Annotated in this window: 105 protein-coding genes, 1 other RNA gene and 2 pseudogenes (1 of these 108 only partly in view); 64 read left to right on the top strand and 44 right to left on the bottom strand. The window is 66.2% G+C overall.

Annotation, left to right across the window (positions count from 1 at the left end; all coding sequences use genetic code 11):
- From ACCQ16_RS00910 to ACCQ16_RS00940, 7 genes are all read left to right on the top strand, one after another.
- Positions 1-13, top strand: the end of a protein-coding gene (locus ACCQ16_RS00910; RefSeq protein ID WP_011345912.1) for a hotdog fold thioesterase. It extends 416 nt beyond the left edge of the window; only the last 13 of its 429 coding nucleotides appear in the window; its start codon lies off the left edge, out of view; it ends in the stop codon at positions 11-13.
- Between the two features lie 21 nt (positions 14-34).
- The gene (locus tag ACCQ16_RS00915) at positions 35-934 is read left to right on the top strand and encodes a lysophospholipid acyltransferase family protein (protein ID WP_007968095.1); all 900 of its coding nucleotides are present in this window, start codon (positions 35-37) and stop codon (positions 932-934) included.
- A gap of 59 nt (positions 935-993) precedes the next feature.
- Positions 994-1983: a YheT family hydrolase gene (locus tag ACCQ16_RS00920; RefSeq protein ID WP_029818227.1), complete on the top strand. Its 990-nt coding sequence runs from the start codon at positions 994-996 to the stop codon at positions 1981-1983.
- A gap of 20 nt (positions 1984-2003) precedes the next feature.
- Positions 2004-2237, top strand: coding sequence for a hypothetical protein (locus ACCQ16_RS00925; protein WP_228737313.1), 234 nt, complete (start codon positions 2004-2006; stop codon positions 2235-2237).
- Between the two features lie 161 nt (positions 2238-2398).
- Positions 2399-4471 (top strand): tetratricopeptide repeat protein, encoded by a 2073-nt coding sequence (locus ACCQ16_RS00930; RefSeq protein ID WP_277573060.1) that lies wholly within the window; start codon positions 2399-2401, stop codon positions 4469-4471.
- A gap of 190 nt (positions 4472-4661) precedes the next feature.
- Positions 4662-5273, top strand: coding sequence for a YbhB/YbcL family Raf kinase inhibitor-like protein (locus tag ACCQ16_RS00935; protein ID WP_277573059.1), 612 nt, complete (start codon positions 4662-4664; stop codon positions 5271-5273).
- A 79-nt stretch (positions 5274-5352) separates the two neighbouring features.
- Positions 5353-6363, top strand: coding sequence for a zinc-dependent alcohol dehydrogenase family protein (locus ACCQ16_RS00940; RefSeq protein ID WP_277573058.1), 1011 nt, complete (start codon positions 5353-5355; stop codon positions 6361-6363).
- Between the two features lie 55 nt (positions 6364-6418).
- Here ACCQ16_RS00940 and ACCQ16_RS00945 read toward each other — a convergent pair.
- Together ACCQ16_RS00945 and ACCQ16_RS00950 are read right to left on the bottom strand one after the other, a co-directional pair.
- Positions 6419-7235, bottom strand: a pseudogene (locus ACCQ16_RS00945) (META domain-containing protein).
- 241 nt (positions 7236-7476) lie between these two features.
- On the bottom strand, positions 7477-8274 hold the full coding sequence (locus ACCQ16_RS00950) for an undecaprenyl-diphosphate phosphatase (RefSeq protein ID WP_007968085.1): 798 nt from the start codon (positions 8272-8274) through the stop codon (positions 7477-7479).
- 221 nt (positions 8275-8495) lie between these two features.
- On the opposite strand from ACCQ16_RS00950, the gene glnA reads away from it, so the two are divergent.
- The 7 genes from glnA to ACCQ16_RS00985 all read left to right on the top strand — a co-directional run bounded on the left by glnA (position 8496) and on the right by ACCQ16_RS00985 (position 16388).
- Positions 8496-9905: a type I glutamate--ammonia ligase gene (glnA, locus tag ACCQ16_RS00955; protein ID WP_003488480.1), complete on the top strand. Its 1410-nt coding sequence runs from the start codon at positions 8496-8498 to the stop codon at positions 9903-9905.
- Positions 9906-10178: 273 nt separating this feature from the next.
- A complete protein-coding gene (locus ACCQ16_RS00960; protein WP_002808480.1) occupies positions 10179-10517 on the top strand; it encodes a P-II family nitrogen regulator in 339 nt (112 codons plus the stop codon).
- Between the two features lie 22 nt (positions 10518-10539).
- Positions 10540-11982: an ammonium transporter gene (locus ACCQ16_RS00965; protein ID WP_029818235.1), complete on the top strand. Its 1443-nt coding sequence runs from the start codon at positions 10540-10542 to the stop codon at positions 11980-11982.
- A 264-nt stretch (positions 11983-12246) separates the two neighbouring features.
- Positions 12247-13302 (top strand): two-component system sensor histidine kinase NtrB, encoded by a 1056-nt coding sequence (locus tag ACCQ16_RS00970; RefSeq protein WP_008571546.1) that lies wholly within the window; start codon positions 12247-12249, stop codon positions 13300-13302.
- Positions 13295-14722, top strand: a complete 1428-nt coding sequence (gene ntrC / locus ACCQ16_RS00975) for a nitrogen regulation protein NR(I) (protein ID WP_008571547.1) — start codon at positions 13295-13297, stop codon at positions 14720-14722. Before ACCQ16_RS00970 ends, ntrC begins: the two co-directional genes overlap by 8 nt.
- Before the next feature lie 367 nt (positions 14723-15089).
- The gene (locus ACCQ16_RS00980; RefSeq protein WP_029818251.1) at positions 15090-15692 is read left to right on the top strand and encodes a superoxide dismutase family protein; all 603 of its coding nucleotides are present in this window, start codon (positions 15090-15092) and stop codon (positions 15690-15692) included.
- A 48-nt stretch (positions 15693-15740) separates the two neighbouring features.
- A complete protein-coding gene (locus tag ACCQ16_RS00985; protein ID WP_029818252.1) occupies positions 15741-16388 on the top strand; it encodes a superoxide dismutase family protein in 648 nt (215 codons plus the stop codon).
- Between the two features lie 532 nt (positions 16389-16920).
- On the opposite strand, the pseudogene ACCQ16_RS00990 reads toward ACCQ16_RS00985, so the two are convergent.
- A pseudogene (locus ACCQ16_RS00990) lies at positions 16921-17359 on the bottom strand (VOC family protein).
- Positions 17356-18240: a hypothetical protein gene (locus tag ACCQ16_RS00995; RefSeq protein WP_031420655.1), complete on the bottom strand. Its 885-nt coding sequence runs from the start codon at positions 18238-18240 to the stop codon at positions 17356-17358. Before ACCQ16_RS00995 ends, ACCQ16_RS00990 begins: the two are co-directional and overlap by 4 nt.
- Before the next feature lie 88 nt (positions 18241-18328).
- On the opposite strand from ACCQ16_RS00995, the gene ACCQ16_RS01000 reads away from it, so the two are divergent.
- On the top strand, positions 18329-19624 hold the full coding sequence (locus ACCQ16_RS01000) for an acetyl-CoA C-acetyltransferase (RefSeq protein ID WP_011345927.1): 1296 nt from the start codon (positions 18329-18331) through the stop codon (positions 19622-19624).
- 222 nt (positions 19625-19846) lie between these two features.
- On the opposite strand, the gene ACCQ16_RS01005 is transcribed toward ACCQ16_RS01000, so the two are convergent.
- The 3 genes from ACCQ16_RS01005 to ACCQ16_RS01015 all read right to left on the bottom strand — a co-directional run bounded on the left by ACCQ16_RS01005 (position 19847) and on the right by ACCQ16_RS01015 (position 22996).
- Positions 19847-21112, bottom strand: a complete 1266-nt coding sequence (locus tag ACCQ16_RS01005; protein WP_277569833.1) for a heme biosynthesis protein HemY — start codon at positions 21110-21112, stop codon at positions 19847-19849.
- Entirely contained in the window at positions 21109-22086 is a 978-nt protein-coding gene (locus tag ACCQ16_RS01010) for a uroporphyrinogen-III C-methyltransferase (protein ID WP_008572010.1), read from the bottom strand. The genes ACCQ16_RS01005 and ACCQ16_RS01010 overlap by 4 nt, the downstream gene beginning before the upstream one ends.
- Before the next feature lie 103 nt (positions 22087-22189).
- A complete protein-coding gene (locus tag ACCQ16_RS01015; protein ID WP_372380173.1) occupies positions 22190-22996 on the bottom strand; it encodes a uroporphyrinogen-III synthase in 807 nt (268 codons plus the stop codon).
- Between the two features lie 203 nt (positions 22997-23199).
- Here ACCQ16_RS01015 and ACCQ16_RS01020 point away from each other — a divergent pair, with 203 nt between their 5' ends.
- The 7 genes from ACCQ16_RS01020 (at position 23200) to ACCQ16_RS01050 (ending at position 27542) form a co-directional block, all read left to right on the top strand.
- A complete protein-coding gene (locus ACCQ16_RS01020; RefSeq protein WP_014089004.1) occupies positions 23200-24009 on the top strand; it encodes a glycosyltransferase family 25 protein in 810 nt (269 codons plus the stop codon).
- A gap of 302 nt (positions 24010-24311) precedes the next feature.
- Entirely contained in the window at positions 24312-24782 is a 471-nt protein-coding gene (locus ACCQ16_RS01025; protein WP_017156408.1) for a YiiD C-terminal domain-containing protein, read from the top strand.
- A 28-nt stretch (positions 24783-24810) separates the two neighbouring features.
- Positions 24811-25233 (top strand): hypothetical protein, encoded by a 423-nt coding sequence (locus ACCQ16_RS01030; protein ID WP_008572013.1) that lies wholly within the window; start codon positions 24811-24813, stop codon positions 25231-25233.
- A gap of 75 nt (positions 25234-25308) precedes the next feature.
- Positions 25309-25743 carry a rhodanese-like domain-containing protein gene (locus ACCQ16_RS01035; protein WP_005912207.1) on the top strand — a complete coding sequence of 145 codons (435 nt, stop codon included), beginning with the start codon at positions 25309-25311 and terminating at the stop codon, positions 25741-25743.
- A gap of 109 nt (positions 25744-25852) precedes the next feature.
- Positions 25853-26365 carry a protein-export chaperone SecB gene (gene secB, locus ACCQ16_RS01040; protein ID WP_003488515.1) on the top strand — a complete coding sequence of 171 codons (513 nt, stop codon included), beginning with the start codon at positions 25853-25855 and terminating at the stop codon, positions 26363-26365.
- Between the two features lie 15 nt (positions 26366-26380).
- Entirely contained in the window at positions 26381-27406 is a 1026-nt protein-coding gene (locus ACCQ16_RS01045) for an NAD(P)H-dependent glycerol-3-phosphate dehydrogenase (protein ID WP_008572015.1), read from the top strand.
- Positions 27407-27468: 62 nt separating this feature from the next.
- A non-coding RNA gene (locus tag ACCQ16_RS01050) (sX9 sRNA) lies at positions 27469-27542 on the top strand.
- 329 nt (positions 27543-27871) lie between these two features.
- On the opposite strand, the gene ACCQ16_RS01055 is transcribed toward ACCQ16_RS01050, so the two are convergent.
- Positions 27872-28468 (bottom strand): OmpO family porin, encoded by a 597-nt coding sequence (locus ACCQ16_RS01055; protein ID WP_003488520.1) that lies wholly within the window; start codon positions 28466-28468, stop codon positions 27872-27874.
- A gap of 373 nt (positions 28469-28841) precedes the next feature.
- Between ACCQ16_RS01055 and poxB the strand changes: the two genes are divergently transcribed.
- From poxB to ACCQ16_RS01085, 6 genes are all read left to right on the top strand, one after another.
- Positions 28842-30551 (top strand): ubiquinone-dependent pyruvate dehydrogenase, encoded by a 1710-nt coding sequence (gene poxB / locus ACCQ16_RS01060; RefSeq protein ID WP_218196065.1) that lies wholly within the window; start codon positions 28842-28844, stop codon positions 30549-30551.
- 49 nt (positions 30552-30600) lie between these two features.
- A complete protein-coding gene (locus ACCQ16_RS01065; protein ID WP_218195819.1) occupies positions 30601-32043 on the top strand; it encodes a sensor histidine kinase in 1443 nt (480 codons plus the stop codon).
- A complete protein-coding gene (locus ACCQ16_RS01070) occupies positions 32028-33374 on the top strand; it encodes a sigma-54-dependent transcriptional regulator (protein WP_127166973.1) in 1347 nt (448 codons plus the stop codon). Before ACCQ16_RS01065 ends, ACCQ16_RS01070 begins: the two co-directional genes overlap by 16 nt.
- 190 nt (positions 33375-33564) lie before the next feature.
- Positions 33565-34317, top strand: coding sequence for a hypothetical protein (locus ACCQ16_RS01075; protein ID WP_014089009.1), 753 nt, complete (start codon positions 33565-33567; stop codon positions 34315-34317).
- Positions 34318-34419: 102 nt separating this feature from the next.
- Positions 34420-35037 (top strand): hypothetical protein, encoded by a 618-nt coding sequence (locus ACCQ16_RS01080; protein WP_003488352.1) that lies wholly within the window; start codon positions 34420-34422, stop codon positions 35035-35037.
- Between the two features lie 92 nt (positions 35038-35129).
- The gene (locus tag ACCQ16_RS01085; protein ID WP_277573054.1) at positions 35130-36359 is read left to right on the top strand and encodes an MFS transporter; all 1230 of its coding nucleotides are present in this window, start codon (positions 35130-35132) and stop codon (positions 36357-36359) included.
- A gap of 350 nt (positions 36360-36709) precedes the next feature.
- Here the strand turns inward: ACCQ16_RS01085 and ACCQ16_RS01090 are convergent, their stop codons facing one another.
- On the bottom strand, positions 36710-37186 hold the full coding sequence (locus ACCQ16_RS01090) for a tRNA (cytidine(34)-2'-O)-methyltransferase (protein ID WP_008572190.1): 477 nt from the start codon (positions 37184-37186) through the stop codon (positions 36710-36712).
- 26 nt (positions 37187-37212) lie between these two features.
- Entirely contained in the window at positions 37213-37674 is a 462-nt protein-coding gene (locus ACCQ16_RS01095) for an XAC0231 family protein (RefSeq protein ID WP_008572191.1), read from the bottom strand.
- Between the two features lie 386 nt (positions 37675-38060).
- Here ACCQ16_RS01095 and ACCQ16_RS01100 point away from each other — a divergent pair, with 386 nt between their 5' ends.
- The 4 genes from ACCQ16_RS01100 (at position 38061) to ACCQ16_RS01115 (ending at position 41773) form a co-directional block, all read left to right on the top strand.
- Positions 38061-38381, top strand: coding sequence for a DUF4156 domain-containing protein (locus ACCQ16_RS01100; protein ID WP_008572192.1), 321 nt, complete (start codon positions 38061-38063; stop codon positions 38379-38381).
- Positions 38382-38482: 101 nt separating this feature from the next.
- Positions 38483-39499, top strand: a complete 1017-nt coding sequence (locus tag ACCQ16_RS01105; RefSeq protein WP_008572193.1) for a 3-oxoacyl-ACP synthase III — start codon at positions 38483-38485, stop codon at positions 39497-39499.
- Positions 39500-39582: 83 nt separating this feature from the next.
- A complete protein-coding gene (gene fic / locus ACCQ16_RS01110) occupies positions 39583-40722 on the top strand; it encodes a protein adenylyltransferase Fic (RefSeq protein ID WP_277573053.1) in 1140 nt (379 codons plus the stop codon).
- A gap of 148 nt (positions 40723-40870) precedes the next feature.
- Entirely contained in the window at positions 40871-41773 is a 903-nt protein-coding gene (locus ACCQ16_RS01115) for an alpha/beta fold hydrolase (protein ID WP_014089013.1), read from the top strand.
- Positions 41774-41928: 155 nt separating this feature from the next.
- On the opposite strand, the gene ACCQ16_RS01120 is transcribed toward ACCQ16_RS01115, so the two are convergent.
- Positions 41929-42312, bottom strand: coding sequence for a YkgJ family cysteine cluster protein (locus ACCQ16_RS01120; protein ID WP_011345957.1), 384 nt, complete (start codon positions 42310-42312; stop codon positions 41929-41931).
- Between the two features lie 320 nt (positions 42313-42632).
- Between ACCQ16_RS01120 and oleC the strand changes: the two genes are divergently transcribed.
- The 3 genes from oleC to ACCQ16_RS01135 all read left to right on the top strand — a co-directional run bounded on the left by oleC (position 42633) and on the right by ACCQ16_RS01135 (position 45759).
- Positions 42633-44294, top strand: a complete 1662-nt coding sequence (gene oleC, locus ACCQ16_RS01125; protein ID WP_277573052.1) for an olefin beta-lactone synthetase — start codon at positions 42633-42635, stop codon at positions 44292-44294.
- Positions 44295-44525: 231 nt separating this feature from the next.
- The gene (gene oleD / locus ACCQ16_RS01130) at positions 44526-45536 is read left to right on the top strand and encodes a 2-alkyl-3-oxoalkanoate reductase (protein WP_008572201.1); all 1011 of its coding nucleotides are present in this window, start codon (positions 44526-44528) and stop codon (positions 45534-45536) included.
- A 64-nt stretch (positions 45537-45600) separates the two neighbouring features.
- Positions 45601-45759 carry a DUF1328 domain-containing protein gene (locus ACCQ16_RS01135; RefSeq protein ID WP_003468167.1) on the top strand — a complete coding sequence of 53 codons (159 nt, stop codon included), beginning with the start codon at positions 45601-45603 and terminating at the stop codon, positions 45757-45759.
- A 188-nt stretch (positions 45760-45947) separates the two neighbouring features.
- Here ACCQ16_RS01135 and ddlA read toward each other — a convergent pair whose 3' ends face one another.
- Positions 45948-47051 carry a D-alanine--D-alanine ligase gene (gene ddlA, locus ACCQ16_RS01140; RefSeq protein ID WP_277573051.1) on the bottom strand — a complete coding sequence of 368 codons (1104 nt, stop codon included), beginning with the start codon at positions 47049-47051 and terminating at the stop codon, positions 45948-45950.
- A 234-nt stretch (positions 47052-47285) separates the two neighbouring features.
- Between ddlA and ACCQ16_RS01145 the strand changes: the two genes are divergently transcribed.
- The 4 genes from ACCQ16_RS01145 (at position 47286) to ACCQ16_RS01160 (ending at position 51126) form a co-directional block, all read left to right on the top strand.
- Positions 47286-47930, top strand: a complete 645-nt coding sequence (locus tag ACCQ16_RS01145; RefSeq protein ID WP_011345960.1) for a ubiquinone biosynthesis accessory factor UbiJ — start codon at positions 47286-47288, stop codon at positions 47928-47930.
- A complete protein-coding gene (ubiB, locus tag ACCQ16_RS01150; RefSeq protein WP_372380174.1) occupies positions 47927-49600 on the top strand; it encodes a ubiquinone biosynthesis regulatory protein kinase UbiB in 1674 nt (557 codons plus the stop codon). Before ACCQ16_RS01145 ends, ubiB begins: the two co-directional genes overlap by 4 nt.
- A gap of 9 nt (positions 49601-49609) precedes the next feature.
- Positions 49610-50113: a cupin domain-containing protein gene (locus ACCQ16_RS01155; RefSeq protein WP_014089018.1), complete on the top strand. Its 504-nt coding sequence runs from the start codon at positions 49610-49612 to the stop codon at positions 50111-50113.
- A 260-nt stretch (positions 50114-50373) separates the two neighbouring features.
- Entirely contained in the window at positions 50374-51126 is a 753-nt protein-coding gene (locus ACCQ16_RS01160; protein ID WP_033837228.1) for a pseudouridine synthase, read from the top strand.
- A 183-nt stretch (positions 51127-51309) separates the two neighbouring features.
- Here the strand turns inward: ACCQ16_RS01160 and ACCQ16_RS01165 are convergent, their stop codons facing one another.
- Positions 51310-51888 carry a DUF2059 domain-containing protein gene (locus ACCQ16_RS01165; protein ID WP_029818281.1) on the bottom strand — a complete coding sequence of 193 codons (579 nt, stop codon included), beginning with the start codon at positions 51886-51888 and terminating at the stop codon, positions 51310-51312.
- Between the two features lie 55 nt (positions 51889-51943).
- On the opposite strand from ACCQ16_RS01165, the gene arfB reads away from it, so the two are divergent.
- The 4 genes from arfB (at position 51944) to dcp (ending at position 56411) form a co-directional block, all read left to right on the top strand.
- Positions 51944-52375 carry an alternative ribosome rescue aminoacyl-tRNA hydrolase ArfB gene (gene arfB, locus ACCQ16_RS01170; protein ID WP_029818283.1) on the top strand — a complete coding sequence of 144 codons (432 nt, stop codon included), beginning with the start codon at positions 51944-51946 and terminating at the stop codon, positions 52373-52375.
- A gap of 2 nt (positions 52376-52377) precedes the next feature.
- A complete protein-coding gene (locus ACCQ16_RS01175) occupies positions 52378-53007 on the top strand; it encodes a lysophosphatidylcholine acyltransferase (RefSeq protein ID WP_011345965.1) in 630 nt (209 codons plus the stop codon).
- A 98-nt stretch (positions 53008-53105) separates the two neighbouring features.
- Positions 53106-54122: an isoaspartyl peptidase/L-asparaginase family protein gene (locus ACCQ16_RS01180; RefSeq protein ID WP_277573050.1), complete on the top strand. Its 1017-nt coding sequence runs from the start codon at positions 53106-53108 to the stop codon at positions 54120-54122.
- A 120-nt stretch (positions 54123-54242) separates the two neighbouring features.
- Entirely contained in the window at positions 54243-56411 is a 2169-nt protein-coding gene (gene dcp / locus ACCQ16_RS01185; RefSeq protein ID WP_372380175.1) for a peptidyl-dipeptidase Dcp, read from the top strand.
- Between the two features lie 394 nt (positions 56412-56805).
- Here the strand turns inward: dcp and ACCQ16_RS01190 are convergent, their stop codons facing one another.
- A complete protein-coding gene (locus ACCQ16_RS01190) occupies positions 56806-57861 on the bottom strand; it encodes an MBL fold metallo-hydrolase (protein WP_277573048.1) in 1056 nt (351 codons plus the stop codon).
- Here ACCQ16_RS01190 and ACCQ16_RS01195 point away from each other — a divergent pair.
- Complete coding sequence (locus tag ACCQ16_RS01195) at positions 57860-58081, top strand: hypothetical protein (RefSeq protein WP_041469969.1); 222 nt, start codon at positions 57860-57862, stop codon at positions 58079-58081. The two genes, ACCQ16_RS01190 and ACCQ16_RS01195, sit on opposite strands and share 2 nt — an antisense overlap.
- A 9-nt stretch (positions 58082-58090) precedes the next feature.
- Positions 58091-58723 (top strand): TetR/AcrR family transcriptional regulator, encoded by a 633-nt coding sequence (locus tag ACCQ16_RS01200; protein WP_218496830.1) that lies wholly within the window; start codon positions 58091-58093, stop codon positions 58721-58723.
- Between the two features lie 161 nt (positions 58724-58884).
- Here ACCQ16_RS01200 and ACCQ16_RS01205 read toward each other — a convergent pair whose 3' ends face one another.
- The 4 genes from ACCQ16_RS01205 to ACCQ16_RS01220 form a co-directional block, all read right to left on the bottom strand.
- Positions 58885-59232, bottom strand: a complete 348-nt coding sequence (locus ACCQ16_RS01205) for a VOC family protein (protein ID WP_011345970.1) — start codon at positions 59230-59232, stop codon at positions 58885-58887.
- Positions 59233-59300: 68 nt separating this feature from the next.
- On the bottom strand, positions 59301-60029 hold the full coding sequence (locus ACCQ16_RS01210) for a helix-turn-helix domain-containing protein (protein WP_029818289.1): 729 nt from the start codon (positions 60027-60029) through the stop codon (positions 59301-59303).
- A gap of 144 nt (positions 60030-60173) precedes the next feature.
- The gene (locus ACCQ16_RS01215) at positions 60174-61436 is read right to left on the bottom strand and encodes a cation:proton antiporter (RefSeq protein ID WP_011345972.1); all 1263 of its coding nucleotides are present in this window, start codon (positions 61434-61436) and stop codon (positions 60174-60176) included.
- Between the two features lie 352 nt (positions 61437-61788).
- The gene (locus ACCQ16_RS01220; RefSeq protein ID WP_008572246.1) at positions 61789-62745 is read right to left on the bottom strand and encodes a LysR family transcriptional regulator; all 957 of its coding nucleotides are present in this window, start codon (positions 62743-62745) and stop codon (positions 61789-61791) included.
- A gap of 118 nt (positions 62746-62863) precedes the next feature.
- On the opposite strand from ACCQ16_RS01220, the gene aceB reads away from it, so the two are divergent.
- The 4 genes from aceB to ACCQ16_RS01240 all read left to right on the top strand — a co-directional run bounded on the left by aceB (position 62864) and on the right by ACCQ16_RS01240 (position 69957).
- Positions 62864-64480, top strand: a complete 1617-nt coding sequence (gene aceB / locus ACCQ16_RS01225) for a malate synthase A (RefSeq protein ID WP_008572247.1) — start codon at positions 62864-62866, stop codon at positions 64478-64480.
- A gap of 159 nt (positions 64481-64639) precedes the next feature.
- Positions 64640-65935, top strand: coding sequence for an isocitrate lyase (aceA, locus tag ACCQ16_RS01230; RefSeq protein WP_029818293.1), 1296 nt, complete (start codon positions 64640-64642; stop codon positions 65933-65935).
- 299 nt (positions 65936-66234) lie between these two features.
- A complete protein-coding gene (locus ACCQ16_RS01235) occupies positions 66235-67293 on the top strand; it encodes a GGDEF domain-containing protein (RefSeq protein WP_218502411.1) in 1059 nt (352 codons plus the stop codon).
- 3 nt (positions 67294-67296) lie between these two features.
- On the top strand, positions 67297-69957 hold the full coding sequence (locus ACCQ16_RS01240; RefSeq protein WP_277573047.1) for a putative peptide modification system cyclase: 2661 nt from the start codon (positions 67297-67299) through the stop codon (positions 69955-69957).
- Here the strand turns inward: ACCQ16_RS01240 and ACCQ16_RS01245 are convergent.
- Positions 69897-70235, bottom strand: coding sequence for an NHLP-related RiPP peptide (locus tag ACCQ16_RS01245; RefSeq protein ID WP_014089031.1), 339 nt, complete (start codon positions 70233-70235; stop codon positions 69897-69899). The two genes, ACCQ16_RS01240 and ACCQ16_RS01245, sit on opposite strands and share 61 nt — an antisense overlap.
- A gap of 91 nt (positions 70236-70326) precedes the next feature.
- On the opposite strand from ACCQ16_RS01245, the gene ACCQ16_RS01250 reads away from it, so the two are divergent.
- Positions 70327-71535 (top strand): putative peptide maturation dehydrogenase, encoded by a 1209-nt coding sequence (locus ACCQ16_RS01250; RefSeq protein WP_277573046.1) that lies wholly within the window; start codon positions 70327-70329, stop codon positions 71533-71535.
- Between the two features lie 242 nt (positions 71536-71777).
- Here the strand turns inward: ACCQ16_RS01250 and ACCQ16_RS01255 are convergent, their stop codons facing one another.
- From ACCQ16_RS01255 to ACCQ16_RS01270, 4 genes are all read right to left on the bottom strand, one after another.
- On the bottom strand, positions 71778-73862 hold the full coding sequence (locus ACCQ16_RS01255; RefSeq protein ID WP_277573045.1) for a S9 family peptidase: 2085 nt from the start codon (positions 73860-73862) through the stop codon (positions 71778-71780).
- A 99-nt stretch (positions 73863-73961) separates the two neighbouring features.
- Complete coding sequence (locus ACCQ16_RS01260) at positions 73962-75989, bottom strand: acetyl/propionyl/methylcrotonyl-CoA carboxylase subunit alpha (RefSeq protein WP_372380176.1); 2028 nt, start codon at positions 75987-75989, stop codon at positions 73962-73964.
- Positions 75990-76229: 240 nt separating this feature from the next.
- Entirely contained in the window at positions 76230-77840 is a 1611-nt protein-coding gene (locus ACCQ16_RS01265) for a carboxyl transferase domain-containing protein (protein ID WP_011345983.1), read from the bottom strand.
- A 10-nt stretch (positions 77841-77850) separates the two neighbouring features.
- Positions 77851-79014, bottom strand: coding sequence for an isovaleryl-CoA dehydrogenase (locus tag ACCQ16_RS01270; protein WP_033837229.1), 1164 nt, complete (start codon positions 79012-79014; stop codon positions 77851-77853).
- A gap of 128 nt (positions 79015-79142) precedes the next feature.
- Between ACCQ16_RS01270 and ACCQ16_RS01275 the strand changes: the two genes are divergently transcribed.
- From ACCQ16_RS01275 to ACCQ16_RS01285, 3 genes are all read left to right on the top strand, one after another.
- On the top strand, positions 79143-79763 hold the full coding sequence (locus ACCQ16_RS01275; protein WP_031420701.1) for a TetR/AcrR family transcriptional regulator: 621 nt from the start codon (positions 79143-79145) through the stop codon (positions 79761-79763).
- Positions 79764-79849: 86 nt separating this feature from the next.
- Positions 79850-80224, top strand: a complete 375-nt coding sequence (locus ACCQ16_RS01280) for a hypothetical protein (RefSeq protein ID WP_008572267.1) — start codon at positions 79850-79852, stop codon at positions 80222-80224.
- Positions 80221-80745, top strand: a complete 525-nt coding sequence (locus ACCQ16_RS01285; protein WP_008572268.1) for an RES family NAD+ phosphorylase — start codon at positions 80221-80223, stop codon at positions 80743-80745. The genes ACCQ16_RS01280 and ACCQ16_RS01285 overlap by 4 nt, the downstream gene beginning before the upstream one ends.
- A 106-nt stretch (positions 80746-80851) precedes the next feature.
- Here ACCQ16_RS01285 and ACCQ16_RS01290 read toward each other — a convergent pair whose 3' ends face one another.
- The 4 genes from ACCQ16_RS01290 to ACCQ16_RS01305 form a co-directional block, all read right to left on the bottom strand.
- Positions 80852-81187, bottom strand: coding sequence for a DUF3325 domain-containing protein (locus ACCQ16_RS01290; RefSeq protein ID WP_014089036.1), 336 nt, complete (start codon positions 81185-81187; stop codon positions 80852-80854).
- Entirely contained in the window at positions 81184-82803 is a 1620-nt protein-coding gene (locus ACCQ16_RS01295) for a PepSY-associated TM helix domain-containing protein (protein ID WP_008572272.1), read from the bottom strand. Before ACCQ16_RS01295 ends, ACCQ16_RS01290 begins: the two co-directional genes overlap by 4 nt.
- The gene (locus ACCQ16_RS01300; protein WP_008572273.1) at positions 82800-83111 is read right to left on the bottom strand and encodes a DUF3649 domain-containing protein; all 312 of its coding nucleotides are present in this window, start codon (positions 83109-83111) and stop codon (positions 82800-82802) included. Before ACCQ16_RS01300 ends, ACCQ16_RS01295 begins: the two co-directional genes overlap by 4 nt.
- Before the next feature lie 181 nt (positions 83112-83292).
- The gene (locus tag ACCQ16_RS01305) at positions 83293-83937 is read right to left on the bottom strand and encodes a DUF4198 domain-containing protein (RefSeq protein WP_008572279.1); all 645 of its coding nucleotides are present in this window, start codon (positions 83935-83937) and stop codon (positions 83293-83295) included.
- Positions 83938-84219: 282 nt separating this feature from the next.
- On the opposite strand from ACCQ16_RS01305, the gene ACCQ16_RS01310 reads away from it, so the two are divergent.
- A complete protein-coding gene (locus ACCQ16_RS01310) occupies positions 84220-84738 on the top strand; it encodes a c-type cytochrome (protein WP_008572280.1) in 519 nt (172 codons plus the stop codon).
- A 276-nt stretch (positions 84739-85014) separates the two neighbouring features.
- The gene (locus tag ACCQ16_RS01315) at positions 85015-86733 is read left to right on the top strand and encodes an ExeM/NucH family extracellular endonuclease (RefSeq protein ID WP_277573043.1); all 1719 of its coding nucleotides are present in this window, start codon (positions 85015-85017) and stop codon (positions 86731-86733) included.
- 293 nt (positions 86734-87026) lie between these two features.
- On the opposite strand, the gene ACCQ16_RS01320 is transcribed toward ACCQ16_RS01315, so the two are convergent.
- A complete protein-coding gene (locus tag ACCQ16_RS01320) occupies positions 87027-87422 on the bottom strand; it encodes a MerC family mercury resistance protein (RefSeq protein ID WP_014089041.1) in 396 nt (131 codons plus the stop codon).
- 52 nt (positions 87423-87474) lie between these two features.
- Between ACCQ16_RS01320 and ACCQ16_RS01325 the strand changes: the two genes are divergently transcribed.
- The gene (locus ACCQ16_RS01325) at positions 87475-88800 is read left to right on the top strand and encodes a GTP-binding protein (RefSeq protein ID WP_372380177.1); all 1326 of its coding nucleotides are present in this window, start codon (positions 87475-87477) and stop codon (positions 88798-88800) included.
- 163 nt (positions 88801-88963) lie between these two features.
- Here the strand turns inward: ACCQ16_RS01325 and xopR are convergent, their stop codons facing one another.
- Together xopR and ACCQ16_RS01335 are read right to left on the bottom strand one after the other, a co-directional pair.
- Entirely contained in the window at positions 88964-90178 is a 1215-nt protein-coding gene (xopR, locus tag ACCQ16_RS01330; RefSeq protein WP_272939460.1) for a type III secretion system effector protein XopR, read from the bottom strand.
- 96 nt (positions 90179-90274) lie between these two features.
- A complete protein-coding gene (locus ACCQ16_RS01335) occupies positions 90275-91150 on the bottom strand; it encodes an EamA family transporter (RefSeq protein ID WP_277573042.1) in 876 nt (291 codons plus the stop codon).
- A 66-nt stretch (positions 91151-91216) separates the two neighbouring features.
- Here ACCQ16_RS01335 and ACCQ16_RS01340 point away from each other — a divergent pair, with 66 nt between their 5' ends.
- From ACCQ16_RS01340 to ACCQ16_RS01355, 4 genes are all read left to right on the top strand, one after another.
- On the top strand, positions 91217-91879 hold the full coding sequence (locus ACCQ16_RS01340) for an alpha/beta hydrolase (protein WP_014089045.1): 663 nt from the start codon (positions 91217-91219) through the stop codon (positions 91877-91879).
- Between the two features lie 81 nt (positions 91880-91960).
- The gene (gene zapE / locus ACCQ16_RS01345) at positions 91961-93055 is read left to right on the top strand and encodes a cell division protein ZapE (RefSeq protein WP_011345994.1); all 1095 of its coding nucleotides are present in this window, start codon (positions 91961-91963) and stop codon (positions 93053-93055) included.
- A gap of 399 nt (positions 93056-93454) precedes the next feature.
- On the top strand, positions 93455-93916 hold the full coding sequence (locus tag ACCQ16_RS01350) for a MarR family winged helix-turn-helix transcriptional regulator (protein ID WP_005912321.1): 462 nt from the start codon (positions 93455-93457) through the stop codon (positions 93914-93916).
- Between the two features lie 108 nt (positions 93917-94024).
- Positions 94025-94453 carry an organic hydroperoxide resistance protein gene (locus tag ACCQ16_RS01355; protein WP_003488682.1) on the top strand — a complete coding sequence of 143 codons (429 nt, stop codon included), beginning with the start codon at positions 94025-94027 and terminating at the stop codon, positions 94451-94453.
- Positions 94454-94687: 234 nt separating this feature from the next.
- On the opposite strand, the gene ACCQ16_RS01360 is transcribed toward ACCQ16_RS01355, so the two are convergent.
- The gene (locus tag ACCQ16_RS01360; RefSeq protein WP_277573041.1) at positions 94688-95491 is read right to left on the bottom strand and encodes a DUF2884 family protein; all 804 of its coding nucleotides are present in this window, start codon (positions 95489-95491) and stop codon (positions 94688-94690) included.
- 219 nt (positions 95492-95710) lie between these two features.
- Here ACCQ16_RS01360 and ACCQ16_RS01365 point away from each other — a divergent pair, with 219 nt between their 5' ends.
- On the top strand, positions 95711-96127 hold the full coding sequence (locus ACCQ16_RS01365; protein ID WP_014089047.1) for a hypothetical protein: 417 nt from the start codon (positions 95711-95713) through the stop codon (positions 96125-96127).
- Between the two features lie 309 nt (positions 96128-96436).
- Here the strand turns inward: ACCQ16_RS01365 and xopE are convergent, their stop codons facing one another.
- The 3 genes from xopE to ACCQ16_RS01380 all read right to left on the bottom strand — a co-directional run bounded on the left by xopE (position 96437) and on the right by ACCQ16_RS01380 (position 99953).
- Positions 96437-97639, bottom strand: a complete 1203-nt coding sequence (gene xopE, locus ACCQ16_RS01370) for a XopE/AvrPphe family type III secretion system effector (protein ID WP_277573040.1) — start codon at positions 97637-97639, stop codon at positions 96437-96439.
- 179 nt (positions 97640-97818) lie between these two features.
- Entirely contained in the window at positions 97819-98847 is a 1029-nt protein-coding gene (gene curA / locus ACCQ16_RS01375) for an NADPH-dependent curcumin/dihydrocurcumin reductase (RefSeq protein WP_218195840.1), read from the bottom strand.
- 134 nt (positions 98848-98981) lie between these two features.
- Positions 98982-99953, bottom strand: coding sequence for an aldo/keto reductase (locus tag ACCQ16_RS01380; protein WP_218532565.1), 972 nt, complete (start codon positions 99951-99953; stop codon positions 98982-98984).
- 233 nt (positions 99954-100186) lie between these two features.
- Here ACCQ16_RS01380 and ACCQ16_RS01385 point away from each other — a divergent pair, with 233 nt between their 5' ends.
- Both ACCQ16_RS01385 and ACCQ16_RS01390 read left to right on the top strand, forming a co-directional pair.
- The gene (locus ACCQ16_RS01385) at positions 100187-101041 is read left to right on the top strand and encodes a class I SAM-dependent methyltransferase (protein WP_011346001.1); all 855 of its coding nucleotides are present in this window, start codon (positions 100187-100189) and stop codon (positions 101039-101041) included.
- A gap of 92 nt (positions 101042-101133) precedes the next feature.
- Positions 101134-101706 (top strand): pseudouridine synthase, encoded by a 573-nt coding sequence (locus tag ACCQ16_RS01390; RefSeq protein WP_218195841.1) that lies wholly within the window; start codon positions 101134-101136, stop codon positions 101704-101706.
- A gap of 329 nt (positions 101707-102035) precedes the next feature.
- On the opposite strand, the gene ACCQ16_RS01395 is transcribed toward ACCQ16_RS01390, so the two are convergent.
- Positions 102036-102467: a hypothetical protein gene (locus ACCQ16_RS01395; RefSeq protein WP_008572324.1), complete on the bottom strand. Its 432-nt coding sequence runs from the start codon at positions 102465-102467 to the stop codon at positions 102036-102038.
- A 261-nt stretch (positions 102468-102728) separates the two neighbouring features.
- Complete coding sequence (gene hrpB / locus ACCQ16_RS01400; RefSeq protein WP_277573039.1) at positions 102729-105230, bottom strand: ATP-dependent helicase HrpB; 2502 nt, start codon at positions 105228-105230, stop codon at positions 102729-102731.
- A 231-nt stretch (positions 105231-105461) separates the two neighbouring features.
- Between hrpB and ACCQ16_RS01405 the strand changes: the two genes are divergently transcribed.
- The gene (locus ACCQ16_RS01405; RefSeq protein ID WP_008572328.1) at positions 105462-105746 is read left to right on the top strand and encodes a hypothetical protein; all 285 of its coding nucleotides are present in this window, start codon (positions 105462-105464) and stop codon (positions 105744-105746) included.
- 176 nt (positions 105747-105922) lie between these two features.
- On the opposite strand, the gene ACCQ16_RS01410 is transcribed toward ACCQ16_RS01405, so the two are convergent.
- The 8 genes from ACCQ16_RS01410 to ACCQ16_RS01445 form a co-directional block, all read right to left on the bottom strand.
- Positions 105923-106396: a YehS family protein gene (locus tag ACCQ16_RS01410; protein ID WP_003489391.1), complete on the bottom strand. Its 474-nt coding sequence runs from the start codon at positions 106394-106396 to the stop codon at positions 105923-105925.
- A 167-nt stretch (positions 106397-106563) separates the two neighbouring features.
- The gene (gene uraH / locus ACCQ16_RS01415) at positions 106564-106923 is read right to left on the bottom strand and encodes a hydroxyisourate hydrolase (protein WP_277573038.1); all 360 of its coding nucleotides are present in this window, start codon (positions 106921-106923) and stop codon (positions 106564-106566) included.
- A complete protein-coding gene (gene hpyO, locus ACCQ16_RS01420; RefSeq protein WP_277573037.1) occupies positions 106893-108314 on the bottom strand; it encodes an FAD-dependent urate hydroxylase HpyO in 1422 nt (473 codons plus the stop codon). Before hpyO ends, uraH begins: the two co-directional genes overlap by 31 nt.
- Positions 108311-108802 (bottom strand): 2-oxo-4-hydroxy-4-carboxy-5-ureidoimidazoline decarboxylase, encoded by a 492-nt coding sequence (gene uraD / locus ACCQ16_RS01425; protein WP_277573036.1) that lies wholly within the window; start codon positions 108800-108802, stop codon positions 108311-108313. Before uraD ends, hpyO begins: the two co-directional genes overlap by 4 nt.
- A complete protein-coding gene (hpxZ, locus tag ACCQ16_RS01430; protein ID WP_277573035.1) occupies positions 108799-109194 on the bottom strand; it encodes an oxalurate catabolism protein HpxZ in 396 nt (131 codons plus the stop codon). The genes uraD and hpxZ overlap by 4 nt, the downstream gene beginning before the upstream one ends.
- Positions 109191-110081: an allantoinase PuuE gene (gene puuE, locus ACCQ16_RS01435; protein ID WP_122273422.1), complete on the bottom strand. Its 891-nt coding sequence runs from the start codon at positions 110079-110081 to the stop codon at positions 109191-109193. Before puuE ends, hpxZ begins: the two co-directional genes overlap by 4 nt.
- Positions 110078-111334 carry a pyridoxal-phosphate-dependent aminotransferase family protein gene (locus ACCQ16_RS01440; RefSeq protein WP_277573034.1) on the bottom strand — a complete coding sequence of 419 codons (1257 nt, stop codon included), beginning with the start codon at positions 111332-111334 and terminating at the stop codon, positions 110078-110080. The genes puuE and ACCQ16_RS01440 overlap by 4 nt, the downstream gene beginning before the upstream one ends.
- The gene (locus ACCQ16_RS01445; RefSeq protein WP_011346010.1) at positions 111324-112610 is read right to left on the bottom strand and encodes an allantoate amidohydrolase; all 1287 of its coding nucleotides are present in this window, start codon (positions 112608-112610) and stop codon (positions 111324-111326) included. The genes ACCQ16_RS01440 and ACCQ16_RS01445 overlap by 11 nt, the downstream gene beginning before the upstream one ends.
- Between the last annotated feature and the right edge of the window lie 77 nt (positions 112611-112687).

A 112687-nucleotide genomic window follows, 5' to 3' on the forward strand; every position in this document is an offset into this window, starting at 1 on the left:
CAGCAATGGCTGAGCTCGCCCGGCAGCGGCATGCATGGAACAGCGTCATCCGCTGCCGGCACTGCGCGGCGGCCACGCTGCTGTCACAATGGTTGCGCCTCCTTCCCCCGTTACCGGTTCCGTTCGTCGAATGAGCGAGTCATCCCTGGACGCCACGCGCGACGCTGGCGGCGCGTTGCGTTGGTTCCGGTACCTCTACCGGGTGCCACTGTTGTTGCTGCATCTGTGTCTCGGCCTGCCGGTCACCATGCTGTGCGTGGTGGTGCCGGCGCTGGCGCGGATCCGGATCGGGCACGACGACACCCTGGAGGAGCGGATGATCCGCTGGTGGCAGGGCACCTTGATGCGCGTGTTCGGCTTCCGCCTGCGCCGCTTCGGAACGCCGCTACCGGGCGCGACCCTGTTCGTGGCCAACCACGTCAGCTGGGTGGATATCTCCATCCTGCACAGCCAGCGCGTGATGGGGTTTGTGGCCAAGCGCGAAATCGCCGGCTGGCCGCTGGTGGGCTGGCTGGCAACCAAGGGCCAGACCATCTTCCACCAGCGCGGCAATACCGAATCGCTGGGCGGGGTGCTGCAGGAAATGCTGCTGCGCCTGCAAAGCGGCAAGCCGGTGGGGGTGTTCCCGGAAGGCCGTACCCGTGGCGGTACCGAAGTGGGCCCGTTCCATGCGCGCATCTTCCAGGCGGCGGTGGAAGCCGGGGTGCCGGTACAGCCGGTGGCGCTGCGGTACGGGCTGCGCGGCAACGCGCAGGCGGTGGTGGCCTTCGGTGAGCGCGAGAGTTTCTTCGCCAATATCGTGCGCCTTCTGGGCGAACCGTCGCGGCTGGCCGAAGTGCATTTTCTCGAGCCGATTCGCGCGCTGGACATCGAAGGCCGCCGTCGCATGGCCGAGACCTCGCGCCAACGGATCGTCGCAGCGATGGAATCCTAGCCGACGATGCGCACGCGCCTCTCCCCTGCGGCCAGCCGCAACGCCGGTGCGATGCGCGCATGAACGCCTCCGATTACTTGCCGCCGCGCTGGCTGCGCAATCCGCACGTGCAATCGGTGCTGGGCAGCAGCGCCTTGCGGCGCATCCGCAGTCGCCAGTTGCTGGCCGCCAGCGGTGCGGTCACCAGCGAACATATCCTCGATGGCGGCGACGGTGTGCGCCTGCAGGGTTGGATGAGCATCCCGCCCGGCGATGCGCCACCGCGCGGCACCGTGCTGTTGCTGCATGGCTGGGAGGGCAGCGCCGATTCCAACTACATGCGCCTGACCGCCGCGCGCCTGCTCGGTCTGGGCTACCAGGTGTTCCGGCTGAACTTCCGCGACCACGGCGGTACCCATCATCTCAATGTGGACCTGTTCCACTCCGACCGCATCGAAGAAGTGGTCAATGCCGCAGGCGATCTGTGGCGGCGTTTTCCTGCGCCGCAGTTGCTGGCTGCAGGGTATTCGCTGGGCGGGAATTTCGCGCTGCGGCTGGCGCTGCGTGCGCCCGCCGCCGGCCTGCCGCTGGCGCGCGTGGCGGCGGTGTGCCCGTTGCTGGACCCGGCCGCCACCATGACCCAGCTGGAGAAGGGCCCGCAGTTCTACGACTGGTACTTCCGCCGTAAATGGCGCGAATCGCTGCTGCGCAAGCGCAAGCTGTTCCCCGAGCAGCACGGGTACGACGACGCCACCCTGGCGCTGGACATGCGCGGGCTGATGGCCTGGCTGGCGGTGAAACACACCGGACACGGCTCGCTGGAAGCGTATTTCGACAGCTATTCGATTGCCGGCCAACGCCTGGCCAACCTGCAGGTGCCGGTCGACATCCTGATGGCCGAAGACGACCCGGTGATTCCGTTCGCCGATTTCGCCGCCTGGCAGTTGCCGGCGCATGCAAAGCTGGAAATCGCGCGCTGGGGCGGGCATTGCGGCTTTCTGGAAAACGCCCGCGGCGACGGCTTTGCCGAACGCTGGGTGGCCGAGCGGCTGGCGTCAGCGCGCGAATGACGCCGACACGACATCCGTCCTTGGATGCAGTGATCGCCGTTTTGCCAGTGGTCGTCGGTTGCGTGATGGTCTACTTCAGCGCGATCAGCCTCTACACCCGGCCGCAGACCGGGCAGATCCTGTTCCGCTCACGCGCAGGATCGGTTTCCGTCGGCGTCCAAGCTGCGCTCTGGCATCTGGGCCAGTTGGTGTTTGGGGCGCTCTGCGTGGCCTACGGCGCGAGCGTGCTGCGTCGGACGTCGGCAAGCGTTTGAACCTCTGGCCGGCGCGAACGATCGATGCGAGTTCGCACCGCCGATAACGCCCATCCTGCACACGGCGCGGGCACAGCGCCAGGCAGCAGCGTGCGTCGCCCATGCAAGCCGCCGCAGCGCGCATCGTTACAATAGCGGTTTGTCCGGGACCCGCCACCGCCATGCAAGACGCCATCCTTCAAGCCCTGCGCCGCAATGCGGCCGACGATGCGGTGGCGCTGGCCCGCGAGTGGGTCACCAACGCGCCCGATCATGCCGGCGCCCACCGCTGGCTGGCGCTTGCGCTGCAGCAGCAAGGGCAGCCGGTGCTGGCACTGGACAGCATCGATACCGCGCTGACGCTGACGCCCGAAGATGCCGACCTGCACCTGCTGCGCGCCGGCGCATTGCTGGCCACGCGCGATCTGTCCGCCGCCGATGCCGCGCTGTCGCGCAGTACCGCGCTGGATCCCAACCAGTTCAATGCCTACGTGATGCAGGCGCATCTGGCGGTGGCACGCGGCGATCTGGACGAGGCCGAGCGGCTGAGCCGCACCGCTGCGCGCCTGGCGCCGGAACACCCGCAATTGCTGGCGGTCGATGGCGTGGTGGAAATGCGCCGCGGCCACAGCGACCGCGCGCTGGCGCTGTTGACCCGCGCTGCCGAGCAGCTGCCCGACGATGCCCGCGTGCTGTTTTCGCTGGGTTTTGCGTATCTGCAGAAGGAGCATTTTGCGTTCGCCGAGCGCGCCTTCGAGCGCGTGATCGAGCTCAATCCGCCGGGCACTGCGCTGCGCGCCTTCATTGCGCAACTGGCCCAACGCCAGGGCCGCCTGGACGATGCACTAGCGGCGATGCAGGGCGTGCTCGAGCAGCCCGGCGGCGATCTGCCGGCCATGCGCCGGCTGGCCGGCGAGATGGAGCTGCAGGCCGGTCGTCCCGATCAGGCCGCCGCGCACCTGCGCCTGGCACTGGCGCACTGGCCGGCCGACCGCCGCACGTTGCACGCGCTGCTCACCGCCTGGGAGCGGCTGGGCGCGGTGGACGATGCGCGCGACACCCTGGATGCGGCACTGGCCACCTCGGCCACGGCGCACGACCTGTGGCTGGCGCGCCTGGCAGTGGAGCCGGTCGGTGGGCCGCAGGCGCAGGCGGTGATCGAGCGCTGGCTGCTGGCCATGCCCGAACACCTGCCGGCGCTGGAAGCGCTGATGCGCGTGCACGACATGCAGGGCCAGGCCGACGAGGCGGAAATGGTGGCGCGCCAGATCGTGGCGGTGGAGCCGGGCCGCATCAGCGGCGAGCAGCGCATCGTCGAAGCCTTGCTGCAACGCGACCCGCCGGCGGCGATCGCCTGCGTCGAATCGTTGATCGAGTCGCTGCCTGCACCGCAGCAGACCGTGCTGCGGCCATGGCTGGGCAATGTGCAGGACCGCGCCGGCCAGCCCGATGCCGCCGTGGGTACCTGGATGCAGTTCCACCGCGAACAGGCCCAGCATCGGTTGCCGCTGCCGCCGCAGGCAGCCAGGCAGCCGACGCAGTGGCCTGCGCTGGGCAGCATTCCCGACACGGTCACCGCACGCCCGCTGTTCGTGTGGGGCACGCCCGGCTCGCATGTCGAACGCCTGGTCGCGGTGATGGGCGCGGCCACCCCACTGGTGCGTGGCGACCGCTATGGCACCACGCCGCCATCGGATGCGCTGCAGAGCTACCGCACCCTCGAACAGTTGGCCTCTGGCGAATTGGCACCGACGGCGCTGGTGGAAGGCTGGAAGGCGCAACTGCCGCGCCGCGGCATCGACGATGGCAATGTCATCGACTGGTTGCTGTGGTGGGACAACACCTTGCTGACCGCGCTGCGCCCGCATCTGCCCGAGGGCCGGCTGGCGATCGCGTTGCGCGACCCGCGCGACATGTTGCTGGACTGGCTCTCGGCCGGGGCTTCTGCGCCGCTGGCACTGCAATCGCCGCAGCAGGCCACCGACTGGTTGCTGATCGCGCTGGAACAGCTGGCCACGCTGCGCGAGCGCGACCTGTACCCCCACCGCATCATCCGGCTGGACGGGATCGAAAACGACCCGCAGGGTATTTCGACGGCCCTGGAGCAGGCGTTCGGGCTGAGCTTCCCGCTGGTCGAACCGCGTGGCCCGGCACGGTTGGCCTCTGGCCGCTGGCGCGATTACCGCGGCGTGCTCGGCGCGCAGTTCGATCTGCTCACCCTGATCGCGGTGCGCTTCGGCTACCCGCAGGACTGAGGCGCCATCAACGCGGTCGCGCCTACGGCAGTTGGGCGTGGCCGCAGTCGCTTCGTCGCATCGTGTGCAGGCGCGGTACGTACGCGGCGGTAAACCCGGCCGAGCGCATCAGAAGGTTCCATCGCAACGTCTTCCGCTGTGGCGCGGACCCAGGCACCCTGATCCGTATCGCTTCCCTCGGAGACCCGCCATGCGTCTGACCAGCAACAGCATCGAAAACGGCAAGCCCATCGCGGTGGAATTTGCCGCCGGCACGCCGGAGGGCTTTGCGCCCAACCGCAATCCGCACCTGGCCTGGAGCGAGGTGCCGGCCGCTACACAGTCGTTTGCGCTGCTGTGCCTGGACCCGGACGTGCCGACCGTGCCCGACACCGTCGGCCGTGACGACCTGCAGATTCCCGTCGAGCAGCCACGCACCGATTTCGTGCATTGGGCCATGGCCGATATCCCCGCCGATGTGCATGAGATTGCGGCGGGCAGCTGCAGCGACGGCTTCGTGGTCAAGGGCAAGCAGCAGCCAGCCGGCCCGGCCGGTGCCCGGCAGGGCCTGAATTCCTACACCCAGTGGTTCGCCGGCAATGCCGACATGGCCGGCCACTACCGTGGCTACGATGGCCCGTACCCGCCGTTCAACGACCTGCGCGTGCACCGGTATTTCTTCCGCGTGTTCGCGCTGGACGTGGCCAAACTCAGCCTGCCCGACAGCTTTACCGCCGCCGATGTGCTGTTGGCGATGCAGGGGCATGTGCTGGCCGAAGCGGCGTTGCACGGTACCTATACCTTGAACCCGTCGCTGCGCTGAGTGATCGCGCCGATGGCGTCGATCGCCCATCCCCTGACGCCAGCCACGTTCGGCCGGCGTCGCAGCACAGGTAATCCCCTTGAAAGCATTCCAGATTGGCAATCAAACCGGCCTTGACAGCCTGGTCGCGGTCCAGATGCCTGAGCCGGTCGCAGGGCCAGGTGAGGTCATCGTCGCTCCGCGGCTGGTCGGCCTGATCAACCGCGACCTGCAGATCCTGAAGGGCACCTACGGCGGCAAGCTTGCGCCCACGCGCGTTCCGGTTGCCGAGGGCGTGGGCATCGTGACCTCCGTCGGTGCCGGTGTCAGCCAGGTCGCGCCAGGCGACCGTGTCGTCAGCGGGCACTTTCCCACCTGGCTGGAGGGCAGGTTCGATGCCGAGATGTTCGCCCACGACCTGGGCGTGACCCACGACGGCTGGCTGGCCGAAAAGGTGTCGCTGCCTGCCAGTGCCCTGATCAAGGTGCCTGCGTCGCTGGAGGACGAGGATGTCGCGGCGCTGGCATCGGCCGCGGTGACCGCCTGGAACGCGCTGGTGGACGTGGTCAGGATCAAGGCCGGCGACCTGGTGCTGTGTCTGGGAACCGGTGGCGTCTCGATGGCCGCGCTCCAGCTGGCCAAGCTGCACGGGGCCCGCGTCGCCATCACCTCGTCCAGCGACGACAAGCTCGAGCTCGCACGCCGCCTGGGCGCCGACATCACCGTCAACTACCGCACCCACCCCGACTGGGCCGAGGCAGTCGTACAGCTGTCCGGCGGCGGCGCGGACGTCATCATCGAGACCGGCGGGCAGGACACCTTGGGGCAGTCGATCAAGGCGGCGGCGGCGAACGCGACCATCGTGGTGATCGGCGTCACCCCCGGGGCGTCTTCGCCCATTCCCGATTACGTGGCGTTGATCCGCAAGAACGTGACCATTCGCGGAATCGCCAACGGCAGCCGGGCGATGTTCGTGGACCTGCTGCGGGCGATCGAGCAGCACCGCATCAAGACCCTGCACAGCAAGACGTTCCGGTTCGATGAGGCGCCCCAGGCCTTGGACTATTTCGCCAAGGCGCAACACGTGGGCAAGGTGCTCATCCGGTTGTGATGCGGGGCGGCGTCGCAGCGTGCGATGCCGTCGCCGGCTCCCTACTGCGGCTGCGCTAGCCGCCGGCTTCGATCATCTGGTCGAGCACGTAGACCGGTTTGGCGTCAGGCGCGCTGACGGCCGGGTAGCGGGTCACGCGCAGCAGCGTGCGGATGCCCTCTTCATGGTCGAAACCCTCGATCGTGCCATCGTAGGGCTGCCACGACATGGCGGCCTCTGTCGCGGCGGCCGCGCCCGGCTCGTGCTCGCGCACTTGGAGGCAGCGGCGCGCAGGGTCCAAAACGCAGGGCACGGTCTCTGCGGCCACCTCGATCAACAGCGTCTGCCCCGGCCCACCATACCGGGTGTCCGCGGTGGGCGTACCGCCGAAGATCAGCACGGTGCCGTCGCTGCGGGTCAGGGTCAGGCCAGGCACGGCTGCCGCGTTGTCCATGACCACTGCAAAGCGCCCGGACAACAGGTCGCTGGCCGCGCGTTCCTGCGCCATCCGGCGTGCATCGGCGCACATCCGCTTGCTCGAGACCACCCGGCCAATCTGCACGTGCGCCTGGGCCACGCTGTAGTTGGCGCCCCAGCGCGTTGCAGGTCTGGCTGACTTGGATGCGCTGATCGTCGAAGTCCAGTTGCACTGGCGACACGCCGTCGACGAACAGACTGCGCAAGGCCGTGCCATGCGCATCGCTGGCCTGCTGCAAGTGCCAGTGCTGCGCACGCAGGGCGGCGCGCAACGGGACACTGTCTGTGTCGGGGGGAGCGGTGACCGGTGCCCGCGCAGCAGCGTGGCCGGAGCCGGGCGGGTCCGGCGATGCACCCGACCCGCAGGCCGTCACGCCCGCCACCAGCAATGCAGGGGCGAAGAACACGGCACGCATGCGCAGCTCCCGGTGGTCGATGCGTCAGTGATACCGCCAGCGTGCGCCCGGGGCAATGACCGGCGTCACGACGTGGACGCATCAGAGCCGCCAGCCAAGCGACTGCGTCCGATATCCGGCGGGGCGGCGGTTGCCCGCAATCGGCTGGCAGCGCGCGGACGCGGCAGTGCCCAGCGCGTTTTGTGCGCGCCCGGCCTGCACGTCGCAGCCATCACGACGAGCAGGCCGGGGCGGTGGAATGTCAGCCCGCCGCCGCCGGCAGCCACAGCAGCAGGGCGGCGCCCAGCAGCATGCGATACACCGCAAACACCGTGAAACGGTGCTTCTTGATATAGCCCAGCAGCCACTTCACCACCACAAAGCCGGTGATGGTCGCCGCCACGAAGGCCACCGCCACGTCGGTCCAGTTTTCGGTGCCGAAACCGCCTTCCTTGTACATCTCCAGCAGCGCGTAGCCGCTGGCCGCAAACATGGTCGGAATGCCCACCATGAACACGAAATCCGCCGCTGCCGAGCGCTTGCTCAGGCCCAGCAGCATCGCGATGAAGATCGTCGAGGCCGAGCGCGACGTTCCGGGAAAAACACCGGCCACGACCTGCGCCAGGCCTACGGCGATGGCCACCTTCCAGGTCACCACATCGCGCTCGGGCAGCTTGCCGGCGAAGTGTTCGGCCACCAGCATCCACACCCCGCCGATCAGCAACGCCCAGGCGACCGGTTGGAGCGTTTCGGGCAATTGCCAGCCGGCCTTGCGCACGATCAGCCCGACCACCGCGGTGACCAGGAAGGCCACGCCGACCTTGAGCACGTAGTCGCGGTTGGCGCGCTCGCCCAGGCCGGTGGCCAGGCTCCACAGGCGCTGCCGCAGCGCCAGGCAGATGGCCAGGATCGCGCCGGCCTGGATGACGATATTGAAGAAGTCAGAACGGCGTCCGAGCCATTGTTCGGCGATCAACAGGTGGCCGGTGCTGGAGATCGGCAGGAATTCGGTGAGGCCTTCGAGAATGCCCAACAACAGGGCGGAAATCAGATCGGACATCGGACTGGGCAGGGGTGAGGGAGGCGCCAGGATAGTGCATTGCGGCATGCACCATATCGGTGCGTTCTATTTTGCGCTTTGCACTTTCGTGGTGCGATGCCGGTGGTGCAGTCGCGAGCGATGTAAGCAAAATCAAGGGCTTGTGAAGCGCACAGGCTTGGCACGGTCCCTGCTGTAGTACCGCCCACGAGCCACTTAACTCCTGCCTGAGGTTTCTTCCGATGTCCGTGGAAAATGTTGAAAAGCTGATCAAGGACAACAAGGTCGAGTTCGTCGACCTGCGCTTCGTCGATATGCGTGGTGTACAGCAGCACATCACCTTTCCGGTCAATATCATCGAGCCGGCGCTGTTTGAAGAAGGCAAGATGTTCGACGGCAGTTCGATCGCGGGCTGGAAGGGCATCAACGAGTCGGACATGGTGTTGCTGCCGGACGCGGGCACCGCGTATCTGGATCCGTTCTTCGCCGATCCGACCATCGTGCTGACCTGCGACATCCTCGACCCGGCCACCATGCAGAGCTATGAGCGCGACCCGCGCGGCATCGCCAAGCGCGCCGAGGCCTACCTGAAGTCCTCCGGCACCGCAGACCAGGCGTTCTTCGGCCCGGAGCCGGAATTCTTCATCTTCGATTCGGTGCGCTTTGCCAACGACATGGGCCACACCTTCTTCCAGGTGGGTTCGGAAGAGGCGGCCTGGAACACCGGCGAAAAGTACGACGGCGGCAACAGCGGTTACCGCCCGGGCGTGAAGGGCGGCTACTTCCCGGTTCCGCCGACCGACAGCCTGCACGACCTGCGCGCGGAAATGATCAAGACGCTGGAACAGGTCGGCATCGAAACCGAGGTGCACCACCACGAAGTGGCCACCGCCGGCCAGTGCGAGATCGGCACCAAGTTCAGCTCGCTGGTGCAGAAGGCCGACGAACTGCTGACGATGAAGTACATCATCAAGAACGTCGCCTACCGCAACGGCAAGACCGCCACCTTCATGCCCAAGCCCATCGTGGGCGACAACGGCTCGGGCATGCACGTGCACCAGTCGCTGGCCAAGGGCGGCGTCAACCTGTTCACCGGCGACGGCTACGGCGGCCTGTCGCAGCTGGCGCTGTGGTACATCGGCGGCATCTTCAAGCATGCCCGCGCGATCAACGCCTTCGCCAACTCCGGCACCAACAGCTACAAGCGCCTGGTTCCGGGCTTCGAGGCGCCGGTGATGCTGGCCTATTCGGCGCGTAACCGTTCGGCCTCGTGCCGCATTCCGTGGGTCACCAACCCGAAGGCGCGCCGCATCGAAATGCGCTTCCCCGATCCGTTGCAGTCCGGCTACCTGACCTTCACCGCGCTGATGATGGCCGGCCTGGACGGCATCAAGAACCAGATCGACCCGGGCGCCCCGAGCGACAAGGACCTGTACGACCTGCCGCCGGAAGAAGAGAAGCTGATCCCGCAGGTGTGCTCCAGCCTGGACCAGGCCCTGGAAGCGCTGGACAAGGACCGCGAGTTCCTCAAGGCCGGCGGCGTGATGAGCGACGACTTCATCGACGGCTATATCGCGCTGAAGATGCAGGAAGTCACCAAGTTCCGTGCTGCGACCCACCCGTTGGAGTACCAGCTGTACTACGGCAACTGAGTTCCACCGCGGTGATGGCGGAGGCCCCCCTCCCACCTCCGCCATCGCCGCACATGTTCGATCGATCCAGGGCCCCGGCCGTGGATCGCAGGGGTAACGAGAGAGCACATCGTTCGCGGCGCGCGGGCCTGACCTCTCCCACGAGGCGGATGCATGGCATCTGCTGGGGTCCGCGCAATCGCGAACGAGCGGATGCCGGGGTGGCATCCAGGTGACTGACACCGCCGGGCGGCGCAATGCCGGCCGGTTCTTTCCACCATTCGGGGTATGCGCATGAAATTGATCACCGCCATCATCCGGCCGTTCAAGCTCGACGAGGTCCGCGAGGCCTTGTCTGCAGCAGGCGTGTCGGGCATCACCGTGACCGAGGTCAAGGGCTTCGGGCGCCAGAAAGGCCACACCGAGCTGTACCGCGGCGCCGAGTACGTCGTCGACTTCCTGCCCAAGATCAAGATCGAAACGGTGGTCACCGACGACCGTCTGGATGCGGTGGTCGAAGCGATCCAGAACGCCGCCGGCACCGGCAAGATCGGCGACGGCAAGATCTTCGTGACCGCGATCGAGCAGGTGGTGCGCATCCGCACCGGCGAGATCGGCGCCGATGCGCTCTGACCCCACCAGCCCCGGAGTTCGTATGAAGACAGCTCTTTTTGCCGGGTGGAAAGCCCGGTTCTACAGCGTGTGCATGCTGATGCTGTTCAGCGCGCTGATGGTGGGCGGCATGGGCAGCGCGCAGGCGCAGTCCGGTGCGCAGGTCACCCCGTTGCCGACCGAGCCGGTCACCACCGAACCGCTGCCGTCGGCGCAGCCGGCCGCCCCGCCGGCCGCCGCCGCCGAAGCCGCACCGGTGGTGGAAAAGGGCGATGTCGCCTGGATGCTGACCTCCACCTTGCTGGTGCTGCTGATGGTGGTGCCGGGCCTGGCGCTGTTCTACGGCGGCATGGTGCGCGCCAAGAACGTGCTGTCGGTGCTGATCCAGGTGGCGGTGGTGTTCTCGCTGCTGACCGTCCTGTGGGTGCTGTACGGCTATAGCCTGGCGTTCTCCGGCGAAGGCGCGTGGATCGGCAATCTGGACAAGGCGCTACTCAAGGGCGTCACCATCGAAACCCTGGCGGCGACCTTCACCAAGGGCGTGAGCCTGCCGGAATACGTGTTCGTCGCGTTCCAGGCGACCTTTGCCGGCATCACCGGTGCGCTGATCGTCGGCGCCTTCGCCGAACGCGCCAAGTTCGCTGCGGTGCTGCTGTTCTCGGTGATCTGGTTCACCTTCGGCTACCTGCCGCTGGCGCACATGGTCTGGGCCACCGGCGGGTACCTGTTCGGACTGGGCGCGCTGGATTTCGCCGGTGGCACGGTCGTGCATATCAATGCCGGTGTTGCCGGCCTGGTCGGCGCCTACTTCGTCGGCAAGCGTGCCGGGCTGGGGCGTGAGGCGATTAAGCCGCACAACGTGACCCTGACCTTCGTCGGCGCCTCGCTGCTGTGGGTGGGGTGGTTCGGCTTCAATGCCGGTTCCAATCTGGAAGCCAACGCCGGCGCGGCGCTGGCCTTCCTCAATACCTTGCTGGCGACCGCTGCCGCCATCCTGGGCTGGTCGCTGACCGAGAAGATCATCAAGGGCAAGTCGTCCGCCCTGGGCGTGGCCTCGGGCATGGTGGCCGGTCTGGTCGGTATCACTCCGGCCTGCGGCACCGTGGGTCCGTTCGGTGCGATCGTCATTGGCTTGGCGGCCGGCGTGCTGTGCGTCTGGGGCGTCACCGGCCTGAAGCGCCTGCTGGGCGCCGACGACAGCCTGGACGTGTTCGGCGTGCATGGCCTGGGCGGCATCATCGGTGCGATCCTCACCGGCGTGTTCTCGGCGGCCTCGCTGGGCGGCCAGAAGGGCGGCGATTACGACATCGTCCACCAGGTCGGCATCCAGGCGCTGGGCGTCGGGATCACGGTTGGCTGGATCGGCGTGGTGTCGGTGGTGGGCTTTCTGGTCGCCAAGCTGGTGTTCGGCCTGCGCGTCAGCGAAGAAGCCGAGCGCGAGGGCCTGGACATCACCTCACATGGTGAAGCTGCGTACGAGTCCTGAGCATGCACACCCGCGGCCGCGCTGCCGCGGGTGGCGCCACGACCCGGCCGGGACTGCCCAGCCGGGTCCGTTTTCCCCCGCCGCCCGTTGGGCGCGGAACCACTGCCGAGGTGCCTGCATGACCAGCCCCACGCCCGTGACTGCCGGCGCGGATGCACGCTGGATCGGTGCGACCCGCCGCCGTCCGGCCTCCATGGTGTCTCCGTGCGCTTCGCTTCGCGCGACATCGATGCATGGCGCTGCGCTTTGCACTAAATTGGTGCAATGGTGACGTCCTCTTCCATGCCATCACTGGACAGCCTGGGCACACCGGTCGCCTGGGCCGACCGCGAGGGCCGCGTGCTGGGCGTCAACCCGGCGTTCGCGCGCTGGCTCGGGGTCAGTGCACGGCGGTTGGTCGAACAGCCCCTGGCCGCGCTGGAAGTGCAGGGCGACGCGTTGGCGCGCTTTCTGCTCAACGACGAACGTGACGTCTTGCGCCTGCACCGGCTGGCGCTGGGCCTGCCCAACGATGCGCCGCGCTTTGCCGAAGGCTGGCTGTCGCGGCTGGACGATGGCGGCTGGCTGCTGGAAACCCACCCGGTCGACGAATTTCCCGCGCTCGATCCCACCCACGCCCTGCCCAATGCCTTGAGCGCTGCGCTGAAAGGGTTGGCGCACGAGCTGCGTAACCCGCTGGCCGGGCTCAAGGGCGCCGCGCAGCTGCTGGCGCGCCGCGCGGCCGGGCGCGACGAAGACGAACGCGAGCTGATCGAGCTGATCGGCACCGAGATCGAGCGCCTCAACACCCTGCTCGAACGGCTGCTCTCGCCCACCCCGGCGCGCCCGCACGACCGCCTCAACATCCATGTCGTGCTCGAACGCGTGCTACGCCTGGCCGAAGCTGAAGGCGGCTGGTCGGTGCAGGTGCAGCGCGACTACGACCCCAGCATTCCCGACATTCTGGGCGATGGCGACCGCCTGACCCAGGCGGTGTGGAACCTGGTGCGCAACGCCTTCCAGGCCGGCGCCACACGCGTGACGCTGCGCACCCGCGTGGAGCATGGCCAGCGCATCCGCGACCGCGTGCATGCGATGTCGCTGCGGCTGGAAATCATCGACGACGGCGGCGGCGTGCCGGAAGAACTGGCCGAGCACCTGTTTCTGCCACTGGTCAGTGGCCGTGCCGAAGGCAGCGGTCTGGGCCTGGCGCTGGCCCAGCAGGTTTCGCGCGAGCACCACGGCACGCTGACCTATCGCTCGCGTCCGGGCCATACCGTTTTCACCCTGCTGCTGCCCGAGCTGGCCGGCGATCACGACAAGGAGCAACCGCATGGCTGAGGCCGCCGCCGTATCCCATATCTGGGTGGTCGACGACGACCGGTCGGTCCGTTTCGTGCTGTCCACCGCCTTGCGCGATGCCGGCTATGCCGTAGACGGCTTCGACAGCGCCGCCGCCGCGCTGCAGGCGCTCGCCATGCGGCCCACGCCGGATTTGCTGTTCACCGACGTGCGCATGCCCGGCGAAGACGGCCTGACCCTGCTCGACAAACTCAAATCCAAACACCCGCACTTGCCGGTGATCGTGATGTCGGCCTATACCGACGTTGCCAGCACCGCCGGCGCCTTCCGCGGCGGCGCGCACGAGTTCCTGTCCAAGCCGTTCGACCTGGACGACGCGGTGGCACTGGCCGCACGCGCGCTGCCGGACGCCGATGCCGGCGTCGAAGAAATCGTCGCCACGCGGCTGGCCGAGGGCTCGGCTTCGCTGATCGGCGACACGCCCGCGATGCAGGCCTTGTTCCGCGCGATCGGGCGCCTGGCGCAGGCGCCGCTGTCGGTGCTGATCAATGGCGAAACCGGTACCGGCAAGGAGCTGGTCGCGCGCGCGCTGCACAACGAATCCCCGCGCGCGCGCAAACCCTTCGTCGCGCTCAACACCGCCGCCATCCCGGCCGAATTGCTGGAAAGCGAATTGTTCGGCCACGAAACCGGCGCCTTTACCGGGGCGACCAAACGGCATATCGGCCGCTTCGAACAGGCCGATGGCGGCACGCTGTTTCTGGACGAAATCGGCGACATGCCGTTGCCGCTGCAGACCCGCCTGCTGCGCGTGTTGGCAGAGAACGAATTCTTCCGCGTCGGTGGGCGCGAATTGATCCGCGTCGATGTGCGCGTGATTGCCGCCACCCACCAGGACCTGGAAGCGCTGGTCGAACAAGGCCGCTTCCGCGCCGATCTGCTGCACCGCCTGGATGTGGTGCGCCTGCAGTTGCCGCCGCTGCGCGAACGGCGCGGCGACATCGCGCAACTGGCCGAAAATTTCCTGGCCATGGCCGGGCGCAAGCTCGACATGCTGCCCAAGCGGCTCTCGTCGGCCGCGCTGGAAGACCTGCGCCAGTACGACTGGCCCGGCAACGTGCGCGAACTGGAAAACGTGTGCTGGCGCCTGGCGGCGCTGGCGACCTCGGACATCATCGACGTGGTCGACGTGGACGCCGCATTGGCGCGCGGCGGCCGGCGTCACCGCAGCGGCCGCAGCGACGGGCAGTGGGACGACATGCTTTCCAGCTGGGCCGCGCAACGCCTGAGCGAAGGTGCCCAGGGCCTGCACGCCGAAGCGCGCGAGCGCCTGGACAGGACCTTGCTCGAAGCGGCCCTGCAACTCACCCAGGGCCGCCGCGCCGAAGCTGCTGCCCGCCTGGGACTGGGCCGCAACACGGTCACCCGCAAACTCGGCCCGGGGCGCAAACGCCGCTGATCTGGGTCCAACGCCCCTCGCCGATGGGGACGGGGTTGGGGCGAGGGTGCCGGCCGATGAAAGCGCGAGTGCCCGCGCACCTATCCAGCGATGCCTTGATCGAGCCGAGGCCGCCCGACAGTGCCCGCGGCAAGCATTGATGAGTGGTACGCCGCCGCATGCGGCGCTGTCGATGACGCCACCGCAACCCTGCCGTGCCGACGCCGTCGTCCGGGCAGTCACGCAGCGTGCCTGGCGCCTCGCACACCATCCGACAAGCCGACCCGGCACACCGACCCCGTACACTCCTGTGCCGCCAGCAGGCCCATTTCATGACACGTGAACATGCGCCCGCATAGGTTTCCAGCCTGATCAGGAGAACTGCTCGATGCGTTACCGGTCGCCCACGATCGTTGCCCTCACCGCGCTGGCGCTGGCCGCCTGCAGCAGCACGCCACCGCCGCCCAAGGCGCCTCCGCCGCCAGCGGCGCGGATCGTGCCTGCGCGACCGGTGCAGCAAGCCGAGGCCGCGATGGCTTCGGCCTCGGGCAGCCTGGTCAGCGGCCGGGTGGTGCTGGTGCCGGCGCTGCAGGGCATCCGCCTCACCGGCACCATCGGCGGCCTGCGTCCGGGCGGTGTGTCCGGATTCCATGTGCACGAACGCGGCGATTGCAGCGCGGCCGATGCCAGCAGCGCAGGCGCGCATTTCAACCCGGGTGGCGCGCCGCACGGGCGTGCCGGTGGCGGCGCGCATCATCTGGGCGACATGGACAATCTGCGTGCAGACGCCGAAGGCGTGGTGCATCTGGACATGATTCTGTCCGGCATCAGTCTGGGCGATGGCGCCCCGACCGACGTGGTCGGCAAGTCGCTGATCGTGCATGCCGACCCCGACGACTATCGCAGCCAGCCCAGCGGCAATGCCGGTGCGCGCCTGGCCTGCGGCGTCATTCGCGTCACCCAATGGGGCACGCCCCCTTCGCAGCCCTGAGTCGGGGCGTCAACGGCTGCAGTTGCGGCCTTTCTTCAGGAGTACTCCATGCGCATTGTTCCGACCACCTTGTTTCTGGCCACCGCCCTGGTGCTGACCGCGTGCAAGCGCGAGGAACCAGCGCCGGCCGAGCCGGCACCCGCACCGCAGGCCAGCACGCCGGCCGAAGCGGCGCACGGTGGCGAACACGCCGCCTCCATGGTCACCGAGGCGGCGGCCACCACCACCGCAACCGCCGAGCTCAAGCCGACCAAGGGCAATGACGTCAAAGGCACGGTGACGTTCAAGACCGTCGACGGTGCGCTGCGCGTCACCGGCCAGCTCAGCGGCCTCAAGCCCAATACCGAGCACGGCTTCCACATCCACGAAAAGGGCGATTGCAGCGCACCGGACGGCAGCAGCGCCGGCGGCCATTTCAACCCGTCCCAGTCCGATCACGGCAACGTCAGCGCCGAGCCGCACCATGGTGGCGACATGCCCAACATCAAATCCGATGCGCAGGGTAACGCCAGCATCGACGGCCCGGTGTCCAGCAACGTCAATCTCGGCAAGGCCGACCAGTTCGATATCGCCGGCCACGCGGTGATCGTGCATGCCGATGCCGACGACTACAAAACCCAGCCCACCGGCAACGCCGGCGGCCGTCTGGCCTGCGGCGTGATCACCACCGACAACGCGCAGGCGGCGACCAAGTAAGCGCTCCGCGACCGTTGTCGATGCACGGCAACGGTTGAATACGACGACGCTGCGGGCGATGCCGGCCGACCGGCCGGTGGACATGCAGGCAGCGCTGCAGCTCACACACCAACGCCGCGGCGATAGCGCCGCGGCGTTTGCGTAGGCGCGAGTGCAGCCTCCAACCTTCGCTCCGATCGCGATATGGCGCACACATGGGTGCATGCGCCTGGATGCGGCAGCTTGCCGATGCCATAAGCGCGAGCCGTGCGCATCCAGCGCAGCGATTGTCGAACGAACGCGGCAAACGCCGTCTTCCACTGCCCCTTGCGATCACCTGGTGATGCGCTTGCCAGCGGTCATTGTGCGTAGGCAGACGCGGTGCTTGTCAAAGGCCGCTCGGGCCAGAGCCAATCGGGCACGCGAACAGTTCGCTTGGGGGCAGTGCACGCTGTTCGAGGAGATCGAACCGGTGGCATCCAGCCCGCCAATCGCGCAACAACCTCAGGTGTTGATCGATCACGGCAAATGCGGCTCACCGCGCAGCGATCACTCAATAATTCGCCCACAACCCCGGTGTCGCCAATTCCAGCAGATGCGCATCGGGATCGCGGAAGTAAATGCTTTGTCCGCCGCCCGGCCATTGCGTACGGCCTTCGATGGCGACCCCGCAGGCATGCAGGTGATTTTCCCAGCCGGGCAGGGCATCGCTTGCGACCGCCAGTGCGAAATGCTGGCGCCCGTTGCCGTCATGCGGCGGAATCGTGCCGCCTGGCAGCGTGACCGTCGCCGAGGTGCTGCCTTGCAGGAACAGCAACAAGACCTGCCCAGGCGCGATGGCGTAGGCGGCCATGCGCGTATCGCGGTGCATCGGTTGCAACCCCAGCACGCGCGCGTAGAAGGCGCATGCGCGCTCCAGGTCCGCAACATACACGCCGGTCTCCAGCACGCCCTGCAGCGCAGGGGGGCAAGGCCGCCGGCGTCTGGCTCACGCCGCCAGCGCCTGCCGCGGATCCTGGCCCGGCTCGATATGCACGTACAGCACGGGCAGCCCATGCGCTTCCAGCACGGCGGCCATCTGCCGCTGGCGTGCCAGATAGTGCTCATAGACGCCGCGCAGGCGTTCGCAATCTTCGCGGTCGTGCGCGTAGTAATCGCACCAGCCTGCGGGATCGAACAAGGCGATACGCACTTCGCCATCGATGTAGCGCAACACCGGCTCGGGGGGCTGCTCCAGCCACTCTTCGGTGTGCGGCGCCAGCAGTGCGGCTTCGATCAGCGGCCACAGCGGCGCCAGGCCCTGATTGTCGTACTGCATCGACATCATCGCCGCCAGATCGTTGGCGGTGAGATACCGCGCATGCTCGATGCGGGCGCCGAAGCTTTCCTGCGCCAGCAACGCGGTATCGGCCTGCGCCATTCCCTGGGCCAGCAGCACTTCCTCCATGGCGTCGGCCACGCCGGCAACCGTGTGCGGGTCGCCCGACAGCAGGAACGGCAACACGCGCAACCCACCGCCGACCAGTTGCGCATCGGCCTGGAACGGCAGCGGGATCTCGCCTTGCGCGTCGGCACCGAAGGCCAGCACCCGCGGGCCCTGGTCGCGCCCCGGTGCACGCGCCTGCAGCTCTTCCAGGCGCCGATGCAGCGGCCAGCCCGGCCGCAACACTTCGGACGGATCGAAATGCGCCAACGCCACGCTCAATTCCAGATCGCGGACTTCCGGGATCCATTGCGCCAGGTCGCGGCCGATGCGTTCGGCCAGCATGCCGGCCTGCGCCGGCGCCAAGGCGCCGCGCTCGGGGGCGCTTCCGCCGGTCAATTCCAGCGCCAGCACACCCATGGCGGTTACGCCGTGTTCGGTCTTGCTCATGATTCGCGGTTGGCCCATCACGGGGTCGAAGCTACACTGCGGCCATTATGCCTGCCGGCCCTGTGCAGGCCATGTCCCCGAGTCCTCCATGCCAGGTCAACCGATGCCCGCAGCCCGTCCCGTCGCCATTTTGGGCGGCGTTCGTATCCCGTTCTGTCGTCAGAACACCGCGTACGCGGATGTGGGCAACCTGGGCATGTCGGTGCGCACGCTGGGCGCGTTGGTCGAGCGCTTCGGGTTGCATGGGCAGCAATTGGGCGAAGTGGCGATGGGCGCGGTGATCAAGCATTCCGCGGACTGGAACCTGGCGCGCGAGGCGGCGCTGTCGTCGGGTCTGTCGCCGCTGACGCCGGGCATCACCCTGCAGCGCGCCTGCGGCACCAGCCTGGATTCGGTGATCACCATCGCCAACAAGATCGCGCTGGGGCAGATCGACTCGGGCATCGGCGGCGGCTCTGACACCACCTCCGAAGTGCCGATCGTGTACGGCAAGAAGTTGCGCGCACGGCTGCTGGCCGCCAACCGTGCCAAGGCCACCGGCGACAAGCTCAGGGCGCTGCTGCGCGGCTTCAAGCTGGCCGAGCTCAAGCCCGAATTCCCCGGCGTGGCCGAGCCGCGCACCGGCAAGAGCATGGGCGACCACTGCGAAGACATGGCCAAGGAATGGAACATCTCGCGCGATTCGCAGGACGAATGGGCGGTGGCTTCGCACCATAAGCTGGCCGCTGCCTATGAGCGCGGTTTCTTCGACTCGCTGATTGCGCCGTTCCGCGGCGTCTCGCGCGACAACATCCTGCGCGCGGACACCTCGCTGGAAAAACTCGCCACGCTACGCCCGGCCTTCGACAAGACCTCCGGCCGCGGCACGTTGACCGCCGCCAATTCCACCCCGCTCACCGATGGCGCCGCCGCGGTGCTGCTCTCCAGCGAAGCCTGGGCGCTGGCGCATGGCCACACGCCGATGGCCTACCTGCGCGATGCACAGGTGGCGGCAGTCGACTTCGTGCATGGCGAAGGCCTGCTGATGGCGCCCACCATCGCGGTGCCGCAGATGCTGGCGCGTCAGGGCCTGACCCTGCAGGATTTCGACATCTACGAAATCCACGAGGCCTTCGCCGCGCAGGTGCTGTGCACGCTGCGTGCCTGGGAGAGCGAGGACTACTGCCGCAACCGGCTGGGCCTGGACGCGCCGCTGGGCCGCATCGACCCGGACAAGATCAATCCGCTGGGCTCGTCGCTGGCCACCGGCCATCCGTTCGCCGCCACTGGCGCACGCGTGGTGGCCACGGCCGCCAAACAGCTGGAAGAGCGCGGCGGCGGCCGTGCATTGATTTCGATCTGCACCGCTGGCGGCATGGGCGTGGTGGCGATCGTCGAGCGCTGATGCCGTGGTGCGGTACGGGATTGCGCATTCGGGATTGGGGATTTGCAGAAGCGGCAGTTGAATTCTGCCGGTGCGGGTCCGCCATCCTTAATTCCATCGCTGTATGGCTAACAATGCGACGTCAGCTTCTTCGATGAAGCAGATGGCCGCTTGGCGCGCATTGACCCCGTTCGCGGGAGTGCAATGCGGCGGTAAGCACATTGCATACCGCCGCTGTCCCGACTACAGAATGCGATCGTCCGCTGCGTGCGGATCGACTGGCGCCGGGTCGTACGTGGTGACGATTGGCCCGCGCAACGACTGCTGTGGCATGACGTCGCGTACCGGTTCGCCGCGTGCGGCGCGCAAGGCATTGGCGTAGCAATGCTGTGCCGACAGCAGGTCGCCGGAGGCGGCAAACCCGTGTCCCAGCTCTTCCCAGGCCTCGCTGCCGGCGCCGCTTGCGATGGCGCGATGCAGGAATTCCTCGGCCTGCGACCACTGCTGTTGATGACGCGCGAGCCGCGCCAGTGTCAGCAACAGCCCTGGGCTGTCGGGATATTGGGTCAGCCAGCGCTGCGCGCTGGCGCGGCGCGAATCGTATTTTTCCAGCGGCAGCACGCCGTACAGGCGTACCAGCGATTCGTCCCATTGCGCGTCCAGCGCCTGCTCCAGGCTGTGCACGGCGGCATCGTCCCAATGCAGCACGGCCGCACGTTGCGCGTAGGCGCCAACCACTGCCGGAGTGGTGCGTAATGTCTTGGGCAATGCTTCCCAGCGCTCGGCCAGTGCATTGGCGTCGCTGGCCTGCAACAGGGTCTGCTCGGCCAGCGTCGCTTCCAGCGTGCTGTAGGCATCGGGCGCCAAGACCGCCTGCTGACGCAGGGCACCGAGCTGGCCATAGGCTTCGTCGGCGCGACCGATCTGCGCCAGGGCGTGGGTGCGCAACAGCAGGCCGCGTGCCGGCAACGGCTGCGCGTTGGCGCTATCCAGTGCATTGATCGCATCGACCGGGCGCTGGCGCGCCAGGTGCCGCTCGCCCTGCAACAGCGCATAGCCTGTCGGGTCGCGCTCGGCCAGTTGCTTTGCCAGTACCGTGGCCGCCGCCTCGTCGCCGCGCGCATCGGCCACGCGCACCGCGCTGGCCAGGGCAATGCCGCTGACCTCATCGTCTTCGCTGGCACTGACCAGCAGCCGCTCGGCGCGCTGCCATTGGCCATGATCGGCAGCGCGCAGGCCTTCGATCAAACGCGCACGGCCCTTGTTGCGGCGGTACTTGCCCCACACGCGGAACGGCAGGCTGATCAACGTCCAGAGCAGCCACAGCACCAGCAATGCGATCAGCAGGATCAGCACCGCCTGCGGCATCGCGGCGTGATAGTCGTTGCCCCCCACACTGACAACGACGTTGCCCAGGTCGTAACTGTTCTGATGCGACAGCCACTGTGCGCCAAGCACGCCCAGCGCCACGGCAATCAGCAGGATCAAGACGGTACGCAACACTTTCATTGGGTGGATCTCCCTTCACGCATGGCCTGCAGTTGCAGCAGGGTGGTGCCCAGTTCCGGCAGGCGCGGACGCAGTGGCGCTTGTTGCAGGCTGCGCAAGCGTGCACGCAGCTGACGACGTTGCGGCGAATCCGGCCAGAGCCGGGTGGTCCAGGTCTCCACGCGGCGCAGCGATTGCGCAAAACCGGCGGCATCGCCACGTTCCGCGGCGGCGCGGGCCAGGCTGATTTCGATCTGCACTGCATCGCGCGCAGCACGCCGGTCGCCGCCGGTCAGCAAGGCGTCGCCGCGGCTGGGGCGGATGTCCACCAGCGGCGCCAGCGCTTTTTGCCACCACGGTTGCGCCGCGGCGCTGGCCTGTGCGGTCTGTTCCGGCAGGCGCTGCAACTCGGCGGCCAAGGTGTCCAGATTCTTGCCCGCCTCCGCCTGCGGGCCGGCCCCCAGACGCTCCAGCGCATCGCGTTCCTGCACCAATGCCTGACGCAGATTGAGGTAACCGGGGTCGTCGATGCCGTTGAGTGCGCCGTTGGCCAGCGCATAGGCGCGCCGCGCGCCATCGGCATCGCCGGCGATACTCAGGCGCTGCTGGCCAAGCCGCAGCAGCAGCTCCACTTCATCCAGGCGCAGCGCCTGTGCGCCATGACGATTGGGGTCGGCCAGCTTTTGCACGGTGTCTTCGAGCAACGCGCTGCGCTGACTCAAGCCCAGCATCTCGTCGCGCAGGACGCGGTTGGTGGCCGCCGCGTCCTGCAGACGCTCGTTGGCCAGGCGCTGATCGCGGCGCAGCGTCTCCAGCATCTGCTGGGTGCCGTCCCAGCGTTGCTGCTGCGCCTGCGCGGCCTGCAGCTGCGTTGCCTGATAGTTCTGCCACGCGCGCCAGCCCAGGAACAGCGCCACGCCAACGGCCGCCACGGCGACGACAAGCAGCAGCCATGCCAAGGGAAAGCGTCGCGCAGGAGCGGGCATTTCGGTCATTCGGACATCCTCGGGCAGTCACGACCGGCGCAGGCGCCGCAGTCATCGCACACAGCATGGCGTGCAGCGCCGGACGGCGGCAAGCTGTGCTTGAGTTCGCAGTTCAGCAAGGTCGTGGTGGTGTCATGATCGCCGCCGCCGCCGCCGCCGCCGCCGCCGCCTCAGCAGCAGCAGCGGCGAGCTGCTGCGGCAATGGGCCTGCTGCGCGCATGCCATGCACGAAACCGGCTGCACGTGCGGCGTCGAGCATGCGATCGCTGGATGCCACTACCGGACGCTGTTGCCACGCAGCGACCAATTCGGCAGGCAGCTGTTGCAGAACCAGCGTCAGCGCTTCGGCGCTACTGAGCGCCAGCACGCTGCGCGGCAGTGCAAGCGACAACGCCTGGATGGACAAGGCGCGCAAGCGCAGCGGGACGCGTCGATAGACATCGGCACGCACGATGCGTGCACCGCGCTGCTGCAACGTGGGCGCCAGCATGCCGCGCCCGCCGGGGGCAGTGATCAGCCCGACGGCCTGTAGCGGTGCCTGCAGCAGCGGCAGCGCAAGCAGGCCTTCGCTGTCCATGCGCGCCGGCCGCACCACGCTGTCGATGCCGCAGGCGTGCAATGCGCGCGCAGTGCCGTCGCCCACGCTGACCCAGTGCGCCTGCGCCGGGCGCTGCAGCGGCGCCAGACGATGCGCTGCCTGCACCGCGGCCGGGCTGGTGAAAATCGCAATCGGCGCTGCCAGCGCCTGCCGCAGCGCGTCTCGCGCCTGTGCGGTGTCATGGGTCTGCAGGCGCCATGGCGACAGCGCAAGTACCCGTCCGCCATGCCGCGCAACTGCCCGCCGCAACGGCGCATGTTCACCGCTGGGGCGCAGCGAGATCAGGGTCCAGGCAGCATCGGGATGGGCAAGGCCGGTCATGAGGCGATTATGCGAGAGCGTGGGCCACCTGCGGCCCACTGTCGCCGCATCCGGGGATGCCAGTACGAATCGATGGCGCAATGCCGGCAGCCGGAGCGATGATTCGGCTGCCTGACTGGCGCCCTTCGACTCGATCCGGAACCTATTGCAACCGCCGGGAATCCGGTCACGATCCTGGCCGATAACCGTGCTGGAGCGGCGAAGTGATCAAGTCCTACCTTATCAACATGCAGCGCAGCGGCGACCGGTTGCAGGCCATGTCGGCGCGCTTCGACGCGCTGGGCCTGCCGTTCGAGCGCATTGCTGCCATCGATGGCGCTACGTTGACGGACGAGCAGATCGCCGACTTCGTACGCGAGCGCCCATTGGAAGGGTCGGGCGATGCCTTCAGCACCGGCCCGCGCAAGTGGACGGCGTCCAACATCGGCTGCTTTCTCAGTCACCAGGCAGCGTGGCGCATTGCGGCCGATTCCGACGACGCCTACACGGCGATTTTCGAAGACGACATGCATCTGTCCGATGCGCTGCCGGCGTTGCTGGGCAGCACCGATTGGCTACCGGGTGGCCGCAGCATCGTGCGGCTGGAGCCGTCCTACAACCGCATCAAACTCGATGCCAAGGTGGCGGATGTCGCCGGACGCCAACTGCGCCTGGTGCGGCCATCGACGTATCAGCATTGCTGGCCGGTATGCGCCGGCGCGCTGATCATCAGCAGGGATGCGGCGCGATTGCTGCTGGCTGCGAAGGCGCGCTGGCACACCATGGCCGATATCTTTTTGTTCGGCTGGAACGAGTCGCCGGTGGCGCACCAGTTGTCCACCTATCAGCTCTCGCCGGCTGCGTGCATCCAGGACAAATTCTTCCATGCAGCTGCGGAAAACATCGTGTTTACCAGCACGATCGATGCGCCGCTGACGCACGCACAGAAGCAGCGCAGCACGCATTGGAAAGCCAAGGCCACCGCGCTGTTGCGGGTGGCGCAGGGCTATCGAAAGGTGGTCTTTGCACCTTAGCGTGGCAAACAAGCACTCGCGCGCAGGCGTCGGTCGTGCCGGGCGGTTTGATGCATGGCGCGCTATCTGCAACGCCACCGGCAGGCATCGTGGCGGATACCGCGTGCTGACTGAGCGCGTGATCCGGGCTGGGCCAAGGCATCGAAAAGGTTGTTGCATGCGGCCAGCGCGATGCCGGCCCACACATCGCACGTGGCGATGACTGCATTCACCATGCGGTACCGCATGTCATGCAGGTGCACAAGACGCTCGCAGAACATTGCGGCATGATGCCGCCCTTCGCCGTCTTTCAGTCTTTGCCGATGACTCCTTCGTGCACGCTCGCATCCGCCCTGCAGTCGCTGCAGCAGCAGTTCATCGCCATGCCGCCGGTCCTGTCGATGGGCATTGCCGTGGACGGTCTGCACGATGGTGCGTTGCGCCTGCGGGCGCCGCTGCAGGCCAACGTCAACGACAAGGCCAATGCGTTCGGCGGCAGCCTGGCCTCGCTGATGACGCTGGCCAGCTGGGGGTGGCTGACCCTGCAGCTGCAATTGGCCGGGCACCACGCCGATGTCTACGTTGCAGACAGCCAGCTGCGCTATGTCGCGCCTGTGTACGAAGACCTGGTCGCCAATGCCGAGCCGTCCGAGTTGGGAAGCTGGGAGGCCTTTCTGGCGACGTTCCGGCAGCGTGGCAAGGCGCGCATCGGCATGCGCGCGCAGATCGCACTGGGCTCCGGTGCCGCCGCGGCCACGTTGAGCGGGCGCTTCGTGGCGTTTCCAAAACGGTAGGATGCCGGCTGGATCCGGGGGAATACGCATGCGTGCAGTCATTACAACGATCGTGCTGCTTGGGCTGGCACTGCTGAGCGGGGTGGCCAATGCCGGCAGCCGTGCCCAGGCGCGGGCGCTGGAAACCACCCAGGCTGCCTACACGGCCGCCGTGCGCTGGAACGATTTCGATGCCGCGCAGGGCTTCGTCGAGCCGGCCTATGCCCAGGCGCATCCGCTCAGCGACCTGGAACGTTCGCGCTACGAGCAGGTGCAGATTTCCGGCTACCGCGAGGTGCGCGTGGGCCAAGACCCCAATGGCGACCTGCGGCGCGAGGTCGAGTTGCGGGTGATCAACCGCAATACCCAGGCCGAACGGCTGGTGCGCAGCATCGAGATCTGGCGCTGGAATCCCGAGCAGAAGCGCTGGTGGCTGGCCAGCGGCCTGCCCGACCTGTGGAAGGGCCAGTAGCCTGGCCCCTGCGCGCCGGGCGTCGCGTGCGCCAGCTGTGCGACAATTCCCGCCCGCTCGACTGACCCTGACCCCGTGAATTTCGAAGAGCTGCAGGCCTTTGTCGGCCGCAACCCCATGTTGTCGCTGGCCCTGGTGGGCCTGACCATCGCCCTGATCGTCACCGAGGTCGCGCGCCTGTTCCGCGGCTATCGCGCGCTCAAGCCGGCCGAGCTGACCCGTCTGATCAACAGCGAAAATGCGCTGGTGATCGACCTGTCGCCCACTGCCGACTTCGAAAAAGGCCACATCGCCGGCAGCCGGAACGTGGCGCTGGCCAAGTTCGACCCAGCCGGCAAGCTATTGGCCAACGCCAAGGCCTCGCCGGTGGTCGTGGTGTGCCGCAGCGGCACCACCTCCGCCGGTGCAGCCAAGACGCTGAAGAAAGCTGGTTTCGAACAGGTGTACTGGCTCGAAGGCGGCGTCGCCGCCTGGCAGATGGCCGAGCTGCCACTGATCAAGGGCCGCTGATCCGCCTTGTGCGGCAACCGGCACGCCCCCATTGCTGGCGTGAGAGACTTGCGCTTTCACGTTCGCATCACTCAACGCTGCATCCACCGAACCGTTTCTGGAGTTAGGAATGTCCGACGAAATCCTCAACGGCGCCGCTGCGCCGGCCGACGCCGCTGCTGGTCCCGCCTTCACCATCGAAAAGATTTACGTCAAGGACGTGTCCTTCGAATCTCCGAACGCACCGGCCGTCTTCAATGACGCCAACCAGCCCGAGCTGCAGCTGAACCTCAACCAGAAGGTGCAGCGCCTCAACGACAACGCCTTCGAAGTGGTGTTGGCCGTGACCCTGACCTGCACCGCCGGTGGCAAGACGGCCTATGTGGCCGAAGTGCAGCAGGCCGGTGTGTTCGGCCTGGTCGGCCTGGACCCGCAGGCGATCGACGTGCTGCTCGGCACCCAGTGCCCCAACATCCTGTTCCCGTACGTGCGCACCCTGGTCAGCGACCTGATCCAGGCCGGCGGCTTCCCGCCGTTCTACCTGCAGCCGATCAATTTCGAAGCCCTGTACGCGGAAACCCTGCGTCAGCGTCAGAACGAAGGCACTTCGCTGGCCGATTCCGAGCCGGCTGGCAACGCCTAAGCGTTGATTGCGCCGATGAGCGATTGGACCCACAAGATCGCCGTTCTCGGCGCCGGCTCCTGGGGCACGGCCCTGGCCGCACTGCTCGCCAGGCATGGTCATCCGACCGTGCTCTGGGGGCGCGATGCGGCGATGGTGGACACCATCGACCGCACCCACGAGAACGCGCGCTATCTGCCGGGCATTGCGCTGCCCGACAGTCTGCGTGCCACCACCGACCTGCAGGCGGCGGTAGCTGACGCCACCTGGATCCTGGTGGTGGTGCCCTCGCATGCGTTCACCGAGACCATCCGGCTGATCGCACCGCTGCGTCCGGCCGGTGCCGGCGTTGCCTGGGCGACCAAGGGCTTCGAACCCGGTTCCGGGCGGTTCCTGCATGAAGTGGCACGCGACATCCTCGGCCCCAGCGTTCCGCTGGCCGTGGTGACCGGGCCCTCCTTCGCCAAGGAAGTCACGCTCGGCCTGCCGACCGCCATCACCGTGCACGGCGACGATGCGGCGTTCGCACAAGTGGTGGCCGATGCGATGCACGGCCCCACTTTCCGCGCCTACACCGGCGACGACATGGTGGGCGCCGAGCTGGGCGGGGCGATGAAGAACGTGCTGGCGGTGGCCACCGGCGTGGCCGACGGCATGCAGCTTGGTCTCAATGCACGGGCCGGTCTGATCACGCGTGGCTTGAACGAAATGCTGCGTCTGGCGGCGGTGATCGGCGCACGTCCGGAGACCCTGATGGGCCTGGCCGGATTGGGCGATCTGGTGCTTACCTGCACCGGCGATCTGTCGCGCAACCGGCGCCTGGGTCTGGCCCTGGGGCGCGGGCAGAGCTTGGACGATGCGATCCGCGAGATCGGCCAGGTGGTCGAATCGGTGCAGACGGCCGATGAGGTCATGCGTCAGGCCGAACACCACGGCATCGAACTGCCGATCTCCAATGCCGTGCGTGCGGTATTGCACGGTGAAATCACTCCGGAAGCAGGCCTGAAGGAACTGCTGGCACGCGAGCGCAAGCCAGAGTACCCGCAGACCTTGTTTACCTGAGAACAGCCGACAAACCGCTGCGCTTACTGCCAGTCGTGCGTGGGCCGGTGCTTAGAATCCTCGTGCGCCACCCTTGCATGACGGTTCCGCGCGCTGTCCACGCCACCGGATGATTGCTCGCTCCGTCTTGTTCGCCGCGCCAAGACCGGTAGCGCCTCGGCATCCGATGCGAAAATGCACAACACAACGCCCGGCGTACCGGGCGCTTTTGTTTGGCCGCTTGCCGCGCGGCGCAAGCACGGCCTTGGCGGATCGGGCGCCAGGTCGTTGGGGCACCCAACGCGAGCGCGGCCCACCCTCGTGACGCAGATGCATCGTTGGCGAGGTTCCCTGTGCGAAGTGACGCGCATCGTGACGCGCATGTCCAAACCGCCAACCGATCGCCCAAAAGAAAGAAGCCCGGTCGGGGGACCGGGCTTCCAGTGCAACGCGGGAGAGAGCGCGCGCTGCAGTCAAACGTGCGGCTTACCAGCTGAAGCGCGGGCCGACCGACCATTCCTTGTTGCCGTCGCCATCCATACGGATGTCGCCGTTGATGCCCCAGTTCTGGTTCAACTTCACCTGGGCGCCAAGGCGGCCGTAGAAGTTGTCGCCGATGTCGATGCCACGCTTCTTGGAGAAATCTTCGTAGCCAGCCAGGGCATAGACTTCGAAGTGCTCGCCGAAGGCGTTACGCAGACCGGCTTCAACGCTGTAGCCGTCGAAATTGATGTTCGGGGTATCCAGGTCCAGCTTGCGGTAGGCAACGCGCGCAACGAAGTCGGTGCTCGTGGCGATTTCGTGGTTGAAGCCCACGCCGACGCCCCACTGCTGGAAGTCCGAGTCGGTGTTTTCGAACACGTTGTTGTTGTCGTCAGCATTCTGCTTGCTGTAATCGCCGAACACGTGGAAATTCGGAGCGATGGCGTAGGAGGCCTTCACGCCCCAGCCGTCCGCATCGCGACCTTCGGTCGGCGTGCGCACGTAGTCGCCTTCGACGAAGTTGTAGGAGAGGTTTTCAGCAGCCGAAGCCGCAAACGGCAGAGCTGCGAGAAGGCCGAGGGCCAGCAAAGAAGTCTTCATGATCGGGATACCTGTACTTATTTGATTGGACCGGCGCTGAGGCGGATGCCGTTCGCTGCCGAGATGTAAATTCTCCGTTATTCGATGGAACGCGACATGAATTTTGGACTGACCAGTTGATGAATCATCGCGCCAGATTCAGCTGCGCTTTCTTGTGTAGCGTGCAGATGCGCGTACAGCACGTGCAAAACGTGATGCTCTAGCGCTTACATGGCGCCGACGTGGGCATGTGTACACAAACGCGGCAGATCGCCGGGTTTCCAACGTTTTACGCGTGCTCGCTCCACCAGCACATTGCACTGACACCGCCGCTGGGAGCATTGCACGCCTGTTGAACACACCTGTGGAGCTGCATCGTGGCGAAGAAAAAACGTTGGCGCGCTTTCTGGCCGAGACGCTGCAGAGCGCCGGGGTCGAGCGGATCTGGGGCGTGACCGGCGACAGCCTCAACGGCTTGACCGATGCCTTGCGCGAGATGCAGACCATCGAGTGGATGCATGTGCGGCACGAAGAAGTGGCAGCGTTCGCCGCAGGTGCCGAGGCGGCGGTGACCGGCCAGCTTGCGGTGTGTGCGGGCAGTTGCGGGCCGGGCAATCTGCACCTGATCAACGGGCTGTTCGATTGCCATCGCAGCCGCCAGCCGGTACTGGCGATTGCCGCGCATATTCCGTCGTCCGAGATCGGGCTGAGCTATTTTCAGGAGACCCACCCGCAGGAGCTGTTTCGCGAGTGCAGTCACTTCGTGGAGTTGGTGACCAACCCGGCGCAATTGCCGGAAGTGCTGCATCGGGCGATGCGCACGGCCATCCTGCAGCAAGGCGTGGCGGTGGTGGTGATTCCCGGAGATATCGCGTTGCTGGAGGTGGACAAGCATGTCTCCAGTGCGTGGCCGGCGCTGCGTCAGCCGCGGATGCTGCCCGCCGCCGAGGACGTGCGGCAATTGGCCGAGCTGCTGCAACAGAGCAAGGCGGTGACGCTGTTGTGCGGCAGTGGCTGTGCCGGCGCGCATGACGCAGTCGTGGCGTTGGCCGACACGTTGGGTGCGCCGGTGGTGCATGCGCTGCGCGGCAAGGAATACGTGGAGTGGGACAACCCGTTCGATGTCGGCATGACCGGCCTGATCGGTTTCAGTTCCGGTTATCACGCCATGCTCAATTGCGACACCTTGCTCATGCTGGGCACGGATTTTCCGTACCGGCAGTTCTACCCGAAGGACGCGACCATCGTGCAGGTGGATCGCGACCCGAGCGCGCTCGGTCGGCGCACGCCGTTGCAGCTGGGCATTGCCGCCGATGTGGGCGAAACCATTGCAGCATTGCTGCCGCAGCTGCAGCGCCGCGAAGAACGTGGCTTTCTGGAAAAGTCGCTTGCGCACTACCGCAAGGCGCGCGAAGGGCTGGACGATCTGGCGGTGCCGGCAGATCCCGGGCAGCCGCTGCACCCGCAGTTCGTGACCCGGCTGATCAGCCAGATTGCCGATCAGGATGCAGTGTTCACCTGCGATGTCGGCACGCCCACGGTGTGGGCCGCCCGCTACCTGCGCATGAACGGCAAGCGTCGCTTGCTGGGGTCGTTCAATCACGGCTCGATGGCCAACGCAATGCCGCAGGCGCTTGGTGCGCAAGCAGCATTTCCTGGTCGGCAAGTCATTTCGCTATCGGGCGATGGTGGCTTTGCGATGCTGATGGGCGATTTCATCTCGCTGGCGCAATTGAATCTGCCGGTGAAGGTGGTGGTGTTTAACAACGCTTCGCTGGGATTTGTGGCGATGGAGATGAAGGCTGCCGGTTACCTGGATACCGGTACCGAGCTGCGCAATCCGGATTTCGCGGCGATGAGCAACGCGATGGGCATCCTCGGCATCCGTGTCGATGAGTCGTCGCAACTGGAGCGTGCATTGCGCCAAGCCTTCGCGCATTCGGGTCCGGCGCTGGTGGATGTGCGCATCGCCACGCAGGAGCTGGCGGTGCCGCCGGCGATCAAACTCGAACAGGCCAAGGGTATGGGCCTGTATCTGCTCAAAGCAGTGATGAGCGGGCGTGGCGATGAGGTCATCGAGTTGGTGAAGACCAACCTGCGTTAATTCAGTTGCACTCACGCACACTGGCTGTCCTCTTCAGGCCGCTTCGTCCATGCCCCGTTCGCTGCTCCGGCAACTGTTGCTGATCTGGATGGTGATAGTGGCCGCCTGTGTGGGCGTGGCCACGATGTTGTACGGCCTGTATCGGCAGACCGAGGGTGTGCGGCTGGAAGAGGCGCGCCAGCAATTGGGCGGGCAATGCGCGCGCATCGTGCAACGCTATGCCGGGGCAAGCGAGGCGGCGCGTCGCGGCGACGATGGCGCAGGCCTGGCAGCGGTGGTGGTGCAGTTGGTGCTGGCCGATGCGCCAGGCGTCGAAGGCGGTGTCTGGGACCTGCACAAGGGCTTTGTTGCCTATGCGTACCCGACCTACGACGGCAGCGATCACAAGACCGATATTCCCGCCGCGGAGTGGGCCAACATCGTCAACACGGCGCAGCAGAGCGTGACGACAAGGCAGGCGGCGCAATACCGTCGCGACGGTCGCCGCGAGGTGCTGCTGATCAGCGCCTGTCCGTTGGCATCCGGCAGCGCGGCATGGACGATGACGCGGGTGCCGGCCAGCAAGGCCGACGCGTGGCGGCCGTTGGTCGTTGGCATGCTGCTGATCTTCGCGATGGTGGCGATATCGGCCATTGCGCTGGGCGTGCTGGTGCGGCGCTGGAGCCAGCGCCTGCAGCGGATCCAGCAGGCGCTGGCCGCCGACACCCAGACGCCGCACATTCCGCCGACCGGTGCGCCGGAACTGGACCGCCTGGGCGCGGCAGTCAACGACTATGCGCAGCGCAACGCGCAGGCGCTGGCGCAGACGCGCCGGCTGGCCGACGAGCTGTCGCGGCACGAACGGCTTGCCGCACTGGGGCGCATGACGGCCACGGTGGCGCATGAGATCCGCAACCCGATCGCCACGATGCGGTTGGCGCTGGAAAACGAGATCGCGCGCCGCGATGCGACGCCGGATGATGCGGCGCATGGCGAGTTGATGCTGGGGCAGATTCGTCGCCTGGATGGCGTGGTCGAGAGCCTGCTCGGCATGGTGCAGCCGATTCGTCTGCAACTGGAGACGGTGGTCGTGCAGGACTGGCTGGCGGCGCTGCTGGAACACAGCCCATTACCGCCGGGCACGCCGCCGCCCCGCCTGCTGCTTCCGGCCGCGCCGTTGCGCTGGACCCTGGATCCGCAGCAACTGGGGCGCGCCGTGCACAACCTGCTGCGCAATGCTGCGCAGCACGCCGATCCAGGCAGCGAGGTCACGCTGCAGGCGGCAGCAGTGGAGGGCATGTTGCAGCTGCAGGTCTGCAACCGTGGCGCGCCGATCGCAGAACCGATCGCTGCGCACCTGTTCGAACCGTTCGTCAGTGGCCGCGCCGACGGCAATGGCCTGGGGCTGGCGCTGGTGCGCGAGATCGCGCGTGCGCATGGCGGGCACGCGCGCTACGCACATGCCGACGGGCTGACCCATTTCATCCTGGAGTTGCCATGGCGCGCATCCTGATCATCGACGACGACGCGGCGTTTCGCACCACCTTGCAGGCCACCTTGCGCTCGCTCGGGCATACGGTGGTCGCCGCCGGGAACGGGCCGGACGGGCTGGCGCGGCTGAGCGAAGGCGGCATCGACATGGCGTTCGTGGATTTCCGCATGCCGGGCATGGATGGCATCGCGGTGCTGCGTGCGCGCCTGGACGATGCGCAGGCGCGTCAGGTGCCGCTGGTGATGCTGACCGCCCATGTGTCCAGTGGCAACACGATCGAGGCGATGACGCTGGGCGCCTTCGATCATCTGGTCAAGCCGGTCGGCCGTGCCGATATCGTGGAGGTGGTGGAGCGCGCGCTGCTCAGTCGTGCCGATGCGCAGGCTGCAGCGACAGACAGCTCGCCTGCGCCGGTCGAAGATGAGGATGCACTGGTCGGCCACAGCCCGGCGATGCGCACCGTGCACAAGCGCATCGGGCTGGCAGCGGCGTCCGATCTGCCGGTGCTGATCACCGGGGAAACCGGCACCGGCAAGGAATTGGCCGCACGCGCACTGCATCGCGCCAGCCCGCGCGCCAATGCGCCATTTGTCGCAGTCAACTGCGCGGCCATTCCGCTGGACTTGATGGAGAGCGAGCTGTTCGGCCATCGCAAGGGGGCGTTTTCCGGCGCCAGCAGCGACCGACGCGGGCTGATTCGCGAAGCCGATGGCGGCACGTTGTTTCTGGACGAAATCGGCGACATGCCATTGCCGATGCAGGCCAAGCTGCTGCGTTTCCTGCAGGAAGGCGAGGTGACGCCACTGGGTGGCAGCGGCCCGCAGAAGGTGGATGTGCGGGTGCTGGCCGCCACCCATCGCGACCTGGCGGCCTGCGTGGCCGACGGACGCTTTCGGAGCGACCTGCGTTACCGCCTCAATGTGGTGCCGATTGAACTGCCGCCATTGCGCGAGCGTGGCCAGGACATCCTGCTGCTGGCCCAGCACTTCCTGAGCGCCGATGCAGCGCGTGCGCAGAGCCTGTCGCCGGCCGCGCAGGAGCGCCTGCTCGCGCACCGCTGGCCTGGCAACGTTCGCGAATTGCGCAATGTCATGCAGCGCAGCCAGGTCTTGGTGCGTGGCGCCAGCATCGATGCGGCGGATCTGGATGAAGCGCTGGGCGAGGCGGGCGAAGTGTCGCCTCAGGAGCCATCGGTGGTGACCGGGACCCTGCCCGAGGCCGTGGCGCGGCTGGAAACGCAGATGATCCGGTCGGCGCTGGAACACAGCCAGGGCAATCGCGCCGAGGCCGCGCGCCGGCTGGGGATCCACCGGCAGCTGCTCTATCGCAAGCTGGAGGAATACGGCCTGTGACACTTGTGCGCACATCGATCACATGCTGCGGGACAGGTGTCCCCAAACCGGACAGGGTGGATGAAATGCAGACGTCTCCGTCCGGTTGCAGAGCAAATAAAGCTCTTTCAAAACAATCAGTTATTGGTTGGCACGATTGCTGCTTTGTCTCTGGTACGCGGCCCCTTCCCGCCGCGCAGGAGACATCCCCATGATGCGTCAGACTGTTCTTGCAATTGCCCTGGCCTGCACCATCGGCGCCGCCGCCGCACAGGTGGCCGCCCCGCCGCCGCCGCCGGCGCCCAACGGCCCGATCGGCGGTCCGCCAGCCCCGCCGACCCCGGTCGCCGCCACACCGGTGAGCGTGAGCGGTACCGTCGAGCGCTTCCTGCTCAACCCCAATGGCGAGGTCGACGGACTGTGGCTGCGCGACGGCACCCAGGTCGGGTTTCCACCGCATCTGTCCAGCGAGGTGAAGGCAGCCGTACGGGCCGGCGACAATGTCGTCGTCAAGGGCTTCCGCCTGGGCAATCTGCCGGTGCTGCAGGTCAGTTCGATCCGCTCCGGCCGTAGCGGCCGCGAGGTGGTCGACCGTCCGCCCACCTTCGGCGCCGCCCCGCCGCCGCCGCCGACCCCCGGCCAGCTGACCCCGTTGCAGTCCGATGGCACGATCCAGCGCCTGGTCTATGGGCCTGCCGGCGAGGTCAATGGTGCGCTGGTCAGCGATGGCACGGTGGTGCGGATGCCACCGCATCTGGCGCTGCAGTTTGCCGATCTGCTGCGCGTGGGCGAGCCGCTGAGCGCTAGCGGCTTCGGTGTGGCCACCCCGGACGGCCGTGCGATCGAGGCGACCCAGCTGGGGCGTGATCGCTCCTCGCTGCGTGCGCTGTTCACCGCGCCGCGTCCGGACGGCCCGCTGCCGCCACCGCCGCCGGGCGCGCCGGTTCCGCCGGCCGGCCGTTGAGTCGTACCGCTCCTGTTTTGTTCGTTGGTTTCCTCCGCTGGTCACGCAGCCGCGTGGCCAGCGGCTTGACCGGCAATGCCGGTCCTTTTTCGGAGTAACACCATGCATTGGGTCGACCCTGATTTCCTCCCCGCCACCCGCGGCACCCTGGCGCGTTTCCTGCTCAACCCCAAGGCCGATATCGACGGCCTGCTGCTCACCGATGGCACCGAAGTGCACACCCCGCCGCATCTGTCCGAGGCGCTGCTGAAGGCGCTCAAGCCTGGTAGCGCGCTCACCGTACGTGGCCTCAAGCCGCGCGACGTGGAGATGCTGGTGGCGCTGGCAATCGATCCGGAAGGCGGCAAGCGCATCCTCGATGAAGGCCCGCATGGGCCGCATGCCAAGCCCAAACCCAAACCGCCCGGCAAACCGCCCAAGCCGGAAGTGGCCCAGCACAGCGGCACCATCACCCGGTTGCTGCACGGTCCGCATGGGCAGGTGCATGGCGTGCTGCTGGACGATGCGGTCACGGTGCGGTTTCCGCCGCATGCCGGTGGCGACTTCGCCAAGCAGCTAGTGGTCGGCAAGCCACTGGTGGCCGAAGGCGAGACCAAGGCCACGCCGCACGGCGTGCTGATCCATGCCCATGCCTTGGGTGGCAAGGCGGCGACGCTGAAGCAGATCGAGCATCCACCGCACGGCCCTGCGCATAAACCCAAGCCCAAGCCCAAACACTAGGAGCCTAACATGCGGCCACCGCGCGCCACTGAGATGCCCGCCCCGTGGCCTGCCACGTGCGCCTTCGTGCGCGCTCGCAGCGGAGCGGTGCCATGCCGATGACCAAGGCCAGGCCCCGTGGGACACGCGCGCTGGAAGCACTGCATTTCAGCGTGGCCGATGTGCAGGACGGGCTGGGGCCGTTCCTCAGCGTGTTTTTGCAATCCAAAGGCTGGTCGGTGGCGGCGATCGGCACGGTGATGAGCGTGGGCGGCATTGCCGGCATGCTCGCCACCACACCGGCCGGCGCGCTGGTCGATGCCACCCGGCGCAAACGCGCCGTGGTGGTGGTCGGTTGCCTGGCGATCCTGCTTGCCACCGCCTTGATCTGGCTGCAGCCCACCTCTTCGGGCGTGGTCGCCGCCCAGATCGCCTCGGCGTTGGCAGCGGCCGGCATTGGCCCGGCATTGACGGGCATTACGTTGGGGCTGGTGCACGCGCACGGTTTCGACCATCAGCTGGCGCGCAATCAGGTGACCAACCATGCGGGCAACGTGCTGGCCGCGGTGCTGGCCGGCTGGTTGGGATGGCGCTATGGCTTCGCCGCCGTGTTCCTGCTGACCGCCTTTTTCGGCGCCCTGGCGCTGGTGGCGGTGCTGGCGATTCCGGCTGCGGCCATCGACCACCGCGCAGCACGCGGTCTGGCAAGCAACAACGGTGGGGATGCGTTGAGCGGTTGGCGTGTGCTGCTGACCTGCCGCCCGCTGGCGCTGCTGGCGGTGACGCTGGGGCTGTTCCATCTGGGCAATGCGGCGATGCTGCCGCTGTACGGCATGGCGATCGTGGCGGCGCACGCCGGCGACCCGAGTGCATTGACGGCCACCACCATCGTGGTGGCACAGGCCACGATGGTGGTGGTCGCGCTGCTGGCGATGCGCTGGATACGCGTGCATGGGCACTGGTGGGTGCTGCTGGTGGCGTTCATGGCCCTGCCGTTGCGCGCCTTGGTGGCGGCATCGGTGATTCACGGCTGGGGCGTGTTTCCGGTGCAGATCCTCGATGGGCTCGGCGCCGGCTTGCAAAGCGTGGTGGTGCCGGCACTGGTCGCGCGGTTGTTGCAAGGCACCGGGCGCGTGAATGTCGGCCAGGGCGCGGTGATGACCGTGCAGGGCGTCGGTGCGGCACTGAGTCCGGCGTTTGGTGGCTGGTTGGCGCATGCCTTCGGCTACCGCATCGCGTTTCTGACCTTGGGTGCGATCGCGCTGCTGGCAGTGGCGTTATGGGCCGGCTGTCGCGGCATGTTGCAGGCAGCGGCTTCCATTCAGGCCGAGACAGTGCTGTGACCGGTGCGCAGGGCGCGCGCAAGCGGAGCGACCGATCGCTGTCCGTCGCGGCTTGCGCGCTATCGATCGCACTGCGTTGGTAGGGACGAGCAAGTGCGCTCTGACCAGGGGCGTGTCCTGTCGGCCGGCAGGCCTGGCAGTCGCGCAGATGACGCGGCGCACATCATCGCCTCGTTGGTCCGGATCGATGCAGTGTCTGTCGCTGTCCAACGATAGCTACCACCACAGATGCCGCGTTCTGGTGAGAGATCAGGTGCGGTAGCCACCATCTCATCGCGCGTCCGTCGATGCGGTCTTGCCAGCAGGCACGCAGGCGCATGCCGTTGCGTACAGTCCCGGCTATCGCCTGGTTACTGGCCGCCAGCGAAATTCCATTGCCGCCAGGCTTCGAACACCATCACCGCAACGGTGTTGGACAGATTGAGGCTGCGGTTGTCCGGGCGCATCGGCAAACGGAGCCGGTGCTGCGGCGGAATTGACTCCAGCACCTCGGCCGGCAGGCCGCGGGTTTCCGGACCAAATAAAAACGCATCGCCATCGGCGAACTGCGGTGTGTCGTAGCGCACCGTACTGCGGGTGCTCAGCGCGAAGACGCGCTTGGGCGCGATCGCGGCCAGGGCGCTGGGCAGGTCGGTGTGCACCTGCAACGGCGCGTATTCGTGGTAGTCCAGGCCGGCGCGCTTGAGCTGCTTGTCGCTGAGGTCGAAGCCGAGCGGCTCGATCAGGTGCAGGCGCGCGCCGGTATTGGCGCACAAGCGAATCACATTGCCCGTATTGGGCGGAATTTCAGGCTGAAACAGGATGACGTCGAGGACAGGTGCTGGCATGCGCGCAAGTGTAGCTGCGCGCGTGCTTAAAGGCTGATGGCGGCGTTGACCAGCGCTTCCAGTTCGGCCGGCGAGGGCTGCAGCTGCGGCGTCGGCAGGTTCACGATGACCTGGCCCATCAGTGCACCGATGGCGCCAGCTGCCTGGCTGGAGGCGCTCTGCGCGCTGGCGGCGGCGCTGCGCACCACCAGGTCGGCACGCTGTTCAGCCGAAGGGCGCACCTGCACCGCCGCCAAGGTGACGATGCGCGGGCCGGCCTGTTCGGCGGCCAGCGCGGCCACTTGCTCGGCCGAGGGGCGCACTTGCACGGCGGTCAGGGTGCGAATGGCGCTGTTGCGCTCCAGTGTCTGCTGGGCGATCTGGTCGGCGGCCGGGCGAACCTGGACGGTGTCCAGGGTGGTCAGGCTCGCGGCCTGGGCAAACCCGGCCAGGGTGGCGCCAGCGAACAGGGCGGTGGAGAGGGCGATGCGCAGGGTCTGGGTCTTCATGGCGGGGTCTCTTGGTGTTGTTAATCAGTGGTGTGGTAGTAAGGTAGTACACCGCCTCGGTACGCACAAGAACTTTCGCGTGGCTTTTTATTTTGTTCAGCGAAAAGTCAGTTTCAGCGGCTGTCGGCGGTTGCGAGATACAGGGGAGCAAACGGTGTGCCAACAAAAGGCCATTGTTTTTAAAGGGATTTCAGCCGCGTAAGAGTGTCCGCGTCCGGACACCCGGACGCGCTGCAGGACGGCGGACACCGCGGCTAAACGGGTATGCACGCTCAAGGCAAGGCGGTTCGGTGCGCTGAATGGGTGGATGGCGGGTGCCACCGCGCGCCGGATCGCCAGCAGGCAACTGCGGCACAATCCGGCTTTCCCCACAGGTGTGATGACTTATGCGCGTGCTGATGCTGTCTGTTCTGGTTGCCACCACCACTGCGGCGTGCACCTGGGTGCCGATCGAACAAAGCGGCAAAAGTGTGCGGGTGCTGCCCGCAGGCCCTGTGCCAGCGGGGTGTCAGCAGCAGGGCGAAGTGGTGGTGACGGTCAAGAGCAAGGTCGGCTTCTACAACCGCAACCCGCTGCGCGTGCAGGAAGAGCTGGAAACGCTGGCGCGCAACGAGGCCCCCGGCGCCAACGCCAATGCGGTGCAGGCGCAAGGCCAGCCGGCCGACGGCAGCCAGCGTTTCAACGCCTTCCGCTGCCCCCCGCGCTGAACCGTTGGGCTGGGGCGAAGGCGATTCAATTGTAAAGATGCGGTAAAACCAGCCAGCGGCTAGACTAGCGCCCCCTCGCCTGACGCCATGGCGCTACTTCGATGCTCTTCCAGAATGTCTCCATCGCGGGACTGGCGCATGTTGATGCGCCGCACACGCTGACTTCCAAGGAAATCAACGAACGCCTGCAACCGACCTACGACCGCCTCGGAATCAAGACCGACGTGTTGGGCGACGTTGCCGGTATCCATGCACGGCGCTTGTGGGACCAGGATGTCCAGGCATCGGACGCCGCCACCCAGGCCGCGCGCAAGGCGCTGATCGATGCCGGTATCGGCATCGAGAAGATCGGCTTGCTGGTCAATACCTCGGTGAGCCGCGATTACCTGGAGCCGTCCACGGCGTCCATCGTGTCCGGCAACCTGGGCGTGGGCGACCACTGCGTCACCTTCGACGTGGCCAACGCCTGCCTGGCCTTCATCAATGGCATGGACATCGCCGCACGCATGCTTGAGCGCGGCGAGATCGACTATGCGTTGGTGGTGGATGGCGAGACTGCCAACCTGGTGTACGAAAAGACCCTTGAGCGCATGACCTCGCCGGATGTCACCGAGGAGGAGTTCCGCAACGAACTTGCCGCGCTGACCCTGGGCTGCGGTGCAGCAGCCATGGTGATGGCGCGCACCGAGCTGGTGCCCGACGCGCCGCGCTACAAGGGCGGCGTGACCCGTTCGGCCACCGAGTGGAACAAGCTGTGCCGGGGCAACCTGGACCGCATGGTCACCGACACCCGCTTGTTGCTGATCGAAGGGATCAAGCTGGCCCAGAAGACCTTCATGGCCGCCAGGCAGGTGCTGGGCTGGGCGGTGGAGGAGCTGGACCAGTTCGTCATCCACCAGGTCAGCCGCCCGCACACCGCCGCCTTCGTGAAGTCGTTCGGCATCGACCCGGCCAAGGTCATGACCATCTTCGGCGAGCACGGCAACATCGGCCCGGCCTCGGTGCCGATCGTGCTGAGCAAGCTCAAGGAGCTGGGCCGCCTGAAGAAGGGCGACCGCATCGCGCTGCTGGGCATTGGCTCGGGCTTGAATTGCTCGATGGCCGAAGTGGTTTGGTGATGCACGGAAAGACGCGTTAAAAGAAATGGATTTTTAGAACGCGTTCTTGCATCATGTTCGTTCTCGCAACATGAGCAGGTGCCATGGATGAACCACCCGCTTTCGACCCGGGTCAACCCCACAATGCTCTCCCGCCGCTACCGCCGGCGGGAGATATAGAAACCCGCAGCCTGCTCAAGGCCTGCATCGTCGCACGCACCGCCCTGGCCGAACTGAAACAGGCCACCGCGTTGTTACCCAACCCGGCCGTGTTGATCAATACGATTCCGGTCCTGGAGGCGCAGGCCAGCTCGGAGATCGAAAACATCGTCACGACCACTGACGATTTATTTCGCTACGCAGACGACCAAGAGCGCGCCCAAAACCCCGCGACCAAAGAAGCCCTGCGTTACCGCAGTGCGCTGTACGAAGGCTTTCAATCGCTCAGACAGCGGCCGCTGTGTACCGAAACCGCGATTGCCGTGTGCAGTCGTATCAAAGCGGTGCAGATGCAGATTCGTCGCGTGCCTGGTACTGCGCTGACTAACGATCAGATCCAGCAGATCATTTATACCCCGCCAGTGGGTGAAACGCTGCTACGCGACAAACTCGCGAACTGGGAGCGCTTTATCCACGAACACACCGATGTCGATCCATTGATCCGGATGGCGGTTGCGCATTATCAATTCGAAGCGATCCACCCATTTACCGATGGTAACGGTCGCACAGGGCGGGTGTTGAATCTGCTGATGCTGATCGAACAAGGATTACTCGATGTACCGGTGCTGTATCTGTCGCGCTACATCATTCGACATCGCAGCGACTACTACCGCTTGCTGCTGGACGTGACGCGGCATGGACACTGGGCCGAGTGGATTCATTACATGCTCGCTGCCGTCGCTGAGACTGCTGCATGGACAACAGCCAAAATCCAGGCGATTCGCGGCTTGGAGGCACAGGCGCAAGATCACGTCCGCAGCCTCGCACCGAAGGCCTACAGCCGCGAGCTTGTCGATGTGATCTTCAACCAGCCGTATTGCCGCATCCAAAATGTTGTAGAGGTGCTGGGCGTGACCAGGCAAACCGCTGCACGTCACCTCAAGGAACTGGTAGATATCGGTGTCTTGAAAGAGCAGCGTTTAGGCAAGGAAAAACTGTTCCTACATCCGGCATTTTTACAGCTGCTGTCCAGCGACGAGCATCAACTGCCGCCGTATCGGGGGCATGCCAGGCAAGCCGAGTGACGCTTGGGAGCTATTCGAATCTCCGCTACGGCTGGCGTGCCTTGGCCCGGACGCATCGTGACAACCAACGTAATCTGCACTTGTGTGCGGTACAGGGCAGCACCTGCACCGCGCGAAATTACTCGAACTGAATCGGACGCGTTTTTGCATGAATTACCCCGGCTACCCCTTTACCCCCAAGCGCCTTGAAGTGCGCCCCGGCGTTGCGATGTCGTATCTGGACGAAGGCCCGCGCGATGGCGAGGTGGTTGTCATGCTGCACGGCAATCCGTCGTGGAGTTATTTGTGGCGGCATCTGGTGAGCGGCCTGTCCGATCGCTACCGCTGCATCGTGCCCGATCACATCGGCATGGGGCTGTCCGACAAGCCGGACGATGCGCCCGACGCGCAGCCGCGTTATGACTACACGCTGCAATCGCGCGTGGACGATCTGGATACGTTGTTGCGGCATCTGGGCATCACCGGGCCGGTGACGCTGGCGGTGCACGATTGGGGCGGCATGATCGGGTTCGGCTGGGCGTTGTCGCATCACGCCCAGGTCAAGCGGCTGGTCATCACCAACACCGCAGCGTTCCCGCTGCCGGCGGAAAAGCCGATGCCGTGGCAGATTGCGATGGGCCGGCACTGGCGGCTGGGCGAGTGGTTCATCCGCACGTTCAATGCGTTCTCGTCCGGCGCTTCATGGTTGGGCGTGTCGCGGCCGATGCCGTCGGATGTACGCCGTGCGTATGTGGCGCCGTACAACAACTGGCGCAATCGCATCTCCACCATCCGCTTCATGCAGGATATTCCGCTGTCGCCCGCCGACAAGGGTTGGTCGCTGCTGGAGCGCTCGGCGCAGGCGCTGCCTGCGTTCGCCGATCGTCCGGTCTTCATTGCCTGGGGCCTGCGCGACATTTGCTTCGACAAACACTTCCTGGCCGGCTTTCGCAAGGCACTGCCGCAGGCCGAAGTGACAGCATTCGACGATGCCAATCACTATGTGCTGGAAGACAAGCATGAGGTGTTGGTGCCGGCGATTCGCGCGTTTCTGGAGCGCAATCCGCTCTAGCGCATTGCGCCGGCAGCAGCGTGCGGCCACGCGTCAGCTCACTGCACGCAATGACTGGAATGACTGCATCCAAATCCGATGCAGCGCATCGGTCATCCCGGCCAGATGCCTGCCGACGCGGTTGCGAGCACGACACAAGGTGCTGCGCTATAGCGTTACATCGGCGGCAGCGGGTTGCGTTGTGCGTCGTCCACGCCAACCCAATCGGCATCGGTCAGTGCGTGCAGGCCGTGCGCCAAACGCGCTTTATCGCATTGCGCACTGCGCTGCCCGAATTCCAGCGAGGCCGGCACGGCCGCGCAGGACGAGGGGCGGCGGTCGTGGATGCTGCAGCGGCTGTAGCGCCCGATGTCCGCGTCCAGCGCGATGCAGCGCGGTTGCGACTGCGAGGTGCCGCGCATCACCCGCTCATGCGTGCGTAGGGCGTCGGTCAGCTCGATCGGCACCCTGCCGCCCAATGCAGGATCGGCTTCGCTCCAATGGAAACTGACGCGGAAATAGGCGCAGCAGGCGCCGCAGGTAAGGCAGGGGTGTGCCATGGAATGCCGGGCCTGGCGCGGCGAAATCGCGTGGGAAGCGCGGCATTTTGACCGAACCGCGCCGCGATACAAGTAGCGTGCCGCGGTGACCGGTTAGCGATTCAGATGCGCGCCGCCATGCCTGGGTGGGCGGCGCTCCACGCGTGCCGCGCACCCAGGCATGCGCTGCGAACGCGTTGCGGCGATTGGGTCGGGTACTGCCGCGCATCGATGCGTCATGGCGTCAGGCGATGATGAGCCGCACTTGCGCCCGCGCCGTGCGTCGCCTTCAGGCAGGCTGCAGCGGCCGGTGCCATTGGCGCATGGGTGATAATGCGCAGATGACGACCCTCTGCAATATCGCGGCCACCCTTCCGCAACTGGCGCGCGAGCGCCCCGACCAGATCGCCATCCGTTGCCCGGGCGCTCGCGGCGCCAACGGGTTTGCCGCCTACGATCTGACCTTGAGCTATGCCGAGCTGGATGCGCGCAGCGATGCGATCGCCGCCGGACTGGCACGCCACGGCATCGGGCGCGGCGCGCGTGCGGTGGTGATGGTGCGGCCGTCGCCGGAATTCTTCCTGCTGATGTTCGCCTTGTTCAAGGCTGGCGCGGTGCCGGTGCTGGTGGACCCCGGCATCGACAAACGTGCGCTCAAGCAGTGCCTGGACGAAGCGCAGCCGCAGGCATTTATCGGCATTGCGCTGGCGCAGCTGGCGCGTCGCCTGTTGCGCTGGGCGCGCTCGGCAAAGCAGATCGTTACCGTCGGCGGACGTTACGGCTGGGGGGGAGTCACGCTGGCGCGGGTGGAGCGCGATGGTGCCGGCGCAGGCAGCCAACTGGCCGACACCGCGCCCGACGATGTGGCGGCGATCCTGTTCACCAGCGGCTCGACCGGCGTGCCCAAGGGCGTGGTGTATCGCCACCGGCACTTCGTTGGGCAGATCGAATTGCTGCGCAATGCGTTCAACATGCAGCCCGGCGGAGCGGATCTGCCGACGTTTCCGCCATTTGCCTTGTTCGATCCGGCGTTGGGACTGACCTCGGTGATTCCGGACATGGACCCGACGCGCCCGGGCAGTGCCGACCCGCGCAAGTTGCATGATGCGATCGCGCGCTTCGGTATCACCCAGTTGTTCGGTTCGCCGGCCCTGATGCGCGTGCTGGCCGACTATGGGCAGCCGCTTCCCAACGTGCGCCTGGCCACGTCGGCCGGTGCACCGGTGCCACCGGATGTGGTGGCGAAGATCCGCGCGCTGCTGCCGGCCGATGCACAGTTCTGGACCCCGTACGGCGCCACCGAATGCTTGCCGGTGGCCGCGATCGAAGGGCGCACCCTGGATGCCACGCGCGCCGCCACCGAGGCTGGTGCCGGCACCTGTGTGGGCCAGGTGGTCGCGCCCAATGAGGTGCGCATTATTGCGATTGACGATGCGGCCATTGCCGATTGGAGTGGCGTGCGCGTGCTGGCGACCGGTGAGGTCGGCGAGATCACCGTTGCCGGCCCCACCGCCACCGACACCTATTTCAACCGCGATGCGGCCACGCGCATCGCCAAGATCCGCGAACGCCGCAGCGATGGCAGCGAGCGCGTCGTGCACCGCATGGGCGATGTCGGATATTTCGACGCCGAAGGACGCTTGTGGTTCTGTGGGCGCAAGACCCAGCGCGTGGAAACCGCCAGCGGCCCGCTGTACACCGAACAGGTGGAGCCGGTGTTCAACGTGCATCCGCAGGTGCGGCGCACCGCGCTAGTGGGCGTGGGTGCGCCCGGACAGCAGCAACCGGTGCTGTGCGTGGAGTTGCAGCCGGGGGTGTCTGCTCCCGCGTTCGCACAGGTGGAAAGCGACCTGCGCGCGCTGGGCGCTGCCCGCCCGCACACCGCAGGTATCGCGCGTTTCCTGCGCCACTCCGGTTTTCCGGTCGACATCCGCCACAACGCCAAGATCGGCCGCGAAACGCTGGCGGTGTGGGCAGCGCAGCAGCTGCATAAGAACGGATGACAACAGGCAGCGCCTAGTGGTCAGGCGGGTATGGATGGCGCACTCGTAAATTGCAGCGCGCAAGCGGTCGATTCCGATCACCGCACCCACCCGCCCGCCAGGGATTAGGCGCAGTGTCTGTTGGTCGCTGCGGCCCTCGACGGCAGCCTGCACGGCCGCGCGTCGACGCAAGATCGCCAAGTCGGGTGTGGCCGGCTATGGTGTCGTCCCTCAGAGGCGAGGTGTTGTGCGATGAAGGTATTGGTGACCGGTGGTGGCGGCTTTCTTGGCCAGGCGTTGTGCCGCGGCCTGCGCGCGCGTGGGCACGAGGTGGTGAGCTTCCAGCGCGGCGATTACCCGGTGCTGCAACGCCTGGGCGTGGGCCAGATCCGCGGCGACCTGGCCGACCCGCAGGCGGTGCGGCATGCCTTCGCCGGCATCGATGCGGTGTTCCACAATGCCGCCAAGGCCGGCGCATGGGGCAGTTACGACAGCTATCACCAGGCCAATGTGGTGGGCACGCAGAACGTGATCGAGGCCTGTCGCGCCAATGGCGTGCCGCGGTTGATCTATACCTCCACGCCCAGCGTCACCCATCGCGCCACCAACCCGGTGGAAGGACTCGGTGCCGACGAAGTGCCGTATGGCGAGAATCTGCGCGCCGCCTACGCGGCAACCAAGGCCATTGCCGAGCGTGCAGTGCTGGCCGCCAACGATGCCCAGTTGGCGACAGTGGCGCTGCGACCGCGCCTGATCTGGGGGCCGGGCGACAATCACTTGTTGCCGCGCCTGGCCGCGCGTGCGCGTGCCGGGCGGCTGCGCATGGTCGGCGATGGCAGCAACCTGGTCGACAGCACGTACATCGACAACGCCGCGCAGGCGCATTTCGATGCGTTCGAGCACCTTGCCGTGGGCGCTGCCTGCGCAGGCAAGGCGTACTTCATTTCCAATGGCGAACCGCTGCCGATGCGCGAGTTGCTCAATCGTTTGCTGGCTGCGGTGGACGCGCCGGCAGTCACGCGTTCGCTGTCGTTCAACACCGCCTACCGCATCGGCGCCGTGTGCGAAACGCTATGGCCACTGTTGCGTCTGCCAGGCGAGGTGCCGTTGACGCGTTTTCTGGTGGAACAGCTGTGTACGCCGCATTGGTACAGCATGGAGCCGGCACGTCGCGACTTCGGCTATGTACCGCGCATCAGCATTGAAGAAGGCCTGCAACGGCTGCGATCCTCATCTTCCAACGACATCGCCATCACCGGATAAAGACCGGCATATCCACAAGATACGTCTGCGCCGATTCGGCACGACAACTTCTGGATACCTTGCCATGCTGCATTACGCCATCATCTTTTTCGTCATCGCCATCATCGCTGCTGTGCTGGGCTTTAGCGGTATCGCCGGTGCGGCGACCAACATCGCCTGGATCCTGTTCGTGGTGTTCCTGATCCTGGCAGTGATCTCGATGTTCCGTCGCGGCAAGGTATAACGCTTAGCTGCGATACGTCACGGCAGCGGCGCTGCCGGTTGGCGCTCACAGGGCCCGCTTCCGCAAGGATGCGGGCCCTGTGCGTTGTGGCCGGAAATGCGCGGATTTTGAATGTGCGTTGTTGAGTCCAGGCGCGGCGTCGTGGTCGTGGTCGCGCGCTTGTATGCGATGTAACGGCGGCAGCGCCATCAAGGCAGTTGGACCGCACTGCGCAGCAATTGATCGTCGGCATGCCGTTCTAGTGCAAGCTCGATCAACCGCGCGATCAGGCTGCGATAGTCCAGCCCGCTTGCCTGCCACAATTTCGGATACATGCTGATGCGGGTGAAGCCCGGCAGCGTGTTGACCTCGTTGATCACGATGCGTCCATCGGCGCACAGGAAGACATCCACCCGCGCCAGGCCTGCACAGTCCAGCGCCTGGTAAGCCTGCACCGCGATTTGCTGGATGCGCTGCTGGGTCCGCGCATCAATGTCGGCCGGAATCACGATCTCCGCGCCGTGTTCGCTGATGTATTTGGTCTGGTACGAATAGAACGCGTCGTGCACCACCACCTCGCCGCAGACGCTGGCCTGGGGTGTGGCATTGCCCAGCACGGCACATTCGATTTCGCGCCCGGCAATGGCCGCTTCCACCAACACCTTGTGGTCGTAGGCCAAGGCCAAGGCGAGTGCAGCGGCGAACTGATCGGCGCTGCGCACCTGGCTGACGCCGACCGACGAGCCCTGGTTGGCCGGTTTGACGAACAGCGGCAAGCCAAACTGCGCGATCAACGCCTCTACATCGGCCATCGCGGCGGTGTGGCGGTTGAAGCAGACGAACGGCGCCACCGCCAGCCCGGCATCGCGCAACACGCGCTTGGCCATGTCCTTGTCCATCGCGACCGCCGAGCCCAGTACGCCGGAGCCCACGAAGGGCAGGTTGGCCATGCGCAGCAGCCCCTGCAGCGAGCCGTCCTCGCCCAGGGTGCCGTGCACGATAGGGAACACCACATCGATCTGCGCCAGCGCCTGCTCCGGCTGGATCGGCCGCACCTGCTGCTGTTGCGCGCCCGGCAGCAGCGCTACGCCGCGCCCGCTACGATGCAGCGCAATGCGCGCCGGGTCGTCGGCATGCAGCAGGAAGCTGTCGGGGTCGTTGACGTGCCACTGGCCTTGCTTGTCGATACCGATCAGCACCGGCTCGAAGCGTTGCGGGTCCAGCGCATCCAGGATATTGCGCGCCGATTGCAACGAGACCTCGTGCTCGGCCGATTTGCCACCGAAGATGAGGCCGACCCGAATCATGCGCATTGCCTGCTCCTGCCATTGGAAGTGGACAGGATGCCTGTGGCGTATGCGCTGAAGGAAGTCGTGCTGCAGCCAACCATGGCGAACAACGCCGGCGTGCCCGATGCGCCTGACCATGCGCCGCGGTGCCCGGCAACCTGCCGTCGCAACGACCGCACGACCGCCGTACCGACAGCCGGCGCACGTGCCACACCGCCGTCGGGCAGCTGCGACATGCAGGGGCGGTAGAATGCGGGCATGCCCGGATCACTCTTCAATTCCCTCAAGCCGCTCGCCGGCCAGGCCCTGCAGGCAGCGCTCAACCGTGCGCTGGCGCTGGACCCGGATACCCGCGACGCCCTGCTGCCGCTGGAAGGCCAGCGCATCGCGCTGACCCTGGAGGCGCCCGCGCTGGCCCTGCAGATCCGCGTGCACGAGCGCCGGTTGCTGGTCGGCCCGGTCGATCAGGCACAGGAACCTGACCTGGCGGTGCGCAGCAGCCTGGCCGGCTTGCTCGGGCAACTGCCGCTGCTGGCCAACGCACGTCGCGCCGGCGCGCCGGCCGGTCGGCTCAAGGTTTCCGGCGATGCCGAACTGGCGCGCCAGCTGCAGCAACTGGCCGGCCGCTTCGACCCGGATTGGCAGTTGCCGTTCGTTACGGTGTTCGGCGACATCCTGGGCGTGCAGATCGCCGGCGCGGTGCGCGCAGCGCTGCAGCAGGCACGTCGCAGTGCGGTGGATCTGGCGCAGAGCGCGGCCGAATTCGTCACCGAAGAATCGCGCGATGTGGTGCCACGTGCCGAGCTCGAGGCTTTCCATGACGACGTGGACGAGCTACGCGATGACGTCGAACGGCTGGCCGCGCGCGTGCGCCGCCTGCGTGCGAGCGGAGGCACAGCATGAAGGCGATCCTGCGGGCAAGCCGCATCGGCCGGGTGATCCTGCGCTATCGCCTGGATGCCTTGCTGGAAGGCACCCCGGCCGAGCGCTGGTTGCGTTTGGCCAAGCCCTTCGTGCCGCGTGCCAGCGCCGAAATCGCCGCGCAATCGCGCAGTGCGCGGCTGCGCCTGGCGCTACAGGAACTGGGGCCGATCTTCGTCAAGTTCGGGCAGATTCTGTCCACCCGGCGCGATCTGATTCCGGCCGACGTGGCCGAAGAACTCACCTTGCTGCAGGACCGGGTCAAGCCGTTCGATGGCCAGGCCGCGCGCCTGATCGTCGAAGCCGCACTCGGCCTGCCGGTCAGCGTGGCGTTTGCCAGCTTCGATACCGTGCCGCTGGCCTCGGCGTCGATCGCGCAGGTGCATGCGGCCACGTTGCCGCCCGATGCCAACGGCGTGCGCCGCGAAGTGGTGGTCAAGGTGCTGCGTCCGGACATCGAACGCCAGATCGATGCCGATATCGCGTTGCTGCACTCGCTGGCCACCTTGGTCGAGCGCACCCATCCGCGTGCCGACAAGATCCGTCCGCGCGAAGTGGTGGCCGAGATCGAAGGCACGCTGGCCGCCGAACTGGACCTGCAGCGCGAAGGCGCCAACGCCAGCGTATTGCGCCGGTTCTGGGAAGGCTCGGACGATCTGTACGTGCCGGAAGTGATCTGGTCGCACACCGCCGAGCGCGCGCTCACGCTGGAGCGCGTGTACGGCATTCCATCCGACGACATCGCCAAGCTCGATGCGGCGGGCATCGATCGCAAGGCGCTCGCGGCCAAGGGCGTGCGCGTGTTCTACACCCAGGTATTTCGCGACAACTTCTTCCATGCCGATGCGCACGCCGGCAACATCTGGGTCGATTCGGACCCGGAACGCCGGCTCAACCCGCGCTTCATCGCGCTGGATTTCGGCATCATGGGCCAGCTCTCGCAGGAAGATCAGTACTACCTGGCCGAGAACTTCATGGCGATCTTCCACAAGGATTACCGCCGCATGGCCGAGTTGCACGTGGAGGCCGGCTGGATGCCCAGCAACGTGCGCATCGACGAACTGGAGGCGGCCGCGCGCTCGGTATGCGAGCCGTATTTCACCCGGCCGCTGTCGGAGATTTCGCTGGCGCAGGTGCTGATCAAATTGTTCCGCGTGGCGCAGCGCTATGAGTTGACGCTGCAGCCGCAGCTGATCTTGCTGCAAAAAACGCTGCTCAATATCGAAGGCGTGGGCCGGCAGCTGGACCCCAAGCTGGACATCTGGGCGGTGGCGCGACCGGTGCTCGAACGCATCCTGCGCGAGCGTTACAGCCCGCGCCGCGTGCTGCGCGAACTGGGCAAGCGGTTGCCGGAGATCATGACCCATGCGCCGGACATGCCGCGCCTGGTGCACAGCTGGCTGAAGCAGCAGGTGGAAGGCCGCCATCAGATCGACATCCGCTCGCCCGAACTGCTCGCCCTGGACCTTAGCCTGCGCAAGCTGCAGACCCGCGTGGTGACCGCCATCACCGGCAGCGGGTTACTGGTGGTTGCGGCCGTGCTCTATGGACTGCATCCGGATGGTTGGTACCTGGGCACGGTGCCGGTGTGGAGCTGGATCAGCGGCGGCGCCGGTTCGGCCGCGCTGCTGGTCGCCTGGTTGCGGCGATAGGGGACGACCATGCCCGACGCAACCGATGCCTTGGACGCAAGCACACCCGTAGCGGCGATTGCTGCGCTGGATGCGCCACCGCGCACGCAAGAATCCAGCTATCCGCCGGTGTTCGCCGCGCAGATGGGCGGCCGCCAGAAGCGTGCACTGGGCGAGGTGTTCGGGCTGCGCAACTTCGGCGTCAACCTGACCACGCTGGCGCCGGGTGCACGTTCGGCGCTGCGGCACGGGCATTCGCAACAGGACGAGTTCGTCTACATCGTCAGCGGCGCGCCCAGCCTGATCACCAACGCCGGCGAGCAGTTGCTGCAGCCGGGCATGTGCGTTGGCTTCCGCGCCGGCGATGGCGATGCGCATTGCCTGATCAATCGCAGCCAGGCGGTGGTGACGTACCTGGAAGTGGGCGACCGCAGTGCCGGCGATTGCGTGACCTATCCGGACGATGACCTGATGCTGGTCCCCGTGGCGGACGGGCAGCGCGCGTACCGGCACAAGGACGGCACGCCCTACTGAGCGCGCCGGTGGTGGTCCATCTGTTGGCGTTGCACGATGGCGCAACACGCCGCGATACGCGCATCCGTCTGCTGCCCTGACGCTGGCGTGGTTGGGGCAAGTGAGACGTGAAGCAACCACCCATGCAGCGGTCAGGCATCAGCTGCGTGAGGAGCGCGCAGCAGTTGCACCGTGCGAGCGGCCCAGGCCGCAGCCATTGCCGTGCGCGTGGCCTGGTGACAGAACAGTTGCGGTGTTCGCCGCTCGGCAGCGGCGATGCAGTGGCATGCGGTGTCGGCGATGCGGATAATCCGCCGGTGAGCATATCCCCCAAGCATCTGCAGATTCTCTACCAGGACGATGTCCTGGCCGTCGTCGACAAACCCGCCGGCCTGATGGTCCATGACAGCAAGCTGGCGCGTGGGGAGGACGACTTCCTGGCCGACCGTCTGCGCGAGCAGCTGGGCAAGCCGATCTTTCTGGTGCACCGGCTCGACCGCGCCACCAGCGGCTGCCTGCTGCTGGCCTTCGATCGCGACAGCGCCAGTGCGCTGGGCAAGGCCTTGATGGCGGGCGAGGTGGAGAAAGATTATCTCACCGTCTGTCGCGGCTGGCCGGCCGAGGAGCGCTTCATCGTCGACCATGACCTGGACGGCGGGCCGGGCAAGCCGGTCAAGAAGCCGGCCGTGACGCATTTCCAGCGTCTGGCCACCGGCGAGCTGGAGATTCCTTCCACCGGGTTCACCACCTCGCGCTACGCACTGCTGCGCTGTCAGCCGCAGACCGGCCGCTTCCGGCAGATTCGCCGGCATATGAAGCACCTGTCCCATCACATGATCGGCGACACCAGCCACGGCGACGGCCGCCACAACCGCAGTTTCCGCATGCTCGGCATCCACCGCATGTTGCTGCACGCCGAACGCCTGGAATTTCCGCATCCGGGCGGTGGCCGGCGCATCAGCATCACCGCGCCGCTGGATGCGGAGTTCACCAAGGCGTGTGCGTTGTTTGGTTGGGACGTGGCGCAGTTGTAGGTGGCGCCACCGCTGTCGCGCGGGAGCGCCCTGATCGTCCTACGGGGGAGGGGCGCCGCAGAGGCGGATGAGGGCGCGCGCTCAGCCCGCCTGGTCAACGCGCGTGCCACTCTCCGCTAACTCAAGGCCCCAGCAAAGCAAGCTCTGACGATTCCCCATTCCCCATTCCCCATTCCCCGCCTTTCAGGGCTTCTTGGCCGGCGCAGGTTCGTTGACGATCTTCTCCAGGTCCTTCTGCAGGTCGGCAAACAGCGGCAGCATCCTTTGCTGGATGGCGCCCATCAGGTTCTGGGTCAGGGCGGGGGTCTTGTCGAGCAGGCTCTGGCCGGCCGAGCTCTCGTAGAACTCGGCCATGGCCAGCACGTCCTCGCGCGAGAACGAGCGCTTGTAGATATCCACATACATCGGGCGCAGTTCCGACCACGACAGCGCCTTGCGCACGGTCTGGCGGGTGCGTTCCTGGATGCGTTGCAGCTGCGCCTGTTGGTCGGGGTCGAGCTGACGCTGTGCGGTGAGCTGGGCGAATTGCTGCTGCTGCAGTGCTTCGATCTGCGGCAGCATCGTATCCAGCATGGTCTGCGCGCGCGAGGCGGCCAGCAGGCGGTTGATGTCGGCATCGCTGGGCGCCTGCGCCAATGCCGCCGGGGCAGCCACGGCCAGCAGGGCCGACAGCAGCAGCCGGCACGCGAGGTGGCGCCTGGCAGTGAGCGAACGGGTAGGTGTCATCGGAGCATCCTGCAAACGGGGGACCGGCCGCAGCATACGGGAGCCGGCGTTCGCGCGCGCGTCCACGCCGCTGCCGATACAATCGGCGCACATGGCCAGCGAACCGATCCAGATCACCCCCAGCCTGACGATTCCGCCCAGCGAACTCGTCGAACGCTTCGTGCGTGCCAGCGGCGCCGGCGGGCAGAACGTCAACAAGGTGTCCACTGCGGTGGAGCTGCGTTTCGACGTGGCTGGGTCGCCGTCGCTGCCCGAGCCGTTGCGGGCGCGGCTGCTGTCGCGGCGCGACCGCCGCATGACGGCCGACGGCGTGCTGGTGATCGACGCGCAGCGCTTCCGCACCCAGGACCGCAACCGCGACGATGCGCGCGAGCGGCTGGTCGAAATCATCAGTGCGTGCCTGTCGGTGCCCAAGCGCCGGGTCGCCACCAAACCGAGTCATGGTGCCAAGCTGCGGCGGCTGGATGCCAAGCGGGAACGCAGCCAAATCAAGCGTGGACGCTCTGCGTCCCACTGGGAGTAAGCGTGAGTCAACCCGACCCGTCGTTGCCACCGGTAACACAGGCCAACATCCTGCTGCAGCCATCTCCGCCCCGGATGCCGCGTGCCCATGGCCGCTTCATCCGTTGGCTGGGCCGTACCGCCTTGCGCGTGACCGGCTGGCGCCTGCTCGGGCGGCTGCCCGACGAGCCCAAGCTGGTCATGATCGTGGCCCCGCATTCGTCCAACTGGGACGGCTTTTTGGGCTTTGCGGCCAAGTTCGCGCTGGGTTTTGAAGTGCGCGTGCTGGGCAAGGCGCAGCTGTTCTGGTGGCCGCTGGGCCCGCTGCTGCGCAAGCTCGGCGGCATTCCGCTGGACCGCAGCTCGCCACAGGGCACCATCGGCCAGGCGGTGCGGCTGATCCGTAACTCCGAGCAGATGTGGTACGTGATCACCCCCGAAGGCACGCGCAAGCGGGTGGAACAGTGGAAGGCCGGCTTCTGGAAGATCGCTTCCGATTCCAATGTGCCGATCCTGCCGGTGTATTTCGACTACCCCAGCAAGACGGTGGGCATCGGCGAGCCGTTCTGGACCGGTAACGACATGGCCGCCGATATCGCCGCCATCCGCACCTGGTACCGGCCGTGGCGCGGCAAGCATCGCGATACGCTGTGAGAATGCGGCCGCGTGCTTGAAAGGTTTTGCCGCTGCCGGTCGCCTGCATTCATGACCGGCGCCGCCGGGCACCTCGCTGCCTCCACCGAGGAAACACCATGATGGGCTTGTCCGCACGCGCACTGTGTTTGTCGCTCTCGCTCCTGCTTGCTGCCGGCCCAGCGCTGGCGGCCACGCCGATGCTGGTGATCCACGGCGGCGCCGGGGTGGAGAAATCCAGCCTTTCCAGCGAGGAACAGACGCAGGCGCGCGAGGCGATGCAACGCGCGCTGCGTGCCGGGCATGCGGTGTTGCAACGTGGCGGCACCGCGGTGGACGCGGTGGCGGCCACCATCACCGTGCTGGAGGATGCGCCGCAATTCAACGCCGGGCGCGGCGCGGTGTTCACCCATGACGGCAAGAACGAACTGGATGCCGCAATCATGGACGGCGCCACCGGCAAGGCCGGCGCGATTGCCGGCGTGCATACGGTCAGGAACCCGATCCAGCTGGCGCGCAGCGTCATGGACCATTCCAAGCACGTGATGCTGGTCGGTGACGGCGCCGAACAATTCGCGCGCGAGCAGGGCGTCACGTTGGTCGACCCGGGTTATTTCCGTACCGACAAGCGCTGGCAGCAGCTGCAGAAAGCGCGCAAGGCCGAAGCCGGCGACCGCCAGGCGCAGGCCGAACTGGATCTGGAAACCGCCAAGCATTTCGGCACTGTGGGCGCGCTGGCGCTGGATCGCGCGGGACACCTGGCCGCCGGCACCTCCACCGGCGGCATGACCAACAAGCGCTACGGCCGCGTCGGCGATGCGCCGATCATCGGCGCCGGCACCTACGCCAACAGCCAGTGCGCGGTGTCGGGCACCGGCTGGGGCGAGTTCTACATCCGCGCGGTGGCGGCCTACGACATCTGCGCACGCATGAAGTACGCCGGGCAGTCGTTGCAACAGGCCGCCGACACGGTGATCGACCAGGAGATTCCCAATGCCGGCGGCGACGGCGGTGCCATCGCGCTGGATGCGCAGGGCAACGCCGCATTCCCGTTCAATACCGAAGGCATGTACCGCGGCTGGATCGGCGCCGACGGCACCCCGCACGTGGCGATCTTCAAGGACGAGACGCTGTAGCGCGCGCATCAGCGCGCGCATCCTCAACCGCACCCATCTTCCCAATCCAACGGCACATGCCGACGCTGCGCAAACCCGCTAGCGTGACCGGCTGCGCTACCCACTCAGGAATCACACGCCATGTCGCGTACCGTCGTTCTGGCCGCTGCCATCACCCTGGCACTGGCTGCTTGTTCTGGAAAAGATTCGTCCGGTAAGGAGTCCACCACCGTGCCCGAAAAGACCGCCACCACCCCGGCCGCGGATGCTGCGCCGAACCCGCTGCTGACCGCCAGCACGCTGCCGTTCCAGGCGCCGCCGTTCGACAAGATCAAGGACGCCGATTACCTGCCGGCCTTCGAAGAAGGCATGCGCCTGCACCTGGCCGACATCCGCAAGATCGCCGACAACCCCGAGCCGCCCAGCTTCGACAACACCATCGAGGCGATGGAGCGCAGCGGCGAAACGCTCACGCGCGTGTCGCGCATCTTCTTCGGGTTGGTGCAGGCCGACACCAGCGACGCACGCCAGAAGATCCAGGAAGAGATCGCGCCCAAGCTGGCTGCGCACCAAGACGAGATCAATCTGGACCCCAAACTCTTCGCACGCGTCAAAACCATTTACGACCAGCGCGACACGCTGAATCTGGACCCGGAGCAGAAGCGTCTGGTCGAGCGCGACTACGAAGAGCTGGTACGCGCCGGTGCCCAGCTGTCGGAGGCCGACAAGGCCAGCCTGCGCAAGCTCAATATCGAAGAAACCACGCTCTCCACCCAGTTCCATACCCGTCTGGTGGCCGCCTCGGCCGCCGGTGCGGTGGTGGTGGACGACAAGGCCAGGCTCGACGGCCTGAGCGAGGGCGACATCGCCGCCGCCGCCGATGCGGCCAAGGCGCGCAAGCTCGATGGCAAGTATCTGCTGACCCTGCAGAACACCACCCAGCAGCCGGTGCTGGCCTCGCTGAAGGACCGCCAGCTGCGCGCCGACGTGCTCAAGGCCTCGGAAACGCGTGCGGAAAAGGGCGATGCCAACGACACCCGCCAGACCATCCAGCGCCTGGCGCAGCTGCGCGCACAGAAGGCCAAGCTGCTCGGCTTCGACAATTACGCCGCCTACAGCCTGGGCGACCAGATGGCCAAGAGCCCGGACGCCGCACTCAAGCTGCTGACCGACACCGTGCCGGCGGCCACCGCCAAGGCACGCCGCGAAGTGGCCGAGATGCAGAAGGTGATCGACGCGCAGAAGGGAGACTTCAAACTCGCCGCCTCCGATTGGGACTTCTACGCCGAGCAGGTGCGCAAGGCCAAGTACGACCTGGACGAGGCGCAGATCAAGCCGTATTTCGAGCTGGACAACGTGCTGCAGAACGGCGTCTTCTACGCGGCCACGCAGTTGTACGGCATCACCTTCAAGCAGCGCACCGACATCCCGACCTATCACGCGGACATGAAGGTGTATGAGGTGTTCGATGCCGACGGCACTTCCATGGCGCTGTTCTACACCGACTACTTCAAGCGCGACAGCAAGTCCGGTGGCGCGTGGATGGACGTGTTCGTCGAGCAGGACGGCCTTACCGGTGCCAAGCCGGTGGTCTACAACGTGTGCAACTTCACCAAGCCGGCCGCCGGCCAGCCGGCGTTGCTGAGCTTTGACGACGTCACCACCTTGTTCCATGAGTTCGGCCATGCGCTGCACGGCATGTTCTCCAAGGTGAAGTATCCCTCGATTGCCGGCACCAGCACCTCGCGCGACTTCGTGGAATTCCCCTCGCAGTTCAACGAGCACTGGGCCTCCGATCCGAAGGTCTTCGCCCACTACGCCAAGCACTACCAGACCGGCGCGCCGATGCCGGCCGAGCTGGTGGAAAAGATCAAGAAGGCCAAGACCTTCAACAGCGGCTACGCCACCACCGAATACCTGTCGGCGGCGCTGCTGGATCTGGCCTGGCACACCCAGCCGGCCGACGCGCCGCTGCAGGACGTGAGCAAGTTCGAAGCCGACGCCTTGAAGCGCTTCAAGGTGGATCTGGCCGAAGTGCCGCCGCGTTATCGCAGCAGCTACTTCGACCACATCTGGGGCGGCGGTTATTCGGCCGGGTACTACGCGTACTTCTGGTCGGAAGTGCTCGACGACGATGCGTTCGAATGGTTCAAGGAAAACGGCGGCCTCACCCGCAAGAACGGCGACACCTTCCGCGCCAAGATCCTCTCGCGCGGCAACACCGTCGATCTGGCCACGCTGTATCGCGATTTCCGCGGCAAGGACCCCAGCGTCAAGGCGCTGCTGGAAAACCGTGGATTGACCGAGTAAGCGTGTGCTGCGTAGGCGATGTTTGCATGCGAAGGCATGCATGCCTGGCCAGTGCTGAGCAATCAAGACGGGATGGCCACGTGCCATCCCGTTTTTTGTTTGTGCGCATGTACGCGCTACATGACGGTATTGCCACTTTCAGGATCAGCATTCAGTTTTTAACGCACCGTGCCCGGGTACGTGCCACGTCATGCCGGTCGTATCCGCATGCCTGCCGCTGCAGTGCGAGACGCGCAGATCGAGACACGTGGCAGTGGCACTCGCGATGTCGAAGAGACCGACCTTGCCGATCTTTGCGTCGCGCTGTGCACGCGGTCACCAGGGCGTCGACAAGCATGACACGCACCATGGCGTAGCCACACCCGCCACCCACGCCGGCCCCGCAGCCGGCCATTTACGGCGTTGCCACCACTCCATCCGACGCAGTGGCCGCAGCGTCCTGCCGCCACCAACGCACGCGGTTGCCGGGGGCATTCAAGTCCACACGCTCGCCCATGCACGGGGTGATCAGTGCGACACCAGCAGAGTCGGCCAGCGCCACGATCCGGTCCAGCGGCTCCTGCCACGCGTGCATGGCCAGATCGAAGGTGCCGTTGTGGATCGGCAGCAGGCTACGGCCGCCGACGTCGATGAACGCCTGCAAGGTCTGCTCCGGCTGCATGTGCACGTGCGGCCACATGTGGTCGTAGGCGCCGTTTTCGATCAATGCCACATCGAACGGCCCGAGCTGCTCGCCGATGGTCTTGAAGTGCGGGCCATAGCCGCCGTCGCCGCTGAAGAACAAACGCAGGTCACCTGCCTGGATCACCCAGGAACACCACAGCGTGCGTCCATTGTCGAACAGCCCGCGGCCGGAAAAATGTTGCGACGGGGTGGCGGTGAGCTGCAGGCCGGCAACGCTGATCGACTCCCACCAATCCAGCTGCCGCACCTTGGCCGGGTCTACGCCCCAGCGCACCAGCAGGTCGCCCACGCCCAACGGGGCGACAAACACGCCGACACGGTCGGCCAGCGCACCGATGGTGGCGCGGTCGAGATGGTCGTAGTGGTCATGCGACAGGATCACCCCAGCCAGCGGCGGCAGCGCGTCCAGCGCAATCGGCGGGGCGTGGAAGCGCTTGGGTCCGGCGAACGGCACCGGCGAGGCGCGTTTGGAAAACACCGGGTCGGTCAGCCACAGCCCGCCCGCCAGCTTCATCAGCAGGGTGGAATGGCCTAGCCGGTACAGGCTGCGATCCGGTGCGGCCAGCAGTTGCGCGCGTGTCAGCGGCTGCACCGGCAAGGGCGCGGAGGGCACCGTGGTGCGGGGCTTGCCGAATACCATGGCCCACATCAGGCCGAGCTGCTCGCGCAGGGTCATGACGGTGGTCGGCAACGGCATCGCATTACGGAAGCGGCCAGCGCGAAACTGCGGCGAATCGACATACGGGGAAGGGCGTGGGGAAGCCATAGGAAGTCCGGGCAAGACGTGGGAGAGCAGAAGGACGAGCGATCAGGCAACGGCGATGCAGCAAGCACTGGGTGGACCTGGCGTCAGGATCGGCATGGACGGGCGTACAGGCAGCTTCCTACAGACCAACGGCGGCGGGGTGACAACCGCACAGCGCACCAGCACTGATTACACTACACAGTGTAGTTTTATTTTCGTGAAAGTAAACTGCCGGGTGTAAAATCGCCCCATGTCGACCGCATCTTCCCCTCCGGCCACGCCCCAGCGCCTGACCGACCGCAAGCGCAACGCCATCGTGGAGGCCGCCATTGCCCAATTCCGGCAGCACGGCTTCGAAGCGACCAGCATGGACCGCGTGGCCGCCACCGCCGGCGTTTCCAAACGCACGGTCTACAACCACTTCCCCAGCAAGGACGCCTTGTTCGGCGAGATCTTGCGCGGACTGTGGCAACGCAGCGCCGAGGCGGTGAACCTGGCCTATCGGCCCGACCAACCGCTGCACCTGCAGTTGATCGCCCTGCTGCAACAGAAACTGCGGCTGTTGGACGACCCGGCGTTCATCGATCTGTCGCGCGTGGCCATCGCCGAAGGCATCCACTCGCCGGCGCGTGCGCGCGAATTGTTGTCGCAGCTGGGCAGCAAGGAAGAGGGCACCACCGCCTGGCTGCGTGCCGCACTGGCCGATGGCCGGCTGGCAGGCGTAGAGCCTGAATTCGCCGCGCAGCAGTTGCAGGCGCTGGTGAAGGGCTTTGCGTTCTGGCCGCAGATCACCATGGGCCAGCCGCCGCTGTCGCCGCAGCAACAGACGCAGGTGGCCGAATCGGCGGTGGCGATGTTCCTGGGGCTGTACGCGCGCAAATAAGCGCGGGCAGCCCGTTCATTTGCTAACAAGGCGTAGCGAGTAGTCGTCAGGTGAGCGCAGCCGGCGCACTCACAGGCGCAGCGGACGAGTGAGACATGCCCCGACTTCGCGCACCGGCTGCGCCCGCCTGGCGGCGCGCGTAGGCGTTTTGCCAGCTGCGCTTAGTCTTTTGACCACACTGCCAAGGGATAGCCGTGCGGGTCGGCAAAGTGAAAACGGCGCCCGCCCGGGAACGCGAACACCGGTTGGGTGATGCGTCCACCTGCCGCTTCGATACGCGCCTGGCTGCGCGCCAGATCATCGGAGGCGAGCACCACCAGCGCGCCACCCGGCTGCGGCGTGCCATGGAAGAAACCGCCGCTCAGGCGGCCGTCGCGGAATTCGCAGTAGTCAGGGCCGTAGTCCTGAAATGTCCAGCCGAAGGCCTGCCCGTAAAAGGCTTTGGCAACGGCAATCGAGTCGACGGCAAATTCCAGATAATCGATGCGGTGCTGCGTGGTGTCGGTCATGGCGTGCTCCTGAGCGAGTGCACAGCATGCAGATGGCGCACGCCGGTGGCTTGGCGAAAACGGCCAACTCAGCGTGCATGCTGCTGCACCAGTGCGCGCGGACTCAGCCCTGTGAGTTGACGTGCATCGCGCACCAGATGCGGCGCATCGCCGTAGCCGGCATGCAGCGCGGCCTCGGTCAAGTTGCGGTGCCTTCGCACGATCCGCAGGAAGCGCTGCAGGCGCAGGACGCGCTCCAGCGTCTTGCTGCCGTAGCCGAACGCGTCCTGACAGCGGCGGCGCAGCGAGCGCTCGCTGATTCCCAACGCGTCGGTCAACGCGCTTAGCCGGGTCGGCGCGCCGACGGTCAGTTGTTCGAACAGCCAAGCCATCTGCGGATCGCGCGCTGCGGCGTGCTGTTGGCACAGTGCCTGCAAGGTCTGTAACGGGTCGGCGCCGTCTTCCAGGCGATGCTGCCATGTGCGGCCCCGCTCGCCCCACAGCGTTTCCAGCGCAACGCGTTGGTCGGCAATGGCGTGTAACGGCAGCTGCAGCAGACCGGCTGCCACGCCCGCTGCCAGACGGACACCGGTCAACGTCGTGCCTGCCGCCACCGATGCGGGATTGGCAATGCGATCCGGCCCGGCGACGAATACTTCGCTGCCATTCCAGATCAGATCGACGCTGCCATCGGGCAACACCAGCACCGGTTGCGGCGCGTGACTGCCCTGGCGAAATTGCCAGCTGCACTGCAGCTGCGCGCGTAACGCAGGCGGTGCCGCGCTTTCGGCATAACACGGCTCAGCTGGGTCGGACATGACGGCACTCTGCGTGAGAGCGGATGCGGGCGTGTGCAGTGCCGCAACGTGGAGCGCGCCATGATTCAATGGCATGCACTGCACGGCAGCCCAGTTGCATGCACGGTATCGGGCCTGACGCGGCACCGCAGCACCATCGCGCCCTCATCCGTGAGGTGAATTGCTTGCGGCCAGCGCATCGGCTGCTGCGTGCCGTTTGCGCTGGAACCAGGCCACCATCGGCGAGGCCATGACCGTGGTCACCAGCGTCATGCCGAACAACAGCGTAAACAGATCCGGCCCGATCACGCCGCTATCCAGGCCGATCTTGATCACCACCAACTCCATCAGCCCGCGTGCGTTCATCAGCGAGCCCACGGTAAGACTGTCGCGCCAGTGATGGCCGCTCAGGCGCGCACCCAGCGTGCAGCCGAGCAACTTGCCGCCCACCGCCACCCCGATCACCAGCACAAGTCCGCTCAGGCCGGCGCCGGCGAATGCGCCAGGGCTGGTGGCTTGACCGGCAACCGCAAACAGCACCGGCATCAGCAGGGTGATGGCCAGCGGCTCGATACGCCCGGCCAGATGTTCCAGCAGGCGGTCATCGCGCGGCAGGCAAATGCCGAACAGGAATGCACCGAAGATCGCATGCAGCCCGATCCACTCCGCCAGCGCGGCGCACGCCAGCAGACCGATCAAGACCCATACCAGCGCGCTCGGTGCATACCGGCCGTCATGCGCGCGTGCGCGCAGCACGCGCGCATAGGCAGGCTTGAGCACACCGAACACGGCGGCGATCAAGACCAACGCACCGATGGCCGTGAACGCCACGCCGCCATGCGCGTTGTTGCCGGTCAAGGTCAGCACGATCGCCAGGAAGATCCATACCGTGGCGTCGTCGATCACGGCCGCGCCCAGCGCCAGGCGGCCGGCGGGCGTCCGCGTCATGTTGCGGTCCTTGAGGATGCGCGCCAGCACCGGAAATGCCGTTACCGACATCGCCGCGGCAATGAACAGCGCGAATGGCCAGAAGCTGACGCCTTGCGGTGCGAAGCGCGGGAACAGCCACGGCGCGGCAGCCAGTCCGAGCAGCAGCGGCAACACGATGCCGGACACGCCCACCAGGATCGAGGCGCGCACTTGCGCCTTGGTGCCTTCTGGCGCACGCAATTCGACACCGACCACGAACATGAAAAGCACCACGCCCATCGTGGCCAGGCCGGACAGCGGCGGCAGGCTTCTGGCGGCGAACAACGCCATGTGCAGGTCGGGCAGCCAGGCACCGAATGCGATCGGACCGAGCAACAACCCGGCCGCCATTTCGCCGATGACCGGCGGCTGCCCAATGCGTTGCAGCAACGCACCGCACAGGCGCGCAGCGCCCAGGATCACTGCCAACTGCACCAGCAACAACGTGGTCGGATTCATCGCGTGAGCATCCCAGTGGTTGAGTCGGCTCAGCCGCGCGTCCTGCAGGGCATCGGCAAGTTTCCCCCAGCCGACGACACGGCGATGCGCGGCATGCCGGCGCTTAGTGTATGCGTGGCGACGCGCTGCGATCAGGTTGGCGATCAACGCGCGCAGGCAATGCGTCCTGACGTGAGGGATAGATGGTCGAATGCAGGTCACGCATCTTGTCGCGTTCGCTCGCATTGCTGCAGGGCACACACGTTTGGCGCGCTTGATCCAGCATCTTCCGGCGGATGTGCGTGATGGATGGCGCGACGCGTGCTCGCATGGCCGCGATGCCAGACGATGACGCCGGGCCATCGCGAACGACTCAACGCTCCGAATCGCCGCTCTCGTCATAGCCACGCGGCGTGAACAGATCCGGCTGAATCAGCTCGATAAACGCGCGTGCTTGCGGCGACAGATACTTGCCCTTGCGCACCACCACGCCGTAGCTGCGGGTCGGGAAAAAATCCTTCAGCGAGCGCGTGGCCAGCTTGTCGCGGTCGGCATCGGTGAGGCAGATCGCGGTGACGATGGAAATACCCATGCCCATCGCCACGTATTGCTTGATCACCTCCCAGCCGCCCACCTCCAGTGCCACGGTGTAGGGCACGCGCGCCTGCTGAAAGACCAGATCGACCAGGCGGTAGGTCACCTGCCGGCGCGGCGGCAGGATCAATGGATATGGCGACAGATCCTGCAGCGAGACCTCGGCCTTGCCGGCCAATGGATGATCGGGCGGGGTGATCAGCAATTGCTCGAAACGGTAGACCGGCGCGTAGTTGAGGTCGGCCGGCACATCCAGCATCGAGCCAACCGCCAGATCCACTTCATCTTCGCGCAGCAGGTCGGTGCCATCGGCGCTGATGGCGTTGTGCAGGGTCAGCCGCACGTCCGGGTGGCGCGCGCGGAAGTTGGCCACGATGCGCGGCAGCAGGTACAGGATGGTGGAACTGTTGGCGGCGATATTGAGCTCGCCGGCATCCAGCCCGCGCACCTTTTCGCGAAAGCTCGCTTCCAGCCCATCCAGGCTTTCCACCAGCGGTTGCGCCATGTCGTACAGCAACTGGCCTTCGCGGCTGGGTGCCATGCGTCGACCGGAGCGTTCGAACAACGGCACGCCCAGATCACGCTCCAGTGCCTGCAGCTGCAGGGTCACGGCCGGCTGGCTGACATAGAGCGCCTCAGCGGCCCGTGAGACAGAGCCCAGCCGCACTGTCTGGCAGAATGCGCGCAGCGGCTTGAGGCGATCAGATTTGTAGGAAAATCGCGGGGTTGGCGCCATGAGCGTGCGTTGCGCTGGTCTAATATAAGTCGAACTTATTTACAGCATTGATAAAACTGCTTTGTCAAATAATTGTATCGGGCGCACGGTGCAGGTCCGGATGCACAAGGACCCCCACATGGCTGCCACCGCGTTTGCTCCCCGTCCCACCGACCACGCCACGCCCGGTATTGCGCTGACCACCCAGATCGCCGGCCAGGCAGAGCTGCTGCCGGCCGCCGCGCTGGCCCTGCTGGTTTCGCTGCACCGGGCGATCGAGCCCGGCCGCCAGCAGCGTCTGGCCCAGCGGCGCCAGCGCCAGGCCGCTTTCGATGCCGGTCAGCTGCCGGACTTCCGTACCGATACCCAGGCCATCCGTGCCGGCGATTGGCGTGTGGCTCCCCTGCCGGCGGCACTGCAGGACCGCCGTGTCGAAATCACCGGCCCGACCGACCCGAAGATGGTCATCAATGCGCTGAACTCCGGCGCCAAGGTGTTCATGGCCGACTTCGAAGATTCCACCGCGCCGACCTGGCGCAACCTGCTGGCCGGCCAGCGCACCCTGGCTGCGGCGGTGCGCGGTGACCTCAGCTTCGATGCGCCCAACGGCAAGCACTACGCCCTGCGCCCGGAGGCCGAACGTGCAGTGCTGATCGTGCGCCCGCGCGGCTGGCACCTGGACGAAAAGCACGTGTTGATCGACGGCCAGCCGTTGGCCGGCGGCCTGTTCGATGCGGCGCTGTTTGCCTTCCACAATGGCCGTGCGTTGCTGGCCAAGGACCGCGGCCCGTACCTGTACCTGCCCAAGCTGCAGAGCATGGAAGAAGCCGCACTGTGGGACACCGCGCTGGCGCATATCGAAGCGATGCTGGGCCTGCCGCATGGGCAGATCAAGGTCACCGTGCTGATCGAAACGCTGCCGGCGGTGTTCGAGATGGACGAAATTCTCCACGCGCTGCGCGAGCGCATCGTGGGCCTGAACTGCGGGCGTTGGGACTATATCTTTTCCTACCTGAAAACCTTTCGTGCGCACCGCGACCGCGTGCTGCCCGAACGCGGCCAGGTCACCATGACCCAGCCATTTTTGAAGGCCTATTCGGAGCTGTTGATCAAGACCTGCCATCGCCGCGGTGCGCATGCGATGGGCGGCATGGCCGCGCAGATTCCGATCAATCACGATGAAGCCGCCAACGAACAGGCCATGGCCCGCGTGCGTGCCGACAAGTTGCGCGAAGTGACCGCCGGCCACGATGGCACCTGGGTGGCGCATCCGGCGCTGATTCCGGTGGCGATGAAACTGTTCGACGAACACATGCCCACCGCGCATCAGCAGCATGTAGTGCGCAATGACGTGCAGGTGACGCGCGACATGTTGATCGCGCCCTCGCCGGGCAATGTCACCCGCGCCGGGTTCGAAGGCAATGTCGAAGTGTGCGTGCGCTATCTGGCGGCCTGGCTGGACGGCAATGGCTGCGTGCCGATCCACCACCTGATGGAAGACGCCGCCACGGCCGAAATCAGCCGCGCGCAGCTGTGGCAGTGGTTGCATCACGGCCAGCACCTGGATGATGGCACCGCCATCGATCAACACTTGCTGCAGGCCACCTTGCGCGCACTGCCTGCACGGCTGGGAACCGCCACCGCGCTGCCCGGCGCTGCACGGATCGATGAAGCGATCGCCTTACTCGAAGAGTTGAGCCGCGCCGACGAACTGGCGGACTTCCTTACCGTACCGGCGTACCGCCTGATCGATTGATTTCACCCTGCGGAGACGCCTGCCACCGGCGTCGCGCAGGCTCCACTTCAACGCATTCCAACGCCCGTTGCGCACGCACGCGCAACGACGGCCTTGCCATGCCGCATGCCCACCATTCCTTCCTCGTTCCATCCGTCGTACCTCTCAGGAGAACGCAAGATGAGCACCACACTGCAAAGCGCCGAACAACTGCAGCAGGACTGGTCCAACAACCCGCGCTGGAGCGGCATCACCCGCAATTACAGCGCCGCCGATGTGGTGCGCCTGCGCGGCACCGTGCATGTCGAGCACTCGCTGGCGCGGTTGGGCGCGGAAAAATTGTGGACCTCATTGCATGCCACGCCGTTCGTCAATGCGCTGGGCGCATTGACCGGCAACCAGGCCATGCAGCAGGTCAAGGCCGGCTTGAAGGCGATTTACCTGAGCGGCTGGCAGGTTGCCGCCGACGCCAATCTGGCCGGGCAGATGTATCCGGACCAATCGCTGTACCCGGCCGATTCGGTGCCGGCGGTGGTCAAGCGCATCAACAACACCTTGCTGCGCGCCGACCAGTTGCACCATGCCGAAGGCAACGATGCCATCGACTTCCTGCAGCCGATCGTGGCCGACGCCGAAGCCGGTTTCGGTGGCGTGCTCAACGCCTTCGAACTGATGAAGGCGATGATCGAAGCCGGCGCGGCTGGCGTGCATTTCGAAGACCAACTGGCCTCGGTCAAGAAGTGCGGCCACATGGGCGGCAAGGTGCTGGTGCCCACGCGTGAGGCGATCGAAAAATTGAATGCCGCGCGCCTGGCTGCCGACGTGCTGGGCGTGCCGACGGTACTGATTGCACGCACCGACGCCGAAGCCGCCGACCTGATCACCAGTGACGTGGATGCCAACGACCAACCGTTCACCACCGGGCAGCGCACGGTCGAAGGCTTCTTCAAGACCCGCAATGGCCTGGATCAGGCGATCAGCCGCGGCTTGGCCTATGCCCCGTACGCCGACCTGATCTGGTGCGAAACCGGCAAGCCGGACCTGGAATTTGCGCGTGCGTTTGCGCAGGCCATCCATGCCAGGTTCCCCGGCAAATTGCTGGCCTACAACTGCTCGCCGAGTTTCAATTGGAAGAAGAATCTGGACGATGCCACCATCGCCAAATTCCAGACCGAACTGGCGAGCTATGGCTACAAGTTCCAGTTCATCACCCTGGCTGGCTTCCACGCCTTGAACTACGGCATGTTCCATCTGGCGCACGGCTATGCGCGCCGGCAGATGAGTGCGTTCGTCGAATTGCAGCAGGCCGAGTTCGAGGCGGCGGAGAGGGGATTTACCGCAGTCAAGCACCAGCGCGAAGTAGGCACCGGTTATTTCGATGCAGTGACGCAGGTGATCCAGCAGGGGCAATCGTCCACCACCGCCTTGCGTGGCTCCACCGAAGAAGCGCAATTCCATAGCGACAAGGCGGCCTGATGGCTGGCGGCACCGCAACGGCAGCGGCTGTACATGAGGCAATGCAGTGCAGCGACACCTGGCGCTGAGTTGATGCAGCTGTTGCTACAGCAATAGCCGACCAAGGCAGATTCAACCGGCGCCACATTGCGCTACCCTGGGAGGGGGAAGGGCTCGGAGAACCGAGCCCTTTTTTTACGTCCGATACCCGTCAATTCGTCTCTTTCTTGGTGAGAAATAGTGTGATCTGGTGCTGAACAAGGGGGTCCTGTAGGATTTGTCCATGGGCTAATGGTGCAGGCTGGCCTAAGGGAAAACCGATGACGTGCCACAACACCGCAGGCGCACTCGAGCCGACAGGGAACGTTGCCAAAACGGTCCCCGATGGGCTGCATGCGCTGATGACTGCCGAGGAACTGGCGTTTTTCGCCCGTTTCGGCCGTTCGCGCGAGGTTTCCGCGGGCCAGTCGCTGTTCGAGCGCGGTGCGGTGGGCACGCAGATGTACATCGTTGTCAGCGGCCAGATCGACCTGGATTTCGGCGAGGACCTGATGCTCAAGCATCTGGGCCCGGGAGAATTCTTCGGCGAGCTCGGCCTGCTGATCGGCGATCACGCGCGCAGCGCCGGCGCCAGCGCCTCCACCGACAGCCGTCTGATCGAGCTGGCACACGAGGATTTCCAGCGTCTGGTCGACCAGGACCCCTCGATGGTGGCGCACTTCCTGCGCCGCTCCATCGTGCGGGTGGTCAACAACGAACAATTGCTGATCCGCCAGCTGCGCCGCCGCAACCACGATCTGGAAGCGGCGCTGGACAACCTCTACGTCACCTCGCACCAGCTCAACCACACCGAAGAACTGAGCCGGACCGACGAGCTCACCGGCCTGCACAACCGGCGCGGGCTGGCGTTGCACCTGCAGGAATGCCGGCGGGCCGGCCACGTGCCGGGTGTGGGCCTGATCCTGATCGACTGCGACCGTTTCAAGCGCATCAACGACGAGTTCGGTCACCTGGCAGGCGACCGCGTGCTGCAGAACGTGGCGCATGCCCTGCGTTCGGTGATCGCCGAAGGCGACCTGGCCTGCCGTCTCGGCGGCGACGAATTCTGCGTGCTCGTCGCACAAGGCACCAGCGAGCTGGTGCACCACATCGGCGAATGCATCGTGCGCGCGGTGGAAGCGCGGCTGTGCAACGGCCAGGGCGAACAAGGCTGCTCGGTCAGCGTAGGCTCGTGCATGATCGACGCGGACGCGGCCTGGAACGACTGGTACACGCTCGCCGACAGCGCCTTGTACCAGGCCAAGCGGCAGGGCGGCAATGTGCTGTGCATGCAGGAGACGCTGGCCCTGGATCAACCGCCTGCCACCGGTCACCGCTGAGCGATGAGCAGCCGCACCCACGCACGCAAGGACGCGTCGTCGGAAGCGATCCAGGCGCCGCGGCTGCGCACCTTGCTGTTGACCGATCTCTGCGATTCGACCGCGCTGGTCGAACGTATCGGCGACAACGCCGCGGCCGCCTTGTTCCGCGAGCACGACCGCCTGGTGGTCAAGCTGCAGCAGCACTGGCGCGGCCGCCTGATCGATCGTTCCGACGGGCTGCTGCTGCTGTTCGACCGCCCCATCGATGGCCTGGGTTTCGCGCTGGATTACGCGCGCGGGCTCAAGACGATGGGCGATGCGCATGCGCTCACGCTCTGCGCACGCCAGGGCCTGCATGTGGGCGAAGTGCTGACCTGGCGCAATAGCGACGAAGCGATCAGCATCGGCGCCAAGCCGCTGGAAGTCGAAGGGCTGGCCAAGCCCACCGCCGCACGCTTGATGTCGATGGCACGGCCGGGGCAGATCTTGCTCTCGGCGGTAGCCGAGTCGTTGACCCATCGCGCCGCACGCGAACTCGGAAACCGCGCCGACCGGTTATTGTGGAAATCGCACGGGCGCTGGCGCTTCAAGGGCATGCCCACCGCGATGGAGATCTACGAAGTGGGCGAAGTCGGCCTGACTCCCCTGCGCATGCCGAAGAATTCGGCAAAAGCCTGGCGCGATGTGCCGCTGTGGCGCAGGCCGGCCGCGTTGGTGGCTGAGGTGGGGGTGGTGCTGGCGGTGGGAATCGCAGTGTGGTTCTTCATTCGGCCGCAGCCTGCGATTGCCTTTGCCAGCCGCGATTGGGTCGTGGTCGGCGATGTGCGCAATCTCACTGGCAATGCCGTGCTGGATGGAGCGCTGGAACAGGCGCTACGCATCAGCCTCGAGCAGTCGCGGTACGTCAATGTCCTGAGTGACATGAAGGTGCGCGACACGGTCATGCGAATGAAGCGCGATCCCAACACGACTGTTCTGGACCGCAGTGTGGCGTCGGAGGTGGCGTTGCGTGATGGTGCCAGCGCAGTTCTTCTTCCGACCGTCGCTGAAGTTGGAGGGAAACTGCGTTTCAGCGTAGAGCTGGTGGATCCGCGCACGCAAACAACCGTGTATTCGGAGTTTGTCCAAGGCGACGGCTTACCGTCTGCGCTGTCTTCGGTGGATCACGTCACACGTAAGCTCCGCCAGGGGCTCGGCGAGATGGTCGCGTCGATCGACAAGAATTCAGTGCCATTGCCGGCCGTCACAACATCGAGTCTGGACGCGTTGCGTGCCTATGCACTGGGCGTGGAAGCGACTGCTAAAGGTCGGTGGCGTGAGGGCCTGGAACTGTTTGATCGCGCGGTCGGAATCGACCCGACGTTTGCGTTGGCTTACCTGGGGGCGGCGCGCATCAAGGTTGCGGTGTCCGACCGCAACGGCGCGCTTCCATATCTGGACAACGCGGTTCGGTTCCGTCAGCGCTTGCCGGCACGTGATCAGCTCTATCTAGATGCCTGGATCGCCGAGCTGCGGGCGGTGGACACCGCGCTCCCACTGTGGCGAACGTTGGCGTCCTTGTATCCGGACAATTTCGCCGGTGCCGCCAACACTTCATGGCATTTGTTTGTGGCAAACCGCTTTGCGGATGCGTTGCCATATGCGCAGGCTGCCGATGTCGTACAGGATCCGCTGCGTTCTATCGCGTCCGATCGCATCGGCCGCATCCTGATGGCACAGGGGAAGGTCGAGGCTGCGTTGCAGCGCTTCGAAAACTCGAACGACGGCGATCGGGCAGGGCCGCTGCGACGCCAAGCCGATGCCTTGGCAGTGCTTGGCCGTTATGCCGAGGCGCAGCGAACCCTCGACCGGATTGTAGAAAACGGCTACGCCAACGACGATGTGGTACCACTGATCGACCGCACCAGCATCGCGCTGGATCAGGCCAATTGGGCGGACGCAAATGCGGCAATGGCACAGGCCCTGGAGCGTAGCAAGCACACCGACGATTTCAGCTATCGGCAGTTTCTGGTGATTGGGGCTACCACCGCAGCCATCACCGGTGAAACAGCATCCGTCGGTCCCGGGATGAGTTCGGCGTTTGAAGCGCTGGTGGGCGCAATAAAAGCCAAGGGTCCGGCCGAGCCAAACCTTCAGGACGACGCTGCCATGATGCTGGCCCTGGTCAGCCAGGCTCAGCGCAATGGCGACGATCAGTTCACTGCACGCGCGCTTTCGGCGATCAAGCCTGCGCTCGCACACGAAACACCTGTGCTTGCCGAATTACGCGCGATCGTCGAAGCCCAGCATCTGGCGCTGTCGGGCGATCGGGTGGCCGCCATCGCTCGCCTGCCTCCCGGTCCCGACGATCTATTGCAGACGCGTGTGACCTTGTACACCTTGTTGCATGACAGCGGACGGCACGCGGAGGCACTGCAACAAGCCCGCTGGCTTTCCCTTCAGCGTGGGCGCGCCTACATCGAGGCAAATGCCTCGCAGACGTTACAGCCGCTCAATGTGTTACACACGCGGTTAGCACGGTTATGGACCGCCGAGTCGCTGTACGCATTGGGGCGTACGCAGGAAGCCCGCGAGCAGGCGCAGGCGTTCGTGCGTGCCTGGCCTGCATCGCGTCTGCCTGCTTACCTGCGCAGCAGGGTGGAGCGAATACTTTCGGATTCGAACGCGAAGATCACGGTGTGATTGGTCTTTTCGGTCAGATAGCTCTGTAACTCGGCACGCGCCAACGCAATGTCTTCCTTGGAAGCAAGTTGGCTGGTGGTCATGCAGTAATAAGGCTCTCCGGCACTGGGCACGCCATCGTTGGCATTGGCGCCGGCAACACCGAGCTGAGCAAGCGCCTGTGCCGGGTTGTCTTGGAAGCAATCGCGAAACTCGTCGTCGTTGGAGAGCAGCTCCAGCAGCCTGTCGGCGATGGATGCATCAAACGGAAGGTGTGCCTGGTCGGCTGGATCGGTCATTGTCTTGTCCACAGGTGAGGGGGCTGGCGCATGATGTGATGGGATAGCTGAGACAATATCGACCATGCTCATGTGTCCTTGAGATGTCTCCATGCAGATTCGTCGCTGTGCCACGCTGTTCTTCGAGCTTCGCGACGATGCGACGTTCGATTTTGCTCAACTGCTTGCCGGCGGCGTTGGGCTGCGTCGCCGTACCCGTTGGCTTGCGCTTGCGCCTCACCTCGATGCCGAAGTGGAAGTGGCTGCGCACGAGCGTGATTGGCTAAGTCAACTCAGTCCTACGCGCTGGCAGCCGGTCGATCCGGTGCAACCGCTGCTGCCCTGGATGGAGCGGTTGCTCGATCAAGGTCTGGCGATCAGCGACCAAGCCGCGCACGCAACCCATCGGCAGCATGATGAGCAGGTGCAGCAGCAGCGTTGGTGGCCGTTGGCCGCGCTTTGGCATCGTTTTGCACGCTGGAAAGGCGAAGACAGCGTCGCGACAATGGAAGAGCAAGGCCTGACAACCGCAGAGGGAATGGTCGATCGCCTGGGTGCGCCGCCTGCCGAAGTCGTGGAGCGTGGGATAGGAGGTGTTGCCGCACGTATCACGCTGCCGCGTGCGGCCACCGGTGCCTTCGATGACCTGTTGTCATGTCGTGTGACCTGCCGCAATTTCGATAAGCAACGCGCGCTATCGCGTGAGTTATTGGGCCACATGCTCCAACGTAGCGTCATGGCGAGCGCGCGTGTTGCGGTGGGTCACGACACCGCGTTTTTGAAAAAGCCGGTCCCTTCGGGAGGAAGCCTGCATCCCACTGAGACCTATCTGCTGATTCAGCGCGTCCAGGGCATGCCAAGCGGGCTGTATCACTACCGTCCGATCGAGCACGCGCTGCAGCCCGTGGCGACGCCGCCTGAGCCGCTGTCGGATTTCGCACGTCGAGCGCTCTCCGGTCAGCACTGGTTTGCGCAAGCGCCGGTGCTGTTGATTCTGGTGCCACGCTTCTTGCGCAGCTTCTGGAAGTATCGAAACCACGCCAAGGCCTATCGCGCGATGATTCTCGATGTCGGACATATTGCGCAGACGCTTTATTTGAGTGCCACCGACCTGGGGCTAGGGGCGTTCGTGACGTCGGCCATCAATGAGGTCGACATCGAACAGGCACTGGGCCTGGATGGCCTGCAGGACGGCCCACTGGCCATCTGCGGATTCGGTTGGCGTGCCGAAGAGATGACGAACACCGAGCTGGATCCTAACGGGGCCATTTGGCTGTCCAGTCGCGATCGGGACTTATCCAAGGATCTTGAGCAGCCCTGATAGGGTCTTCCAGCTCTCGCGACACATGGCCAGGGCAAGGCGGCTGCCTGCGCGGATGGAACTACTGCGCTGCCAGCAGCAAAGGCAGCGAGTCATCGAGTTGCTGTGGCGCTGACTCGGACACCGGCTTCGGCCGGTGGGGCGGCAACCGCTAGCTGCTCAGTGCTTACGCATCATGGGCGGCAGTACTCGCCGGAACAGCGAGTACTGCCTTGCAGACAGTGCGCGGCTGGCGCAGGTCTTTACTTCCGAATCGCCTGCGTATGCGTCTTCAAGGCCTCGCTCAGGCCGTTGATCTTGTCGGCGCCTTCCGGGACGGTGATGCTGGAGCCTTCCAGATCTGCACCGATCGGTTGCACGCGGCCGCCCAGGCACTGGCTCAGGAAGCTTTCGGTCACGGCGTTGAAGGCCTTGCTGTTTTCCGGGCGGCGGAAGCCGTGGCCTTCGTCGGGGAACAGCACGTAGGTGACCGGAATGTTCTTGGCCTTCATTGCGTTGACGATCTGGTCGCTTTCGGCCTGCTTGACGCGCGGGTCGTTGGCGCCCTGGCCGATCAACAGCGGCTTGCTGATCTTGTCGACATGGGTCAGCGGAGAACGGTCGGTCAGCCACTGCTTGCCGGCTTCGGTGGCGGGGTCGCCCATGCGCCGGGTCAGCTGCTTGTAGAAGCTGGCCCAGTAGGGCGGCACGGTGCCGAGCAAGGTGTTGAGATTGGCCGGGCCCACGATATCCACGCCGCATTTGAAGGCGTCCGGGGTAAACGTCATGCCGACCAGCGTGGCATAGCCGCCGTAGCTGCCGCCCATGATGGCGACCTCGTCCGGTTTGGTGACGCCTTGCTTGACCGCCCATTGCACCGCGTCGAGCAGGTCCTCGTGCATCTTGCCGGCCCACTCGCCATTGCCGGCGTTGGTGAATGCCTTGCCGAAGCCGGTGGAGCCACGGAAGTTCACCGACAACACCGCATAGCCGCGGTTGGCCAACCATTGCTCGTACGGCCCGTAGCCGTAGCTGTCGCGCGCCCACGGGCCGCCGTGCACGAACAGCACCAACGGCACCGGCTTGTCGGCCTTGCCGTCGTGGTTGGCATCGGCTTCGGCCGGCAGGGTGAGGTAGCTGATCAGTTTGAGGCCGTCGCGTGCGGTCAGCTCCTGTGGCCACATCGGCACCAGCGGCTTGCCCTCCAGTGCGGGCCGTGCGGAGAACAGCTTGGTCAGCTTGCCGCCATCGGCGCGATCGTAGCGGTAGTACGTGAGCGGGGTTTCTGCCGCGGAATAGCCCACGATCCAGATGCGGTCGTCGAGCGTGCGCGCGGCCACGCTGGCATCGCCGCCGCCAAGGGATTTGAGTTTCTGCAGATCCGCGGCAATGCCGTTGTCCAGCGGCCTCCATTCTTCGCGCAGGTAGTCGGTGGACACCGCCTGCACCGCCCCGGTCTTGGGGTCGTTCAAGGTGGTGCCGACGTCGGCGTGCGGGTTTTCGAACAGCAGCGTGCGTGTGTTGCTGGCCGTGTCGATGGCATACAGCGCTGCGGTGTCGCGGTTGCGCGAATCCTGCATGTACACCGTCTTGCCATCCTCGGTCAGGCCCTCCGGCGCGGTATTGGTGACGTCCTCGAACGGAATGCGGTCCACGCTCTTCCAGCGGTTGCCATCGGGCACCAGCAACTCCCTGCCGGCATCGTCTGTCGCGCGCGTGGCGTAGCGCAGCTGGTAGTCGCCATCGAGCAGGTACGCATCCAGGCTGTCGGTGTTCTTCTGCACCAGCGTGCGCTTGCCGGAGGCCAGGTCCACGCGGTACAGGTCGTGCCACTTGGCGTCGCGGTCGTTCATGCCGACCATGATCGATTCGGGATGTTGTGCGCTGACCCGATACACCTCGGCATTGGTTTTCTTGAACGGAGTGAGATCCTTGCTGCTGCCGTCAGCCAAATTGACCGAAAACAGGTGGAAATCTTCATCGCCGCCGTTGTCGCGCAGATACAGCAAGGTATTGGGTTGATAGGTCCAGAAGTAATTGCGAATGCCGCGTGCGGTGTCCTTGGTGATCGCACGCGCCTGGTCGGGCGCATCCACCGGCGCAACCCAGACATTGAGCACACCCGCCAGCGGCGCCACCCAGCTGAGGTACTTGCCGTCCGGACTGATGCTGACATTGGCCCGCTCGGGATTGCCGAACAGCGCATCGCGGGTGATCAGCGCAGGCGGCGCTGCGGGCGCTGCTGCCGCCGGTGCAGGTGCTGCCGCTTTCTCGGGAGCGGGCGCAGGTTTGTCGCTGCACGCAGACAGCGCGAGCAGCATGCTGGAAACAAGAAGCAGGCGTTGCATGGGAACTCCGGTGGCAAGGCGGCCGGGCCGGCCGATTTGCCACGCTAGCGGCAGCGTGCGCGCAGGCGAACGTGCCGTTGGTCACCCTGCCATGCGCCGCTACGCAGACGCGGACACAAATTCCACCAGCGCCGCACCGTCGTTCACCAGGTCGCCTTCGGCCACCAGGTACGCCTGCACGGTGCCATCGCTGGGCGCGTGCAGGGTGTGCTCCATTTTCATCGCTTCCAGCACCACCAGTGCCTGCCCACGGGCGACCGGCTGGCCCACTGCTGCGGGCAGGGCCACGATGCGGCCGGGCATCGGTGCGGTCAGTCCGCCGGTGTCCTGGGTGGGCTGGTCGGCTTCTGCCAGTGCATCGTGGTGACGGAAGACGGCCCGCTGCGTGGCCCCGATCAGGGTCAGCGTGGCGCCGTCGCGCAACACCTGTGCACGCCATTGCCGGCCGTCCATCTCCACACGCACGCCCGTCTCTTGCCGGTGGTAGCGCACGGCATGCGTCTGGCCTGCGTCGGTGACTTGCCAGCCATCGGCATCCGGGCGCACAGCGAGTTGGCGGCGCTCGCCGTTTGCTTCCAGGACGATGCGCTGCGCTGCATGCGCACCAATGCGCCAACCATCCGCGTGCTGCCACGGCGAATGCGGATCGGCCGGATCAACGGCCACTGGCGGCAATGCATCGGCAATCAACACCGCTGCCAAGCACCACCAGGCGTTGTCGGGGCTGCGCGCCTCTGGAAACAGCACGGCGTGTTCGCGCTCGATCAAGGCGGTGTCCAGATTCGCCGACGCGAACGAATCGGTCGCGATCAGGCGCGACAGAAATGCACTGTTGGTGGTGACCCCTACTGCGTGGAATTGCGCCAATGCCGCGCGCATGCGGGCCAATGCAGCCGTGCGATCGGTATCCCAGACGATCAGCTTGGCGATCATCGGGTCGTAGTACGGGCTGATGGTGTCGCCTTGCTCCACGCCTGCATCGACGCGCACATGCGCGCTGGCAGCAGGCATCTGCAACTGACGCAGCGTGCCGGTGGACGGCAGGAAACCGCGCTCGGCATCTTCGGCGTACAGGCGCGCTTCCAGCGCATGCCCGTGGATGCGCAGCTCGTGCTGCCTGCGCGGCAAGCGTGCGCCAGCGGCAACCCGCAATTGCCACTCGACCAGGTCGGTGCCGGTGATCAATTCGGTCACCGGGTGCTCCACCTGCAGACGGGTATTCATTTCCATGAAATAGAAATCGCCGTCCGGGCCGGCGATGAATTCCACCGTGCCGGCACCGACGTAGCCCACCGCCTGTGCCGCATCTACCGCCGCCTTGCCCATCGCCGCGCGCCTGGCCTCGCTCATGCCCGGTGCGGGCGCTTCTTCCAGCACCTTCTGGTGGCGGCGCTGCACCGAGCAGTCGCGTTCGAACAGGTACACCACCTCGCCATGCGTATCGCCGAACACCTGGATTTCGATATGCCGCGGCCGCTGGACATATTTCTCCACCAGCACGTGCGCATTGCCGAATGCCGACTGCGCTTCACGCTGGCAGCTCGCCAACGCGTCTTCGAACGCTGCGCTGGTATCCACCCGACGCATGCCCTTGCCGCCGCCGCCGGCACTGGCCTTGATCAACACCGGGTAGCCGATGGCGTCGGCTTGCGCACGCAGGAATGCCGGTGCCTGCTCGTCGCCATGGTAGCCCGGTGTCAGCGGCACGCCGGCCCGTTGCATCAGTGCCTTGGCCGCACTCTTGTCGCCCATCGCGCGGATCGCCGCCGCCGGTGGGCCGATGAAGACGATGCCAGCGTGTGCGCAAGCCTCGGCAAATGCCGCGTTTTCCGACAGGAACCCATAACCGGGATGGATCGCCTGCGCACCGGTGGCGCGTGCCGCTTGCAGGATTGCTTCGCCCCGCAGATAGCTTTGCTGCGCGGGCGCGGCGCCGATGTGCACCGCTTCGTCCGCCATGCGCACATGCCGTGCATTGCGGTCTGCATCCGAATACACCGCCACCGTCGCAATGCCCAGGGTGCGGCAGGTGGCGATGACCCGGCAGGCGATCTCGCCGCGATTGGCGATCAGGATCTTGTCGAAGGGCGCTTGCGTTGCTGCGGCGATAGGGTCGCGCTGGGTCATCGGATCAGTCTCTGCACGTCGCCGTAGCGGCGGGTCGTCTTACGAAGATAAACGGCTTGCCTGTTGCACACCGACATCGAGCGCAAGCAGGTTTGTTGTCACACGGCGCTGTGTTGCTGCAAGCCACCTGCGCAAACGTCGACGATTGCCGGCACGCATACACACAACCTCACTCCCAGCCTGCACACCAGCATCGGGTGCCGCAGCACGCAGAACCGCGGCTGCCATGCTCCCCCTCACTCACATGCGAAACACGCCAAAGCGCGTGGGTTCGATCGGCGCGTTCAAGGCCGCCGACAATCCCAGGCCCAGCACGCGGCGCGTATCGGCCGGATCGATGATGCCATCGTCCCAGAGCCGAGCACTGGCGTAATACGGATGGCCTTGCTGCTCGAACTGGGCGCGGATCGGCGCCTTGAACGCATCCTCGTCTTCGCCCGACCATGCACCGCCCTTGGCCTCGATACCGTCGCGACGCACCGTGGCCAGCACGCTGGCCGCCTGCTCGCCACCCATCACGCCGATGCGCGCATTCGGCCACATCCACAGGAAGTTCGGCGAATACGCGCGCCCACACATGCCATAGTTGCCCGCACCGAACGAGCCGCCGATCACCACGGTGAACTTGGGCACCTTGGCGCAGGCCACCGCCATCACCAGCTTGGCGCCGTCCTTGGCGATGCCGCCATGTTCGTATTTGCGCCCGACCATGAAGCCGGTGATGTTCTGCAGGAAGACCAGCGGAATGCCGCGCTGCGTGCACAGCTCGATGAAGTGCGCGCCCTTGAGCGCGGACTCGGAAAACAGGATGCCGTTGTTGGCAATGATGCCGACCGGGTAGCCATGCAGATGCGCAAACCCTGTCACCAGCGTGCTGCCATAGCGCGGTTTGAATTCATCCAGGCGCGAATCGTCGACGATGCGCGCGATCACTTCGCGCACATCGAACGGCTTGCGCGTATCTGCAGGAATCACGCCATATAGTTCGTCGGCGGCATAGCGTGGCGGCAACGGTGCCTGCAGCGCCAGCGATGCGGCAGGTTTGCGCCAGTTGAGCTGCGCGATGATGGCGCGCACGCGCGCCAGCGCCTGCAGATCGTTGTCGGCAAAGTGATCGGCCACGCCGGAGATGCGCGTATGCACATCGGCGCCGCCCAGGTCTTCGGCACTGACTTCTTCGCCGGTGGCGGCCTTCACCAGCGGCGGGCCACCCAGGAAGATGGTGCCTTGCTCGCGCACGATCACCGTTTCATCGCTCATTGCCGGCACATAGGCGCCGCCAGCGGTGCACGAGCCCATTACGCAGGCAATCTGCGGGATGCCGTTGGCCGACAGGTTGGCCTGGTTGTAGAAGATGCGCCCGAAGTGGTCGCGGTCCGGAAACACTTCGTCCTGCAACGGCAGGAATGCACCGCCGGAATCGACCAGATAGATGCACGGCAACCGGTTTTGCTGCGCGATCTCCTGCGCACGCAAGTGCTTTTTCACCGTCATCGGGTAATAGGTGCCGCCCTTGACGGTGGCGTCGTTGGCCACGATCACGCATTCCACGCCGGACACGCGGCCAATGCCGGCCACCACGCCCGCGCACGGGACCTGGTCGTCGTACATGCCATGGGCGGCCAGGGGGGCGATCTCCAGCAATGGGCTGCCCGGATCCAGCAAGGCATCGATGCGCTCGCGCGCCAGCAGCTTGCCGCGTGCGGTGTGCTTGACGCGTGCGGCGTCGCTGCCGCCACGCGCGGTCCGGGCGAGGGTGTGGCGTAGGTCGTCGATCACCGCGCGCATCGCGGCGGCGTTGTGTTGGAAACTCTCGCCGCTGACCTGCAGCTGGCTATCGATCACGCTCATGGTGGCTCCGTCAGGCGGTGCGTTCGAACAACTCGCGGCCGATCAGCATGCGCCGGATTTCCGAGGTGCCCGCGCCAATCTCGTACAACTTGGCATCGCGCCACAGGCGTCCGGTGGGGTACTCGTTGATGTAGCCATTGCCACCCAGCACCTGGATGGCCTGGCCGGTCAGCCAGGTTGCCTTCTCGGCGGCATACAGGATGGCGCCGGCTGCGTCCTGGCGGGTGGTACGCCCGGCATCGCAGGCGCGCGCCACTGCATACACATACGCGCGGCAGGCATTGAGTCCCACATACATGTCGGCCAGCTTGGCCTGCATCAACTGGAAGGTGCCGATCGGCTCGCCGAACTGCTTGCGCTCGTGCACGTACGGCAGCACCACGTCCATTGCTGCGGCCATCAGCCCGAGCGGCCCGCCGGCCAGCACCACGCGTTCGTAATCCAGCCCGGACATCAGCACACGCACGCCGCCGTTGAGCGTGCCCAGCACGTTTTCCGCCGGTACTTCGCAATCGGTGAACACCAGCTCGCAGGTGTTAGAGCCGCGCATGCCCAGCTTGTCGAGCTTCTGCGCCGTGGAAAAGCCCGGCATGCCCTTCTCCACGATAAAGGCGGTGATGCCGCGCGCGCCGGCGTCCGGGTCGGTCTTGGCGTACACCACCAACACGTCGGCATCCGGGCCGTTGGTGATCCACATCTTGCTGCCGTTGAGCACAAAGCGGTCGCCGCGCGCATCGGCGCGCAGCTTCATCGACACCACGTCCGAACCGGAGCCGGCTTCGCTCATCGCCAGCGCGCCCACATGCTCGCCACTGCACAGCTTGGGCAGGTAGCGTTGCTTCTGCTCGTGGCTGGCGTTCTTGCGCAGCTGGTTCAGGCACAGATTGGAATGCGCGCCATACGACAGCCCGATCGCACCGCCAGCGCGGGAGATTTCTTCCATCGCCACCACATGCGCCAGATAGCCCATGCCGCTGCCGCCGTACGCGTCTTCTACGGTCAGACCGAGCAGCCCTTGTTCGCCGAGCAGGCGCCATAGCTGGGCGGGGAACACGTTATCGTGGTCGGCTGCCGCGGCCAGCGGAGCGATATGGTGGCTGGCGAAGGCGGCCACGCTTTCGCGCAGCAGGTCGATCTCTTCGCCAAGCTCGAAGTTCAAGGACGGCACATGCATGCAACAACTCCACAGGGATCGGGATGTGCCGGGTGGGAGCGGGCGGACCGCGCGGCGGATGCGGCCAGACTAGCGGTCCGCAACAAAAAAGTGAACTAAAATTCAACTATTGAACCAAGAATCACACCATGGCTTATCGACGCTCCGCCCTGATGGAAGAACGCCTGGCCGGCAATCGCGAACGGATCCTGCACGCCGCCCGCGTCCTGATCGCCGAAGGCGGTTACCGCAATGCACCGGTCACCGCGGTGGCCGCGGCGGCGGGCGTATCAACCGGGCAGATTTATCGACATTTCCCGTCGAAAGCCGAACTTTTCGTAGAAGTTCTAAACGAAGCGGTACAGCGCGAGATGGCCATCCTGCGTGCCATTGCGGCCACCCAGGCCAGCGCAGCCGAGCGCCTGCGTAGCGCGATCGCCACTTTCGTTCGGCGGGCGCTGGCCGGCCCGGCATTGGCATACGCCTTCATCGCCGAGCCGGTGGAGAGCGAGGTCGACGCCGAGCGCATCCGCGGCCGCCGCCTGTTCGGCGAGGTGTTTCGCCAGCTGCTTGCCGAAGGCGTGGCGGCCGGGGAGTTTCCGCAGCAGTCGCTGGATGCCGCGGCTGCCTGCATCGTTGGCGCGTTTACCGAGGCCCTGGTGGGGCCGATCGCCCCCAGCCGTAGCGACCCGCAACAGGGCGAGCAACTGGTCGAAGCGATCTGCGGCTTCTGTCTGCGCGCGGTGGGGGCAGCGCAAGCGCGCAGCTGACAGTGCACTGACCGAGCGCATGGATGTGCCTCCCAGATGCAGCTGACTGTGCATATACTGTGCACCTACCTTGCCGGAGCCGTGCGATGGTCGCCGTTCTCAATCCCCTGGCCTTGACCGAACGCCTGCGCGTGCCGGACCGAACCATCCTGTCGCCGTCGGCCATGGCCGGTCTGCTGGATCTTTCGCAACAGGAACTGGCCGACCTGGCCGGCGTGCATCGCAACAGCCTGCGCGTGCACCCTGAAAGCCCGCGCGTGCAGGACCTGCTGCGCAATCTGTCGCGGCTGCTGGTGGCGATGGCGCAGGTGCAACCGGACGAGCGCCAGGTGGTGTTCCACCTCAAGAACACGCCGATCCCCGCGTTCGAGTTCGCCACCTTGCTGGAAGTGGTCAAGCAGGGGCGCACCGACGATGCGCTGACCTATCTGCGCACGGTCGCCGCAGGGGCCGCCGGTTGAAGCTGAGCGCCCCGGCGCACTGCACGCTCTATCGCGCGTTTACCCCGCGCTGGGCCGCCGAACCGCTGAGCGGTGCCGGTGCGGCGCGCTCGGGTGGGCGCTTCAATCGCTTCGGCCAGCCGGCGCTCTATCTGTCGCTGCAACTGGAAACCGCCGCGGCCGAATATGCCCAGGCTGCCCCGTTCCTGCCACCGTTGACGCTGGTCAGCTACGCCGCCGATCTTCCGGCGCTGGCCGATCTGCGTTTGCTCGATGCCAGCTGGGATGCGGTGTGGGCCGACTGGGCCGACGACTGGCGCAAGGCGCTGGTCAACAAGATCGAACCGGTGAGCTGGGTGCTCGGCGACCTGTTGCGCGAAGCAGAGATTCCCGGCGCGATCTTCCCCAGCATGGCGCGGCCGGAAGGCGTCAACGTGGTGCTGTTTCTGGACATGCTGCAGCCCGAGCGCGTGCTGCAGGTGCTTGACGATGGCCGCCTGCCGCGCGATGGCCGCAGTTGGGGCGACCCGCCGACAGTTTAGCTCGGCGATTCCGTCGGCCGGTCACGCGTGTGCTTCATGCTGCTCGTTGCCGCCGCGTCGGCATGCAAACGCACGCAGTAGACCTCTGATCAGCCGCGAACCACCTTCAACCACTCAGCACCTGCACCACACCCGCCAGCACCGGTGCAGCCACTGCGGCCGGCACGATCGCGCCGCGCCGGTACGGCAGCAGCCACAGCGACAACACCGCCGCACTGGCGGTCAACGTGCCCAGCCACAGCACTGCGCCGATGCCCCAGCCCTGCGCATGCACCGCCAACGCGAAGGTGACACACAGCAGCAACCAACCCAGCACACGCAGTTGGCGCGACCGTGCAGTGCCCAGCAGGCGGCCGCGAAGTTCCAGTTGATGCTTGTCCATCGCCAGGCATAGCGCAGCAAAGCCGGAAAAATTCAGCGCCAGCAACAGCAACACGCTCATGCGCTTTCCTGGATCGGCGCGGTGTGCGGCACGGGCGTTGCGGCAGCCGCAGCGCGCGCGCGTCGTGCCGAAGCCGGCTGCGGCGCTTTCCAACGCTGCAGGCGAAAGGCGGCAATGCCTAGGCTAAGGCCCAGGAACAGGCACACCAGATCCACACCGGCCAGTGCCCATTGCCCGGCCGGCAGCGTCACGCCCAGATGCGCATCGGTGGTGATCGCGTTGAGCACCGGCACCAGCGCGAACAACGCCGCGCCCAGATAGAGCTGCCAGCTCCACATCGCACGCCGCGGCCACACGAATGCGGCCAGCAATGCCGTGGCCCACGCAGCAAAAAACACATTGGCCTCCATCGCTGCACGCGCATCCAGGCCGACCGGCAACACGCGGTTGGCCCAGAAGAAGCTGGCAAAGGCGATCGGCAAACCGGCCACGGTGCCGATATTGAGTGCATCCACCAGGCGCAGTCCGAAACCGATTCGCCCGGCTTTCAGATGCTTGGGGCGTTCTTTCACTGCCCACATCACCACGCCGCTGGCCACCATCAGGCAGCCCAGCAAGCCGGAGCCGAAAAACAGCGCGCGCAGCCATGGCCCGGCGAAATGGGCCAGATGCAGGCCCACCATCACCCCGCGCGTTTGGCTGGCACCGCCCGGCGGCCCGCTGCGTTGCAGGCGCTCGCCGCTCACTGCATCGAACAGGATGGAGGGCACGTCGGTGGAAAGGTTGTCGGCCAACTGGCTCACCCCGACGGCAGCGTGCGCATCGTTGGGCAATGACACCGCCACATTGCTCACCTGGCCACCACGCCAGTCGCTGCGCGCACGTGCCACGAACTGCTCCAGCGGCAGCATGTGCGCCGGTACACCGGCGGCCTTGCGCGTATCGGCCACCCGGTTGGCCGCCTCGTCGTAGAAGCGCATCTCATCGCCGGCATAGCGCGCCTTGATGCCCCACGGCAGGTACATGAACATCAAGGTCACGATGCCGGTGTAGGTAATCATCGCGTGGTACGGCAGCGCGGTCACCGCGCTGACGTTGTGGAAATCCAGCCACGACCGTAGCCCCTTGCCGGGGCGGAAGGTGAAGAAATCCTTGAAGATTTTCTTATGCGTGATCACCCCGCTGATGATCGCCACCAGCATGAACATCGCGCAGAATCCCACGATGTAGCGCGCCCACATCACCGGTACGTAATGCAGGTCGAAATGCAGCCGGTAGAAGAACTCGCCGCCCAGCGTGTCGCGTGCGGCGATGTCCTTGCCGGTGGCCGGGTCGATGATGGCGGTGCCGTACATCTGCCGGCGCTCTGCCGGTTTGCCGTCGGCGGGCGCGGGATTCTGCCAGTACATGCTCACCACCGGAGTGCGCGGATCCGGCAAGGTGATGTTCCAGCTCACTGCATCGGCTGCGTGTGTCTGCAGATACTGCTCGGCACTGCGCAGCGCGGTGGCGGTGCTCACGGTGGTGGTGGGCAGTTCCGGGCGCATCCAGCGGCTGATTTCGTCGCGGTAATAACTGGCCGTGCCGCCCATGAAGATCAGCAGCAAGACCCAGCCGACCAGCAGCCCGGTCCAGGTGTGCAGCCACGCCATCGATTGGCGAAAGCCCTGCTTCATGCCGCGCTCCGTTGCAGCCACGTGGCCAACGCAAACATCAACGCCGCCGGCACCGCGATGCCGGCCCAGGCACGCCACACGCTGGCGGTGGCGAAGGCCCACAACGGCGCACACGCGCACACCACGATTCCGATCAGCATGCTGGTCAATACCGCTTCACTGCGCGGCATCGGCAGCACCAGTGCCAGCAACAGATTGGTGGCGCTGGCCAGCGCGTAGCCACCGAAGATGGCTGCCAGCGTGCGCGCAAGCACGCCCAGCCAGGGGCGCCTGAACCAGGCAAGCGGCAGGGGCGAGGCGCTGGACATCACGCCACCGCGCGCGATGGACGTGGGGCAACCGCCATATCGCAACGCAACGTTGCCCAGCCGGGTGGGCCGGCAACCGCAAGTGGTTCCCGCGTGTGGCATGGGACGCGCAAGCCCGGCGTCGCCACCGCGCAGCGGCAGCGCCCGTTCCATGAGTGCGCGGGAGATGTGCCGACCACGCTTACTCGGCCAGGAACGTCAGCGTGCTGATGTGATGCACCATCGACACCTGCTTGCCGGCGATCTCGCGCTTCACCGGTTCCTTGTGGGTGGCCACCAGGATGTGACGGCCGGCGCGCAGCGTGGGCAGCGTCACCTGGCCCTTGGCATCGGAGGTCAGCGTCTTCTGCCACTTCTGCGGGTCGATCACCGTCACTTCCACCTTGGGCAGCGGCTTGTTGCGATAAAGCACGGTCAGCGTATTGCGATTGGCAGCGGTGGGAACCAGCTCGAAATCGAGCTTTGCAGCCGGTGTGGCACGGCCGGCGCGTGCGTAATAGCTCACCGTCTCGAAGCCGCCGGCTTCCCCCTTCCACGGCTCGAACACGCTGTCGTCGCTCAACCACGCATCGCCGCTGCCGGCCAGCGGCGCGGTCAGGAACTCGGTCCCGCGCTGCAGCGGGCCGGCCTTGCCGGCAGTGCCGAACACGTTCGGCTTGACCACGCGCTTGATCTCGTCTTCGCCGTGGTCCAGCGCGTCCTGCGCCGGTTCGCCGAAGAAGATGCGCACCGGGCCGCTGCCGTCGCGCTCGATCCAGATTTCGTGGGCCTGGGCAGACAGGCTGATGCTGGCCAAGGCCAGGCAGGACAGCAGGAAGGATTTCATCGCGGCGACTCCTCAAGGACGGGACCGGCGAGGCGAGAACCGCGCCACCGTGGTTGTTGGGAATGATACGCAATTCCCACAACGGAGACCAATGCGCGGCATGCGGCGCTGCGGCAATTGGCCAGCCGGGGCGAGCGTGCCCGTGGACAGAAGCATCCGCCCACCGGGCGCGCAGCGCCCATCGCTGCGAAAACTGTCATACAGGCTGGTCAGATTGGCGCAAAGTGTGCTCTATACTCCGGCGCTAGCAGAGGTCTTCGACCAACAGCCAGGGGTGAGCGCGTGCGGAATTACGACCTCGAGTTCCTGAAAAAATTCTCGATGGTGATCGGTTTACTCGTGGTGATCACCCTGGGCCTGATCGCCCTGGCAGCGTATTTGCAACGCGCTATCCCCGACGAAGTCTCGCCCACCGCCGCAAAACGTGTGCAGCAACGCATTGCGCCTGCCGGTGCGGTGTATGCCGGCGCCACGGGCGCGTCCGCGCAGGCCGCAGCCCAGGCCGCGGCGCTGGCCAAGGCCGCCTCGCAGTCTGCTTACGGCGGTACGACCGACGGCAAGACCATCTTCAACAACCTGTGCACCGCCTGCCACACCACCGGTGTCGGCAAGGCGCCCACGCTGGACCATTCGCATTGGGATGCACGCATCGCACAGGGCAAGGACACCTTGTACAAGCACGCGATCGAGGGCTACACCGGTCCGGATGGCGGCATCATGCCTCCCAAGGGCGGCAACCCGGCGCTGACCGAAGAGCAGGTGCGCGCCACTGTCGATTGGATGCTGGGCAACCTCAAGTAAGGGCTCGGCGAGTCGGCGGAGGAGGATGGGTCTGCGATTCCCGCCTGGTACCGCGCATTGGCTGCGTTGCGCGCCCGATCGAACGCCTCGCGTGCAGAGGTGACCTAGGCGCTACAGCACTGCATCAGTGCACGCGTTAGCCGCATCACGGTTGCGCAGCGTATGTGCCTGGCGGTCATTGACCATCGTTTGCTAGCCTGTTTCCGCGCTTTTTCGTTATCACGCGCCGCCTTTCCGGGCGGCGTTTGCGTTTGATCCACTCACTGGAGTCGTTCGATGTCGCCTCGCCCGCTGGTTGTGCTCGGTTTGGTTGGTCTGTTGGCCCCGTTGCTGTGCAGCGCCGCCGATGGTGCCGCGCAGCGGCTCTCGATTGCCGACGTGCAGGGCGAAGACAGCCGCAGCCCGTACGACGGTCGCGTGGTGGAGGTGGAAGCAATCGTCACCGCCGATACGCGCGCGGGGCTGGCCGGCCTGTTCGTGCAGCAGCCCGGGTTCGAACCGCGGCGCTCGCATGGCCTGTTCGTCACCGGGGCCGGCAATGCCGAGCTGGCGGTGGGCGACCGCGTGCGCATCGTCGGCACCGTGCGCGAGGTTTCGGCAGGTGGCGAGGCGAGCCTGACCACCGTGGACGCCAGCAGCATCGAGCGGCTTGCCAGTGGCCAGCCGGTGCCGGTGCGCATGCTCAGCGGCCCGCCGGCCAACTGGGAAGCGCTGGAAGGCGAGCACGTGCGCATCGCCTCGCTCACGCTCAATGGCAGCGACCGCCTGGATACGTACGGCGAGCTGGTCGCCGCGTTCGGCGGACGCCTGTGGCAGCCGAGCGAGGTCGCCGCTGCCGGCACGCCGGCGTTCGCGCAGGTGCAGGCCGATAACGCACGTCGTCGCGTGTTGCTGGACGATGCGCGCAACGGCCGCAGCCCCAAGACGGTGTCGTATCTGCCGGCCGATCCGGTGTTGCGCAGCGGCAGCCTGCTCAAATCGGTCGATGGCATCGTCGATCAACGCTACGACGGCAACTATCGCATCCAGGTGCTGAGCCCACTGACCTTGCCGGCGATGCCCACAGCCGTTGCGCCGCAGGTGGGCGGCGATCTGCGTATTGCCTCGTTCAACCTGGAGAATTTCTTCAACGGCAATGGCCGTGGCGGTGGCTTCCCGACCAAGCGTGGCGCACGCACGCACGAACAGTTCCAGGCGCAGCTGGCCAAGCTGGTCGCCACCATCGTGCCATTGGACGCCGACGTGGCTGCGTTGATGGAAGTGGAAAACGACGGCAACGGCGCCGATGCGGCGGTATCGCAACTGGTGGCCGCGCTCAACGCTGCCGGCAAGGACAAGGATTGGCAGTTCGTCGATACCGGCAGCGGCCCGGGCGACGATGCGATCCGGGTCGGCATCCTCTATCGCAGCTCGCAGGTCACCCCGGTCGGCGAGCCGGCCACGCTGACCGGCGGGCCGTTCGAGAACCACAGTCGCGTGCCGCTGGCGCAGGCGTTTCGCAGTGCGCGCGGAGCCACCTTCGTGGTGGTCGCCAATCACTTCAAGTCCAAAGGCTGCGGCAACGCCAGCGGTGCCGACGCCGATCAGCAGGACGGCCAGGCCTGCTGGAATGCCACCCGGACCGAATCGGCCAAGCGGTTGCACCAGTGGTTGCAGACCGACCCCACTGGCGCGCAGACCAAGCTCGCCGTGCTGCTGGGCGACTTCAATGCCTATGCGATGGAAATGCCGATGCGCAGCCTGCGCGCCAGCGGCTGGCAGGACGCGTTTGCAGTGGCCGGTGTGAAGCAGCCCTACAGCTACGTTTACGACGGCCTGAGCGGGCGCCTGGACCATGCGTTGCTCAGCCCGGCGATGGCCAAGCAGCTGCGTGGCGCGGCCGAATTGCATATCAATGCCGATGTCATGGACGACGCCGGCTACGCCAAGCGCAACCTGCCCGGGCCGTGGCGCAGCTCCGATCACGACCCGGTGTTGCTGGGTTTTTCGTTGTAGCGCTGCCGATCGTGGCTGTGCACGCTGCACGCGTGCCAAGGCGAATTGGGTACGCGCGTGCTGCTGCAAACCGGGCGGTCATCGAGGATTGCGTAGGCCGTCGTCAAGCCAAGCGGACGCGGCGGACGATGACGCGAAGGTGATCACGGCGGCAGCACTGACGCCGACGCCGACGCGCGGCATGCGTTGAGGTGGTCGAGCCCAGCAGGGCGCGCATCGACCACCGATGCGTGCCCCACCTCCCTTCCCGCCTGGCGACCGCTCTGGCGATGGTGCCGTACGCCGATCGGTCGCTAGTTCGCGCATGTCCCATGTCGGCGACGCAGCCGCAGATTGAGCAGATGCGTGCTGGCCAGCAGCAGGCTGCCGGCGACCGTGACCGGTGTTTCCAGCGCATCGCCGACCAGACCGCTCGCTCCAATCACCAGCCCGGCCAGTCCGCACAGCGCCAGCACCCAGACCGGCGCCGGCAGGGCGTGCCGGCGATGCGTGCTCCATAGCGCGTAGCCGCTCAGCGGCACCGCCGCCGTGGCGAACATCACATGTATCCACTCGGCCCGGCTCCAGGCGCCCAGTAGCGGGAGCGTGGCGGCCAGCAGCGGCAGGGCGAGGCAATGCAACAGGCATAACCCGGACAAGGCGATGGCCGAGCTGTCCAGCAGGGAGGCGGTGGCGCGCATCAGAAGCATCCGGTCCAGTAAGTGTTATATAGTAACACTTCTTTCCCGCCAGGTTCTCAGGATGTCTCTGTCCCCCCAGCGCGATGCGCGCCTTCCCGTCACCGTGTTGTCCGGCTTTCTGGGTGCGGGCAAGACCACCTTGCTCAACCGCATCCTGCACAACCGCGACGGCTTGCGGGTGGCGGTCATCGTCAACGACATGAGCGAGGTCAACATCGACGCGCAGCTGGTTCGCGAGGGCGGCGCGGCGTTGCGGCGCACCGAAGAGACGCTGGTGGAATTCAGTAACGGCTGCATCTGCTGCACGCTGCGCGACGATCTGCTGCAGGAAGTGCGGCGGCTGGCCGAGCAGGGTCGCTACGACTATCTGCTGATCGAATCGACCGGTATTGCTGAGCCGATGCCGGTGGCAGCCACCTTCGCGGTGCGCGATGCCGATGGTTTCAGCCTGTCGGACATCGCCCGGCTGGACACCATGGTGACGGTGGTGGACGGCAGCCATTTCCTGGAAGACTTCGGCTCGGCTGCCACGCTGGCCGACCTGGGCCAGCAAGCCGGCCCGGACGACACGCGCGGGCTGGTGCAGTTGCTGGGCGAACAGGTGGAGTTCGCCGATGTGCTGGTGATCAGCAAGTGCGACCGCATCGACGCGCAGCAGCTGCAACGCCTTCGCGCCGTGTTGCGCGCGCTCAACCGCGACGCGGCAATTGTGGATGCCGCGCACGGGGAAGTGCCGCTGCAGCAGCTGCTGGACACCGGGCGTTTCGATTTCACCCGTGCGCAGCTGGCGCCGGGCTGGATGCAGGAGCTGCGCGGCCAGCACACGCCCGAGACCGAGGAATACGGCATCAGCAGCTTCGTGTACCGCGCACGTTGGCCATTCCATCCGCAGCGCTTCGCGCGCATGGTGCACAGCGGCTTGCCGCAGGTGATCCGCAGCAAGGGCTTCTTCTGGCTGGCCAGTCGCATGGATTGGGTGGGTGAACTGTCCAGCGTGGGCGGTGCCACCCAGACCAGCGCGGCCGGGTTCTGGTTCGCTGCGCGCCACCGTGTGGATGCGCAGTCGGTCGGCCAGCCGCTGCAGACCAGCGTCACGCCACTGCCATACACCGATATCGGCTGGCAGCGGCAACAGACGCAGTGCTGGACCGCGCCACTGCCGCAACCGCACGAGGTGGGCGATGCCAACGAATACGCCGCGATGCAGCGGTTGTGGCATCCGCTCTGGGGCGACCGCCGCCAGGAGCTGGCGGTGATCGGCGTGGACATGGATGCACCGCGCACACGCGCCGCGCTGGACGCGTGCCTGCTCAGCGACCAGGAACTACGGCAGGGGCCGGCGCAATGGCAACTGCTGGACGACCCATTTCCGCACTGGGCGCGTTGAAGGCAGCACTGCTGCCGCCCGACAGGCGAGCCGCGGACATCGCCAGTCCCATTGCACTGGCGAGATCGCAGTTTTGGTCAACGGCACGCTGTGTCGTGGCTGACGCCAGGGCGTGCGTGGGCGCTGGCGGTCCGCGGACGCTTTGCGCGCAACGACGACGCGCTCAATAGCCGTTGTTGATCGCCTCCTGATGGTCGTCGCGTTCGTTCTGCTCGGACAGCGCACGCTCCTGCGGCGTGGTGGGGATGCTGTCCATCAAGCGTGGCGCACCCATCCGATGCAACTGGTCGTCGGTGCGCTTGACCATGTCTTCCAGCGCCAGCACGTTGGTATAGCCCTGCATCATGCGTTCCAGGCGTCGGATCTTGTCGGGCGGAGCATCGCTCTCCTTCAAGGATTGCAGGCGCCGCTGCGCGCGCGTGTAATACCGTGCCATCTTGGTCATGTCGATATTTTCGCGGACCGCAAGCAACGCACGGCGATTGGACTGCATCACGTCATATTGGACCATGGCCAGCCGACTGCTGGTGGTCCTCGGCGCAGCGATCTTCTCCAATGGCGCCAGCGCCGCCAACATCCCATCGAGCTGCCGATCGCGCACGGCGTCGCGCTCGGCGATCAGGGCCGCGCGCATCTCGAACACCGACCTTTCCTGCGGGCTAGGCGCCCGGCGCTCCTTGTAGAGGCGCCGGCCGATGTGATGGCACTGCTCGTTGAGCGCGGCCAATTCCAGATTCATGTTGCGCACCGGGCGTAGCCGCCTGGACGGCGAGGGCGGAGCCGGTGTCGCCGCTTTCGGGGAAGCAGCCGGTGCTGGCCGCACGGGGAACGTCGGCTGCTGCGGCGGCCGTAGCGGTTCGCGCCTGGCCACGTTTGGAACCTGCTGCTGCCGCTGTTGCTCGGGAGCGCGTTGACGTTGCTGAAAGCGTTCTGACGCGCGTGGCGGCGACGGCGGTTGCTGCGGTGGCGCTGCTGTGTATATCGGCGCACGATTGCGCGGCTGAGGCATCGCCTCGGGCGCCTTCCATCGCGCATCGACGCCAGCCTGCAGTGCCGGTGGACGCGGGTGCGTGCCTTGCCTGGCAGCGTTCGGTGCCGATGTGGCCAGCGCAGGCTGGCTCTGCGCCGTTTTCGTGGCTGGCGCTCCCATGCACATCGACGGCAGCTGTTTGCGTAGCATGGCCAGCGACTTGCGTGCCGAAGCCAGCATGCCTTGCCGCGATTTGGCCGCGCCCTGCGCGGTGCCGGCCTTGGGCGCGTGAGACAGCAGGTGCGGCGACGGCGTCGCACCTGCTGTCGCTGCCGTATCGGTGGCTGCCGGATTGAACGGCTCCGGGGCAACCGGATGAGTGCTGCGAAAGAACGAAGTCAGGCGCATCACAAACTCCCGCGGGAATGCACGCTCATGCTAGCGACCGCCAACCGGCGCGGAAGACGGATGGCGAACTGACGTCGCGCAGGCCGAAAGCGGGCGTCAACCCAGACGTATTCCCCAGGCGATCGCCGCGATGGCCGGTGCGGCCAGTGCCAGCCCCAACCAGCCGCGCAGGCCCAGGCGTTCGGCAAATCCCAATGTGCCCACCAGTGCCCCCAGCACGACCACACCCAGATTCATGCTGGCAAACACGGTCGCCGGGCTGTGCGGCAGCAGCTGGTGGGCACGTACGTAACACAGGATGTTGCCGAAATTGAGCGCACCCAACAGCACGCCGGCGAGCATGCTGCGGGTGCTCATGCGTGCGCCACGTGCCCAACGCACGCCCTGCACGCCAAGCATCAGCAAGAAGGCCAGCGCAAAGCACAAGGTCAACGAGGTCAGCGATGGTGTCCCGGCCTGCGCGATGTGCTTGAGCAGCAGGTCGATGAGCGCAAAGCCCATCCAGACGCCAATCAGCCAGGGCAGGCCGGTTGTGCTCGGCAGCGGATCGGTCGCTAGGTGCTGACGGGGGCGTCGCACGATGCACACGATGGCCGCCATGCCCAGCGCAAGCCCTGCCAATTTCCAGCCATTGACCGGTTCGCCGAAAACGGTGAAGGCGGCGGCCAACGAGAGCACCAGCGACAAGCGTTGCGCGACATCGGTGCGCACGACGCCGGCCACCGCGACCGACCGCGCCAGCACCAGGAAGATGGAGGGCAGCGCCACGGCCAACAGCAGCAACGCCAACCAGGGAGTAGTCGTGACGCGTAGCGTGTCCAGCGCCGGATGCAGGATCAGCCAGGCCAGGAGTGCAGCGGTGGCGTAGTTCCAGGTAATGGCCTGAAACACGTCGATCCGGTGGCGTGGCGCAAGCTTCAACAGCACCGACACCAGGACACTGCAGACAACGGCAAACAGCAGAAAATGCATGGGCAACGCAACGAAGTGTGCAGGCAGGGCGATGAACGCGGCCGGCGGGGCGGCTATTATGCAGGCATGTCCAATCCCTCATTCCCCACCGAATCGGCTGCGTTGACCTTGGACGGGCCGGTCGGCCCGCTGGATGTCGCGGTCGATCTGCCCGAGCCGGATGTTGCCGCACACGCGGTCACCGCCATCTTCTGTCATCCGCTCTCCACCGAGGGCGGCAGCATGCACAACAAGGTCGTCACCATGGCCGCGCGCGCGCTGCGCGAGCTGGGCATCACCGTGGTGCGCTTCAATTTCCGCAGCGTCGGCAATTCGGCCGGCGCGTTCGACCATGGCGATGGCGAGCAGGACGACCTGCGTGCGGTTGCCGAGTGGGTGCGTGCGCAGCGGCCAGGCCACACGTTGTGGTTGGGCGGTTTCAGCTTCGGCGCGTATGTCTCGTTGCGCGCCGCCGGCTCGCTCGAACCGCAGGTGCTGATCTCGATCGCGCCGCCGGCCGGGCGCTGGGATTTCAGCGACATCCAGCCGCCGGCGCAATGGTTGGTGATCCAGGGCGATGCCGACGAGATCGTCGACCCGCAGGCGGTCTACGACTGGTTGGAAACGCTGGAGCAGCAACCCGAGCTGGTGCGCATGCCCGACACCAGCCATTTCTTCCACCGCAAATTGATCGACCTGCGCGGTGCGATCCAGCATGGTGTCCGGCGCTGGTTGCCGGCCGCAGCCTGACCGCGGCACGGCCCACGCGTATCGCCAGGCGATGCGCTGTTGAGCGGTCCGCGCAACAGCCGGCGGCCCGCGGAGAATGCAATGAGTGAGATGACCCCGTCGCAGCGCTACGCCGCCGGCGTACAACGCGGCGACTGGCGCGCCGACCCTGCGCAGCAGGCGGCCTTGGCCGAGCTGGACCGCATCCACGAGGCGCTGGTGGACAGCGCGCAAGATGGTTGGCTGGACCGGCTGTCGGCGTTCTGGAAAAAGCCCGAGCCGGTACGCGGCTTGTACTTCTGGGGCGGTGTCGGGCGCGGCAAGACCTTTCTGGTCGATCTGTTCTACGACGGCCTGCCGATCAAGCAGAAATACCGCACCCACTTCCACCGCTTCATGCGCGGCGTGCACGAGCAGTTGCGCGAGCACGCAGGGCAAAGCGATCCGCTGGCACGCATCGCCCAGCAGTGGCGCGAGAACCTGCGCGTGCTGGTGCTGGACGAATTCTTCGTTACCGATATCGGCGATGCGATGCTGCTGGCACGTTTGCTCGAACGCCTGTTCGCCGAAGGCGTGACGCTGGTGACCACGTCCAACACCGCGCCGGAAAACCTCTATGCCAACGGCTTGCAGCGCGACAGTTTCATGCCGGCGATCGGGTTGCTGCAGAAGTTCTGCGTGGAGCTCTACGCCGAAGGCACCGAGGATTACCGCATGCGCGCGCTGACGCGTTCGCCGGTGTATCGCGCGCCGTTGGATGCGCAGGCCGACGATTGGCTTGCGCAGCGGTGGGCCGAGTTGAGCGGCAACGCCGAGGCGCGTGCCGGCAATATCGAAATCGAGGCGCGCAAGATTCCGGTGCGCGCACGCGGCAAGAGCATCGCCTGGTTCGATTTTGCTGCGCTGTGCGAAGGCCCGCGCGGACCCAGCGACTACATCGAGATTGCGCGCGAGTTCACCACCGTGTTGCTGGGCGGTATTCCGCACTTCGACCGCATGAACGAAGACGCCGCGCGCCGCTTCGTCAACCTGATCGACGAGCTGTACGACCGCCATGTCAATCTGGTCTGCACCGCGCAAGACGCACCGCCGGCCCTATACAGCGGCCAGCGCCTGGCCGGTGCATTCGAGCGCACCGCTTCGCGCCTGATCGAAATGCAGAGCGCGGAGTATCTGGCAACGGCGCATCGCGCGTGAGTCGGTCATCGGATAGGCGATGACCTGTGCGATTGCCACTGCCGTGCATGTGCGGTGGTGGCACTGCACTGCCGGCAGCGTGACCGCTCAACTGCGGTTGACGACGATAGTCGGGTTGTTGCTGGTACGTCCTTCAATTCCTTCGTGGAGCCGATGAGGCGCCCCAGGTGATGCCGTGCGCATCCGGCGATCGTGATACGTGCCGCCGCCATGTCACGCGCGGCTGTGGCATCCCTGCCACAGCGCCTGATCCTGCAGCGCTACTGCGAAGGCCCCAGCTCCCAGCCAGCGTCCGAAGTTCTGGTCGCAATGGCCGATGGTCCCCTACGGAGCCAAGCCGCAGAGAACATCCCAAAAAATCGCTTGCAATTAGATCGTACACTATGTAAATTGCGCCCCATGGACACCGCCACGGCCACCACTGCCCGCACCGATGCGCTGCTGCAGCTCGACAACCAGCTGTGCTTTGCGTTGTATTCGGCCAACCTGGCGATGCACAAGCTCTACCGCGGCTTGCTGAAGGCGCTGGACCTGACCTACCCGCAGTACCTGGTCATGCTGGTGCTGTGGGAGACCGACGAACGCAGCGTGTCGGAGATCGGCGAGCGCCTGTACCTGGATTCGGCCACGCTGACGCCGTTGCTCAAGCGCCTGCAGGCGGCCGGGTTGGTGACCCGCACGCGTGCGGCCAACGACGAGCGCCAAGTCATCATCGCGTTGACCGAGACCGGCCGTGCGTTGCGCAGCAAGGCGGGCGCGGTACCGGAGCAGGTGTTTTGTGCGTCGGCCTGTTCGTTGGACGAACTGCGTCAACTCAAGCAGGAACTGGAGAAGCTACGCTCCAGCCTTGGCGCCGGGTGAGCTTCCGGCATGTGCACTGTTTTGCAACGCGTCGTACACGATTCAATCGTCAACTATTGAACCTATTGAACCCTCATGCGCCCCTCGCGCTCACCCTGGAGAACCACCATGGCCTCACCTGAAAAAGTCCTCTACACCGCCCACGCCACTGCCACCGGCGGCCGCGAAGGCCGTGCCGTGTCCTCGGACAAGGCGCTGGACGCCAAGTTGTCCACCCCGCGCGAGCTCGGCGGCGCCGGCGGCGACGGTACCAATCCGGAGCAGCTGTTCGCAGCCGGTTACGCTGCCTGTTTCATCGGTGCGATGAAGGCCGTGGCCGCACAGGACAAGCTCAAGCTGCCGGGCGAAGTGAGCATCGACAGCAGCGTGGGCATCGGCCAGATCCCGGGCGGCTTCGGTATCGTCGTGGAACTGCGTATCGCCGTGCCGGGCATGGACAAGGCCGAACTGCAGACGCTGGTCGACAAGGCCCATCAGGTCTGCCCGTACTCCAATGCGACCCGCGGCAATATCGACGTCACCCTGACCCTGGCGTAATGCAGGCCAGGCCGCGATGCGCAGTGCGTGTCACGGTTTCAACGACGGCCCGGCGCATGCGTCGGGCCGTTGTGCGTTGTGGCTTGAGAAGATTGCAGGTTCGCGCACGCGTTGCCCGGCGATGACGCGCCAGCGGGCACTTCGGCGTCGCCTGTCATGGCATGCGCCGCGCGGCGTACGCACCGTGACGCACGGCAAGCGCATCGAGCAGACGTGCGCAAGGCGATACGCTGCTTAGCGCCTCGCCGTAGCCGCCACGCCAGTGGAGGCCACGACATCCGCCGGCTGCGGGTGCGCGTTGAGCTCCAGCATCTGCAGGCGCTCGCCGTTGAAGCGGTACTCCAGCGCTTGCTGCACGGCGTAGAGCGCTTGCGCCCGCACGCACAGGGTGCGGGCCTGCGCTTGGAGCGCGTCGCTGCGGCCCTGCATCTGCTGCTGCATCTGCGCATCCAGGTCCGCACCACGGCGTTCCATCTGCGCAGCGCGTCCGCTCATCACCGTCCACATCATGCTGCGGGTGAGGCTGCCGGCCAGCGCTTCGGCCGCATGTTCGACCTTGGCCTCGAAGCGCTCGTCGAATATGGCTTGCTCCCATCGTCCGCGTCCGAGGGTGTCCGCCACCTGCGCCCGTGCTGCCGTGCGCAATTGCTCGACCTTGCGCTGCTGGCGCGCGCTGCCGGACAGCACGTGCACCACGCCATTGAGCGCATCGAACGTGATGTCGACCACCGACTGGGCAACCGACGCCACCGCCGGCATCAACGTGCGCGTGCCTTGCTCCAGCTCGCGCAGGCGTTGCGCGTCGGCGGCGCTGACCGGCTGTGGTTGGCGGTCCACGTTGAGCTCGCCACCGTGGAAAAAGATCTCGCGCGGCAGGCCCTGTTTGCGGCGCAGCCAGATACCGCCGTTATCTGCGAGCACGTCGTAGGAGGTGCTGACCGTGCATTGCTGCGAGGACAGCCGCGGCGTTGCGGTCTGGGCCTGTGCGGCGCAGGCCACCAGCAGCCACAACGGTGCGAAGAACACGGTGCTGCGCATGCGGTGGCCTTGGGAATCGGGCCTTCAGCATTGCGCACGGTGCAGGGCGCCGCCATGGGAAGGAAGTCAGGGTGCCGCCGGTGCGCGTCGACAGGCGGTTGCAGCGAAGCGTGAACCCGGTCGAGCATCGGCGCACTGACGGCATTCAAACGACGCGCTCACTTGATTCTCACGGCTGATGGTGTGAATTATGTTGCACAGCAGCATCGGAGCCACGCAATGCTCGACCCACGCATCGAAAAGGTAGACCTGGCGCTTACCGAGATTGCCCAGGACCCGTCGGAAAAGGTGGCGCTGTGGCAATGGGCATGCCGCGAGATGCTGCACGAGACGCTGATCGGCATGCACCAGCTTTCGCATCTGGCCGGCATCGCCCGGCAGGTGGCCAACGACTGGCGCGAGCCGGTGGATGTCATCGCTCCCGCAAAGCCCTACCTGGCCGCGTCGGCGCTTGCCGACCGCCGTCTGCCGCAGGTGCTCGACGGCCTGGGCAGCACGCGCGACGACAACGACCGCGCCACCCTGTGGCGATTGCGTTACGCGAGCCTGATCGCCTCGACCCTGCAAGGCATGCAGGCGCTTGCCGAAAAGCACCGCATCGACCGCCAGGCGATGGCAATCGGGCCGTTGAACTAGCGGCGATCGGGCCGCACCTCGCGGTTATGTGTCGTGCACGTGGCTAACAGCTGACGCTTGCGCGTCCGTTCAAAGGCGCATCTCACCCGGCAGCGTTACCGGATCATCTTCAACCCGAGGTTTCTGCACGGGCCGTGCATCACGACACGGTCTTGCGCACAGGCTGCCGGTGCCGCGCAGCTGAATTCCACCGTCTACCAACAACGTATTGCGCAGCAAAGGTGTTCGGCGGGCCGCCATCAGCCCATCAGGCCGATGACGGGGTACCGCTGAACGATCAGGCAGCTGTTCGCCTGATCGAAGGGGCGTTCATCTCGCCACCGTGACAGGCGGGCGCCACCCGCGTCGATACCAGAAAGCCTGCCTTGCATTGGTTCGGGCATTGGTGACAAAACGCTTCAGCCGTGTGTGAGAAGTTGGCGCCCAACTCAAGGGCGGGCGACCCAAGGCATCCAGGCGCGCTGCATCTTTCAGGATCGCTGTCGTCGTGCGCGGCGAGATGGGCTGTGCGTCATCCAGTCCGTAGGCTTGCCGCGCCGCATCGGCGGCCAGCGCCTTACGCGTCCGCGGCGATAACTCTTGCAGCCTCTGGCGCGTACTTTGGACCAGGTCGGGGGCGATGACCGGAGTTGAGGCATAGATCTTGCGAGGTACGGGCGGGGTGCGAACGACGCTCTCTACGCCGCGCAGATGTGCATGGAACTCGGTTTGCGGATCCTCGATTTCGGCTTGCAATGCGCGGGTCCTGGCCAGCGCATCGATTGCACCCGGCTTGTCGAAGCGCTCAATCGGATAGGTGGATGTGCGGTGGTATGTGCCGGCCCAGCGCGAATCCCTGAGAAGAACCGCCGGACCATCGGACCACGAGTCGAGAACGACGGCCGAGTCTTGGGCCTCTGCCGAGCCTGGAGGCTGGTACAGCGCGTACATGTGGGCGCACGCTTGGTCACAGACGTTGGTTATCTGCCCGCCACCCTCCATGCGGGCCGCATGCCGGCGTGTGTTGATCGCTGCGTTTTGGTCACAATTGCCTGCGCTGACAGCCAGCGCGCAACCTGCCATCAAATTGATGTCATGTTTCCCGGGCCAGTAAGACAGGAAACTGTAAGACAGGTAACTACAGGTGGAGCTGCGCCCATTGCTGAGCCGAAAATCGCTCTCGATATTGCCTCGTCCATGATGCAAGGCCAGCCGTGTCTCGTGCACCGTTGCCGTAGCGTCGGCCAGGCGTTGACGGTCGCGAACGTCTTCAATGGGCCTGCCGCTGAGGCGCATTCCGAGTTGGTAGGCGGCCTGCTGGACTTCGTGCGGCTGCAGGGTCGGTTTCCCGGAGCGCCTCCGCCTCGCACGGGCAGCGCCGAGTCTCGCCAAGCCCTGCAGGCTAGGCGGCACCGATGGCTCGGGTAAAGGCGCGGGGGCGGTGACCTGCTCTGAGGCAGGGCTTTCGGGATGCTCAGGTGACGCTGCCACGCTCGACCCAGACATCGCCGGCTTTGAAATGCATAGTCCCATGTCGCTCTCCGATCATGAACCCCGCACCCAGTGTGGCAAGGTGCTCGGCGAACGTTGCTGGTTCGCCGAAGTCGTGTGTGGGATCACGAATGATTGGCGCTGGCGCCGCCGCGCATTGGGTTGCTTGGGAATGGAAAATCGCAAGCGCGAAGGGGCGTAGAGAGGCACGACGAATGCCGTTAGTCCAGAGCGACCACGGCCTTGCCGAAGTTCTTGCCGCGCAACACGTCGATCAGGCCCTGCGGGGCGCTGTCCAGGCCGTGCAGCACGTGCTCGCGGTACTGAATTTTGTCTTCGCGCAGCCACTGGCCCATTTCGCGCAGGAAGGCAGGCATCAGGCGGATGAAATCGTGCTGGATGAAGCCGCGCACCGTCAGGCGTTTGCGCAGCACCTGGCCCATGAAGTCGGGCAGGCGATCCGGGCCGGGGTGGGCTTGCCCGCGGCTGTTGTAGGTCGCGATCACGCCGCAGACCGGGATGCGTGCAAAGTCGTTGAGCTGCGGCAGCACCGCATCGAACACCTTGCCGCCAACGTTTTCGAAATAGATGTCGATGCCGTCCGGCGTTGCGGCGCGCAACTGCTCTGCAAAGTCGTCGGCGCGGTGGTCCAGCGCCACCTCCACCTGCAGCGTGTCACGCAGGTAACGTACTTTTTCTTCGCCACCGGCAATGGCGACCACGCGCAGGCCCTGCAGGCGTGCCAGCTGCGCCACCGTGGCGCCGACCGGGCCGCTGGCGGCAGCGACCACCAGCGTTTCGCCGGGCTGTGGCTTGCCGATTTCATGCAGGCCCGCATACGCGGTAAAGCCGGGCATGCCATAGACGCCGAGCGCGGTGCTCAGTGGCAGGTTGTCGTCCTTGGGCAGCTTGCGCAGGGGTGTCGTGGGGGTCAACAGGCTATGCGTCTGCCAGCCGCCGGGCAGCACCAGCAGATCGCCAGGCTGATAGTCGGCGTGATTGGACGCAATGACTTCGCCGACGGTGCCGCCTTCCATCACGGCATCGATGGCCACTGGCGCGGCGTAAGAGGGACCTTCGTCCATGCGGCCACGCATATACGGGTCCAGCGACAGGAAGCGATTGCGGACCAGAATCTGGTCGTGGCCGGTCGGTGCGACGGCGACCTCTTCGATGCGGAAATTGTCGGCGCTGGGTTCTCCGTGCGGGCGCGATGCCAGCACGATGCGGCGGTTGATGATGGACGTCATGGGGAATGGCTCGTAGGCAGTCCGCGCGTGGGCGGTCGGGTGAGCACGGCCGCTGTGCGGCTGCGCGGGAGAGTACTGTCACAGGCGCAGCAGGGTGCATGGTCGGCACACAACGCGACATGCCCCCTGATGCACTAGCGCGTTGCCGATGACTCCGGCGCGCTGGCGCTGTCCAGTTGCGCGATCTGATCGGCACTGAGCGCCACACGTGCGGCTGCCAGCACATCGTGCAACTGGGTCACGCTGGTGGCGCTGACGATCGGCGCGGTCAGGCCGGGGCGTGCGATCAGCCAGGCCAGCGCAATCTGCGCAGGCGTGGCGTTGTGCGTCACGGCCAGATCGTCCAGCGCCTGCAGGATGCGCAGTCCACGCGGGTTGACGTACTGCTTGACCACCGATGCACCGCGTGCGCTGCTCTTGCCAGCGTCGTCGGCGCTGCGATATTTGCCGGTGAGAAAGCCGCTGGCCAGCGAGTAATAGCTGATCACGCCCAGCCCGCGTTCGCGCACGAGGGGCTCCAGTTCGGCTTCGTAACCGGCGCGGTCGTACAGGTTGTATTCCGGCTGCAGGCTTTCGTAGCGCGGCAGCTTGTACTGCTCGGAAATATCCAGCGCATCGCGCAGGCGCGCAGCGCTGTAGTTGGACGCGCCGATCGCACGCACCTTGCCTTGCTCGATCAGTCGGCCGAATGCCGCCAGCGTGGCTTCCAGCGGAATCGATTCGTCGTCTTCGTGCGCCTGGTACAGATCGATCACATCGGTCTGCAGACGCGTCAGCGAATCTTCCACTGCTGCTGCGATGTTGTCCGGCGACAGGCCGGGATGCTCGCTCCACTTGGCGACCTTGGTGGCGATCAGCACCTTGTCGCGCTTGCCGCTGCGCGCAAGCCAGCGCCCGATGATGGTTTCCGATTCGCCGCCGCGATTGCCCGGTACCCAGCCGGAGTAAGCATCGGCCGTATCGATGAGATTGAAGCCGGCATCCACGAATGCATCGAGCAAGGCGAACGAGGTCGCCTCGTCCGCGCTCCAGCCGAACACATTGCCGCCGAAGACGATCGGTTGAACCTGCAGGCCGGAGCGGCCGAGTGCGCGGGGTTGGGTCATCGTGGATGCTCCTGATTCGAACTGGCAACAGGATAGTCACGCACACCGATGTTGCGTGTGACATCTGCGTGGATTCAGCGTTCCGCCGATCGTCCTCAGCAGCTCACGGGATCTGAACATGTCGGCGACGGGGGACGCGGCAACAGGCCTTGTGCGAATGCACGACGGGCACATGGCAGGCCCTGGAGCGCATGCTAGGCTCGCGCTACTTTTTCCCGGATGAGGGTGCTGCGATGATCGGCAACAAGCTGGCCTGTGCATGTGTGATGGGTGTGGTGGTGGCGATGAGCGCGCCGCTGGCGATGGCGGTGAAGCCTGCCGATAGCGCGAGCTTGCCCGCGCCCGACGCCGCATTGCAGGCAGCCATCAACGGCAACTGGCGCGACCGCGTGTACGTGCAGCGCGATCAGTATCGCCATCCCGGTCAGACGTTGGCGTTCTTCGGCATCAAGCCGACCCAGACCGTCATCGAAATTACTCCCGGCGGCGGCTGGTATTCGGAAATCCTGGCGCCGTACCTGCGCGAAAAGGGCAAGTACGTGGCTGCGGTGGTCGACCCGGCGTCGGCACCGGAAGGCCGCAGCCGCGATTACGCGCAGCGTGCGCGCGACGAGCTGGAGAAGAAGTTCCATGCCAAGCCGGAGGTGTATGGCAAGCCCTCGCTCGTGTCGTATGTGCCCAAGTCGCCGTCCTTTGGCGTGGACAACTCCGCCGACCTGGTGCTGACCTTCCGCAACGTGCACAACTGGCGCATGGCCGGCACTGCCGAGGCGATGTTCGCCGGCTTCTACAAGGTGCTCAAGCCCGGCGGCGTGCTTGGCGTGGTCGAACATCGCGCCAAGGCCGATGTGCCGGCCGACGACAAGAGCGGCTACGTTGGCCAGGCACAGGTGATTGCAATGGCCGAAGCCGCCGGTTTCACCCTGGTTGGCAAGAGCGAGGTCAACGCCAACCCGCGCGACACCAAGGACTACCCGGGCGGTGTATGGACGCTGCCGCCCAGCAACAGCCATGACAAGGCCGACGATGCCAAGTACCAGGCCATCGGCGAGAGCGACCGCATGACCTTGAAGTTCGTCAAGCGCTGACGCCCGGCTGCATGCCGGCGCGTTGCGCGTGTCGGCATGCAGATGTTTGACGTCATCGGGTATGTGCAGCGCGTCGCGCAACAGGATTGGCAATGTTGGTGTTGTTGAACAAACCCTACGGTGTGCTCTCGCAATTCAGCGACCGCTCGCAGCCGCCCAAGCGCACGCTGGCCGAATTCGGCTTGCCGCCCGATGTGTATGCCGCAGGCCGTCTGGACCATGACAGCGAAGGCTTGCTGTTGCTGACCGACGACGGTGCATTGGCGCATCGGCTGACCGACCCGCGCCACAAACAGCCCAAGACGTACTGGGTCCAGGTGGAGGGCGCGCCGCAGCCCGAACAACTCCAGGCGTTGCGCGACGGGGTGGTGCTCAACGATGGACCCACCCGGCCGGCACAGGTGCGCATGCTCGACCCGGCACCGCAGCTGTGGCCGCGCGATCCTCCGGTGCGCGTGCGCAAGACCGTGCCCGATGCCTGGCTGGAGCTGCAGATCACCGAAGGCCGCAACCGTCAGGTGCGGCGCATGACCGCGGCGGTGGGCTTGCCGACCTTGCGCCTGGTGCGCGTGGCCATCGGCGATTGGCGGCTGGACGCGCTTGCACCTGGGCAGTGGCGCGCTGAAGACACGGCCAGCGCGCGCCCGAGCCGGAGCCGGCGCTGAAGTGTGGCGTCTGTGGCGGGCGCGGTACGCGTGGCATTGCGTTAACGCGTGTAGCCGCTGGCAGGACGTTCGCGTCGCCAGCGGGCGCAATGACCGGAGCGTGTGATCGGGGAGATCCTGTTCTTGTCTCCCGCTTCGCCTGAGCCACGCATGGCCGACCGTTATTCGATGGGTTCGATGGTCGTCCCATCATCTGACGCAGACGGCACGCAGCGTGGGCCCCTCAATCGCTACATCGATGCATTGCGCTGCACGCAGACATGCATGCCACAAACGAAAAACGCCACGGCTTGGTGCCGTGGCGTTTTTGCATGACTTCGCGCGATGGCTTATTCGATGCCGTCGCTCGGGGTCACTGCACCGCGGCGCTGGTAGGCCGCACGGCGTGCGTTGGCATTGCTGGCATGTTCGCGATCCAGACGATGCACATTGCCGCCGAGCACCTGCTGGTCACGCTGACGCTTGCGGTACACCGCATAGCCGATCAGGCCCAGGCCTGCGACCGCGGCGGCAACCGTCACGGCCGGGTTGCGCTTGACCAGTTTGCTGGCGGCCTTGCCGCCGGTGCGCACTGCGCCGAGTGCGGCGCCGGTCTTGAGCCATTCGCTTGCGCTCGGTCCGAAATGACGCAGGCTGCTGCCGGCGTGGCGTGCCTGATCGCCCGCATTTGACGCGGCATGACGCAGCTGGTCGCCCGCAGTGCCGGCCAGTTCCAGGGCACGCTCCAGGGCGCGTTCGGTGATCACAGTCAGCTTGCTCATCGGAGGCGTTTCCTTTCTGAGTACGTGATCTGCAGTCTGTGCGCTGATGCGTATAGGCGGCGTTAGCGGACCGGGTGCCGTTTGGCTTACGGTTAGGTAGTGCGCCGCGGTGGATTCCGAGTGCCCGTCTGTTTCACCGCCGCCGCGGGTCTGTGCGTTTCAGGTGCCGCGTGGTTTTGTTCTGTGGGTTGCTGCAGCTGTCCGCGCCGCAGGAGATTGCGAGCGCCTGTCTGTTTCACCGCCGCCGCGGGTCCATGCGTTTCAGGTGCCGCGTGGCTTTGCTCTGTGGGTTGCTGCAGCTGTCCAGGGATCATCCGGCCACGGATGCCTCGGATACCGCCCCTTCATCTCTTTTTTAACGTCCGGATACGTATTCGCCCAGAAACTCTTCAAGTCCTGGGTCACCTGCAACGGCCGCCCGCCGGGCGACAGCAGGTGCAAGGTCAACGGGATGCGGCCGTCGGCGATGCGTGGGGTTTCGGCCAGGCCGAACAGTTCCTGCAGTTTGACCGCCAGCACCGGCGGTAGCGGTTGGCCGGCGTGGTCGAGGGCATAGCTGATGGGGCGCTCCATGCCGGAGGGCACGCTGATGCGGGTGGGCGCATGGCGGTCGATCCACTGGCGGCGCTCCCAGGGCAGCGCGCTCTTCAGTGCTTCGCCCAGGCTGGCCTCATCCAGCGCGTCCAGGCGGGTCTTGCCGGCGAAGGCAGGGCGTAGCCAGGTGTCCAGCGTCTCCAGCAGTGTGGCATCGGAGAGATCGGGCAGCGCCAGCTCTGGCATCCATCTGTGCAGCGACTGCACGCGGGCGCGCCACTGCTGCAGGTTTTCTGTCCACGGCAGGGCGTCCAGGCCGAGTTGACGCACTGCGTCGGTGAGCGCGGCCGCGGCATGTGCCGGGTCGACGCGGCCGGCCGGGCGGCTGTCGAGCACGATGCGGTCGAAGCTGGATTGGCGGCGGGCGACCAGGGCCCGCTTGTCCGCGTCCCACTGCACCACGTCCTGCTGCACGAAGCGCTCGGGCAGGCTGCGACGCAGGTAGACCTCATCCACCGGCGCGGCGCGCAGCAACAGCGCATCCTTGGCTTCATAGCGCAGTTCGCTAGCCACCAGCCACGGTTCGCCGCGCAGATCGCTATGGTCGAACAGGCGCGCGATGCGGCCGTTGGCGAGCAGGTAGCGCAGCGGGTCGGCGTGGTGGCGTACGGCGATGCGATCGGGAAATGCGTGCGACAGCAGGTCGCCGAGCGCGTGCGCCTCCACGCTGGATGGCGGGGCGCTGTCGCAGCGCAGCCGGCGCCGCCATTGTTTGGCAGCGCTGTCGATGGCAGCCAGGCCGCCACGATCGGCGTCGGCCGCGCTGCGGCCCTGACGAAATGCCGCCAGCGCCCGCCAACGCGCGGCCAGCCCATCGCCACCCTGGCGCAGTGGGTCGCGCGCTTCCAGCAGCGCGGCCAGGTCGCAGGCCAGCGCCACACGCGGCGCATCGCCGGCCTGCGCCAGCATCGCCGCCAGGCGTGGATGCGTGCCCAGCGCGAGCATGCGCCGGCCGAGCGTGGTGATGCCGCCGCTTGCGGTGAGCGCGCCCAGCCGCCGCAGCAGCTCGTGCGCGGCGGCCAGTGCGCCACTGGGCGGCGCATCGACAAAGCGCAGTGCGCTGCTGCCCCAGGCGGCCAGTTCCAGCGCCAGGCCGGCCAGTTCCACCTGGGTGATCTCGGCACGGCGCTGCGGTTCCAGCCGTTGCGACTGCGGCCACAGCCGGTAGGCCCAGCCGCTGGCGACACGTCCGGCGCGGCCGGCGCGCTGGTCGGCCGAAGCCTGCGCAATGGCGGTCACGTCCAGCCGCGAAAACCCGCTGTTGGGGTCGTAATGCGGCTCGCGCGCCAGCCCGCTGTCGATCACCACGCGCACGCCGGGCAAGGTGACCGAAGATTCGGCCACGTTGGTGGCCAGCACCACGCGGCGGCGGCCTTGCGGGTCGGGCTGCAGTACCTGGCTTTGCGCCTCCACCGACAGCTCGCCGTGCAGCGGCAGCACCTGCACCGCCGGATCCAGCGCCTCCTGCAGTGCGCGATGCACCCGCGCGATCTCGCGCTGGCCGGGCAAAAACACCAGCACGTCGCCGGGATGCGTGGACAACGCGTGCTCCACCGCGCGCCGCGTCTGCGGCTCCAGCGCTTCGTCGCGGCGCGCCGGAAAGTGCGCAATCTCCACCGGGAAACTGCGCCCGGCACTGCTCAGCCGCGGCGCTTCCAGAAAGCCGGCCAGGCGTTCGCCATCCAGCGTGGCCGACATCGCCACGATGCGCAGGTCATCGCGCACCTGCGCCTGCACATCCAGCGCCAGCGCCAGACCCAGGTCGCCGGCCAGATGGCGTTCGTGGAATTCGTCGAACAGCAGCGCGCCGACGCTTTCCAGCATTGGGTCGTCCTGGATCAGCCGGGTCAGGATGCCTTCGGTGACGACTTCGATGCGGGTGCGCGCGGAGGTCTTGTTCTCGAAGCGGATGCGGTACCCCACCGTTTCGCCGACCGGCTCGCCGAGCTGGCGCGCCATGAACTGCGCCGCGCTGCGGGCCGCCACGCGGCGCGGCTCGAGCATCACGATCCTGCGGCCGGCCAGCCACGGCGCGTCCAGCAACGCCAGCGGCACCTGGGTGGTCTTGCCGGCGCCGGGCGGGGCTTCCAGCACCAGCCGCGGATGCGCAGCGAGACTGTCGCGGATCTGCGGCAACAACGGGGAGATCGGAAAAGCAGGGTCGGTCATGCGCGGGAAGGATACGTTTGTGCTGCATAGAGTGCGACAGAGACCTGTGCGCGACTGCCGGCAGCCCGCTGCGTTCCGGCTCACCACAATACAGCGCACGAAACGCTCCACGCTGCAGCGAAACATCGGGTGCGAGAGACGTAATCGCAGCGCTAAATCGGAAATCCCCGTATCCCACTTGGTCAAGGTCTTTCCACAATCGGCAGGCCACTCCGCCAATCCAGAGACGCTATGAACGACTACGGTTCCTATCGCTACCTGCCTGCCGATGGTTGGTACGCTACCTATCCCCAAGTGACCGATACCGACCAGGTGCGCGTCTTCCAACGTGTGGCGCTATGGCGGGTTGCCCCGCACGGTACCATCGTGGGTCTGATCTCCTCGCCCGACGGTGACCAGGAGGACATCGAGTCGCAGCTTCTCAGTGCCCCGCGCGGACAAGGCGTCCACTACATCCACATGGATGATATGACCGAACAAGAACGCGAGCAGATCCGCAACAGACGTTTCAGCTGATCGCACCTGCTGCGTTTTGGGCGCCGTCACGCGTGATCTGACGACGACGGTACGGATGGCGCATGGCCATTCGTGCCGTGGTGGCGATTTAGAGCGTGCGTGCGGTTCTCATGCTCTTGCGCCGACAAAGGGCATCCGCTGGACAAGCGCCAGCGGCCAAGCGCGTGCGCTGAAGATCATCCCGCTTCGCGCATCCGGGCGGTCAGGCCCTTGAGGAAGGCGCGCAGCAGCTGGTCGCCGCAGGGGCGGAAATTCTTGTGGCCGGGTTGGCGAAACAGTGCGGAGAGTTCCGGCTTGGACAGCGGGAAACCGGCGCTGGCGAAGATGGCGTGCATGTCGACGTCCTTCAATTCGAAGGCCACGCGCAGCTTCTTCAACACCAGGTTGTTGCCGACGCGGGTTTCCAGCGGGCGTGGCGGCTGGCTCTCGTCGCGGCCGCGGAAGCGCAGCACCAGGCCGTCGAGAAAACGCGCCAGCATCGCATCGGTGCAGGGCTCAAAGCCCGGCTCGTCTTCCTTCTTCAGCCAGGCCTGTACCTGCGGCTTGTCGAGCGCGAACTCGGGGTCGGCCAGGTGGGTGATGTCCACCACCTTGTCGTCGCTGAGGTCGAGCATATAGCGGATGCTGCGCAGTACATCGTTGTGGATCATGACCGTTCCGGTGCCCCGGCCTGTCGCCGGAAAGCGGCCATTCTACGGGGCTTGAGTGAAACCGGTCTGACACCGTGCGCAGGGGGTCATGCGCACCGGCAGCGATGGAAGCGCAGGCCGTCGTGCAGACGGGCCCGAATTGCCTGCACTGCGGCACGACGCAGCGCTCAGCTGCCGCGATAGGTGGAGTACCCGTACGGGGACAGCAGCAGCGGGACATGGTAGTGGCCGTCGTCGGCGATGCCGAAGGCGATCGGGATGCAGTCCAGGAACGGTGGATCGGCCAGCGCCATGCCGGTTGCCTGCCAATAGCGGGCGAGGTCGAATTCCAGCCGGTAGCGGCCGGGTTGCAGCGCGAGAGCGGCCAGGTCCGGGCAGCGGCCGTCGGGATTGGTCACGCCCTCGAAGTGCAGCGTCTCGCCGGCGAACAACCGCAGCGGCACGCCCGCGGCGGGGCGGCCGCTGGCGGTGTCCAGCACGTGCGTGGACAGCGTGCTCATGCCACTGCCTGGGTGGGCTGCGGCCATTGGCCGACGAATTCGGGTTGGTCGTAGGCCAAGTACTGGTCGACGACGGCCTGGCGGTCGTCCAGGAACAACTGGTCGGCCACTGCGCGGGCCAGCCGCGGCAGTGCTACCTTCAGCCCGGACAGCGCGGCGGCCGATGGGCCGTGATTGATCAGCGCCGAATAGTTGAAGGCGAACAGCCCATGCAGCAGCGCGGCATCGTCAGGCGTGCGTGGCAGCAGTTCGAAACCGGGGCCCAGATAGGGGTGTGCGTCCAGCACCGGATTGGCCTGGCCCGGCGGTGGCCGATAGCGGTCGCCCCAACAGGCGATGCGCCCGGACAGCGCGGCCAGTTCCGGACGCAGCTGCGGATCGGTGACCAGGCCGGTGGCGATGGCAAGGAAATCAAAGCGGTGTTCGCGCTGCGGCGTGCGCACGACGATCTCGTCATCGCGTTCGGCCACGTCCAGCCACGGCGCGCCAAGATGCAGCGCGAAGCCGGCATGCGCACAGGCGCGCTGGAAGGTGTCGTTGGTGGGCGGTTGGTTGTGCGCGAAGAAGCTGGCCATCATCCGATACTTGTCTGCATCCGGCAGCGCCAGAAAACGCGGAATGATGCCGGCCTGTTCCATGTGCCGGAACGGATTGATGCGCGGCAATTCGCTACGCCGCACGAACACCTCGGCACTGGCGACGCCTTGTTCGAGCGCAAAGCAGGCATTGTCGAAGGCCGAGGCGCCGCCGCCCAGAATGCCCACACGCTTGCCGGCCAGTGCGGCGAAATCGATCTGGCCGGACGTGTGCGCGTAGCGGTGCGCGGGCAGGGCGCGGCTGATCCACTCGGGCACCACCCACTGGCCCCCGCCCTGGATGCCGGTGGCCAGAATCAGTTTGCGCGTGAGCAGGGGGGCGCCCATCGCCAGATGCAGGCGATGGATACCCGGTGCGAAGTCCGGCTCCACGCGGACCAGGCGGGTGGCGTTGCGCACCGGTAAGCGCAGCGTTGTGCGATACCAGCGCAGATAATCCATCCAGCGCGCGCGCGGAATCTTGTCCAGCGCATCCCATGCGGCGCTGCCGTACTGCGCCTCCCACCACGCGCGGAAGGTGAGCGATGGCACGCCCACATCGATCGAGGTGATGTGCTTGGGCGTGCGCAAGGTCTGCATGCGCGCGTAGGTCACCCACGGACCTTCCTGGCCCGCCGGGTTTTCGTCGATCACCAGCAGGTTGTGCACACGCTCGCGTTGCAGCGCGAACGCCGCCCCCAGGCCGCTCTGCCCGGCGCCGACGATGATGACGTCGTAGACGTGCCCGCTCGGATGCACGCGCGGTTGCACCCAGGCATCGCCGCCGTGGGCCAGGCATTGCAGGTCGTGGGCGAGGGTACGTTCGAGGTGGGCCAGGCTCATGGCAGTGCCTCCAGGCGCAGGTGAACGATCTTGCCGATTTCGGCGATGGCGGCGGCGATCTCTGCATTGCGCGCGGCCCCCAGCCGCTGCGCCAGCGCGGCCAGAATGCCGGCCTTGTCGTGCAGCCGCACGCAGATCACGAACGGAAATCCGAAACGGTGGCGATAGGCCTGATTGAGCGCGTGGAAGCGCTTGAATTCGTCCTCGCTGAGCCGGTCCAGCCCGGCCGAAGCCTGCTCCGCGGCCGATGCTTCGGTGAGCGTGCGGTCGATCGCGGCCTTGCCGGCCAGCTCGGGGTGGGCGCGGATCAGTGCGACCTGATCTTCCTGCGATGCATCCCGCACCACCTGCATCAGGCCGCGGTGCACATCGGCCAACGGTCGCCGCCGCAGCGCACGTTCAACCACCCACGGCGAGTGCTCGAACAGGTCGCGGTAGCGCGCCAGGAAGGCGGCATCGTCCAGCGCGGGGTCGTCGACCACGCTCATGCGTGCGTGCCTTGCAACGAGACATGCGCGGCCACCACTTTCCAGCCGTCGGCAAAGCGTACCCAGCTCTGGCTTTGCCGCCCGCGTGCACTGCTGCCCTCGCGAATGAATTCTGCGTGCGTAGTAGCAAAGTCATGCCCGAAGCCGTGTATCTGCACATGTGCGAGCTGGCGTTGCGGCGAACCACCGCGGCCGCTGCGAAATGCGCGGATCGCATCGATGCCGTACAACACTTCGCCCACGCCATAGCGCACCGTGCTGGGCGCTGCATGAAACAGCGCATCCATCGCCGCAATGTCGTCGCGCATCAGCGCGGTTTCGTAGGCATGGAAGGCGGCCGTCACTTGCGCGATCACCTCGGGCAGATCGATCTCGGAGGCCGCAATGCTCATGCCGGGTGCACCTGCAGCCAATGGCGCGCAATATCGATGCGGCGCGCAATCCAGGCGTCGCCGCTGGCCAGTACATGATCGACAAAGCGCGCCAGCGCCGCCGCGCGTGCCGGCTTGCCCACGATGCGCCCGTGCAGGCCGATCGAAAGCATGCGCCCGCCTTCGCTGCGCAACTGTTCGAAGCTGTCGCGCAGATAGCGGAAGAACGGCTCGCCATCGGCAAAGCCGTTATAGGCGACGAATTTCATATCGTTGGCATCCAGCGTGTACGGCACGATCAACTGCGCACGGCCGTGGCGGTGGTCGTAGTACGGCACATCGTCGGCGTAGCTGTCGGCGTCGTAGACAAAGCCACCTTCTTCGGCAATCAGGCGGGCGGTGTTGGGGCTGGTGCGGCCCTGATACCAGCCCAGCGGCCGGCTGCCGGTGACGCGCGTATGCACGGCGATGGCCTGCGCGATATGCGCGCGTTCGGTGGCCTCGTCCACGTGTTGATAATCGATCCAGCGCAGACCGTGGCTGGCGATTTCCCACTGGGCCGCCTGCATCGCGGCCACCGCGTCCGGATTGGATGCCAAGGCCTGCGCCACCCCGAACACCGTCACCGGCACGTTGCGTGCAGTGAACAAGCGATGCAGCCGCCAGAAGCCGGCGCGGCTGCCGTATTCGTACAGGCTTTCCATGGCCATGGCGCGTGCGCCGGGGTGCGCGTGCGCACCGACCATTTCGGACAGGAACGCTTCGGAACCGGCATCGCCATTGAGCACGCAGTTTTCCGCGCCTTCTTCGTAATTGATCACGAACTGCACTGCGATACGCGCGCCGCCCGGCCATTGCGCCGCGGGCGGCGTGGCGCCATAGCCGAGCAGGTCGCGCGCAGCGTTCATGCCTGCGCTTCCGCGTGCCAGGCGGCCAGTGCCGCTTCCACCGCCAGGCCGTGCGTGCAGGCATCACCTTCGGCGCGCAGTACCGCTTCCAGTGCGGCCAGGGTGATCAGCACCTTGTGCTTCATGGCGTTGTAGCCCATCGCGCCGATGCGCCAGATCTTGCCCTGCAGCGGCCCGAACGCGGTGCCGATCTCGATCTCGAAATCCTCGCGCATGCGGCGGCGCACCGCCTCGCCGTCGATGCCAGGCGGAATCACCACGCCGGTGACATTGGTCATGCGATGCGCATCGTCGCCGAACACTTCCAGCCCCAACGCGCGGATACCTGCACTGACCGCGCGCCCGGCCGCCGCGTGGCGCGCGAAGCGTGCATCCAGGCCTTCCTGCAGGGCCACGCGTGCGCATTCGCGGGCGCCGTACAGCATGGTGGTGGCTTCGGTGTGGTGATTGAGGCGCTTGTCCGACCAGTAATCCATGATCATCGCCAGGTCGAAATAGTTCGAGGCGATGCGCGGGCCGCTGCCGTTGGCGATGTCGGCGCGCACGATGCCGCGTTCGACATGGCGACGCGCGAAGATGGCCTCGGCCGCGCGCTCGGACACGGTGATCGGCGCCGAGCCGGATGGCCCGCCCAGGCATTTCTGCAAACCGCCGGTGACCACGTCCACCTCCCAGCGGTCGCTGGCGACGGGCATGCCGCCGATGGTGGCGGTGGCGTCCACATAACTCAGCGCGCCAGCTGCGCGGCACAACGCACCGACGCCATCGAGCGGCTGGGCCATGGTGGTGGAGGTGTCGCCGTGCACGGTGGCCACCAGCCTGGGCGCCACGCGCTCGATCGCCTCGGCAATCGCGCTCAGCGGCAGTACCTGGCCCCATGACGCATCCACCGTGTGGACCTCGGCGCCGAGGCGGCCCAGGATTTCGGTGAGCAGCAACCCGAAGCGGCCGAAGTTGAGCACCAGCACGCGCTCGCCGGGGCTGACCAGCGACACCAGCGCCGCTTCGATGCCGGCGCGCGCGGTGCCATCGACCAGGAACGTCCAGCGATTCTCGGTGCCGAACAATGGCCGGTACAGCGCCATCACCTCGTTCATGTAGTTGGTCATTTCCGGATCGAACTGCCCCAGCAGATCGGCGGCCATCGCACGCAGCACGCGCGGATGCGCATTGACCGGGCCCGGGCCCATCAACAGGCGCTGCGGGGGATCGAGTTCGCCAAAGGTGTGCAGCTGACGCAGATCAGGTGACAAGGGGTTCTCCCAGGTGTTCGATGAAATGGCGCATGACCGCCAGTGCAATCTCGGCATCGGCCGGATCGACATGCTCGTCCGGATGATGGCTGATCCCGCCGGCGCAGCGCACGAACAGCATCGCAGTCGGGCACAGCGCCGCCATCACCATGGCATCGTGGCCCGCACCGGAGACCAGCTGGCGCGGTGCGATGCCTTGCGCGGCAACCGCATGTTCCAGCCGCGTGATCAGTGCCGGCGCGCAGGGGCTGGCAGCCAGTGTCTGCAGCGGCTCGATGGCGATGGCGATGCCGCGGTGGATGGCGATCTGCGCCAGTGCCTGTTCGATCTGATGCACGGCGGCATCGCGGCTCGCGTCGCTGCCGGCGCGCACGTCCAGCGTGCAGTCCACACGCCCCGGCACCACATTGGTGGCGCCGTGTGCCACCTGCAGCGTGCCGACGGTGGCAACCAGATCGCTGCTGCCTACGCGCGCGATGCGCTCGATGGCCAGCAGCGCTTCGGCGGCGGCGCTCAACGCGTCGCGGCGCAGTGACATGCTGGTGGTGCCGGCATGCCCGGCGCGGCCCTCGAAGCGCAGCGCGAAGCGCCGCTGCGCGGCGATGGCGCTGACGATGCCGAGCGGCAATCCTTCGGCTTCCAGTACCGGGCCTTGTTCGATATGCGTTTCCAGATACGCCAGCACGCTGCCCGGCGCGCGGGCGGCGCGCTGCACGTGGGCGATGTCCAGGTTCCACGCGGCCAGGGCGCTGGCCACCGTGATGCCGGCGGCGTCGGTGACCGCCAGCCTGGCGGGATCGAGCGTGCCGGCCACCGCGCCGCTACAGAACATGGACGCGGGAAAGCGCGAGCCTTCCTCGTCGCCGAAGGCGATGACCTCGATGGCGAACGGTAGTCTGCGCCCCTGTGCATGCAGCGCAGCGACGCATTCGATCCCGAGCAGGATGCCGAGCGGGCCGTCGTAGCGCCCGGCATCGCGCACGCTGTCCAGGTGGCTGCCGATCAGCAGCGCCGGCGTGTCTGGCCGCGTGCCGGCGTACCGGCCCACCAATGTGCCGAGGGGATCGATGCGCACCTGCATGCCGGCCGCCTTCATCCAGGTGCTCACCTGTTCCACCGTGGCGCGGTGGGCAGGACCAAGCCAGCCGCGGAATAGCCCGGTATCGCTATCGCTGTAGGACGCAACGCCCAGCGCGTCGCAGCGTGCCACCGCACGCGCACCGCCAGGAGCGGTGAGGTCGGCGGTTGCTTGGCGGGACGGCAGGGCAGCGGGCATCGACAGGACCAACGGGGCTCGTGGAGCCTTCAACAGCGGTCCAGGAGCAGGCGGGAGAGGTGACGCTTGGACTATAG

It is taken from the genome of Xanthomonas sp. NCPPB 1062, assembly GCF_041481705.2.
GTDB lineage: Bacteria > Pseudomonadota > Gammaproteobacteria > Xanthomonadales > Xanthomonadaceae > Xanthomonas > Xanthomonas euvesicatoria.

What these genes read in the sequence shown, in the direction of transcription:
- ACCQ16_RS00915 (WP_007968095.1), top strand. Translation starts at nt 35, where the DNA reads ATGGAACAGCGTCATCCGCTGCCGGCACTGCGCGGCGGCCACGCTGCT.
- ACCQ16_RS00920 (WP_029818227.1), top strand. Translation starts at nt 994, where the DNA reads ATGAACGCCTCCGATTACTTGCCGCCGCGCTGGCTGCGCAATCCGCAC.
- ACCQ16_RS00930 (WP_277573060.1), top strand. Translation starts at nt 2,399, where the DNA reads ATGCAAGACGCCATCCTTCAAGCCCTGCGCCGCAATGCGGCCGACGAT.
- ACCQ16_RS00935 (WP_277573059.1), top strand. Translation starts at nt 4,662, where the DNA reads ATGCGTCTGACCAGCAACAGCATCGAAAACGGCAAGCCCATCGCGGTG.
- ACCQ16_RS00950 (WP_007968085.1), bottom strand. Translation starts at nt 8,274, where the DNA reads ATGTCCGATCTGATTTCCGCCCTGTTGTTGGGCATTCTCGAAGGCCTC.
- glnA (WP_003488480.1), top strand. Translation starts at nt 8,496, where the DNA reads ATGTCCGTGGAAAATGTTGAAAAGCTGATCAAGGACAACAAGGTCGAG.
- ACCQ16_RS00960 (WP_002808480.1), top strand. Translation starts at nt 10,179, where the DNA reads ATGAAATTGATCACCGCCATCATCCGGCCGTTCAAGCTCGACGAGGTC.
- ACCQ16_RS00965 (WP_029818235.1), top strand. Translation starts at nt 10,540, where the DNA reads ATGAAGACAGCTCTTTTTGCCGGGTGGAAAGCCCGGTTCTACAGCGTG.
- ACCQ16_RS00970 (WP_008571546.1), top strand. Translation starts at nt 12,247, where the DNA reads ATGGTGACGTCCTCTTCCATGCCATCACTGGACAGCCTGGGCACACCG.
- ntrC (WP_008571547.1), top strand. Translation starts at nt 13,295, where the DNA reads ATGGCTGAGGCCGCCGCCGTATCCCATATCTGGGTGGTCGACGACGAC.
- ACCQ16_RS00980 (WP_029818251.1), top strand. Translation starts at nt 15,090, where the DNA reads ATGCGTTACCGGTCGCCCACGATCGTTGCCCTCACCGCGCTGGCGCTG.
- ACCQ16_RS00985 (WP_029818252.1), top strand. Translation starts at nt 15,741, where the DNA reads ATGCGCATTGTTCCGACCACCTTGTTTCTGGCCACCGCCCTGGTGCTG.
- ACCQ16_RS00995 (WP_031420655.1), bottom strand. Translation starts at nt 18,240, where the DNA reads ATGAGCAAGACCGAACACGGCGTAACCGCCATGGGTGTGCTGGCGCTG.
- ACCQ16_RS01000 (WP_011345927.1), top strand. Translation starts at nt 18,329, where the DNA reads ATGCCAGGTCAACCGATGCCCGCAGCCCGTCCCGTCGCCATTTTGGGC.
- ACCQ16_RS01005 (WP_277569833.1), bottom strand. Translation starts at nt 21,112, where the DNA reads ATGAAAGTGTTGCGTACCGTCTTGATCCTGCTGATTGCCGTGGCGCTG.
- ACCQ16_RS01010 (WP_008572010.1), bottom strand. Translation starts at nt 22,086, where the DNA reads ATGACCGAAATGCCCGCTCCTGCGCGACGCTTTCCCTTGGCATGGCTG.
- ACCQ16_RS01015 (WP_372380173.1), bottom strand. Translation starts at nt 22,996, where the DNA reads ATGACCGGCCTTGCCCATCCCGATGCTGCCTGGACCCTGATCTCGCTG.
- ACCQ16_RS01025 (WP_017156408.1), top strand. Translation starts at nt 24,312, where the DNA reads ATGACTCCTTCGTGCACGCTCGCATCCGCCCTGCAGTCGCTGCAGCAG.
- ACCQ16_RS01030 (WP_008572013.1), top strand. Translation starts at nt 24,811, where the DNA reads ATGCGTGCAGTCATTACAACGATCGTGCTGCTTGGGCTGGCACTGCTG.
- secB (WP_003488515.1), top strand. Translation starts at nt 25,853, where the DNA reads ATGTCCGACGAAATCCTCAACGGCGCCGCTGCGCCGGCCGACGCCGCT.
- ACCQ16_RS01045 (WP_008572015.1), top strand. Translation starts at nt 26,381, where the DNA reads ATGAGCGATTGGACCCACAAGATCGCCGTTCTCGGCGCCGGCTCCTGG.
- ACCQ16_RS01055 (WP_003488520.1), bottom strand. Translation starts at nt 28,468, where the DNA reads ATGAAGACTTCTTTGCTGGCCCTCGGCCTTCTCGCAGCTCTGCCGTTT.
- ACCQ16_RS01065 (WP_218195819.1), top strand. Translation starts at nt 30,601, where the DNA reads ATGCCCCGTTCGCTGCTCCGGCAACTGTTGCTGATCTGGATGGTGATA.
- ACCQ16_RS01070 (WP_127166973.1), top strand. Translation starts at nt 32,028, where the DNA reads ATGGCGCGCATCCTGATCATCGACGACGACGCGGCGTTTCGCACCACC.
- ACCQ16_RS01075 (WP_014089009.1), top strand. Translation starts at nt 33,565, where the DNA reads ATGATGCGTCAGACTGTTCTTGCAATTGCCCTGGCCTGCACCATCGGC.
- ACCQ16_RS01080 (WP_003488352.1), top strand. Translation starts at nt 34,420, where the DNA reads ATGCATTGGGTCGACCCTGATTTCCTCCCCGCCACCCGCGGCACCCTG.
- ACCQ16_RS01085 (WP_277573054.1), top strand. Translation starts at nt 35,130, where the DNA reads ATGCCGATGACCAAGGCCAGGCCCCGTGGGACACGCGCGCTGGAAGCA.
- ACCQ16_RS01090 (WP_008572190.1), bottom strand. Translation starts at nt 37,186, where the DNA reads ATGCCAGCACCTGTCCTCGACGTCATCCTGTTTCAGCCTGAAATTCCG.
- ACCQ16_RS01095 (WP_008572191.1), bottom strand. Translation starts at nt 37,674, where the DNA reads ATGAAGACCCAGACCCTGCGCATCGCCCTCTCCACCGCCCTGTTCGCT.
- ACCQ16_RS01100 (WP_008572192.1), top strand. Translation starts at nt 38,061, where the DNA reads ATGCGCGTGCTGATGCTGTCTGTTCTGGTTGCCACCACCACTGCGGCG.
- ACCQ16_RS01105 (WP_008572193.1), top strand. Translation starts at nt 38,483, where the DNA reads ATGCTCTTCCAGAATGTCTCCATCGCGGGACTGGCGCATGTTGATGCG.
- fic (WP_277573053.1), top strand. Translation starts at nt 39,583, where the DNA reads ATGGATGAACCACCCGCTTTCGACCCGGGTCAACCCCACAATGCTCTC.
- ACCQ16_RS01115 (WP_014089013.1), top strand. Translation starts at nt 40,871, where the DNA reads ATGAATTACCCCGGCTACCCCTTTACCCCCAAGCGCCTTGAAGTGCGC.
- ACCQ16_RS01120 (WP_011345957.1), bottom strand. Translation starts at nt 42,312, where the DNA reads ATGGCACACCCCTGCCTTACCTGCGGCGCCTGCTGCGCCTATTTCCGC.
- oleC (WP_277573052.1), top strand. Translation starts at nt 42,633, where the DNA reads ATGACGACCCTCTGCAATATCGCGGCCACCCTTCCGCAACTGGCGCGC.
- oleD (WP_008572201.1), top strand. Translation starts at nt 44,526, where the DNA reads ATGAAGGTATTGGTGACCGGTGGTGGCGGCTTTCTTGGCCAGGCGTTG.
- ACCQ16_RS01135 (WP_003468167.1), top strand. Translation starts at nt 45,601, where the DNA reads ATGCTGCATTACGCCATCATCTTTTTCGTCATCGCCATCATCGCTGCT.
- ddlA (WP_277573051.1), bottom strand. Translation starts at nt 47,051, where the DNA reads ATGCGCATGATTCGGGTCGGCCTCATCTTCGGTGGCAAATCGGCCGAG.
- ACCQ16_RS01145 (WP_011345960.1), top strand. Translation starts at nt 47,286, where the DNA reads ATGCCCGGATCACTCTTCAATTCCCTCAAGCCGCTCGCCGGCCAGGCC.
- ubiB (WP_372380174.1), top strand. Translation starts at nt 47,927, where the DNA reads ATGAAGGCGATCCTGCGGGCAAGCCGCATCGGCCGGGTGATCCTGCGC.
- ACCQ16_RS01155 (WP_014089018.1), top strand. Translation starts at nt 49,610, where the DNA reads ATGCCCGACGCAACCGATGCCTTGGACGCAAGCACACCCGTAGCGGCG.
- ACCQ16_RS01165 (WP_029818281.1), bottom strand. Translation starts at nt 51,888, where the DNA reads ATGCTGCGGCCGGTCCCCCGTTTGCAGGATGCTCCGATGACACCTACC.
- arfB (WP_029818283.1), top strand. Translation starts at nt 51,944, where the DNA reads ATGGCCAGCGAACCGATCCAGATCACCCCCAGCCTGACGATTCCGCCC.
- ACCQ16_RS01180 (WP_277573050.1), top strand. Translation starts at nt 53,106, where the DNA reads ATGATGGGCTTGTCCGCACGCGCACTGTGTTTGTCGCTCTCGCTCCTG.
- dcp (WP_372380175.1), top strand. Translation starts at nt 54,243, where the DNA reads ATGTCGCGTACCGTCGTTCTGGCCGCTGCCATCACCCTGGCACTGGCT.
- ACCQ16_RS01190 (WP_277573048.1), bottom strand. Translation starts at nt 57,861, where the DNA reads ATGGCTTCCCCACGCCCTTCCCCGTATGTCGATTCGCCGCAGTTTCGC.
- ACCQ16_RS01200 (WP_218496830.1), top strand. Translation starts at nt 58,091, where the DNA reads ATGTCGACCGCATCTTCCCCTCCGGCCACGCCCCAGCGCCTGACCGAC.
- ACCQ16_RS01205 (WP_011345970.1), bottom strand. Translation starts at nt 59,232, where the DNA reads ATGACCGACACCACGCAGCACCGCATCGATTATCTGGAATTTGCCGTC.
- ACCQ16_RS01210 (WP_029818289.1), bottom strand. Translation starts at nt 60,029, where the DNA reads ATGTCCGACCCAGCTGAGCCGTGTTATGCCGAAAGCGCGGCACCGCCT.
- ACCQ16_RS01215 (WP_011345972.1), bottom strand. Translation starts at nt 61,436, where the DNA reads ATGAATCCGACCACGTTGTTGCTGGTGCAGTTGGCAGTGATCCTGGGC.
- ACCQ16_RS01220 (WP_008572246.1), bottom strand. Translation starts at nt 62,745, where the DNA reads ATGGCGCCAACCCCGCGATTTTCCTACAAATCTGATCGCCTCAAGCCG.
- aceB (WP_008572247.1), top strand. Translation starts at nt 62,864, where the DNA reads ATGGCTGCCACCGCGTTTGCTCCCCGTCCCACCGACCACGCCACGCCC.
- aceA (WP_029818293.1), top strand. Translation starts at nt 64,640, where the DNA reads ATGAGCACCACACTGCAAAGCGCCGAACAACTGCAGCAGGACTGGTCC.
- ACCQ16_RS01235 (WP_218502411.1), top strand. Translation starts at nt 66,235, where the DNA reads ATGACGTGCCACAACACCGCAGGCGCACTCGAGCCGACAGGGAACGTT.
- ACCQ16_RS01240 (WP_277573047.1), top strand. Translation starts at nt 67,297, where the DNA reads ATGAGCAGCCGCACCCACGCACGCAAGGACGCGTCGTCGGAAGCGATC.
- ACCQ16_RS01245 (WP_014089031.1), bottom strand. Translation starts at nt 70,235, where the DNA reads ATGACCGATCCAGCCGACCAGGCACACCTTCCGTTTGATGCATCCATC.
- ACCQ16_RS01250 (WP_277573046.1), top strand. Translation starts at nt 70,327, where the DNA reads ATGCAGATTCGTCGCTGTGCCACGCTGTTCTTCGAGCTTCGCGACGAT.
- ACCQ16_RS01255 (WP_277573045.1), bottom strand. Translation starts at nt 73,862, where the DNA reads ATGCAACGCCTGCTTCTTGTTTCCAGCATGCTGCTCGCGCTGTCTGCG.
- ACCQ16_RS01260 (WP_372380176.1), bottom strand. Translation starts at nt 75,989, where the DNA reads ATGACCCAGCGCGACCCTATCGCCGCAGCAACGCAAGCGCCCTTCGAC.
- ACCQ16_RS01265 (WP_011345983.1), bottom strand. Translation starts at nt 77,840, where the DNA reads ATGAGCGTGATCGATAGCCAGCTGCAGGTCAGCGGCGAGAGTTTCCAA.
- ACCQ16_RS01270 (WP_033837229.1), bottom strand. Translation starts at nt 79,014, where the DNA reads ATGCATGTGCCGTCCTTGAACTTCGAGCTTGGCGAAGAGATCGACCTG.
- ACCQ16_RS01275 (WP_031420701.1), top strand. Translation starts at nt 79,143, where the DNA reads ATGGCTTATCGACGCTCCGCCCTGATGGAAGAACGCCTGGCCGGCAAT.
- ACCQ16_RS01280 (WP_008572267.1), top strand. Translation starts at nt 79,850, where the DNA reads ATGGTCGCCGTTCTCAATCCCCTGGCCTTGACCGAACGCCTGCGCGTG.
- ACCQ16_RS01290 (WP_014089036.1), bottom strand. Translation starts at nt 81,187, where the DNA reads ATGAGCGTGTTGCTGTTGCTGGCGCTGAATTTTTCCGGCTTTGCTGCG.
- ACCQ16_RS01295 (WP_008572272.1), bottom strand. Translation starts at nt 82,803, where the DNA reads ATGAAGCAGGGCTTTCGCCAATCGATGGCGTGGCTGCACACCTGGACC.
- ACCQ16_RS01300 (WP_008572273.1), bottom strand. Translation starts at nt 83,111, where the DNA reads ATGTCCAGCGCCTCGCCCCTGCCGCTTGCCTGGTTCAGGCGCCCCTGG.
- ACCQ16_RS01305 (WP_008572279.1), bottom strand. Translation starts at nt 83,937, where the DNA reads ATGAAATCCTTCCTGCTGTCCTGCCTGGCCTTGGCCAGCATCAGCCTG.
- ACCQ16_RS01315 (WP_277573043.1), top strand. Translation starts at nt 85,015, where the DNA reads ATGTCGCCTCGCCCGCTGGTTGTGCTCGGTTTGGTTGGTCTGTTGGCC.
- ACCQ16_RS01320 (WP_014089041.1), bottom strand. Translation starts at nt 87,422, where the DNA reads ATGCTTCTGATGCGCGCCACCGCCTCCCTGCTGGACAGCTCGGCCATC.
- ACCQ16_RS01325 (WP_372380177.1), top strand. Translation starts at nt 87,475, where the DNA reads ATGTCTCTGTCCCCCCAGCGCGATGCGCGCCTTCCCGTCACCGTGTTG.
- xopR (WP_272939460.1), bottom strand. Translation starts at nt 90,178, where the DNA reads ATGCGCCTGACTTCGTTCTTTCGCAGCACTCATCCGGTTGCCCCGGAG.
- ACCQ16_RS01335 (WP_277573042.1), bottom strand. Translation starts at nt 91,150, where the DNA reads ATGCATTTTCTGCTGTTTGCCGTTGTCTGCAGTGTCCTGGTGTCGGTG.
- ACCQ16_RS01340 (WP_014089045.1), top strand. Translation starts at nt 91,217, where the DNA reads ATGTCCAATCCCTCATTCCCCACCGAATCGGCTGCGTTGACCTTGGAC.
- zapE (WP_011345994.1), top strand. Translation starts at nt 91,961, where the DNA reads ATGAGTGAGATGACCCCGTCGCAGCGCTACGCCGCCGGCGTACAACGC.
- ACCQ16_RS01350 (WP_005912321.1), top strand. Translation starts at nt 93,455, where the DNA reads ATGGACACCGCCACGGCCACCACTGCCCGCACCGATGCGCTGCTGCAG.
- ACCQ16_RS01355 (WP_003488682.1), top strand. Translation starts at nt 94,025, where the DNA reads ATGGCCTCACCTGAAAAAGTCCTCTACACCGCCCACGCCACTGCCACC.
- ACCQ16_RS01360 (WP_277573041.1), bottom strand. Translation starts at nt 95,491, where the DNA reads ATGCGCAGCACCGTGTTCTTCGCACCGTTGTGGCTGCTGGTGGCCTGC.
- ACCQ16_RS01365 (WP_014089047.1), top strand. Translation starts at nt 95,711, where the DNA reads ATGCTCGACCCACGCATCGAAAAGGTAGACCTGGCGCTTACCGAGATT.
- xopE (WP_277573040.1), bottom strand. Translation starts at nt 97,639, where the DNA reads ATGGGACTATGCATTTCAAAGCCGGCGATGTCTGGGTCGAGCGTGGCA.
- curA (WP_218195840.1), bottom strand. Translation starts at nt 98,847, where the DNA reads ATGACGTCCATCATCAACCGCCGCATCGTGCTGGCATCGCGCCCGCAC.
- ACCQ16_RS01380 (WP_218532565.1), bottom strand. Translation starts at nt 99,953, where the DNA reads ATGACCCAACCCCGCGCACTCGGCCGCTCCGGCCTGCAGGTTCAACCG.
- ACCQ16_RS01385 (WP_011346001.1), top strand. Translation starts at nt 100,187, where the DNA reads ATGATCGGCAACAAGCTGGCCTGTGCATGTGTGATGGGTGTGGTGGTG.
- ACCQ16_RS01390 (WP_218195841.1), top strand. Translation starts at nt 101,134, where the DNA reads ATGTTGGTGTTGTTGAACAAACCCTACGGTGTGCTCTCGCAATTCAGC.
- ACCQ16_RS01395 (WP_008572324.1), bottom strand. Translation starts at nt 102,467, where the DNA reads ATGAGCAAGCTGACTGTGATCACCGAACGCGCCCTGGAGCGTGCCCTG.
- hrpB (WP_277573039.1), bottom strand. Translation starts at nt 105,230, where the DNA reads ATGACCGACCCTGCTTTTCCGATCTCCCCGTTGTTGCCGCAGATCCGC.
- ACCQ16_RS01405 (WP_008572328.1), top strand. Translation starts at nt 105,462, where the DNA reads ATGAACGACTACGGTTCCTATCGCTACCTGCCTGCCGATGGTTGGTAC.
- ACCQ16_RS01410 (WP_003489391.1), bottom strand. Translation starts at nt 106,396, where the DNA reads ATGATCCACAACGATGTACTGCGCAGCATCCGCTATATGCTCGACCTC.
- uraH (WP_277573038.1), bottom strand. Translation starts at nt 106,923, where the DNA reads ATGGCCGCAGCCCACCCAGGCAGTGGCATGAGCACGCTGTCCACGCAC.
- hpyO (WP_277573037.1), bottom strand. Translation starts at nt 108,314, where the DNA reads ATGAGCCTGGCCCACCTCGAACGTACCCTCGCCCACGACCTGCAATGC.
- uraD (WP_277573036.1), bottom strand. Translation starts at nt 108,802, where the DNA reads ATGAGCGTGGTCGACGACCCCGCGCTGGACGATGCCGCCTTCCTGGCG.
- hpxZ (WP_277573035.1), bottom strand. Translation starts at nt 109,194, where the DNA reads ATGAGCATTGCGGCCTCCGAGATCGATCTGCCCGAGGTGATCGCGCAA.
- puuE (WP_122273422.1), bottom strand. Translation starts at nt 110,081, where the DNA reads ATGAACGCTGCGCGCGACCTGCTCGGCTATGGCGCCACGCCGCCCGCG.
- ACCQ16_RS01445 (WP_011346010.1), bottom strand. Translation starts at nt 112,610, where the DNA reads ATGCCCGCTGCCCTGCCGTCCCGCCAAGCAACCGCCGACCTCACCGCT.